The sequence below is a fragment of the Salmonella sp. SAL04196 genome (genome assembly GCF_046550835.1).
GTDB lineage: Bacteria > Pseudomonadota > Gammaproteobacteria > Enterobacterales > Enterobacteriaceae > Salmonella > Salmonella enterica.
In genome coordinates, this window is sequence record NZ_JBGDXE010000001.1 from 1,775,498 (window position 1) to 1,879,481 (window position 103,984).

General features: G+C 50.8%; 89 protein-coding genes and 7 pseudogenes (1 of these 96 only partly in view). 25 read left to right on the forward strand and 71 right to left on the reverse strand.

Translation table 11 applies throughout. The annotated features are described in order from the left end of the window. The 4 genes from nusB to nrdR form a co-directional block, all read right to left on the reverse strand. On the reverse strand, window positions 1-122 hold the beginning of the coding sequence (gene nusB / locus ACLJPE_RS08965) for a transcription antitermination factor NusB (RefSeq protein ID WP_000801129.1). Its footprint begins 298 nt before the window's first position; 122 of the gene's 420 nt are visible here — the first part of the coding sequence; it begins with the start codon at window positions 120-122; its stop codon lies off the left edge, out of view. A gap of 20 nt (window positions 123-142) precedes the next feature. Beyond that, window positions 143-613, reverse strand: a complete 471-nt coding sequence (ribE, locus tag ACLJPE_RS08970; RefSeq protein ID WP_001021372.1) for a 6,7-dimethyl-8-ribityllumazine synthase — start codon at window positions 611-613, stop codon at window positions 143-145. An 88-nt stretch (window positions 614-701) separates the two neighbouring features. Then, the gene (gene ribD / locus ACLJPE_RS08975) at window positions 702-1,805 is read right to left on the reverse strand and encodes a bifunctional diaminohydroxyphosphoribosylaminopyrimidine deaminase/5-amino-6-(5-phosphoribosylamino)uracil reductase RibD (RefSeq protein ID WP_023257850.1); all 1,104 of its coding nucleotides are present in this window, start codon (window positions 1,803-1,805) and stop codon (window positions 702-704) included. Window positions 1,806-1,808: 3 nt separating this feature from the next. Beyond that, on the reverse strand, window positions 1,809-2,258 hold the full coding sequence (gene nrdR, locus ACLJPE_RS08980) for a transcriptional regulator NrdR (RefSeq protein WP_000543533.1): 450 nt from the start codon (window positions 2,256-2,258) through the stop codon (window positions 1,809-1,811). Window positions 2,259-2,409: 151 nt separating this feature from the next. On the opposite strand from nrdR, the gene ACLJPE_RS08985 reads away from it, so the two are divergent. Both ACLJPE_RS08985 and ACLJPE_RS08990 read left to right on the forward strand, forming a co-directional pair. After that, a complete protein-coding gene (locus ACLJPE_RS08985; RefSeq protein ID WP_000198486.1) occupies window positions 2,410-2,949 on the forward strand; it encodes a DUF3251 domain-containing protein in 540 nt (179 codons plus the stop codon). Between the two features lie 299 nt (window positions 2,950-3,248). Beyond that, entirely contained in the window at window positions 3,249-4,112 is an 864-nt protein-coding gene (locus tag ACLJPE_RS08990) for a nucleoside-specific channel-forming protein Tsx (protein WP_000752021.1), read from the forward strand. A 115-nt stretch (window positions 4,113-4,227) separates the two neighbouring features. Here ACLJPE_RS08990 and tnpA read toward each other — a convergent pair. From tnpA to queA, 8 genes and pseudogenes are all read right to left on the reverse strand, one after another. Next, window positions 4,228-4,672, reverse strand: a pseudogene (gene tnpA, locus ACLJPE_RS08995) (IS200/IS605 family transposase). Between the two features lie 219 nt (window positions 4,673-4,891). Continuing rightward, entirely contained in the window at window positions 4,892-4,999 is a 108-nt protein-coding gene (locus ACLJPE_RS09000) for a type I toxin-antitoxin system toxin Ldr family protein (protein ID WP_000176312.1), read from the reverse strand. A gap of 421 nt (window positions 5,000-5,420) precedes the next feature. Continuing rightward, complete coding sequence (gene yajD, locus ACLJPE_RS09005) at window positions 5,421-5,768, reverse strand: HNH nuclease YajD (RefSeq protein ID WP_039514439.1); 348 nt, start codon at window positions 5,766-5,768, stop codon at window positions 5,421-5,423. Window positions 5,769-5,861: 93 nt separating this feature from the next. Next, window positions 5,862-6,833 carry a protein translocase subunit SecF gene (gene secF, locus ACLJPE_RS09010; protein ID WP_000046629.1) on the reverse strand — a complete coding sequence of 324 codons (972 nt, stop codon included), beginning with the start codon at window positions 6,831-6,833 and terminating at the stop codon, window positions 5,862-5,864. A gap of 10 nt (window positions 6,834-6,843) precedes the next feature. After that, entirely contained in the window at window positions 6,844-8,691 is a 1,848-nt protein-coding gene (secD, locus tag ACLJPE_RS09015; RefSeq protein ID WP_000934811.1) for a protein translocase subunit SecD, read from the reverse strand. Between the two features lie 27 nt (window positions 8,692-8,718). Next, window positions 8,719-9,051 carry a preprotein translocase subunit YajC gene (yajC, locus tag ACLJPE_RS09020; protein ID WP_000007628.1) on the reverse strand — a complete coding sequence of 111 codons (333 nt, stop codon included), beginning with the start codon at window positions 9,049-9,051 and terminating at the stop codon, window positions 8,719-8,721. Between the two features lie 22 nt (window positions 9,052-9,073). After that, window positions 9,074-10,201, reverse strand: coding sequence for a tRNA guanosine(34) transglycosylase Tgt (tgt, locus tag ACLJPE_RS09025; protein ID WP_000667305.1), 1,128 nt, complete (start codon window positions 10,199-10,201; stop codon window positions 9,074-9,076). Window positions 10,202-10,385: 184 nt separating this feature from the next. Next, window positions 10,386-11,450: a tRNA preQ1(34) S-adenosylmethionine ribosyltransferase-isomerase QueA gene (queA, locus tag ACLJPE_RS09030; RefSeq protein ID WP_001266524.1), complete on the reverse strand. Its 1,065-nt coding sequence runs from the start codon at window positions 11,448-11,450 to the stop codon at window positions 10,386-10,388. 93 nt (window positions 11,451-11,543) lie between these two features. On the opposite strand from queA, the gene acpH reads away from it, so the two are divergent. Both acpH and ACLJPE_RS09040 read left to right on the forward strand, forming a co-directional pair. After that, window positions 11,544-12,125: an ACP phosphodiesterase gene (gene acpH / locus ACLJPE_RS09035; RefSeq protein ID WP_001009858.1), complete on the forward strand. Its 582-nt coding sequence runs from the start codon at window positions 11,544-11,546 to the stop codon at window positions 12,123-12,125. A gap of 209 nt (window positions 12,126-12,334) precedes the next feature. After that, complete coding sequence (locus tag ACLJPE_RS09040) at window positions 12,335-12,937, forward strand: peroxiredoxin (protein WP_000244731.1); 603 nt, start codon at window positions 12,335-12,337, stop codon at window positions 12,935-12,937. A gap of 71 nt (window positions 12,938-13,008) precedes the next feature. On the opposite strand, the gene malZ is transcribed toward ACLJPE_RS09040, so the two are convergent. From malZ to phoB, 5 genes are all read right to left on the reverse strand, one after another. After that, a complete protein-coding gene (malZ, locus tag ACLJPE_RS09045) occupies window positions 13,009-14,826 on the reverse strand; it encodes a maltodextrin glucosidase (RefSeq protein ID WP_023251912.1) in 1,818 nt (605 codons plus the stop codon). 161 nt (window positions 14,827-14,987) lie between these two features. Further along, the gene (gene proY, locus ACLJPE_RS09050; protein WP_001555879.1) at window positions 14,988-16,358 is read right to left on the reverse strand and encodes a proline-specific permease ProY; all 1,371 of its coding nucleotides are present in this window, start codon (window positions 16,356-16,358) and stop codon (window positions 14,988-14,990) included. Between the two features lie 74 nt (window positions 16,359-16,432). Next, entirely contained in the window at window positions 16,433-17,752 is a 1,320-nt protein-coding gene (gene brnQ, locus ACLJPE_RS09055) for a branched-chain amino acid transporter carrier protein BrnQ (protein WP_000149625.1), read from the reverse strand. A 408-nt stretch (window positions 17,753-18,160) separates the two neighbouring features. Next, window positions 18,161-19,456 (reverse strand): phosphate regulon sensor histidine kinase PhoR, encoded by a 1,296-nt coding sequence (gene phoR / locus ACLJPE_RS09060; protein ID WP_001632607.1) that lies wholly within the window; start codon window positions 19,454-19,456, stop codon window positions 18,161-18,163. A 69-nt stretch (window positions 19,457-19,525) separates the two neighbouring features. Continuing rightward, complete coding sequence (gene phoB, locus ACLJPE_RS09065) at window positions 19,526-20,215, reverse strand: phosphate response regulator transcription factor PhoB (RefSeq protein WP_000113918.1); 690 nt, start codon at window positions 20,213-20,215, stop codon at window positions 19,526-19,528. Between the two features lie 214 nt (window positions 20,216-20,429). On the opposite strand from phoB, the gene sbcD reads away from it, so the two are divergent. The 3 genes from sbcD to araJ all read left to right on the forward strand — a co-directional run bounded on the left by sbcD (window position 20,430) and on the right by araJ (window position 26,114). After that, window positions 20,430-21,632, forward strand: a complete 1,203-nt coding sequence (sbcD, locus tag ACLJPE_RS09070; protein ID WP_001221249.1) for an exonuclease subunit SbcD — start codon at window positions 20,430-20,432, stop codon at window positions 21,630-21,632. Continuing rightward, entirely contained in the window at window positions 21,629-24,769 is a 3,141-nt protein-coding gene (gene sbcC / locus ACLJPE_RS09075; protein WP_023136985.1) for an exonuclease subunit SbcC, read from the forward strand. Before sbcD ends, sbcC begins: the two co-directional genes overlap by 4 nt. Before the next feature lie 172 nt (window positions 24,770-24,941). After that, window positions 24,942-26,114, forward strand: coding sequence for an MFS transporter AraJ (gene araJ / locus ACLJPE_RS09080; RefSeq protein WP_000755629.1), 1,173 nt, complete (start codon window positions 24,942-24,944; stop codon window positions 26,112-26,114). A gap of 19 nt (window positions 26,115-26,133) precedes the next feature. Here the strand turns inward: araJ and mak are convergent, their stop codons facing one another. Then, window positions 26,134-27,042, reverse strand: a complete 909-nt coding sequence (gene mak, locus ACLJPE_RS09085; protein WP_001219270.1) for a fructokinase — start codon at window positions 27,040-27,042, stop codon at window positions 26,134-26,136. Between the two features lie 125 nt (window positions 27,043-27,167). On the opposite strand from mak, the gene rdgC reads away from it, so the two are divergent. Continuing rightward, complete coding sequence (gene rdgC / locus ACLJPE_RS09090) at window positions 27,168-28,079, forward strand: recombination-associated protein RdgC (protein ID WP_000964305.1); 912 nt, start codon at window positions 27,168-27,170, stop codon at window positions 28,077-28,079. A gap of 37 nt (window positions 28,080-28,116) precedes the next feature. Here the strand turns inward: rdgC and ppnP are convergent, their stop codons facing one another. The 5 genes from ppnP to ACLJPE_RS09115 form a co-directional block, all read right to left on the reverse strand. Beyond that, window positions 28,117-28,401 carry a pyrimidine/purine nucleoside phosphorylase gene (gene ppnP / locus ACLJPE_RS09095; protein ID WP_000941953.1) on the reverse strand — a complete coding sequence of 95 codons (285 nt, stop codon included), beginning with the start codon at window positions 28,399-28,401 and terminating at the stop codon, window positions 28,117-28,119. Window positions 28,402-28,471: 70 nt separating this feature from the next. Continuing rightward, window positions 28,472-29,149, reverse strand: coding sequence for an AroM family protein (locus tag ACLJPE_RS09100; protein ID WP_001276437.1), 678 nt, complete (start codon window positions 29,147-29,149; stop codon window positions 28,472-28,474). Between the two features lie 250 nt (window positions 29,150-29,399). Further along, the gene (yaiA, locus tag ACLJPE_RS09105; protein WP_001143161.1) at window positions 29,400-29,591 is read right to left on the reverse strand and encodes a protein YaiA; all 192 of its coding nucleotides are present in this window, start codon (window positions 29,589-29,591) and stop codon (window positions 29,400-29,402) included. Between the two features lie 26 nt (window positions 29,592-29,617). Beyond that, window positions 29,618-30,163, reverse strand: a complete 546-nt coding sequence (gene aroL / locus ACLJPE_RS09110) for a shikimate kinase AroL (RefSeq protein WP_000983570.1) — start codon at window positions 30,161-30,163, stop codon at window positions 29,618-29,620. Between the two features lie 184 nt (window positions 30,164-30,347). Beyond that, window positions 30,348-30,803 carry a YaiI/YqxD family protein gene (locus ACLJPE_RS09115; protein WP_000158137.1) on the reverse strand — a complete coding sequence of 152 codons (456 nt, stop codon included), beginning with the start codon at window positions 30,801-30,803 and terminating at the stop codon, window positions 30,348-30,350. A 139-nt stretch (window positions 30,804-30,942) separates the two neighbouring features. On the opposite strand from ACLJPE_RS09115, the gene proC reads away from it, so the two are divergent. Then, window positions 30,943-31,752 (forward strand): pyrroline-5-carboxylate reductase, encoded by an 810-nt coding sequence (proC, locus tag ACLJPE_RS09120; RefSeq protein WP_023251914.1) that lies wholly within the window; start codon window positions 30,943-30,945, stop codon window positions 31,750-31,752. Window positions 31,753-31,766: 14 nt separating this feature from the next. Here proC and adrA read toward each other — a convergent pair whose 3' ends face one another. The 5 genes from adrA to ACLJPE_RS09145 all read right to left on the reverse strand — a co-directional run bounded on the left by adrA (window position 31,767) and on the right by ACLJPE_RS09145 (window position 36,294). After that, on the reverse strand, window positions 31,767-32,879 hold the full coding sequence (gene adrA / locus ACLJPE_RS09125; RefSeq protein ID WP_023251915.1) for a diguanylate cyclase AdrA: 1,113 nt from the start codon (window positions 32,877-32,879) through the stop codon (window positions 31,767-31,769). A 91-nt stretch (window positions 32,880-32,970) separates the two neighbouring features. Then, window positions 32,971-33,291 (reverse strand): phosphate starvation-inducible protein PsiF, encoded by a 321-nt coding sequence (gene psiF, locus ACLJPE_RS09130; protein WP_023251916.1) that lies wholly within the window; start codon window positions 33,289-33,291, stop codon window positions 32,971-32,973. A gap of 352 nt (window positions 33,292-33,643) precedes the next feature. Continuing rightward, window positions 33,644-33,904, reverse strand: a complete 261-nt coding sequence (iraP, locus tag ACLJPE_RS09135) for an anti-adapter protein IraP (protein WP_001518423.1) — start codon at window positions 33,902-33,904, stop codon at window positions 33,644-33,646. Between the two features lie 296 nt (window positions 33,905-34,200). Next, window positions 34,201-35,412 carry a multidrug efflux MFS transporter gene (locus ACLJPE_RS09140; protein WP_000446772.1) on the reverse strand — a complete coding sequence of 404 codons (1,212 nt, stop codon included), beginning with the start codon at window positions 35,410-35,412 and terminating at the stop codon, window positions 34,201-34,203. 168 nt (window positions 35,413-35,580) lie between these two features. After that, window positions 35,581-36,294 (reverse strand): extensin family protein, encoded by a 714-nt coding sequence (locus tag ACLJPE_RS09145; RefSeq protein ID WP_031601937.1) that lies wholly within the window; start codon window positions 36,292-36,294, stop codon window positions 35,581-35,583. Window positions 36,295-36,371: 77 nt separating this feature from the next. On the opposite strand from ACLJPE_RS09145, the gene ddlA reads away from it, so the two are divergent. Then, the gene (ddlA, locus tag ACLJPE_RS09150) at window positions 36,372-37,466 is read left to right on the forward strand and encodes a D-alanine--D-alanine ligase (RefSeq protein ID WP_023251918.1); all 1,095 of its coding nucleotides are present in this window, start codon (window positions 36,372-36,374) and stop codon (window positions 37,464-37,466) included. 25 nt (window positions 37,467-37,491) lie between these two features. Here ddlA and ACLJPE_RS09155 read toward each other — a convergent pair whose 3' ends face one another. Next, on the reverse strand, window positions 37,492-37,707 hold the full coding sequence (locus ACLJPE_RS09155; protein ID WP_001239240.1) for a DUF2754 family protein: 216 nt from the start codon (window positions 37,705-37,707) through the stop codon (window positions 37,492-37,494). Window positions 37,708-37,974: 267 nt separating this feature from the next. Between ACLJPE_RS09155 and ACLJPE_RS09160 the strand changes: the two genes are divergently transcribed. Then, entirely contained in the window at window positions 37,975-38,283 is a 309-nt protein-coding gene (locus ACLJPE_RS09160) for a YaiY family protein (RefSeq protein ID WP_000763139.1), read from the forward strand. Window positions 38,284-38,320: 37 nt separating this feature from the next. Here ACLJPE_RS09160 and yaiW read toward each other — a convergent pair whose 3' ends face one another. Both yaiW and sbmA read right to left on the reverse strand, forming a co-directional pair. Continuing rightward, entirely contained in the window at window positions 38,321-39,415 is a 1,095-nt protein-coding gene (gene yaiW, locus ACLJPE_RS09165) for a surface-exposed outer membrane lipoprotein YaiW (RefSeq protein WP_001271421.1), read from the reverse strand. 14 nt (window positions 39,416-39,429) lie between these two features. Next, window positions 39,430-40,650 carry a peptide antibiotic transporter SbmA gene (gene sbmA / locus ACLJPE_RS09170; protein WP_000477023.1) on the reverse strand — a complete coding sequence of 407 codons (1,221 nt, stop codon included), beginning with the start codon at window positions 40,648-40,650 and terminating at the stop codon, window positions 39,430-39,432. Between the two features lie 346 nt (window positions 40,651-40,996). On the opposite strand from sbmA, the gene ampH reads away from it, so the two are divergent. Continuing rightward, window positions 40,997-42,154: a D-alanyl-D-alanine-carboxypeptidase/endopeptidase AmpH gene (gene ampH / locus ACLJPE_RS09175; RefSeq protein WP_000830775.1), complete on the forward strand. Its 1,158-nt coding sequence runs from the start codon at window positions 40,997-40,999 to the stop codon at window positions 42,152-42,154. Window positions 42,155-42,198: 44 nt separating this feature from the next. Here ampH and iprA read toward each other — a convergent pair whose 3' ends face one another. Both iprA and ehaB read right to left on the reverse strand, forming a co-directional pair. Further along, entirely contained in the window at window positions 42,199-42,822 is a 624-nt protein-coding gene (gene iprA, locus ACLJPE_RS09180) for a hydrogen peroxide resistance inhibitor IprA (RefSeq protein ID WP_000950235.1), read from the reverse strand. Between the two features lie 85 nt (window positions 42,823-42,907). Continuing rightward, window positions 42,908-45,919, reverse strand: a complete 3,012-nt coding sequence (gene ehaB, locus ACLJPE_RS09185) for an autotransporter adhesin EhaB (protein ID WP_039514445.1) — start codon at window positions 45,917-45,919, stop codon at window positions 42,908-42,910. Between the two features lie 512 nt (window positions 45,920-46,431). On the opposite strand from ehaB, the gene hemB reads away from it, so the two are divergent. Beyond that, on the forward strand, window positions 46,432-47,406 hold the full coding sequence (gene hemB, locus ACLJPE_RS09190; RefSeq protein ID WP_000130724.1) for a porphobilinogen synthase: 975 nt from the start codon (window positions 46,432-46,434) through the stop codon (window positions 47,404-47,406). A gap of 103 nt (window positions 47,407-47,509) precedes the next feature. On the opposite strand, the gene prpE is transcribed toward hemB, so the two are convergent. The 4 genes from prpE to prpB form a co-directional block, all read right to left on the reverse strand. Next, on the reverse strand, window positions 47,510-49,396 hold the full coding sequence (prpE, locus tag ACLJPE_RS09195; protein WP_000010219.1) for a propionate--CoA ligase: 1,887 nt from the start codon (window positions 49,394-49,396) through the stop codon (window positions 47,510-47,512). 40 nt (window positions 49,397-49,436) lie between these two features. Continuing rightward, window positions 49,437-50,888 carry a bifunctional 2-methylcitrate dehydratase/aconitate hydratase gene (locus ACLJPE_RS09200; RefSeq protein WP_000107076.1) on the reverse strand — a complete coding sequence of 484 codons (1,452 nt, stop codon included), beginning with the start codon at window positions 50,886-50,888 and terminating at the stop codon, window positions 49,437-49,439. 39 nt (window positions 50,889-50,927) lie between these two features. Further along, window positions 50,928-52,097, reverse strand: a complete 1,170-nt coding sequence (prpC, locus tag ACLJPE_RS09205) for a 2-methylcitrate synthase (RefSeq protein WP_001285878.1) — start codon at window positions 52,095-52,097, stop codon at window positions 50,928-50,930. A 110-nt stretch (window positions 52,098-52,207) separates the two neighbouring features. After that, the gene (prpB, locus tag ACLJPE_RS09210; protein ID WP_039514447.1) at window positions 52,208-53,095 is read right to left on the reverse strand and encodes a methylisocitrate lyase; all 888 of its coding nucleotides are present in this window, start codon (window positions 53,093-53,095) and stop codon (window positions 52,208-52,210) included. 265 nt (window positions 53,096-53,360) lie between these two features. Here prpB and prpR point away from each other — a divergent pair, with 265 nt between their 5' ends. Continuing rightward, a complete protein-coding gene (gene prpR / locus ACLJPE_RS09215) occupies window positions 53,361-54,986 on the forward strand; it encodes a propionate catabolism operon regulatory protein PrpR (protein WP_039514449.1) in 1,626 nt (541 codons plus the stop codon). Between the two features lie 135 nt (window positions 54,987-55,121). On the opposite strand, the gene yahO is transcribed toward prpR, so the two are convergent. Continuing rightward, window positions 55,122-55,397: a DUF1471 family periplasmic protein YahO gene (gene yahO, locus ACLJPE_RS09220; RefSeq protein WP_000848026.1), complete on the reverse strand. Its 276-nt coding sequence runs from the start codon at window positions 55,395-55,397 to the stop codon at window positions 55,122-55,124. A gap of 231 nt (window positions 55,398-55,628) precedes the next feature. Between yahO and ACLJPE_RS09225 the strand changes: the two genes are divergently transcribed. Next, window positions 55,629-56,261: a LysE family transporter gene (locus ACLJPE_RS09225; protein ID WP_000433126.1), complete on the forward strand. Its 633-nt coding sequence runs from the start codon at window positions 55,629-55,631 to the stop codon at window positions 56,259-56,261. Window positions 56,262-56,301: 40 nt separating this feature from the next. On the opposite strand, the gene foxA is transcribed toward ACLJPE_RS09225, so the two are convergent. The 13 genes from foxA to golT all read right to left on the reverse strand — a co-directional run bounded on the left by foxA (window position 56,302) and on the right by golT (window position 72,512). Then, on the reverse strand, window positions 56,302-58,410 hold the full coding sequence (gene foxA / locus ACLJPE_RS09230; protein WP_001127717.1) for a ferrioxamine B receptor FoxA: 2,109 nt from the start codon (window positions 58,408-58,410) through the stop codon (window positions 56,302-56,304). A gap of 145 nt (window positions 58,411-58,555) precedes the next feature. Then, window positions 58,556-59,560, reverse strand: a complete 1,005-nt coding sequence (foxR, locus tag ACLJPE_RS09235; RefSeq protein ID WP_039514451.1) for a ferrioxamine uptake transcriptional regulator FoxR — start codon at window positions 59,558-59,560, stop codon at window positions 58,556-58,558. A gap of 95 nt (window positions 59,561-59,655) precedes the next feature. Then, complete coding sequence (locus tag ACLJPE_RS09240) at window positions 59,656-59,847, reverse strand: hypothetical protein (RefSeq protein ID WP_229023495.1); 192 nt, start codon at window positions 59,845-59,847, stop codon at window positions 59,656-59,658. Next, window positions 59,766-59,951: a DUF2474 domain-containing protein gene (locus ACLJPE_RS09245; RefSeq protein WP_305954967.1), complete on the reverse strand. Its 186-nt coding sequence runs from the start codon at window positions 59,949-59,951 to the stop codon at window positions 59,766-59,768. The genes ACLJPE_RS09240 and ACLJPE_RS09245 overlap by 82 nt, the downstream gene beginning before the upstream one ends. After that, on the reverse strand, window positions 59,897-60,907 hold the full coding sequence (cydB, locus tag ACLJPE_RS09250) for a cytochrome d ubiquinol oxidase subunit II (RefSeq protein WP_039514453.1): 1,011 nt from the start codon (window positions 60,905-60,907) through the stop codon (window positions 59,897-59,899). Before cydB ends, ACLJPE_RS09245 begins: the two co-directional genes overlap by 55 nt. Beyond that, the gene (locus ACLJPE_RS09255; protein WP_000393711.1) at window positions 60,904-62,307 is read right to left on the reverse strand and encodes a cytochrome ubiquinol oxidase subunit I; all 1,404 of its coding nucleotides are present in this window, start codon (window positions 62,305-62,307) and stop codon (window positions 60,904-60,906) included. The genes cydB and ACLJPE_RS09255 overlap by 4 nt, the downstream gene beginning before the upstream one ends. A gap of 116 nt (window positions 62,308-62,423) precedes the next feature. Beyond that, on the reverse strand, window positions 62,424-62,525 hold the full coding sequence (gene ssaA, locus ACLJPE_RS09260) for a small effector SsaA (RefSeq protein ID WP_000934834.1): 102 nt from the start codon (window positions 62,523-62,525) through the stop codon (window positions 62,424-62,426). 276 nt (window positions 62,526-62,801) lie between these two features. Then, the gene (locus tag ACLJPE_RS09265) at window positions 62,802-65,774 is read right to left on the reverse strand and encodes a type III restriction-modification system endonuclease (RefSeq protein WP_077917726.1); all 2,973 of its coding nucleotides are present in this window, start codon (window positions 65,772-65,774) and stop codon (window positions 62,802-62,804) included. Window positions 65,775-65,783: 9 nt separating this feature from the next. Beyond that, the gene (locus tag ACLJPE_RS09270) at window positions 65,784-67,742 is read right to left on the reverse strand and encodes a site-specific DNA-methyltransferase (RefSeq protein WP_000910365.1); all 1,959 of its coding nucleotides are present in this window, start codon (window positions 67,740-67,742) and stop codon (window positions 65,784-65,786) included. Between the two features lie 188 nt (window positions 67,743-67,930). Next, window positions 67,931-69,184, reverse strand: a complete 1,254-nt coding sequence (locus ACLJPE_RS09275) for an MFS transporter (protein WP_000288504.1) — start codon at window positions 69,182-69,184, stop codon at window positions 67,931-67,933. 291 nt (window positions 69,185-69,475) lie between these two features. Beyond that, window positions 69,476-69,670 carry a gold resistance metallochaperone GolB gene (gene golB / locus ACLJPE_RS09280; protein ID WP_001159470.1) on the reverse strand — a complete coding sequence of 65 codons (195 nt, stop codon included), beginning with the start codon at window positions 69,668-69,670 and terminating at the stop codon, window positions 69,476-69,478. A 77-nt stretch (window positions 69,671-69,747) separates the two neighbouring features. Continuing rightward, the gene (gene golS / locus ACLJPE_RS09285) at window positions 69,748-70,212 is read right to left on the reverse strand and encodes an Au(I) sensor transcriptional regulator GolS (RefSeq protein WP_001020583.1); all 465 of its coding nucleotides are present in this window, start codon (window positions 70,210-70,212) and stop codon (window positions 69,748-69,750) included. 11 nt (window positions 70,213-70,223) lie between these two features. After that, entirely contained in the window at window positions 70,224-72,512 is a 2,289-nt protein-coding gene (gene golT / locus ACLJPE_RS09290) for a gold/copper-translocating P-type ATPase GolT (RefSeq protein ID WP_039514457.1), read from the reverse strand. Between the two features lie 276 nt (window positions 72,513-72,788). On the opposite strand from golT, the gene mdsA reads away from it, so the two are divergent. The 3 genes from mdsA to mdsC are packed head-to-tail and all read left to right on the forward strand — an operon-like array spanning window position 72,789 to window position 78,653. After that, window positions 72,789-74,015, forward strand: a complete 1,227-nt coding sequence (mdsA, locus tag ACLJPE_RS09295) for a multidrug efflux RND transporter periplasmic adaptor subunit MdsA (protein WP_023212881.1) — start codon at window positions 72,789-72,791, stop codon at window positions 74,013-74,015. Beyond that, window positions 74,012-77,179: a multidrug efflux RND transporter permease subunit MdsB gene (mdsB, locus tag ACLJPE_RS09300; protein WP_000673153.1), complete on the forward strand. Its 3,168-nt coding sequence runs from the start codon at window positions 74,012-74,014 to the stop codon at window positions 77,177-77,179. Before mdsA ends, mdsB begins: the two co-directional genes overlap by 4 nt. A gap of 16 nt (window positions 77,180-77,195) precedes the next feature. Beyond that, on the forward strand, window positions 77,196-78,653 hold the full coding sequence (gene mdsC / locus ACLJPE_RS09305) for a multidrug efflux transporter outer membrane subunit MdsC (protein WP_023214871.1): 1,458 nt from the start codon (window positions 77,196-77,198) through the stop codon (window positions 78,651-78,653). Between the two features lie 67 nt (window positions 78,654-78,720). On the opposite strand, the gene ACLJPE_RS09310 is transcribed toward mdsC, so the two are convergent. The 9 genes and pseudogenes from ACLJPE_RS09310 to ACLJPE_RS09350 all read right to left on the reverse strand — a co-directional run bounded on the left by ACLJPE_RS09310 (window position 78,721) and on the right by ACLJPE_RS09350 (window position 85,482). Further along, window positions 78,721-79,080: a DUF4156 domain-containing protein gene (locus ACLJPE_RS09310; RefSeq protein WP_000722978.1), complete on the reverse strand. Its 360-nt coding sequence runs from the start codon at window positions 79,078-79,080 to the stop codon at window positions 78,721-78,723. Window positions 79,081-79,137: 57 nt separating this feature from the next. Then, window positions 79,138-79,362 carry a membrane protein gene (locus tag ACLJPE_RS09315; RefSeq protein WP_000737124.1) on the reverse strand — a complete coding sequence of 75 codons (225 nt, stop codon included), beginning with the start codon at window positions 79,360-79,362 and terminating at the stop codon, window positions 79,138-79,140. A gap of 10 nt (window positions 79,363-79,372) precedes the next feature. Beyond that, window positions 79,373-80,014, reverse strand: coding sequence for a helix-turn-helix transcriptional regulator (locus ACLJPE_RS09320; protein WP_039514459.1), 642 nt, complete (start codon window positions 80,012-80,014; stop codon window positions 79,373-79,375). Between the two features lie 143 nt (window positions 80,015-80,157). After that, a complete protein-coding gene (locus ACLJPE_RS09325; protein ID WP_000830237.1) occupies window positions 80,158-80,682 on the reverse strand; it encodes an Ail/Lom family outer membrane beta-barrel protein in 525 nt (174 codons plus the stop codon). Window positions 80,683-81,083: 401 nt separating this feature from the next. After that, on the reverse strand, window positions 81,084-81,572 hold the full coding sequence (locus ACLJPE_RS09330) for a hypothetical protein (protein ID WP_000545419.1): 489 nt from the start codon (window positions 81,570-81,572) through the stop codon (window positions 81,084-81,086). Continuing rightward, window positions 81,545-82,288 carry a transcriptional regulator gene (locus ACLJPE_RS09335; protein WP_000081363.1) on the reverse strand — a complete coding sequence of 248 codons (744 nt, stop codon included), beginning with the start codon at window positions 82,286-82,288 and terminating at the stop codon, window positions 81,545-81,547. Before ACLJPE_RS09335 ends, ACLJPE_RS09330 begins: the two co-directional genes overlap by 28 nt. Before the next feature lie 99 nt (window positions 82,289-82,387). Continuing rightward, a complete protein-coding gene (locus tag ACLJPE_RS09340; RefSeq protein WP_000868297.1) occupies window positions 82,388-83,962 on the reverse strand; it encodes an EAL domain-containing protein in 1,575 nt (524 codons plus the stop codon). A 512-nt stretch (window positions 83,963-84,474) separates the two neighbouring features. Further along, window positions 84,475-84,775, reverse strand: a pseudogene (locus ACLJPE_RS09345) (hypothetical protein). After that, a complete protein-coding gene (locus ACLJPE_RS09350; protein ID WP_001005860.1) occupies window positions 84,748-85,482 on the reverse strand; it encodes a transcriptional regulator in 735 nt (244 codons plus the stop codon). The pseudogene ACLJPE_RS09345 and the gene ACLJPE_RS09350 overlap by 28 nt, the downstream one beginning before the upstream one ends. A 663-nt stretch (window positions 85,483-86,145) precedes the next feature. Between ACLJPE_RS09350 and ACLJPE_RS09355 the strand changes: the two genes are divergently transcribed. From ACLJPE_RS09355 to stbE, 5 genes are all read left to right on the forward strand, one after another. Next, a complete protein-coding gene (locus ACLJPE_RS09355; RefSeq protein ID WP_000062033.1) occupies window positions 86,146-86,682 on the forward strand; it encodes a fimbrial protein in 537 nt (178 codons plus the stop codon). Window positions 86,683-86,743: 61 nt separating this feature from the next. Next, window positions 86,744-87,505, forward strand: a complete 762-nt coding sequence (stbB, locus tag ACLJPE_RS09360; protein WP_000781486.1) for a fimbrial biogenesis chaperone StbB — start codon at window positions 86,744-86,746, stop codon at window positions 87,503-87,505. After that, complete coding sequence (locus ACLJPE_RS09365; protein ID WP_039514462.1) at window positions 87,489-90,056, forward strand: fimbrial outer membrane usher protein; 2,568 nt, start codon at window positions 87,489-87,491, stop codon at window positions 90,054-90,056. The genes stbB and ACLJPE_RS09365 overlap by 17 nt, the downstream gene beginning before the upstream one ends. Before the next feature lie 4 nt (window positions 90,057-90,060). Then, complete coding sequence (gene stbD / locus ACLJPE_RS09370; protein WP_000899094.1) at window positions 90,061-91,386, forward strand: fimbrial usher protein StbD; 1,326 nt, start codon at window positions 90,061-90,063, stop codon at window positions 91,384-91,386. Further along, window positions 91,352-92,110 (forward strand): fimbrial biogenesis chaperone StbE, encoded by a 759-nt coding sequence (gene stbE, locus ACLJPE_RS09375; RefSeq protein ID WP_039514464.1) that lies wholly within the window; start codon window positions 91,352-91,354, stop codon window positions 92,108-92,110. The genes stbD and stbE overlap by 35 nt, the downstream gene beginning before the upstream one ends. Before the next feature lie 47 nt (window positions 92,111-92,157). Here stbE and ACLJPE_RS09380 read toward each other — a convergent pair. Next, window positions 92,158-92,379: pseudogene (locus ACLJPE_RS09380) on the reverse strand (hypothetical protein); the annotation flags it as partial. A 682-nt stretch (window positions 92,380-93,061) separates the two neighbouring features. Between ACLJPE_RS09380 and ACLJPE_RS09385 the strand changes: the two are divergent. Continuing rightward, a complete protein-coding gene (locus ACLJPE_RS09385) occupies window positions 93,062-94,018 on the forward strand; it encodes a hypothetical protein (RefSeq protein ID WP_039514466.1) in 957 nt (318 codons plus the stop codon). A gap of 132 nt (window positions 94,019-94,150) precedes the next feature. On the opposite strand, the gene ACLJPE_RS09390 is transcribed toward ACLJPE_RS09385, so the two are convergent. The 9 genes and pseudogenes from ACLJPE_RS09390 to ACLJPE_RS09430 form a co-directional block, all read right to left on the reverse strand. Continuing rightward, window positions 94,151-96,484: a primase-helicase zinc-binding domain-containing protein gene (locus ACLJPE_RS09390; protein WP_114050523.1), complete on the reverse strand. Its 2,334-nt coding sequence runs from the start codon at window positions 96,482-96,484 to the stop codon at window positions 94,151-94,153. 13 nt (window positions 96,485-96,497) lie between these two features. Then, a pseudogene (locus ACLJPE_RS09395) lies at window positions 96,498-96,611 on the reverse strand (DUF5375 family protein); the annotation flags it as partial. 246 nt (window positions 96,612-96,857) lie between these two features. After that, window positions 96,858-98,678, reverse strand: a complete 1,821-nt coding sequence (locus tag ACLJPE_RS09400) for a hypothetical protein (RefSeq protein WP_223152479.1) — start codon at window positions 98,676-98,678, stop codon at window positions 96,858-96,860. Then, a complete protein-coding gene (locus tag ACLJPE_RS09405; protein ID WP_000251689.1) occupies window positions 98,671-99,129 on the reverse strand; it encodes an ABC-three component system middle component 2 in 459 nt (152 codons plus the stop codon). The genes ACLJPE_RS09400 and ACLJPE_RS09405 overlap by 8 nt, the downstream gene beginning before the upstream one ends. Next, window positions 99,129-99,747, reverse strand: a pseudogene (locus ACLJPE_RS09410) (ABC-three component system protein). Before ACLJPE_RS09410 ends, ACLJPE_RS09405 begins: the two are co-directional and overlap by 1 nt. A 392-nt stretch (window positions 99,748-100,139) precedes the next feature. Beyond that, the gene (locus ACLJPE_RS09415; RefSeq protein ID WP_001130496.1) at window positions 100,140-101,321 is read right to left on the reverse strand and encodes a tyrosine-type recombinase/integrase; all 1,182 of its coding nucleotides are present in this window, start codon (window positions 101,319-101,321) and stop codon (window positions 100,140-100,142) included. Between the two features lie 715 nt (window positions 101,322-102,036). Beyond that, the gene (locus tag ACLJPE_RS09420) at window positions 102,037-102,369 is read right to left on the reverse strand and encodes a FlxA-like family protein (protein ID WP_032214357.1); all 333 of its coding nucleotides are present in this window, start codon (window positions 102,367-102,369) and stop codon (window positions 102,037-102,039) included. Window positions 102,370-102,571: 202 nt separating this feature from the next. Continuing rightward, complete coding sequence (locus ACLJPE_RS09425; protein ID WP_071587521.1) at window positions 102,572-102,823, reverse strand: hypothetical protein; 252 nt, start codon at window positions 102,821-102,823, stop codon at window positions 102,572-102,574. Window positions 102,824-102,998: 175 nt separating this feature from the next. After that, complete coding sequence (locus ACLJPE_RS09430) at window positions 102,999-103,562, reverse strand: recombinase family protein (RefSeq protein ID WP_000639149.1); 564 nt, start codon at window positions 103,560-103,562, stop codon at window positions 102,999-103,001. An 88-nt stretch (window positions 103,563-103,650) separates the two neighbouring features. Between ACLJPE_RS09430 and ACLJPE_RS09435 the strand changes: the two are divergent. After that, window positions 103,651-103,782: pseudogene (locus tag ACLJPE_RS09435) on the forward strand (phage tail protein); the annotation flags it as partial. A gap of 1 nt (window position 103,783) precedes the next feature. On the opposite strand, the pseudogene ACLJPE_RS09440 reads toward ACLJPE_RS09435, so the two are convergent. Continuing rightward, window positions 103,784-103,876 (reverse strand): annotated as a pseudogene (locus tag ACLJPE_RS09440) (DNA-invertase); the annotation flags it as partial. Window positions 103,877-103,984: the final 108 nt, after the last annotated feature.

Consider the following 103,984-nt stretch of genomic DNA (forward strand, 5'->3'; position numbering starts at 1 on the left):
TTTACGTCCTGTTCCGCCAGGAACTGGTATTCAACATCAGCGATGTCGTTCTGGGACAACTGCCAGGAGTAAAGCGCCTGGACGGCACACTCACGGGCGCGGCGACGAGCAGCAGGTTTCACGGAATTCCCCTTACAAAAAATCAGGCCTTAATGGCTTTCAATACATTAATCATTTCAAGCGCGGTCAGCGCAGCTTCTGCGCCTTTATTACCGGCTTTTGTACCAGCACGTTCGATGGCTTGTTCAATACTCTCGGTGGTCAGAACACCAAAGGCTACCGGCACGCCGCTGTCCTGGGCAACGCTTGCCAGGCCATTACTGGCGCCGCCTGCCACATATTCAAAGTGCGCAGTCCCCCCGCGAATCACGGTTCCCAGCGCAACCACGGCGTCATATTTACCGCTTTTCGCCAGCGCTTCGGTCGCCAGCGGCAGTTCATAGGCGCCAGGCACCCACACTACGGTAATATTATCATCTTTTACCTGACCAATACGCGTCAGGGCATCAACCGCGCCATCCAGCAGGCTGTCGTTGATAAACTGATTGAAACGCGCAATAGTGATGGCGACACGAGCGTCAGGGGCTGCAACGTTAGCTTTAATAATGTTCATATTCTCTCTTCCAGGGTTCATTTGGCCCCGCAGGGGGGCGGATTTTATCATAATAATTTGAGCGCTGCTCCCCTTTCGACGGGAGAACTCATCCGCTCACCATATGCAGGCAAACATCCGGGCCGACATGACGTATTTCGCTGAAGGTAAATTGCGGCGCGTCGGCGAGCTTCTCAAGCCCCGGCAATTCGCATAATCCCCGCGCCTGGGTTCCCAACAATTTAGGCGCGACATAGACAATCAGTTCATCCACCAGCCCGGCTTGCAGCAACGCGCCCGCCAGTCCCGGTCCGGCTTCAACCCATATGCTATTAATCTGCTGCCTGCCTAACTGCATCATCAGCACAACCAGATCCAAATGTCCGTTGTGCGCCGGCACGCTGATAGTACGAACCGAATCGGGCCACGCGCGGCTATCTTCCTGGGTACGCGCGATCCACGTTTCGCCAGGCTGCTGCACAATACGATGCGCAGGCGTTACCCGGTTTTGGCTGTCGATAACAATTCGCACCGGCTGGCGCAGATTTTCCTGCGGGTAAGACGCCTGCGTAGAGGCGTCTAACTCCGCCCAACGCACCGTCAAGGCCGGATCGTCAGCCAATACCGTCGCGCTACTGGTTAAGATAGCGTGGCTTTGCGCACGCAAGCGCTGAACGTCGCGCCGGGCCTGCGGCGAGGTGATCCACTGGCTTTCGCCGCTGGCCATCGCCGTCCGTCCATCCACGGAGGCGCCCAGTTTAAGCTGAAGATAAGGGAATCCGGTACGCATCCGCTTGAGGAAGCCTTTATTGAGCGCCTCCGCTTCACTCATCATTAACCCGTGGCTGACCGCAATACCCGCCTGTTGCAGGCGATACAGCCCGCGCCCGGCGACCTGTGGATTTGGGTCCTGCATCGCGGCGACCACGCGCGCGACGCCGGCCGCAATCAGCGCATCGCAACATGGCGGCGTTCGCCCATGATGGCTACAGGGTTCAAGCGTGACATAGGCGGTTGCGCCTTTGGCTTTTGCGCCCGCCATCCGCAGAGCATGGACCTCGGCGTGCGGCTCTCCGGCGCGATGGTGATAACCTTCGCCGACGATGTCGCCATTGTTAACAATGACACAGCCGACATTAGGGTTCGGGTGAGTGGTGAAACGTCCACGCTGCGCCAGTTTGAGCGCTCGCGCCATGTAAAACTCATCCTGCATGGCTTAGTCCTGTAGGCGAGCGATTTCTTCGCCAAAGTCTTTGATATCTTCGAAACTGCGATAGACGGAGGCAAAGCGAATATACGCGACTTTATCGAGTTTTTTCAGCTGCTCCATGACCAGGTTGCCAATCATCTTGCTGGGAACTTCACGCTCCCCAGTGGCACGTAATTGTGACTTAATATGGTTCAATGCCATTTCAACATCATCTGCGCTGACGGGTCTTTTTTCCAGCGCTCTCAACATGCCGCTACGCAGCTTATCCTCATTAAAGGGTTCGCGCACATCGTTGCTTTTTATCACGCGCGGCATGACCAGTTCAGCCACTTCAAAGGTCGTAAAGCGTTCATTACACACCAGACACTGCCGACGGCGGCGCACGGACGAGCCCTCGCCTACAAGACGAGAGTCAATGACTTTGGTATCTACGGCGAAACAAAATGGGCAATGCATACGGCGTCCTGACCAGATGATTTAGAAAACGCTATTTTACCCTGAACTGGCGCGACAACAAAGGCGGAGCGCTTTTGAGATAAAGGATCGGTGCCTTTGTGCGTATAGCGCACTACCATTACGCTATCGGACCACGAAGGAAATGATCGACATGACAAGACGTTACCTAAGAATTCTCCTGGTGGGAAGTCTCTTGAGCCTGACCGCCTGCGCGCCGCAGAGCGAAGTTCGCCAGATGCATCAAAGCATTAGCACCCTGAATAAAGAGATGACCCAACTGAATCAGGAAACGGTAAAAATTACCCAACAAAATAAGCTGAATGCGGAGTCAACCCGCGGCGTCTATTTGTTGCCTGGCGCCAATACGCCTGCCCGGCTGGAGAGTCAGATCGGTACGCTACGTATGACATTGCTGGAGATTACGCCTGTCGCAGACGGCGCTCACGCAACGTTACGCATTCAGGGCGAGTCCCGCGATCCGCTGCCGGCATTCAGCGCTACCGTAGAGTACGGGCAAATTCAGGGCACTACGGAGAACTATCAGGAGGTGAATGCACAGAGCCTTCTGGTAAATGCCCCTGCCAGCTTGCTGGCGCCCAGTGATGTCAATATTTCGTTACCGTTGAAGGGGATCACTCCGGCGCAGTTAGGCTTCATTCGCATCCATGATATTCAGCCTGTTAATCAATAAACGTTCTGGCGGAGCGTTTTGTGCGTTCCGCAACATCCCCCGCGCGACTTTTGTTGCCCTACTGACATTTTCGTCATTTATGACATAGATTGGTAATATTCATGAAAGACAGTACTGTCGCCGCACCTAAAATGCGCAAACGTGAACGCAATCGATTACGTAAATGATAGATATGTGAAACAAGACATATTTTTGTGAGCAATGATTTTTATAATAGGCTCCGCAGAAACACGAAATATTTAGAAACGCAAATTGCGTTCTTTTCACTCCCGTAAGGGATTTCAAACAGTGGCATACATATGAAAAAAACTTTACTCGCAGTCAGCGCAGCGCTGGCGCTCACCTCATCTTTTACTGCTAACGCAGCAGAAAATGATCAGCCGCAGTATTTGTCCGACTGGTGGCACCAGAGCGTAAACGTGGTAGGCAGCTACCATACCCGTTTCTCGCCGAAATTGAACAACGACGTCTATCTGGAATATGAAGCATTTGCCAAAAAAGACTGGTTTGATTTCTACGGCTATATCGATATTCCCAAAACCTTTGATTGGGGTAACGGCAACGATAAAGGTATCTGGTCCGACGGTTCTCCGCTGTTCATGGAAATCGAACCGCGTTTCTCGATTGATAAGCTGACCGGCGCAGACCTGAGCTTCGGCCCGTTTAAAGAGTGGTATTTCGCCAACAACTACATCTACGATATGGGCGATAACAAAGCCAGCCGCCAGAGCACGTGGTATATGGGTCTGGGGACCGATATCGACACCGGCCTGCCGATGGGCCTGTCGCTGAACGTGTATGCGAAATATCAGTGGCAAAACTACGGCGCGTCCAATGAAAACGAATGGGACGGCTACCGTTTCAAAGTAAAATACTTCGTCCCCATCACCGATCTGTGGGGCGGTAAACTGAGCTATATCGGCTTTACCAACTTTGACTGGGGATCTGATTTAGGCGACGATCCGAACCGTACCAGCAACTCCATCGCTTCCAGCCATATCCTGGCGCTGAACTACGATCACTGGCACTACTCGGTCGTTGCACGTTACTTCCATAACGGCGGACAGTGGCAGAATGGCGCAAAACTGAACTGGGGCGACGGCGATTTCAGCGCGAAATCTACCGGCTGGGGCGGCTACCTGGTCGTGGGTTACAACTTCTAAACCTGCAATAAATATCCTCCGGCATAGCCGGAGGTTTTTCTGATGCGCCTGTAAGGCTCTCTTACCAGCCGCGCCCTAACAGGCGCATACGATCTGACATTTGCATCAAACTTCGTTACTTACGGCCCGTAAACGGGCTGCCCGAATTGCTCACCCATTTTATCCTCTTCAAGCTGGTGCTTTATGTAGTCCTGTATCTTCGCCGTGTTCTTACCCACCGTATCGACATAGTACCCTCTGCACCAGAACTCCCTGTTCCTGTATTTGAATTTTAGATCCCCAAACTGCTCGTAAAGCATCAGACTACTTTTATCCTTCAGATATCCCATGAAGCTCGACACACTCATCTTCGGCGGGATCTCCAGAAGCATGTGAATATGATCTGCACAACATTCTGCTTCCAAAATTCGTACGTTTTTCCATTCACACAATTTTCTTAATATGCTGCCTACTGCCCTACGCTTCTCTCCATAGAACGCTTGTCTTCGGTATTTGGGCGCGAAAACTATGTGATATTTACAGTTCCATCGGGTGTGCGCTAAGCTCTTTTCGTCCCCCATTGGGACCCCCTTTTGATTTCTTGTTGAACTTTTGCAGTTGCCAGACCGCAAGATGTTTTAACAAATCAAAAGGGGTTTTAATAACTGGCTTAAAGCTGAAAGCTTTCCGGAACCCCCAGCCTAGCTGGGGGTTTTCCATAGACAAAAAGGCCAGAGGTCGCCCTCTGGCCCGTTTCGGGCGCATGCTGCCATCCGGCGGCGAGTCGCGCCCACTTCACATTACTTCCGGCGATGCCACCAGCCTAAAAACAGACCTGTCGCAATCCCGACCAGCGTTGGTGCCGCCAGATCGTGCCAGATAGTAATGCTCAACTCTGTGAGCGTCATATTGCCGCCTTTGTTGCAATGGCAACGGTTCGCGGCTATCCTCAACTTGTCTAGGGTCAAGTTAGCCCCCGTACCGAACAATGTGCGGGGGTTTTCTCTTTCCAGCGACAAGGCCACCGGGGATCAAGCCCCCGCAACATTGCGCCTCACCGGGTTGCCCCGGCTTACCGCTGATTCTACTCTGCTCGCTAGTATCGGCATGAATTAAAAACAAAAAAATCCCAACCTTGCGATCGGGATTCCAGTGACAATGTATGCGTTACAGGACGTTTGGGGCTGGCGACAAACTCCGGGGCTGAAAAAATGTCGGATTGCATCCGACCTACGAAAACCAATAATTCATTTATATTGCGGATTCCGTTGGGTGGAGCGAAGCGTAACCTAACATTCAACAGCACCAACAGCTTTGTCAGCAGTCTGCTTATTTCTTTTTATTCATCATCGCTTTCAGATCGGCAAACGGGTTATAAGTCGCCTCGCCGACATCTTTTTGCGCATCTTCCCCGGCAATGACCGTCGAACCATACTGATCGGCTTCGGTATATTTGGAATGCTCGTGATCGTGGCAGTAGAGGCACAATAGCTCCCAGTTGCTGCCGTCTTCCGGATTATTGGTGTGGTCATGATCGATATGATGCACCGTCAGCTCACGCAGATTTGAATACACAAACTCACGGGAACAACGTCCGCACCCCCACGGAAACAGCTTCAGCGCTTTTTCACGATAGCCGCTTTCCAGGCGCGCGTAGTTTTTTGGGATGATAGCCATGATAGTTCCTCATGCAATCGAGTTTATTCTGGATAATAAAAAGCCGCAGCACCCTGCGATGTTGCGGCTTTTTTCAGTCATGTTAACGCCAGCTTACGGCAGAATGGACGGCTGATCCGCCCCTTCTTTTTCGACTTTCTGCTGCAGCATATGCTCGCGCTTCATACCGAGTTTCAGCGCCAGCGCCGATGCGACATAGATAGAAGATGCCGTACCAATAGAGACACCGATCAGCATCGTCAGCGAGAAGCCTTCCAGTACCGGACCGCCGAAGAGGTACAGCATCAGAATTACCACTAACGTCGTACCGGAGGTAATCAACGTGCGGTGTAGCGTCTGGGTCAGCGACACGTTAAAGATTTCGTAAGGCGTCCCGCGACGGATTTTGCGGAAGTTTTCACGAATACGGTCAGAGACCACGATACTGTCGTTCAGCGAGTAACCGATCACCGACATCAACGATGCCACAATGGTCAGGTCAATCTCGATATGGAAAAGCGACAATATCCCCAGCGTAATGATCACGTCGTGCGCCAGCGCGATGACCACCCCTGCCGCCAGTCGCCACTCAAAGCGGAAACCGACATAAACGAGGATAGAGATCAACGCCACCAGCAGCGCCATAGCGCCGGTTTGCGCCAGATCGGCGCCCACGCTTGGCCCCACGAATTCAATACGCTTCACGGCCGCGTTCTGGTTGGTGGCTTCATTAATGATCGTCACCACTTTGCTACCCAGCACCTGACCACCGGTTTCACCTTCGGTTGGCGGCATACGCACCATAATGTCGTGACTGCTGCCAAAGTTCTGCAACTGCGGCTCTTCATAGCCCGCTTTTTGCAGCGCTTCGCGCATCACGTCCATTTCAGCCGGTTTTTCCAGCGTGATTTCAATTACCGTGCCACCGGTGAAATCCAGCCCCCAGTTAAACCCGCGTACGCCCATAATGACAATGGCCGCGATCAGCAACAGCCCGGAGATGCCGAATGCCCAGAAGTCCCAGCGCATAAAGTCATAGACTTTACGGCCGTGGTTTAGTTGTTCAACAGTGTATTCCTGTGCCACATCGCACTCCTCAGATTGACAGCTTAGTGACGCGCTTGCCGCCATATAGCAGGTTTACGATAGCACGCGTACCGATAATCGCGGTAAACATCGACGTCGCCACACCGATACCGGTCGTAATCGCGAACCCTTTAATTGCCCCGGTACCGACAGCATACAGAATGATGACTTTAATCAGCGTCGTGATGTTCGCATCGAAGATGGAACTGAACGCGCCGGCATAGCCTTCGTTTATCGCCTGCTGTACCGTGCGGCCATTACTCAACTCTTCTTTGATACGTTCGTTAATCAGAACGTTGGCGTCGACCGCCACCGCAAGGGTTAACACGATACCCGCAATCCCCGGCATACTGAGCGTTGCCCCCGGCAACAGCGACATGATACCGACAATCAACACCAGGTTAGCCACTAACGCGCTGGTCGCAATCAGACCAAACTTCTTATAGAAGAAGATCATGAACAGGATGGAGACCACCAGACCGGCCAGACAGGCTTCCAGGCCCTGCTTGATGTTCTGCATACCCAAAGTCGGGCCAATGGTGCGCTCTTCAACGATCTGAATCGGCGCGATCAGGGCGCCCGCACGCAGCAACAACGAGAGCTGACGCGCTTCGTTCGGGTTGCTGATACCGGTAATACGGAAGCTGTTACCCAGCCGAGACTGGATGTTGGCAATGTTAATCACCTCTTCCTGTTTCACCAGTACGGCGCGACCGTTAGCGTCTTTCTTACCGCTGTCTTTATACTCCACAAACAGGGTCGCCATCGGTTTGCCGATATTGTCCTTAGTGAAGTTAGACATGATATTGCCGCCTGCGCTATCCAGCGAGATGTTAACCTGCGGTTGGTTATATTCATCCTGGCTGGACGTCGAGTCGGTGATATGGTCGCCGGTGAGGATCACGCGTTTGTACAATACCACCGGCTGACCTTCGCGGGTCTGTTTCACTTCGGAATCACCCGGTACGCGCCCGGCAGCAGCAGCGGCCTGGTCAACGTTGGTATTCACCAGACGGAATTCCAGCGTCGCGGTCGCGCCGAGAATTTCTTTCGCACGAGCGGTATCCTGGATACCCGGCAGCTCAACCACAATACGGTCTGCGCCCTGACGCTGTACGACAGGCTCCGCGACGCCCAGTTGGTTAACACGGTTACGCAGAATATTAATGTTCTGCTGAACGGCGTATTCACGCGCTTCGCTCAGGCGCGCATCGGTCATTACCGCGCGAAGTTGATTGCCGCTCTGGCTGGAAATCACCAGGTCACGATGACGCGGCGTCAGATAGGCGATCGCCTCATCACGCGCTTTGCTGTCACGGAACGTGATGCTCAGCCCATAATTATTTTCTTTACGAACGGTGGTATAAGGAATGCCTTTTTCACGCAGATCGCTGCGCAGGCTATCGATATTTTGTTCCTGGAGTTTACCTAACGCGGTATCCATATCCACTTCCATCAGGAAGTGAACGCCGCCGCGCAGATCAAGACCGAGCTTCATCGGATCGGCGTGAATAGCCGCCAACCAGCGCGGCGTAGCCGGCGCAAGGTTAAGCGCCACGACATATTTATCCCCCAGCACGCTCATCAGCGCTTCACGGGCGCGTAGCTGGGTATCGGTGGTGTCGAAGCGCGCAAGAATAGCGCCCTCTTCCAGTGCCACAGACTTAGCGGGAATTTTTTCTTCTTGTAACGTTTTCTGGACCTGGATCAGCGTTTGCTCACTGGCGGCGACGCCGCGCACGCCAGTGATTTGAACAGCCGGATCCTCACCATACAGGTTGGGAAGTGCGTAAAGCAGGCCGACGATAATCACGACGACCAGCATGATGTACTTCCACAAAGGATAACGGTTTAACACGGCAGTTCCCTTTGGGAAAACGAAATATTACAGCGCCTTCATGGTGCCTTTCGGCAGAACGGCAGCTACGAAGTCACGTTTGATAACCACTTCCGTGGTGTCATTCAGCGCGATGGCAATGTAGCCGGCTTCCGCTACTTTGGTCACTCGACCGACCAGACCGCCATTCGTCAGAACTTCATCACCTTTCGCAATGGAGTCCATCAGCTTTTTGTGCTCTTTGGTGCGCTTCTGCTGCGGGCGCAGGATCATGAAATAGAAAATCAGACCAAACACCACCAGCATTAAAATCAGAGACATCGGGCTGCCCTGCGCCGGAGCACCTGTTGCCGCTACCGCATCAGAAATAAAAAAGCTCATTCAAATTCCCTCATTATTAAAATTAATCAACGTTCAAAGGTGGAACGGGTCGCCCCTGACGTTGGTAAAACTCGGTTACGAAGCTCTCTAATTTACCCTCTTCAATAGCCTTGCGTAAACCCGCCATCAAACGCTGGTAGTAACGCAAGTTATGAATGGTATTGAGACGCGCACCTAATATTTCGTTGCAACGGTCGAGATGATGCAAGTAAGCGCGTGAATAATTGCGACAGGTGTAGCAATCGCACTCGGCGTCAAGCGGGCTGGTGTCGCTTTTATGCTTTGCATTACGAATCTTCACCACGCCGTCGGTCACAAACAGATGACCATTACGGGCATTTCGCGTTGGCATGACACAGTCAAACATATCAATACCGCGACGCACCCCTTCCACCAGATCTTCCGGTTTACCCACGCCCATCAGGTAACGCGGTTTGTCAGCCGGGATCTGCGGGCAAACGTGCTCCAGAATGCGGTGCATATCTGCTTTCGGCTCACCGACAGCCAAACCGCCGACAGCGTAGCCATCAAAGCCAATCTCTACCAGACCTTTCACCGAGATATCGCGTAAATCTTCGTAAACGCTGCCCTGAATGATGCCAAAAAGCGCATTCTTATTGCCAAGGCTATCAAAACGGTCGCGGCTACGCTTTGCCCAACGCAATGACATCTCCATCGAGCGTTTAGCATAGTCCCAGTCTGCCGGGTACGGCGTACATTCATCAAAGATCATCACGATATCGGAACCGAGATCGTACTGGATCTCCATCGACTTTTCCGGATCGAGGAAAATCGGATCGCCGTTGATCGGGTTACGGAAGTGCACACCTTGCTCGGTAATCTTACGAATATCGCCGAGGCTGAAAACCTGGAAGCCGCCGGAATCGGTGAGAATCGGCCCTTTCCACTGCATAAAATCGTGCAGATCGCCATGCAGCTTCATGATTTCCTGACCCGGGCGCAGCCACAGGTGGAAAGTGTTGCCGAGAATAATCTGCGCGCCGGTCGCTTCCACTTCTTCCGGCGTCATGCCTTTCACGGTACCGTAAGTACCCACAGGCATAAAAGCAGGCGTTTCCACTACGCCACGATCAAACACCAGACGACCGCGACGCGCGCGACCATCGGTGGTATCTAACTCAAATTTCATTATCACTCCTGCGTCAGAAAAACAGTCCGACGTTTAACGACTCGCTACGGAATGATTCCATAGCTAATAAATTCCCGAAGGCGTCATCGGCGCAGCCAGTTTGGGGTCGGCCAGCGCACAGCCACCGGAGCGTACACGCAGTACGTGAGGATGGCGAGCACTGCCCGGCGTCAAAATGGCATTCTTACGGACGCTCAAAAATAGCCTGCGGATTGTACGTGATAAACATCGCGTCCCCGTAGCTAAAAAAGCGATATTTTTGTTCTACCGCAGTCTTATAGGCATTCATGGTGTGTTGATAACCGGCAAATGCGGAAACCAGCATAATCAACGTCGATTCCGGCAGATGGAAGTTGGTGATCAGCGCATCAATCACTTTGTATTGATAACCTGGATAAATAAAGATTTGCGTATCGCCGAAGAACGGCTCTATCAAATCGCTTTTTGCCGCCTGCGCCGCGCTTTCCAGCGAGCGTACCGAGGTGGTGCCGACGGCGATAACCCGGTTGCCGCGCGCTTTCGCCGCCAGCACCGCGTCGACCACCTCTTGCGGCACCTCAGCATATTCGGAGTGCATGATATGATCTTCAATGGTATCGACACGCACCGGCTGGAAAGTGCCCGCGCCTACGTGTAGCGTAACAAACGCCATTTCGATACCTTTCTCACGAAGCGCCGCCAGCAGCGGCTCATCAAAGTGCAGCCCGGCCGTCGGCGCGGCGACGGCGCCCGGTTTTTCACTGTAGACCGTCTGGTACAGTTCGCGGTCGGCGTCCTCGTCCGGACGGTCGATATACGGCGGCAACGGCATATGGCCGATGGCGTTAAGAATATCCAGCACCGGACGCGGGTCATTAAACTCAACTTCAAACAGAGCGCCGTGACGCGCGGTCATGGTCGCGTGAATACTTTCGTCGTCGCCCAGCAGCAGTTCCGTACCCGGTTTTGGCGCTTTAGAAGCGCGAATATGCGCCAGGATGCGTTTATCATCGAGCATACGTTCGACCAGCACTTCTATCTTGCCGCCGCTGGCTTTACGGCCAAAGAGCCGCGCCGGGATCACGCGGGTATTATTGAAGACCAGCAAATCGCCAGGGTTGAGCTTATCGAGCAGATCGGTGAAAGTACCGTGCGTCAGCGCGCCCGTCGGCCCCTCTAATGACAGCAAACGGCAGCGACTGCGTTCCGGCTGTGGGTAGTGGGCAATCAGGGATTCGGGTAGTTCAAAGGAAAAATCGGTAACGCGCATGACTCTGACTCAGACTAAAATAAGAGGCGGGTAGTCTAGTGCCGGGGCGTTCCCGCTGCAACCGTTACCCGCTTTTTGGACAGAGAATCAATAATGAATTTTCTTGCTCACCTGCATCTGGCGCACCTTGCCGACAGCTCGCTTTCCGGTAATCTGCTGGCCGATTTTGTCCGCGGTAACCCGGCAACACATTATCCTCCTGACGTCGTAGAGGGTATTTATATGCATCGGCGTATTGACGTCATGACCGACAACCTGCCGGAAGTTCGTGAGGCGCGAGAGTGGTTCCGCCATGAAACGCGGCGCGTGGCGCCCATTACGCTGGACGTCATGTGGGATCATTTTTTATCGCGCCACTGGACGCAAATCTCTCCTGATTTTCCACTTCAGGCGTTTGTCGGCTACGCCCATGCGCAGGTCGCGACGATTCTGCCCGACTCCCCGCCGCGCTTTGTCAACCTGAATGATTATCTTTGGTCAGAAAAATGGTTAGAGCGGTATCGCGATATGGATTTCATTCAAAACGTGCTGAATGGCATGGCGAATCGCCGTCCCCGGCTGGATGCCTTGCGTGATTCCTGGTACGATCTGGACGCGCACTACGACGCGTTAGAAGAGCGCTTCTGGCATTTTTATCCGCGTATGATGGCACAGGCCGCCCGCAAAGCGCTGTGACGGCCTGATAGCGAGGGCGTGCGTCAGAACCGCCATTGGCAGAAAGATCGTTCGCTGTCATAAAGGGGTCATCATTACGATTTATAATGACCCGATCGATAGGCAAAAGCTGTCTCATTGATTGTCAAGACCGCATTGTTTTGTCGCTTCGCCCTCCCTATACTGCCCGCGTTGCGTTCTAAAACCCTTAATATTGCAGGAGAATTATTATGGTACTGGTTACTCGTCAGGCCCCGGATTTCACCGCTGCGGCGGTACTGGGTAGCGGTGAGATTGTTGATAAATTCAACTTCAAACAGCACACCAATGGTAAAACGACCGTTCTGTTCTTCTGGCCGATGGACTTCACTTTTGTTTGCCCGTCTGAGCTGATCGCCTTTGATAAACGTTATGAAGAATTCCAGAAGCGCGGCGTTGAAGTAGTCGGCGTTTCTTTCGACTCTGAGTTTGTCCACAACGCATGGCGTAACACCCCTGTCGATAAAGGCGGCATTGGCCCGGTGAAATACGCAATGGTCGCCGACGTGAAGCGTGAAATTCAGAAAGCTTACGGTATCGAACATCCGGACGAAGGCGTTGCGCTGCGCGGCTCTTTCCTGATTGACGCAAACGGTATTGTTCGCCACCAGGTCGTAAACGATCTGCCGCTGGGTCGTAACATCGACGAAATGCTGCGTATGGTCGACGCGCTGCAGTTCCACGAAGAGCACGGCGATGTCTGCCCGGCGCAGTGGGAAAAAGGCAAAGAAGGCATGAACGCCTCTCCGGACGGCGTGGCTAAATACCTGGCTGAGAACATTTCCAGCCTGTAAGTCAGTGCATTGATAAAAGGCTCGCCATCGCGAGCCTTTTTTATGCGTGAGGTGTTACGAACCACCTCGCCTCAACGATTCATCCATACGGTCGCGGAAATCGCGGGTAAACTAAGTCTTCCCTCGCGGATGTCACCGCTCCCCGTTTTACATTGCCATCCGGCCACGTTCAGCAACGGCAACGCTTCCAGCACCACTTCACAGGCCTCACCCCGATTAATCGCCACCAGCGCCCGCTGCTGCTGATAAACTCGCACGAATACCACTACGTCACCTTCGGCATACAGCGCCTGGCATCCGCCACGACGCAGCGCCAGACTGCGCTGACGCAGTTTCGCCATACGCTGGTACAGCGCCAGCAAGTTGCCGTCCTGCTTGCGTTCATCCCACGGGAACGGTTTGCGGCACATGGGGTCATTTGCACCGTCCACGCCGACTTCATCGCCGTAATAAATACATGGCACGCCGGGCCAGGTAAACAGCCAGACCACCGCCAGCGGCAGGCGCGCCGCGTCTTTACCCAGCAGAGTTTTAAAGCGCGCAGTATCATGACTGTCGAGTTGATTAAACATGCGCAGTTGTTGCTGATGTGACAGCCCGGCGCGGTAGTTATCCATCCACGCGATACAGGTCCGGGCATCGATATGCTGTGGTTCGTAAGCGATATCAGTATTGGCGAGAAATCCCCACAGCGGGAAGGTGAAGCCGCGATAATTCATGGCGGCATCTTCCACATCGGCCTGTAGCCACTGCCGCGCATCGCCGAAATGTTCCCCCACAATATAGGCTTCAGGCTGCGCCTCTTTTGCCGCCCGGGTAATGCCGGCGACGTGCTGCAAATTGTGGCGCGCCCCGCCCGCCTCACCCAGCATATGTACGACATCCAGCCGCCAGCCGTCCATATTCCACGGTGCCTTTAGCCAGTGACGAACGATACTGTCCTCACCGCGATAGATCTCATCCACCAGCGTTTCTGATTGATAATCGAGTTTCGGCAGGCTCGGATAACCCAGCCAGTCCAGCGCCACGCCTTGTGGTGAAAAGGAGTACCAGTCGCGCCACGGCGAGTCCGGGTGATGGCACGCGCCGCCAGTGCTGCGGTTATGCCTGTCAAACCACGCATGCGAGTCGCCGCTATGATTAAACACGCCATCCAGCACCAGCCTCATGCCCTGCGCCTGGGTTTCACGCCGCAGGCGTAGCAGCGCCCGATCGCCGCCAAATTGCGGATCGACATGTCGATAATCTTCCGTGTCGTACTTATGGACGCTCGGCGCGGTAAATACCGGATTCAGATATAGCGCTGTGACGCCCAGTTTTTTCAGATACGGCAGCTTCTCACAAATGCCATTCAGACAGCCGCCGTAAAAGGTGGAACCGCCCGCCTGGGGGGTGAGCGGTTCATCCCACTCTTTACGCACGATGTCGTGACCGGCAGCATGGTGGTAATACACCTTATCCTGCCCGGCTTCACGAGACTGGCTGCGGGCAAAACGATCCGGGAAGATCTGATAAAAAATTTGATCGGCGACCCACTGCGGGCCGCTATCCGGCGCATCAACCGCAAATTGTTCCAGACGCGCAGGCGGAAAACGGCTAAATCCCTGTGGCGTAAACCAAAGCTGGCGGTCGTGCCAAAGCAATTTAAAGCTGTAACGGCGACGTGGCTGCCCTAACGCGATATTGAGCGTCGCTCGCCACGCCGTCACGCCCGGCTGCGGCTGGCGGCGCTGTTTGCGCATCGCCAGTGAGATTTCTTCATTATCGAATTCTGAGCGCAACGTCACGCGAGACGGCGGATTTTCTCCGCTCAGCCACAGCGTAATGGTTAATTTATCGTTATGTTGCTTCACAAATGGGGCAACCGGTAGGTGCCAGGCATTCAACATCTCGTATCCCCTCTACTGAAAATGGGGCCACCTTGCCATAGAGATTTAAAGGATAACTCATCATCCAGGGGTTTATTAGGGGAGGAGACTCCAGGAGGAGAAGCGGCTCCGCTTATCCGGCCTGCCGTTGCCTGCAGACCGGATAAGGCAGAGAAAAACGACTACGCCTGCGCCAATTGACGGTCGCGACGGCGTTTAAATATCCAGCCAATCAACAGCAGAACTATCCAGGCGAAGCCCACATACAGTGAGATGCGGGTATCCGGATGGTAGCCGATAAGCGCAATAATGAAGACCAGGAAAATCAGCCCAGCTATCGTCGTTACGACACCGCCCGGCACCTTAAACTTCAGCGCTTTTACCTCTTCCGGCGGTAAACGACGGCGGAAGGCGATTTGCGACAGCAGGATCATAATCCATACCCATACCGTCGCAAACGTCGCCAGCGAGGCAATCACCAGGAAGACGTTTTCCGGCATGATGTAGTTCAGGTAAACCGCAAACAGCAGCGCAATCGTCATCACCAGCACAGTGACCCACGGAATACCACGGCGTGACGTTTTAGCAAAGACTTTCGGCGCGCTCCCCTGCTCCGCCATACCATGCAGCATACGCCCTACGCCAAACACATCGGAGTTGATAGCGGAAAGCGAGGCGGTCAATACCACAAAGTTCAGAATGCTGGCAGCAAAGGTAATCCCCATATGCTGGAACGTCAGCACAAATGGGCTGCCGTTTGTGCCGACCTGATTCCACGGATAGATAGACATAATGACGAACAGCGTGCCGACATAAAATACCAGGATACGCATCGGTACTGAGTTAATGGCGCGCGGAATGGATTTCTCCGGGTCTTTCGCTTCCCCGGCGGTGATACCGATAATCTCAATCCCGCCGTAAGCGAACATCACCATTTGCAGCGACATGATCATTCCCAGCCAGCCATTGCTGAAGAAGCCGCCGTTGCTCCACAGGTTATGAATGCCGGTGGGCTGCCCGCCGTTGCCAATTCCCCACACAATAATGCCGATACCCGCGACAATCATGATAATAATGGTGGCGACTTTGAAGAAGGAGAACCAAAACTCCAGCTCGCCGAACACCTTGACGCTCATCAGGTTGATGGCGCAAATGATCAGCACCACGCTAAGCACCCAAATCCAGTGCGGCACGGCGGGGAACCAGACTCCCATATAAATGCCGAACGCGGTCACGTCGGCAATGGCGACGATCAGGATCTCAAAACAGTAGGTCCAGCCGGTAATATAGCCTGCAAGCGGGCCGAGGTTTTCCTGCGCATAGCGCGAAAATGAGCTGGCGGCAGGGTTGTGAACGGACATTTCCCCCAATGCGCGCATAATGATATATGCCGCGACCCCGCCAATAATATAGGCCAACAGCACGCTCGGCCCCGCCATTTTGATGGCGTCCGCCGAGCCGTAAAACAGGCCGGTGCCGATTGCCGAACCTAATGCCATAAAGCGAATGTGCCGGGTGCTCAGCCCACGCTTTAGCTTATTATTGCTTTCCATCAATTTCTGACCTATCAACACAATAAAAAACCACGGGGCGTTAAGCCCCGTGGTGTACACATATGTCAGCGATTTTAGTGAGCGCTGGAGGTCACCTGCCGACCCGCCGCGCGATCCCAGATAATCGCCAGGATCACCATCACCACCGTTGGCATCAACCACGCCAGTCCCTGTTCCGCCAGCGGCAAACGCTGACTCCAGGCTGGCAGCATATCGCCAAAGGCAGATGCTTTGATGCCGTCAAGGATACCAAAAAGCAGACTGATAAACATGGCCGGCGCGATGATGCGGGTGGAATTATGCCACCATGAGCGGGTAAAACTTAATACAACCAGTGCGATACACGGCGGATAGATAGCCGTCAGCACCGGAATGGAGATTTGAATCAGATGGCTCAGTCCGAGGTTTGACACCACCATAGAGAAGCCGCCGAGAATAAAGACCAGCGTGCGGTAAGACAGCGGAATATACTGCGCGAAAAACTCAGCGCAGGCGCAGGTCAGCCCCACCGCCGTCACCAGACACGCGATAAAGATCAGCGCCGCCAGCAGGAAGCTTCCCGCGCCGCCAAAGGTATGCTGAACGTAGGCATGAAGAATCGCCGCGCCGTTCGCTGACTGATCGACCAGCGTCGCGCTATCAGAACCTAAGCGGAACAAGGCAAGGTAAAGCAGCGTCAGCCCCACACCCGCCATCAGGCCGGCCCAGACCGTGTAACGCGTCAACAGGCGCGCTTCGGTCACGCCGCGAGAACGCGCCGCGTTCACAATAACGATACCAAACACCATCGCGCCAAGCGTATCCATCGTCAGATAGCCGTTCACAAATCCGTTAGAAAAGGCCGCATTCTGATAAGCGTCCAGGGCGTTGCTGATTGGACCGGCAGGCCAAACGATAGCCGCGACGGAAAGGATGACCAGCGCAATAATTTTCAACGGCGCCAGGAAATTCCCTACCGTATCCAGCAGCTTACCCGGATAGAGGGAAACCAGAATAACGATAGCGAAATAGACCACGCTGTAAATCAGCAACGGCATTGCAGAATCGCCGGTCAACGGAGCGATACCGACCTCAAACGACACCGTCGCGGTACGCGGCGTCGCAAATAACGGCCCGACGGCCAGATAGCAAACGGTCGCCAGCAGGAGTCCCGCCACTTTACCAATCGGCGTACTGAGGCTGTCTACCCCGCCGCCGACTTTCGCCAGCGCCACAACAGTAAGAACCGGTAGCCCCACGGCGGTAATCAGAAAGCCAATAGCGGCTGTCCAGACGTGTTCACCCGCCTGCAAACCGACCATAGGAGGAAAGATAATATTGCCTGCGCCAACGAACAGCGCAAATGTCATAAAGCCCAGGGCGATGATATCGCGCGATTTTAACTGATGGGTCATAAAGTCTTACTGCCTGTGGATGGTGATGTTGTAAACATTAAAATTTTTGCCTTTCCCGGAGGATTATAAAGCGGCGTTTTTTATCAATTTCAGCGGGAAAAGCTCCCGGACCGATGCGGCGAAGAATTGTTTTTCGATTTACCGCGCAAATGCAGTCGTAATGACAGCACCTGAAGCGCAATTTAAACGCTTATAACGTTTTAAAGCAAGGTGGGATCTAAAAACCAGATGAATATAGCGATATGAAATTTATAACCAGAATAAAACACCATTCTCATGAAAAAGTTATGGCTAATCATGCGAACAAAAAATCACCAAACGTTGAATGTTTCAACGAGCCCGTCTTAACTGCAAAGAAAATAAGCCAGCATCCGCTGGCTTATGGAAAGTTATACTTACGAAAGGCAATTAATCGCTATTTTTGGCAATTAAACGTTCCGGCAGCACAAAGCTAAATCGCGTTCCTTTGCCAGGCGAACTGTCGATTTCAAGGCGGCTTTCATGGTGATTCAACGCATGTTTCACAATCGCCAATCCCAGGCCGCTGCCGCCCGTTTGCCGCGAACGCGCTTTATCGACGCGGTAGAAGCGTTCGGTCAGACGAGGAATATGCTCGGCAGCAATCCCCGGACCGTTATCTTGAATGCAAAATTCAGCGCCATGCGCGGCACGTCGCCAGTTCACCGTAATATGCGTTCCCGCCGGCGTATGGTTTACCGCGTTATACACCAGGTTTGAGATCGCGCTACGTAGCTGCTCTTCATTGCCCAGAACGCTAAGACTATCGTCGACCTCAAACGTAAAGGTATGTTTCTGCTGGCTGAGCGTCTGCGCTTCACGCTCCACGACCCGCAGCATCATCGGTACATCCACTTTTTCATTTAATAACAGCGCCGGGGCCGCCTCAATTTTAGACAGCGTAAGCAGTTGTTTTACCAGCCCTTCCATACGATACGTTTGCTCGCGCATCGTATGCAGCGCTTTTTCTCGCGTTGCCCCTTCCAGCGCCTGTTCCTGCATCATTTCCAGATAGCCTTGCAATACCGTCAAGGGCGTACGCAACTCATGGCTAACGTTGGCGAAAAAGTTACGTCTGGCGCCTTCAAGCTGATGCATTTGCGTCACATCGCGCGCCACCATCAGGAGTTGTTTATCGGTATAAGGCATGACGCGGATCTCCAGATGCCGCCCGGTATTGAGCACCAAATGAAGCGGACGGGTGAAATCACGCGTTTTTAAATACTGGGTAAACTCCGGATAACGCAGTAGATTGAGAATATTCTGCCCGTTGTCATCCGGCCAGCGTAGCCCCAGTATCTGTTGCGCCAAACCGTTACACCAAAAAATACCGCCCTCTTCTGTGGTCAGAACCACGGCATCAGGCAGCGACTCCGCGCCGCTGCGAAAACGTTTAATCAGGTTCCCCAGCTCGCGGCGACGCTTCTTATTTCGCAACTGCATCTGGTGTAAACCGTATAACAGCGGTTCCCAACTTCCCCGTCCCGGCGGCGGCGTCATACTTCTGTCGACCCAAAGCCACCAGGAGAGGCGTAATAAATTCCAGAAATGCCAGACAAGCAGTCCCGTCACCGCCGCCAGTAAAAACCACGGCAGATAACCAAAAAAAGCGCTAAGGATAAGCGCGGGGATGCAACAGAGCACCAGCTCCAGCACCAGCCTTTTCCATGACAGCCGTTCCAGCACGCGTCATACTCCCTCAAGAATGGAAAGCCTTCTCCGCCAGAAACCTGTGTTCTACTGGCGGAAAAGGCATTAAAAGCGGGTCGAAAAACGATACCCTGTCCCGCGTACCGTTTGCACCATCCGGTCGTGGCCGCTGTGCTCCAGCGCCTTACGCAAACGGCGAATATGCACATCGACCGTCCGGTCTTCAACGTACACATTGGTGCCCCAGACATGATTGAGTAGCTGCTCGCGGCTGTAAACCCGTTCCGGGTGCGTCATAAAGAAATGGAGTAATTTAAATTCGGTCGGCCCCATATCCAGCGGGCTGTCGCCGGTCATCACGCGGTGAGAGCCAGGATCAAGGCTCAGTCCCTGCATCTCGATCACCTCTTCGACCGCCATCGGCGAGATGCGCCGCATAACGGCTTTAATGCGCGCCACCAACTCCTTGGGGGAAAACGGCTTGGTAATGTAATCGTCAGCGCCGGTTTCCAGCCCGCGCACGCGATCTTCTTCCTCACCTCTCGCGGTCAGCATAACCACCGGAATATCCCGGGTCAGGGCTTCACGTTTGAGATGTTTAATAAACTGTAACCCTGACCCACCGGGCAACATCCAGTCAAGAAGGATGAGATCCGGCCAGGGTTCATTAAGTTTATTCACCGCACTGTCATAATCTTCGGCTTCTACGGGCTGAAAGCCATTTTGTTCGAGCACGAAGCACACCATTTCACGGATCGGCGCCTCATCTTCTACGACCAGAATACGTCTCGCCATAATTTGCCCTGTTAGTCGTTAGTTATCAATGCCGCGCCATTATGCGTCAGATTTATGACAGATTTATGAAAAAAAAAGGCGGCATTGACAGCATGTTGATGATTTATGACACCGGTGAAACCTTGCATTACCGTGTACCGGCGGTAAATTGCGCCCAAAAATGGAGGGGATGACGTGTATAATCCCGTTCACGCTTTTTTTGCATGGAACAATTATGCGCATCCTCCACACCTCTGACTGGCATCTGGGACAAAATTTCTACAGTAAAAGCCGCGCCGCGGAGCATCAGGCTTTTCTGGACTGGCTGCTGGAGACCGCGCAGGCCCATCAGGTGGATGCCATTATTGTCGCTGGCGATATTTTTGATACCGGTTCGCCGCCAAGCTATGCCCGAGAACTTTATAACCGTTTCGTCGTTAATTTACAGCAAACGGGCTGTCATCTGGTGGTGCTGGCCGGTAATCATGATTCCGTCGCCACGCTAAACGAGTCGCGCGACATTCTGGCGTTTCTCAATACAACCGTGATCGCCAGCGCGGGCTATGCGCCGCAGCTACTTCATCGTCGCGACGGTTCTCCAGGCGCCGTACTGTGCCCCATTCCCTTTTTGCGCCCGCGCGACATTCTTACCAGTCAGGCGGGATTATCCGGCAGCGAGAAACAGCAGCAACTTCTTCATGCGATTGCCGATTATTATCAACAGCAATATCGGGAAGCGTGCCAGCTACGCGGCGAACGAAAGCTGCCGGTTATCGCGACGGGGCATTTAACCACCGTCGGCGCCAGCAAAAGCGATGCGGTTCGCGACATTTATATCGGTACGCTGGATGCCTTTCCGGCGCAGCATTTCCCCCCAGCGGATTATATCGCATTGGGACACATTCACCGCGCGCAATGTGTCGGCGGCACAGAGCATATCCGCTATTGCGGCTCACCCATCGCCCTCAGCTTTGATGAGTGCGGCAAAAGCAAATGCGTGCATCTGGTGACCTTCGAGCAGGGGAAATGGCAAAGTACCGAAAGTCTGGCTGTCCCCGTGACTCAACCGCTGGCGGTTTTAAAAGGCGACCTGGCGTCAATTACCGAACAGCTTGAGCAGTGGCGCGGCGTGGAGCAATCACCCCCCGTCTGGCTGGATATTGAAATCACCACCGATGATTATCTGCACGATATCCAACGCAGAATACAGACGCTAACGGAGTCGCTACCCGTAGAGGTATTACTGGTGCGCCGTAGCCGCGAACAGCGCGAGCGCTCGCTGGCGAACGAGCGGCGGGAAACATTAAGCGAGCTTAGCGTGGAGGAGGTTTTTGCGCGGCGTCTGGCGCTGGAAGCGTTAGATCCCCCGCAGCGCGAGCGCCTGAATCAGCTCTTTTCCAGCACGCTCTACGCGTTGAATGAGGAGCATGAGGCATGAAAATTCTCAGTTTGCGTCTGAAAAACCTGAACTCGCTGAAAGGTGAATGGAAGGTCGACTTTACCGCCGAACCGTTTGCCAGTAACGGGTTATTCGCCATTACCGGCCCGACCGGCGCGGGAAAAACCACCTTGCTTGACGCCATCTGTCTGGCGCTGTACCACGAAACGCCGCGCCTGAATACGGTATCGCAGTCGCAAAACGATTTGATGACGCGCGATACGGCGGAATGTCTGGCCGAAGTGGAGTTTGAGGTAAAAGGCGAGGCCTGGCGCGCGTTCTGGAGCCAGAACCGAGCCCGAAATCAGCCTGACGGCAATCTCCAGGCCCCACGCGTGGAGCTGGCGCGGTGTTCAGACGGAAAGATCTTTGCCGATAAGGTAAAGGATAAACTGGAGATGATCGCCACGTTGACCGGGCTGGACTACGGGCGCTTCACCCGTTCGATGTTGTTATCACAGGGGCAGTTCGCCGCCTTTCTTAACGCCAAAGCGAAAGAGCGCGCAGAGCTTCTGGAGGAGCTCACCGGCACTGAGATTTACGGGCAGATCTCCGCACAGGTATTTGAAAAACATAAATCAGCCCGTCTCGAACTGGAAAAGTTACAAGCGCAGGCCAGCGGCGTCGCCCTATTGGCGGACGAACAGTTACAGCAACTGGAAGCCAGTTTGCAGGCGCTTACTGACGAAGAGAAACGCCTGCTGGCCGACCAGCAGGGACAGCAGCAGCACCTTCACTGGCTGACCCGAAAAAACGAGCTCCACACTGAATTACACGCCCGACAGCAGGCGCTGTACGCGGCACAAGAGGCGCGAGAAAAAGCGCAGCCGCAGCTCGCGGCGTTGACTCTGGCGCAACCCGCTCGCCAGTTGCGTCCGCATTGGGAGCGCATTCAGGAACAAACCCGCGCCGTTGAGCGTGTTCGCCAGCACAGTGATGAAGTGAATGCTCGCTTACAAAGCGCGTATCGCCTGCGCCAGCGTATCCGCGCCTGCGCGCATCGACAATTCACGCAACTGAACGCCACAGGGCAGCGGTTGAAGACATGGCTGGCGGAACACGACGGCATCCGCGTCTGGCGCAGCGAACTGGCGGGTTGGCGAGCATTGTTAACACAACAATCCCACGACCGGGCGCAACTGAGCCAATGGCAACAGCAGTTGCTGAGCGATACGCGTCAGCGTGATGCGCTACCGCCGCTCACGCTCGACCTCACGCCACAGGCGCTGGCGGAAGCCAGAGCATTGCATACCCGGCAGCGTCCGCTACGGCATCGTCTCGCCGCGCTTCAGGGGCAAATTATCCCGAAACAAAAGCGTCAGGCGCAGCTACAGGCAGCTATCGCGCGTCATCATCAGGAGCAGACGCAATACACCCAACGTCTGACGGATAAGCGACTGAGTTATAAGACTAAAGCGCAGGAGCTTGCGGACGTTCGCACTATTTGCGAGCAGGAGGCGCGCATCAAAGATCTGGAAAGCCAGCGGGCGCACTTACAGTCCGGCCAGCCGTGTCCGCTTTGCGGCTCGACGACACACCCCGCCATCGCCGCCTATCAGGCGCTGGAGCTGAGCGCGAATCAAACCCGCCGCGACGCGCTGGAAAAAGAGGTCAAAGCACTGGCGGAAGAAGGCGCGGCGCTGCGAGGACAGTTAGATGCCTTAACGCAACAATTACAGCGGGATGAAAGCGAGGCGCAGTCGTTGTTGCAGGAGGAGCAAGCGCTTACTGAGGAATGGCAAACGCTGTGCGCTACGCTGGGCGTTCAGCTCCAGCCGCAAGAAGACCTCGCGGGCTGGTTGACCGCCGCGGAAGAGCATGAGCAACAGTTGGATCAACTCAGCCAGCGTCATGCTCTACAAACGCAAATCGCGGCGCATACTGAACAAGTAGCGCGCTTTACCGCGCAGATTGCGCAGCGTCAGGCCTCGCTGACGGCTGATTTGGCGCAGTATACGCTTTCCCTTCCTGCGCCAGAAAACGAGGCTTCGTGGCTGAATGAGCGCGCCGACGAAGCGAAAATATGGCAACAGCGTCAGACAGAGTTCGCGGATTTGCAAACGCAGATCGACAGGCTTGCCCCGTTGCTGGAGACGCTACCGCAAACGGATACCGCGGATTCCGACGACGACGTGCCGCTGGATAACTGGCGGCAGGCGCATGATGAGTGCGTGTCATTACAAAGCCAGTTGCAAACCCTGCAGGAACAGACGACGCAGGAACAGCAGCGCGCCGCCGAGGCGATAGCGCACTTTGATGCGGCGTTAAAAAATAGCCCGTTTGACAGCCAGGCAACGTTCCTGGCGGCGTTGTTGGATGAAGAGACCGTGACCCGTCTGGAAAAACAACAACAAACGCTGGAAAGTCAGCTACAACAAGCGAAGGCGTTAAGCGCGCAGTCCGCGCAGGCGCTGGCTGACCATCAGCAACAGCCGCCCGCCGGTCTGGACCCAACGTGTACGGCAGAGCAGCTCGCGCAGCGGCTGGCGCAGTTGGCGCAACAACTGCGCGAGAACACGACACGCCAGGGGGAAATCCGCCAGCAAATTAAACAGGATGCAGATAATCGGCAGCGCCAACGCGCGCTGATGGCGGAAATGAAGCAAGCCTCTCAGCAAGTGGAAGACTGGGGCTATCTCAATGCGCTGATCGGCTCTAAAGAAGGTGATAAGTTCCGCAAATTCGCCCAGGGACTGACGCTGGATAATCTGGTCTGGCTGGCGAATCATCAGCTCACCCGCCTGCATGGCCGTTATTTATTGCAGCGCAAAGCCAGCGACGCGCTGGAACTGGAGGTTGTCGATACCTGGCAGGCCGACGCCGTGCGCGATACGCGAACGTTATCAGGCGGCGAAAGCTTCCTGGTCAGCCTGGCGCTGGCGCTGGCGTTATCAGATTTGGTCAGCCATAAAACGCGCATTGATTCTTTGTTCCTCGACGAAGGCTTCGGCACGCTTGATAGCGAAACGCTGGACGCCGCGCTGGATGCGCTCGACGCGCTGAATGCCAGCGGGAAGACCATCGGTGTGATTAGCCACGTGGAAGCCATGAAAGAACGTATCCCCGTGCAGATAAAAGTGAAAAAAATCAATGGGCTTGGTTATAGCAAACTGGACAAAGCGTTTGCCGTGGAGTAACACGAGTGTCATCCTGCGCACAGCATACCGTCATGACATAGCATAATAATGAATACACAAAGACGGATAAGGAATGGTATTACCTCGCGCTTATCCGCAAGCTATACGTTGATTGGCTGTGACAATTCACAGCCACAGCGCGCAACATGCGCCTTTATTTTCGGCAGGTGGTATGAAAAAAGTTATTTTTTCTTTGGCGCTGGGTACGTTCGGACTGGGGATGGCCGAGTTTGGCATTATGGGCGTGCTGACGGAGCTGGCACGCGATGTCGGGATAACGATTCCCGCCGCCGGGCATATGATCTCGTTTTACGCCTTCGGCGTCGTGCTGGGCGCGCCTGTTATGGCGCTCTTTTCCAGCCGCTTTTCGCTTAAACATATACTGCTGTTTCTGGTCACGCTGTGCGTGATGGGCAATGCCATATTTACCTTTTCCTCGTCATATCTGATGCTCGCCGTCGGCAGACTGGTTTCCGGCTTTCCGCACGGCGCCTTTTTTGGCGTCGGCGCCATTGTCCTGTCAAAGATTATCCGCCCCGGGAAAGTCACCGCCGCCGTCGCGGGTATGGTTTCAGGAATGACGGTGGCGAATCTGGTGGGCATTCCGGTCGGCACTTACCTGAGCCAGGAATTTAGCTGGCGCTACACCTTTTTATTGATCGCGGTTTTCAACATCGCTGTGCTCACCGCAATTTTCTTCTGGGTGCCGGATATCCGTGACAAAGCCCAAGGCAGCCTGCGCGAGCAGTTCCACTTCTTGCGTAGTCCTGCACCGTGGCTCATTTTCGCCGCCACGATGTTCGGCAATGCGGGCGTTTTTGCCTGGTTCAGCTATATCAAGCCATTTATGATGTACATCTCCGGTTTTTCGGAGACGAGCATGACGTTTATTATGATGCTGGTCGGGCTGGGGATGGTGTTAGGCAATCTGTTAAGCGGCAAACTCTCCGGCAGATATACTCCGCTGCGCATCGCGGTAGTGACTGACCTCATTATCGTGCTCTCTCTCATGGCGCTCTTTTTCTTCAGCGGATACAAAACGGCATCGCTGACTTTCGCGTTTATCTGCTGCGCTGGTCTGTTTGCGCTCTCTGCGCCGCTGCAAATCCTGCTGCTGCAAAACGCCAAAGGCGGCGAACTGCTGGGCGCGGCGGGAGGGCAAATCGCCTTTAATCTCGGTAGCGCGATTGGCGCCTGGTGCGGCGGACTGATGCTGACGCTAGGTTTTGCGTACCACTACGTGGCGCTTCCCGCCGCCCTGCTCTCGTTTTCCGCCATGTCGTCGTTGCTGGTATACGGACGTCTAAAACACAAGCAGCCATCGGTCACGCCGGTTGCCGGATGACGCCATCCGGCTAAAAACGTTACGCCAGCGGCCACAGCCAGGCCGCGCCGCGCACGCCGCTCGAATCGCCATGCCGCGCCTTACGTACCGGCGTCTCGCACTCGCCGCCAAAAACAAACGATTTCATCAGCGACGGAACCGTCTTGTACAGGCGCTCAACATTGCTCATACCACCGCCCAGCACAATGACATCCGGATCCAGAATATTCACGACATGAGATAATGCTTTCGCCAGCCGCAGCTCATAACGGCTTAACGCCAGTTCCGCCACGGCGTCCTGCGCGTCGACCAGACGAATAATCTCATCGCCTTTTAGCGCTTTACCGCTCAAACGCTGGTAATCCGTGGCAAATCCCGTACCGGAAATAAAGGTTTCGATACAGCCTTGTTTACCGCAATAACAGGGAATTTCTTCGCGGTAACGCAACTCATCGTCATCCATCCACGGCAACGGATTGTGGCCCCATTCACCTGCCGTACCGTTGCCGCCGATGTGCGCCCGGCCATTTAGCGCTACGCCCGCGCCGCACCCGGTACCGATAATCACCGCAAATACCGTTTGCGCCCCCGCTGCCGCGCCATCTACCGCCTCTGATACCGCCAGGCAATTGGCATCGTTGGCTAACCGCACTTCACGCTTCAGACGACGGCTCACATCGCTATCGAACGGCTGGCCGTTAAGCCACGTAGAGTTAGCGTTTTTTACCACGCCGGTGTAAGGCGAGAGAGAACCGGGAATGCCAATGCCAACGCTGCCGGTCTGGCCGGTCGCCTGTTCCGCCATGTCGACCAGCGTAGCGATGGTTTCTATCGTTTGCTGATAATCCTCCCGCGGCGTAGGCAGACGATGGCGAAACCGCTGCTCTCCTGCATCATCAAGCGCAATGACTTCCGTTTTTGTGCCGCCTAAATCGATACCAATACGCACATACCGCTCCTCATTTTTTGGGAATATCAACAGGGTAGAATTCACCGTTCTGATTGGCAATGCAAGCCTGCCGACAATTCGTTACTATACCGCCTGGATTTAACGACAAGGCCGTGGAAATTATCATGCTGTGGTTCAAAAATTTAATGGTTTACCGTCTTAGCCGCGATATTACATTACGCGCCGAAGAGATGGAGAAACAGCTCGCCTCAATGACGTTTACCCCATGCGGTAGCCAGGATATGGCCAAAATGGGCTGGGTTCCGCCGATGGGCTCTCACAGCGATGCGTTAACGCACACCGCCAATGGCCAAATTATTATTTGCGCGCGCAAAGAAGAGAAAATCCTGCCATCGCCAGTGATCAAACAGGCTCTGGAGGCGAAAATCCAGAAACTGGAAGCCGATCAGGGACGCAAGCTGAAGAAGACGGAAAAAGATTCCCTGAAGGATGAAGTGTTGCATTCGTTGCTGCCGCGCGCGTTTAGCCGCTTCAGTCAGACAATGATGTGGATTGATACCGTTAACGGCCTGATTATGGTTGACTGCGCCAGCGCGAAAAAAGCGGAAGATACTTTGGCGCTACTGCGTAAAAGTCTTGGCTCGCTGCCGGTCGTCCCGCTGGCGCTGGAAAACCCGATTGAGCTGACGCTCACCGAGTGGGTGCGCTCCGGTACGGTCGCTCAGGGTTTCCAGTTGCTGGACGAAGCCGAATTGAAAGCGATGCTGGAAGATGGCGGCGTGATCCGCGCGAAAAAGCAGGATCTGGTCAGCGACGAGATCGCCGTTCATATTGAAGCGGGTAAAGTGGTCACGAAGCTGGCGCTCGACTGGCAGCAGCGTATTCAATTCGTCATGTGCGACGACGGCTCCATTAAGCGTCTGAAATTCTGCGATGAGCTGCGCGATCAGAACGAAGATATCGACCGGGAAGATTTTGCCCAACGTTTTGACGCGGACTTTATCCTGATGACCGGCGAGCTGGCGGCGCTGATTCAAAGCCTGGTGGAAGGATTAGGCGGCGAAGCGCAGCGCTAACCAGAGGGTCCCTCTCCGCCGGAGAGGGGACTCACCGTTACAAATAGCGGCACAGATACGAGGTGGGCTCAGCGACCTGTAGATGAAACTCGCTGTGGCCAGGCACGTTAAACACCTCACCGGCTGTATACACTTTCCATTCGACAGTTCCCGGCAACAGTACCTTCAACGCGCCGCTCACAACCGTCATCTCTTCGGGTTCGGCGGTGCCAAAGGTATACTCCCCTTCCGCCATCACACCAACGCTGGCCCGGCCGGTGCTACTGCTGGTAAATCCAATAGACTTCACTTTCCCGGAAAAGTATTCATTGCTTTGTAGCATAATCAGGCCCCGTCTCATTATTAAATTAACACCCAATATAGAGTCCTGACGTTCGGCCTGTCACGTAAAATTAGACAAGCAGTTCTGAAGCTAACCGCGCAATCAAAACATTAGAGAGTAAAACCGGCACATCCAGCGCCTGCTGTAAAATATCCCGATGACGCTGATGAAAACCCAGACAATCCAGCATAATGACGTCCGCGCCTTGATCCAGTAGCGCCTGTCCGGCATCAATTAACTGTTGCTCAGAACCGTGAACCGGATTCGCCAGCGAATACACCGGCGGCATTTGCAATACCTGCCATTTTTTCTCCTGGGCCGCCAGAAGTTCTGCAACAGGCACAATCACGCCCACCTGATGCCCATCCACAATAGAGGCGACAAGCGGTGGAATAATACGCAGCGGTTCAAGCAAAATAGAATTACGGGCTGCCATACTTTTAATCGCCGCGGTGCTCATCAGTATAATGACGTCATAACCCTGGTTATCCAGCACCTCGACAACGCTCTGTAAATCTCGCTCCACTTTCTGGCGGGAAACATGGGCTATCTGGTTATCATTCAGCAACGTCAAAAGCGGATCGTCGCCAGGCTCTACAGCGTAATCCGCCATAACGTCTTCCCGGCTCATTTTTCCCAGCAGGCTATGATGGGTGATGTGTTGTTCGTCGATGTATTCCGTCAGAAGCGGTAACACTTCGCTCATTGGCACAACGCCGATTGTGAGGATTGCCAACGACGCACTCATTTTTATTCCACCTTATTACTTCGTCGTAATTCCCGGGCAAATATTCACACGCTCACCGCGCTACCTGCCCTACAAATCTCAGAAAGCGTAGCAGCAGATGAGCAACGTATTGTGTAAAGATTCCAAATAATTCCAATATTGTATTGTTATCGCTTAATTTACGGTTTTAGTTGCCAGTATAAATGTTTCAAGAATGTGATGGAGATACAATTTAGGGGTACCCGGAATCCCTTCCGAGTGGTTCATGCGTCTATGATTTATCCGGATCTTCGTAACGTTTTTTCGCATCCATCGCTTCTTCTGCGGTCGGATGCTCGCTGATGAGCGAATCAGGTTTCGGATGGTCAGCCCGTAGCTGATACCACGTCACCGTCTGGCCCGGCGTGCCTTTTTCAATGGTGACGATATAAGCTTCCCGCGGATAAGGTGGTCTGGTTGGCATAGCGTTTCCTTTATTCTGGGTGAGCGTTAAGTATAGACATCTCCCTGTAACCGTTGCGTCGACGGCGGCAACGCCGCAATAATTTCAGAAACGACCTGGGCCGGCGTTTTCGTCGCGTCAATAATGTAATGCGCCGTTTCGCGATACAACGCGTCACGCTGCTCAAGCACTTCCCGAACCTCTTCGCTCAACGGCTTGCCGGTGAGGGTCGGGCGCAGATCCGCTTCAGGTTCAGCCTCAAGCCGGTTAACCAGCGTGGATACCGGCGCGCACAGATAAATCACTACGCCAACACGGTGCATATAACGTCGGTTATACTCCGTGAGAATAATACCGCCCCCCGTCGCCACAACAGTCGAAGGCGCGCTTACCGCCTCCAGGGCCGCGGTTTCCCGGGCGCGGAACCCTCCCCAGCCTTCTTTTTCAACGATATCAGCGACGCTCATCTGCACGTGCGATTGCAGCCAGCGGTCGGTATCTGCAAACCGAAAACCGGTTGCCTGCGCCAGCGCCATACCGATGGTGGTTTTCCCACAGCCCCGCGGGCCAACAAGATAAAGAGGTTGCATCATAGCAGGCGTTCCCCCAGGAACTGCGCATACGCAGGATTTGATATCAGCAATGTTATAATCATATCATCTAACTAGTACAACGCATAAATGTAAATAATAATTTACACAAAGGTACTAAAGTCACAATATTAGTACTATAGCAAGAATCAGAAATGAATAAACTGTAAATTTTTCATTACACGATTTATTTTTTACGCTGGCTTTCCAGCCACCACTTATCCAGCTCGGCGGCAAAATGCTGACGATCGCGCGGCGAGAGTGTGTTTGGTCCCCCCGTTTGTACGCCGCTGGCGCGTAGCGTGTCCATAAAGTCACGCATCGTCAGACGTTCGCGAATCGTGGCGTCGCTATAGCGTTCTCCCCGGGGATTAAGAGCCGCAGCGCCTTTTTCCAGCACTTCAGCCGCCAGCGGAATATCCGCGGTAATCACCAGATCGCCCGCTTCGCATTGACGCACAATTTCATTGTCCGCCACGTCAAACCCGGCGGCCACGCGGAGCGTGCGGATAAAACGCGAAGGCGGCACGCGCAAGGCCTGATTGGCAACCAGAATAAGCGGCAACTGCATCCGCTCGGCGGCGCGGTACAAAATTTCTTTAATGACATTCGGACACGCATCCGCATCCACCCAGATGGTCATAATGTCTCCCGTACGGTATACAATCTTTTATTGTCTCGCGCTTTTGCCTTTCATCAAAGTGCTGTTTCTCCTTCTGCCCGTTTTCAATCCGCGTTAAGCTAACCATTCCCCATAACACACAAACATAGGGAGTGACGAGATGGAGAAGAAAATCGGTTTTATTGGCTGCGGTAATATGGGCAAGGCTATTCTTGGCGGACTGATTGCCAGCGGTCAGGTACTTCCCGGTCAGATCTGGGTCTACACCCCCTCCCCCGATAAAGTTGCCGCCCTGCATGACCAGTACGGCATTAATGCGGCGCAAAGCGCGCAGGAGGTCGCTCAGGTCGCGGATATCGTTTTCGGCGCGGTAAAACCGGGCATTATGGTGAAAGTGCTCAGTGAAATCTCCTCCAGCCTGAACAAAGACTCGCTGGTGGTCTCTATCGCCGCAGGCGTAACGCTTGATCAGCTTGCGCGCGCGCTGGGACATGACCGTAAAATCATTCGCGCTATGCCGAATACGCCATCGCTGGTCAACGCAGGAATGACCTCCGTCACGCCAAACGCGCTGGTCACACCGGAAGATACGGCTGATGTCCTGAATATTTTCCGCTGTTTTGGCGAGGCGGAAGTGATTGCTGAGCCGATGATCCATCCGGTGGTTGGCGTGAGCGGATCTTCGCCGGCCTATGTGTTTATGTTTATCGAGGCGATGACGGACGCAGCCGTTCTGGGCGGTATGCCTCGCGCTCAGGCTTATAAATTCGCCGCGCAGGCCGTCATGGGATCGGCGAAAATGGTACTCGAAACCGGAAAGCATCCCGGCGAACTGAAAGATATGGTGTGCTCGCCTGGCGGAACGACGATTGAAGCCGTACGCGTTCTGGAAGAACGTGGCTTCCGCGCTGCGGTAATAGAAGCGATGACGAAGTGTATGGAAAAATCAGAGGCGCTCAGTAAATCCTGAGGCCCGGCTGGACGTCATGCCGCCACTTCGGTGCGGTTACGTCCGGCATTCTTTGCTTTATAAAGCGCCATATCCGCAGACTTTAGCCATTCCCGATAATGACCGATTTGTGGCGTTAACGGCGCCACGCCCACGCTGATACGTAACATGACCTGCGGCGCGCCCGGCAAGCGTAAGGTATTTAGCCGTTCATGCACTCGCGACATGGCGGTAATCGCGCTGTCTGCCGGCGTTCCGCACATAATCACCGCAAATTCGTCGCCGCCAAAGCGCCCGATAATATCACTCCCGCGTAGCGTTATCTGTAATTGACGCGTCAGGGCGATAATAGCCTCATCCCCAACATCATGCCCCCAGGTGTCGTTAATGCTCTTAAAATGATCGATGTCGATAATCAACAATGTCGCCTCCCGATGATGGCGTCGGCTGTGATCGAATTCATTACGTAATAAAATTTCCCAGTGGCGTCGGTTATAGACGCCGGTCATGCCATCCCGCGAGCTCATCGCCTGCAAGCGTCGCTTATGTTCCGCTAATTTAATGGCCGTTTGGTAACTTACCCAGGCGAACAGAAGCGGATACAACATAATGACGGGCAAAGAGAGCGTGACTTCCAGCGACGAGCTTCGCATCGCGACGGGTAGCCCGGTAAGCTGCAACGTCACCAGACATGACGCCAGCAAAAGGCCCATTCCGACAGTGAATAGCCGCCGCCCGCCAGCCCCCATCAGATTCATGCTCATCATCATAAACAGCGCGGCGGCAGGCAACATATTGACGCCCATCAACGCGATCCACATGCCGGAGAGGATCGCATCCACTTTCAGGTTGTAAATTTCCTGACGTAGCGGATCAAGGGCTTTCGCCGACCACTGCCACGCCAGATGCGGCCAGACAAAAGACCAGCCGACCAGCAACAGCCACCAGCCGCCAAAGACAGGTTGCGTCACTAACACGGCGGCCACCGGTAAAAACATCCCCCCTAACCCCACCGCGCGCGGTAGCCTGATGCGCCGGGCGAAGCGCAACCCGGAGCGCTGACGATCATCAGGAGAGTCAGGCGGCGCTACCGCCTGTTCAACCGCTTTTCGGTAAAAATTTTCATCATTCATTATTTTTGGGAACATTTAGAAACAATTTTCCCAAATTATAGAAACAGAGCGCATGGAGGGAGTATGAAATTTCGGGTGAGTGTTTTTCAGGGCTCACCCGATAGCACTAAGCCGCTTTTTTCAGGCAGGCGCTCATAAACTTGCTACGGTCATCGCCTTTCAGGGATTGTTCCGTCGCCTGAACATTGCATTCACGCATTTTCTGCTGTTGCGGCGTCAGGCTTTTCTCGCCAGGGGCTGACTTACTGTTTTTCAGGCAGTCGCTAAGGTAGGTTTTACGCGCATCGCCTTTCAACGCTTGCGCTGTCGCCTGCTGATTACAGGTTGTCATGCGCTGCTGTTGCGGCGTTAACGGTTTCTCGGTTGCGCCGACGGCGGTTAAAAAGACCAGGCCAAAAAGTAAAGTCACCAGTAATGTTATTCTCATAGCACCATCCTTTTGTCAGTGTACACATTACACGTTGTCCCTTTGGGAAATATCCCAGGGACTTTATATAAGTCTGGCTGTTACTGGCAAAAATACCACCCGGTTGTAAAAGTATTACTTACCGTGAGCAATAGATGTTTTATTGATTGACAAACCGTAGGCTAATGTGCAATTCGATTATCCACAGTCACACTGGCAGGATGCAGAAGAACAGCGCATAGCGTTACACTGTTATTACCATAGCCGCTTCGTTTTTATTTTCTTCTGGTTAATACAGAGCAAAATAAAAACGAAGCGGCCAGGGCTATTTTATAAAAGTAACGTTATAACAACTGTGTTGTTTTAAATACGATTAGTGCCGGGGGTGTCTCAGCAACTTTTTTACATATTGGCGCAGCAATTCCGTATCGTGATCAGGAACGCTGGCATCCGGCTTTACGCCTTCAAGTGCCCCCTCTACCTGACGTATCAACATCTCCTGCTCGTTTTGCGCCATGTTACGTAACATTGCTGTGACGATAATCTCTAACGCTTCTACCTGAGCAACCAGTTCTTTCGACTCTTCTTCTTTTTGGGCTAGCTTAAGCAACAACTCTGCTATGAGATTTTTCATGACCATATTTCCTTATTAGTTCCAGGGTGACGTTATCACTATGAAGAACCACTGCCTAGAGGCTGAAAGTACTATTTTTATGATACAGGAAGAACTTTACACAAATAATTATCACTGTCGCCGCAGCGAAACGTTTCTCAGACCGAAAACGAGACGATAATAAACCATCAAAAAACAATAATCACGCTATATCATAATTTAAGGTTATGCCATCTATAGAAAAACTTCACGGATAAAGAATATATCTTTTAATTTAAACCATATCGTAACGGCAGAAGCGCCGTTACGATGCACCGCTATTGGCCTTTCGCTTTTTGCGCGTTACGCCGACGACGTAACGCCAGGGTCAGTTGCCCAATATTGATCAACACGATCGCCGCCGTAGCGATAAAAACCCAGCGGAAACCGGCCATCGCCGATACCGTCGCGCCCATCAACGGCCCAACCACGTTGCCCAGGTACATAAATGACTGGTTGTAACCAAAAATACGTCCGGTAATTTGATCGCTGGAGTATTTCACCAATAACGTTTGTACGGCGGGTAACATCGCGCCATCGGCAAAGCCTAACAAGAAACGCAACAGCCCCAACTGGAACGGCGTGGTGACCCAGGACATCGCGAAGAAAAGCAGCACTGCGCAGATAAGCGTGGCCATCAGAATTCTTTCCGTGCCGATTCTATCGCCAAGTTTTCCCAGGCGAGGCGCGGAGATAAGCGCGGAGATACCGGGCACCGAGGCAATTAACCCGCTAAGAAAGGCGATGTTATTACTGTCCGGCATCATTGATTTGATAAACAGCGCCAGGATTGGACTGATGGAACCATTACAGAGTTGAATGACCATCGTGGTAAAAAACAAACTGATCACCAGCGCAGGATAAGGTAACGACGCAAAAACGGCTTTACCGCTCAGGCGTTCGCTTTTCCTGATGACCGGACGTACGCCTTCTTTAATTAAAAATAGCGTGACCAGAAAGCTCACCACCAACAGCATGGCGGTAATCAGAAATACCGCCCGCAGCCCGATATGATCCGCGACAAAGCCGCCCATTAACGGCCCGCCGATAACGCCGCTGATCTGCGCGGTAGAAAGCGTACTGAGCGCCCAGCCGCTACGTTCGCGCGGTACCTGAGAGGCTACCAGCGCCATGGCATTGGGGATATAGCCTGACGTTAACCCCATGATTCCGCGCAGCAGGAAAAGTTGCCAGACATGGGTCGCAAATGCCTGCAGTAGAATAGCTATCGCCATCCCGAGCGACGCGCGCAATAGCATCAGTTTACGCCCTTTACGATCGGCGAGACTGCCCCACATCGGCGACACAATGGCGGAAATAAGAAACGTGATGCTAAACGTTAACCCGGACCACATTGATAACGCTTCATGGGAAGAGACGCCAAGCTGGGAAATATAAAGGGGTAAAAATGGCAGGATTTGGCTGATTGCCAGCCCGGTAAAAAAACATCCAAACCAAACGGAAATTAGATTAACTTTCCAGGATTCCATAAGACTCGTAACGGTAAGTAGCTGAAAATACGCGTTAGCTTAGCAAGCTCTCATTTTCCTGGTGGTTCCAGAGGTGCGATACGTCACACTTTGCTATTTTGTCTCCCCGTTCATCATTTTTGTGAAACATATCACATTATATAGCCGCGCAAGGCAGACGTTTATGCTTTAACGACACACGCCGTAGCCCCGCATTCCAAGATGAAAATGGTTAGCATGAGCAGCGTTATAGTCAGGCCCGAGCCCATTGCCATAATAATGGCAACTGGCGTTTAACATAGCGCGTAACCAGGGCCCCGTCTCCTCACGCCCCCAGCCGCGCAGAACAGTGATTTTTCGGCCATCCGATAGCTGAAACCCGCTGACATCCAGCGCTTCTGCGCTGGCATGTTCACTGCGACGCGCATCCGGGCGGTGATAAATATTACGGCAGGCATAGCTGCCCAGATGTTCGATGCGGGTCAGGCGGCGCTTCATCCACGTTTCTGTTAAAGGTTTTGCCTGCTGTTCGACAAACAGCGCGGAGCGCAGCGCCAACGGGCAGGAGGCTAAAAAACTGCTGCTCAGTTTGACCTGGCCAAAATCTCTGACGCGCACAACATGGGACAAGGGACATTCACCAGTGCTATCCGCAACAGGTTGTGATGAAATTAATCCCTGTTGATTGGCCGCCGTCAAAAGCTCCCGGCACTGCGACAGCGTAAGGCGCTGTAGTTTGAAGGTAGTGATCCAGCCTTGCGGATCGGCAAGTTGTAGCGGAGCAAAAGGATTATAATAAGAGGGAAGATAACGATATCCCAGTCCGCCAATGCCGCCCAACAGCACAATAATCAGAAAACCCTTACCTCTCACGCGGCCTCCGTTCTCACATCCCATAAACATTATGGCAGAAGCCCGCGAAACCCGCGTTTTGTCGTGGTAATGTATACGCTTTGCATTCGATGGAATGGGTTTTTAAGATGGCGAAATTGCGGGTAGGAATAGTATTTGGCGGTAAGTCGGCGGAACATGAAGTGTCTTTGCAATCAGCGAAAAATATCGTTGATGCGATCGATAAAACCCGCTTCGACGTGGTGCTGTTAGGGATAGATAAGGCAGGACAATGGCATGTTAACGATGCGGAAAATTATTTGCAGAATGCAGACGATCCGGCACATATCGCGCTACGTCCTTCGGCAATCAGTCTGGCCCAGGTGCCTGGCAAACACCAACACCAGTTGATTAACGCCCAGAACGGGCAGCCGCTACCGACGGTAGATGTTATTTTTCCTATCGTCCACGGTACGCTGGGCGAAGACGGCTCATTGCAGGGGATGCTGCGCGTCGCAAACTTACCGTTTGTCGGTTCAGACGTGCTGAGCTCCGCAGCCTGCATGGATAAAGACGTCGCCAAACGACTGCTACGCGATGCAGGACTGAATATCGCCCCGTTTATTACACTCACCCGAACGAATCGTCACGCGTTTAGTTTTGCCGAGGTTGAATCCCGTCTGGGACTGCCGCTGTTCGTTAAGCCCGCCAATCAGGGCTCTTCGGTCGGCGTCAGTAAAGTCGCTAACGAAGCGCAATATCAGCAGGCGGTCGCGCTGGCTTTCGAATTCGATCATAAAGTGGTGGTAGAGCAAGGGATCAAGGGGCGCGAAATCGAATGCGCCGTATTAGGTAACGATAACCCACAGGCCAGTACCTGTGGCGAAATCGTACTGAATAGCGAATTTTACGCCTACGATACTAAGTATATTGATGATAACGGCGCACAAGTTGTCGTGCCTGCGCAGCTCCCTTCCGAGGTGAATGACAAGATCCGCGCGATCGCGATCCAGGCTTATCAGACGCTGGGGTGCGCGGGTATGGCGCGTGTCGATGTCTTCTTAACGGCAGACAATGAGGTCGTGATTAACGAGATCAATACGCTGCCAGGTTTTACCAATATCAGTATGTATCCAAAACTCTGGCAGGCGAGCGGATTGGGCTATACCGATTTGATCAGCCGCCTGATTGAGCTGGCGCTGGAACGCCATACGGCGAATAACGCCTTAAAAACCACGATGTAATAGCGCACGCCCGATAGCGCAACGTTTATCGGGCGTCTTTTACCTCATCATCTTCGCGCCGGCGAATGATGAACCCCGCCAGCCAGAAGCTGATAATCCACGTTACCAGCCCAACGCCATAGGTTTGCCATCCTTTCGCCTCAAAACCCAGCAATCCTACGACGCCATTCAAAATAAAGATAAGGCCAATAGAGAAGGCATAGTAGTGCCAGTCACGACGAATTTTTACAGGCAAACGCATAACGACTCCGACGTATTAACAGCAACAAAAATGTATTTTTGCATACTTCTGGCGGGCGAGTCTGTGGGGGATACGGAATTTCTTAAATGTTAATTGATTTTGATAAAAGTGATCGTTTTGTGACAACTAACAAAAATTTACGCGATGGATACATTCCGTATGTGAAATTACCATGATTCTGATATTGACAAACACAATGACCTGTCAGACTTCACAGTAAGCCGATGGCATAACGCCAGATCGTAGCCGATCATCCTGGAGGTCTTTATGGCTGATTTCACTCTCTCAAAATCGCTGTTCAGCGGGAAGCATCGAGAAACCTCCTCTACGCCCGGAAATATTGCTTACGCCATATTTGTACTGTTTTGCTTCTGGGCCGGAGCGCAACTCTTAAACCTGCTGGTTCATGCGCCGGGCATCTATGAGCATCTGATGCAGGTACAGGATACAGGTCGACCGCGGGTAGAGATTGGGCTGGGCGTCGGGACGATTTTTGGCCTGGTGCCCTTCCTCACGGGCTGCCTCATTTTCGCCGTTATCGCCGCGTTTTTACGCTGGCGTCACCGTCACCAATAAACCTTAGCGCGCTGGAGAAAATATCCCAGCGCGAAATTTATCGCCCCATACACCGCGCCCGCCGCTCATCAACTCGTTTAGCAAACCAGGCGGTCGTCAGCTTACGCGTGATCTTCGGACTTTCCAGTTGAATACCGGGCAACATTTCCCGCGCAAGCGTCTTACCCGTTTTGGCCTCGGCCAGTTTATAGACTTTCTTGTAGAGCGCCGTTTTTTCAAACGCCAGGCTATCGCCTTTCTCCAGTTGGCTGCGAATTTCACGCTCACTCATTCCCAACTGCCCTGCCAGTTTGCGCACCGCTAACTCTGTTTTGCCCGGTTCCTTGCTGTTATAACGAATCAGATCGCCATCCAGCGCCAGTTTTACCCCACTGGCTTTACTGACGGCATTCTGGAACGCAGCGTTACGGCTGGCGTACCATCCCGCGTTGAAGTCGGCGAAGCGGAAAACAGGCGCGCTGTAGTTCGCCGGGTAATTCAGCAAATGGTAGGTTCCAAACCACAATCCGCCACGGCGCGTAAAGACCTCCTGACGTACCGTACCCGTCATCTTCCACGGATAGCCTTTCGCGTGCTGTTCGGCAAAGGCAATGCTGACCTGCATCGGGCCGCCCGTATGCACCGGGTTATATGAGCCAAATAGCGTCTGCCCCATAGGGACCATATTGATAAAGTCGTCAAAAATAGCGCTAAGCTGTTTTTCGGTTTTTACCGTGTCCAGGCGTTCGCTATAGCTCTTGCCGTTGGGGGAGTTAATTTTCAGCGCGGTGTGCACCAGAAACAGCGGAATGTGTAGTCGTTCAGCGCGGCGATCAATCTCCTGCCAGGCGATTTTACTTAGTCCCGGCACGACAGGATCCGCCTGATAACCGGACTCCTGCTGGGCGACAGCCAGCACCGAACAGATATTTTCTACCGTCGGCGCCAGCCCCTGACTCTTAAACGTTGTCGCGATGTCTTTCGCCCAGGCCTCTCTGTCTTTGACACTGGCCGGCATTTTCTGACGTACTACGCTTGCCACGTCGACAGGCTTCTCGCCCTTGCTCACCGGCTGCCCGGATTGACTACTACAGCCAGCCAATATGGCGACCGCCAGAAAAGGCAGAGGATAAAGACGGGACGCCGCCGACATAACGTTTCCTTCTGTTAGCTAAAAGAGTGGGTCACTTCCTGAACTGGCTGACCATCCAACTGACGTTCAAAGCTACGTAAACGTTTATAAATAGACATCAGCTCCACCAGCGTCGTCCAGGAGTTAATCAAATACTGGAACGAACCGCGCACCTGACCAAACACGTTGGTGATTTGCGTCATCAGCCCCAGCGTAATCGTACCGGCAACAATGGAAGGAAACAGCAGGAACAAACCGAAAACGTTATCGACCTGCAAATAGAGAATGCGCGCGATGTTGAAATACATATAGTGAAAGTAGAGACGGAAGTAGTTATGACGCACCGCGCTAAACAGTTCACGGACGGTTGGCGGCGTGGCGCGGCTGGCGTCATCTTCACCGTAGACCAGCTCCTTACGATAAGCGGCTTCCACTCGCTGATTTTTAAATTCCAGCCCCGGCAATTTGATCCCGACGACTGCCAGCAGGCCCGTCCCCATTAATGACCAGACTATGGCGGCAATGACCAGGCCGTAAGGGATATGCCCTACGATGGGTAAATCCGGCACATGCGCTGACAGGGTGACCAACACCGGCAGAAAGGCGATGAGCGTCATGATGGCATTGATAAAACTCACGCCCATATTCTCCAGTGTAGAGGCAAAACGCATGGTGTCCTCCTGCACACGCTGGGCGGCCCCTTCGATATGGCGCAGGTACTGCCAGTGCGCCATATAGTGCTCATTCATTGCGGTACGCCAGCGAAATACATAGTGGCTGACAAAGAAGTTGTTCAGCACACCGATCACCACGGCGATAAGCGCAATACCGAGAAACACCCCCACTTCATGATAAAATTGACCAAGAGTGACCTTGTGCGGCGAGCTGAGCGCCGTTTGAATCAAATCATAGAACGGCGCGTACCAGGCGTTAACCGCAACGCCAACCTCCACCAAAAACCAGGTGACAAAAATAATGAGCGAGGTGCCAAGTATCGACCAATACTGCCAGCGGTGCGGGCTATAGATGAACCAGAACGTTGCAAATAAACCCACGCAAATCAGGTAATAAGCATAAAAAATCAGATAGTCCAGCGACCAGAAGCGCGCTGCGCTGATAGGCACTTCATCGGATGCCCCTACAAGTCGCGCCACCCAATCTCCTCCTCCCGCCTGCCAGAAAATGACGGCGATCAGCGCCCAAACAAACGCCGACATGAAAAACGGCCCTGGCTTTGGGAAAAAAGATTTAAACATCATGCTCTCCTGCTAACTTCTTCTCTTTATTACGGCTGCTGTAACGGCGGCAATATCACGCCATGCCCACGCAAATGAAAGGGCTAAACCAGGCATTGTGACCTACGTTGTGACGCTTAGTTCGCACTTCTGCTCAACAGAATTGTTTCGACGAGTTTCATTCTAAGCAGGCAGGCTGGCGCTATCAGGTTATCACAAGCGCTCTATCACAAAAGTAAACATTCTTCATCACGAAAACCCGCCGTTACGTTTTTTCACCCACTTTTTTCTCTTTGACGTTTTGCAATGTGCCGCCGGGTAGTATAAATACGCATAACCACCGTTATTTCACTTATGGACATCACCGTTGAAACGTAGTCTGCTTTTTACTGCCATGCTGTTTGCGGCATCACTTACTTCTGTCCAGGCGGCTCAGCCGATTGCCGATCCGGTTTTTGCCTCTGATATCGTTGATCGTTATGCCGAGCATATCTTTTATGGTAGCGGCGCCACGGGCATGGCGCTGGTGGTGATCGACGGCAATCAACGCGTGTTTCGTAGTTTCGGTGACACCAGACCGGGCAATAATGTTCGTCCACAGCTTGATTCGGTCATTCGTATCGCTTCTCTCACCAAGCTAATGACCAGTGAAATGTTGGTAAAATTGCTCGATCAGGGAACGGTAAAATTAAACGACCCTCTCAGCAAATATGCGCCTCCCGGCGCGCATGTCCCGACGTATCAAGGCACGCCGATTACGTTAGTCAACTTAGCGACCCACACCAGCGCGCTTCCGCGAGAACAGCCCGGCGGCGCGGCGCATCGTCCGGTATTTGTCTGGCCAACCCGCGAACAACGCTGGAACTGGCTCTCCACAGCAACGTTAAAAGTCGCGCCAGGCTCGCAGGCGGCCTATTCCAATCTGGCGTTCGACCTGTTAGCCGACGCGCTGGCGACCGCCTCCGGCAAACCTTATACGCAACTGTTTGAAGAAAAGATTACCCGCCCGCTGGGAATGAAAGACACCACGTTTACCCCCTCTCCCGATCAGTGTAAGCGTCTGATGGTGGCAGAAAAAGGCGCAAGCCCCTGTAATAATACGCTGGCTGCCATTGGCAGCGGCGGGGTCTATTCTACGCCAGGAGATATGATGCGCTGGATGCAACAGTATCTGTCGTCAGATTTCTATCACCGTAGCCATCAGGCCGATCGTATGCAAACGTTGATTTATCAGCGCACACAGTTAAAGAAAATCATCGGGATGGACGTACCAGGTAAAGCCGACGCGCTCGGTCTGGGCTGGGTCTATATGGCGCCAAAAGACGGACGTCCTGGCATTATCCAGAAAACAGGAGGCGGCGGCGGTTTTATTACCTATATGGCGATGATCCCACAATATAATATTGGCGCTTTTGTGGTCGTAACCCGTTCCCCCCTCACTCGTTTTACCAATATGAGCGACGGGATTAACGATTTGGTTACTGAGTTAAGCGGCAATAAACCGATTGCTATTCCTGCATCCTGAGTCGTCGCGCCTCGCGCTATATCAGACGAGGCGCAACATTTTTGTTAATATTCGGAGGGCAAACGGTTAATACTGATCAGTTTGCCTTTATTCATTTCAATGTAATTACCCTTACGCAGGGCCGCGAGAACTTCCGCCACCACCGATCGCGATACGCGCGTTCGTTGATGAATATAATTCATAACACCAATACGTGAGCGAAGTTCTTCATCCCACTCAATCATTGTCATTAACGTCGCACGAATCTGGTCGTAAGAATTATTACCAATGAGCTGCTTGTCACGAAGTTCCAGTACCTGGCTTTTCCATACTATCCAACAGAAGGCTTCACGCCACAGTTGGTTCTGCTCAATGATGGCGAGAGTTTGTGATGATGAGAGGCGATAACCGATGCAACCGCTCTCCGCAATTAATTTATATTGTGCCTCTTTTTTCGCCACACCATCGGCTAAGCCGAAAATAAAGGGGGCCTGCACAATACCAATAAGAACTTTATCACCCCGAACTAACGAAACAACCCCCTCTAAAATAACAAAGGTATGGGTATTACTTTCATCAGGTGAACAGATAATCTCTTTATCGTTAACAAACTCGAAACGCGTACCATGCTTAGAAAGGCATTTATCGAGTCTGTTGAATTCCTGTAGTGGCTTGCTTAAAGATAACATATGCATTCCTTGCAATAATGCCCGTCAAGTCCTTGACGGGCATTTTTCAGTTTAAATTACCTTTATTTCTCCTGAGAGAAAATGATTACCAGGTATATTTAACACCAACGTTTGTAGACCAGTCTTGATCAACATCACCGCCGCCGAGGTAGTTAGCATCGGTGTAGGCGCTGAAGTTCTTCGTGAAGCTGAACTGAGTACCCAGACCAACACGTACCGCAGAACCTTCTACGCCGTTGTCGATAGAGTCGCCGTTTACGTCAGCATCGTTGTTGGAGTCGTCGTAAACGTAAGCCAGTTTGAAGTACGGCGTCAGCGCCTGATCTTCGCTGTAAGTGAAGGTATAACCTGCATCTACACCGATTTCATAACGCATGCTGTCGTAGGACTGACCGTCAACTTTCATGTCGTTGCTCAGCTGGTAGTCGTCGCCAGACTGGAACAGACCGGATACGCTGCCGTAAGGCGTTACGTAGCCTGCATCACCCAGCTTCAGATCATAACCCAGTTTCAAGCCAAAGCCCCAGGCGTCAGAAGAGGTGTTGCCGTCAACGTAAGTACCGTCGCTCATGTTAGCAGACAAATCGTTGTTGAAGTGAGAGTAGCTCAAGTTACCATCAACAAAGATGTTGTTTGCGAAACGAGCGGAAGAGTAGATGTAGGCAGACTGGCTGTCCTGATCCACCTGACCGGTACGATCGCTCAGATCGCCTTTCGCGAAGCCTGCTGCCGCACCAACGATCCACTTAGCGTTGTTACCATCAACTTTGGTATCAACACCGACCATGATGCCATTAACATCCTGATCGTAGTTAATGGTGCCGTTGTCGCCGTTGAAGTTACCGCCGAAGTAGCTTACCCATGCGCCGCCGTTATCCGCCAGGCCATGACGAGCGTTGGTCAGACGAGTACCAACGGTGTCTTGTTCCAGGTTCCAGATATTGGTGTTCGCAGAAGGAATGCTCAGCGCCATGTTAGCGTAGTCGGTCAGTTCCATCTGTTCCAGCACGACAGTGTTGCCTTCCTGCTTAGCCTGATAGGTGTAAGCACCCAGGTCAGCTTTGTTTGCAGCAGAGAAGGTAGCGGTGCTGTTCTTATCGTTAACATAGATCAGCTCATTACCTTTATAATCCGCAACAGAACCCGTGCCTGTAGCATTGTCGATACGTACTTTATAGTTACCGGTTGCAGCTGCAACATTGTCACCAACGTTATCAACTTCATCCTGACCTGCTTCCGTCTGGTCGGTATCGTAAGTATCGCCGTTACCGTTAATGGTCAAATGACCATCAGAGTTCATCGCAATCACGCCATAACCGTAATTAGACTTAGTCGTGTCGTTAGTACGATCGTTAGTCAGGTCAGCATCCAGTACGAAACGGTTACTTTCGATGTTGAAAACACCTGCGTTCACATAACCGTTAGCATCGGTGTAGCTGGTCAGGTTCAGAGTATCAACCTGCAGCGCATTAGAAGCGCTATTACCAACATCCAGTACACCATTATTGGTTACGTTGATAGTGTTTGCGTACAGGGCAGCATCATTTACGCTCCAGCCAGCAGAAACATCATCAGCAATCGTAACGGTACTGTTATCGATAGACAGGGTATCAGTTGCAACATGACCATCTTCATTGATGTTCAGAGCAGAACCACCAGTCAGGCCGATAGTGTCAGAAACCAGAGTAGAATCAGCAACATTGACAACAGAACCACTATTGATACTCAGCGTATCAATCAGAGAAGTTTTAGTAGTGTCCCACTGTGATCCGGTATTCAGGGTCACGTTAAACAGGCCGCTCTGATAAACTTCGTTACCAACGATATGGTTATACTCACTGTAGTCAGTATAAATGTTATCAACACCTACAGTTGATAATGGCCACAGACTATTAGCTGCGATATCGATCAGATTTGCAGTTGCCTCGGTACCTACAGCATAAGAATCGTAAACTCCATCCGGAGATGTGGCATCAAGAATACCGTCGCCGTCAGTATCTACAGTATATTCAAAAACACCGTCTCCATCGGCATCAGTACCAGTGTCTGTCATATGTACAGACATTGCTGCACCAACCCATTTGCTACCATTATTCAGGGTAACATCCATACGGTCAGTGCCATCCCAACCGTTCGTGTCGCGGTCAGCATCAGTATCACGATAGCTATCCGCTCCATTCGGGAAGAAGTTCTCATCGAAATTGCTGGAGAATACAACATCGCCCATCAGCGTGGAGTTGCTGAGGTTGACCGTCGTCTGCATTGCATTATCAGCGTATGGGTTTGCAATTGCCGCAATCGCAATGTCATCAGCAGTATAAGAACCGCTGTAATCGCTAGCGTTATTAGTATTACCAAACCAGCCGGAAGTACCTTCATCAGACCATGAGCCAGAGGTTACGGTAGAATCAGCAACATTGATTGTGTTATTAAATACTTCACCGCTGTTTACGCCAGTGCTAACGGTGTTATCGTCGATATCTTCCCATTCGTAGCCCTGAGTCAGGGTAATACCAGCAACATGAGAATTATTTACAATAGACAGATCAACTTCCTGATCCAGTGTAATCGCGGTACCCATGTCATAAACATCAACAACATGCGTATCCGCAGTACCATCGGTATAGGTACCGTTATAGGTATAATGCTCGTAGTTGTCATCAATGGTAGAGTTATCAACGGTCAGCGCCAGGCGATCATATACATACCCGGTGTCACGATTTACGCAATCGGTAGTCATACACTCGGAGGTAATCATACCATGAATAGTACTGTTTTTAATTGTCAGGCTATTCGCATTAGTATTGGTAGTAACGCCATCATCCAGATAGTAGGTAGAAATAACGCCATTAACTCGCGCGTTATTGATTACAGGATAAATGTCACCGTTATAGTAACTATCAGTTGCGTAGTTGTTCCAACCTACATAGCCATCATAATAAACGCCATCAGCGTAGGTCGCATCGTTGTAGTGATGAAACGTATTGTAAGTGGTACCAGAAATATCATTAGTAGTAGCATTCGCCTGAGAAGTGATTGCCAGAGTGCAAGCCAATGCTAATTGTGAGACTACAAGTTTCTTTTTCCAGGAGTGCATTTGTCATCCCTCCTCAGGGACGTAATATAGTTGATCCATCAATTATCAATGCATAAAAACATATAGATGTTTAGCAAGGAGGATTATGCGGCGTCATTGCTAAAAGGTTCAATTATTCTTTATCCTCAGTCCGGATTCGGACATGAATTAAAAAGACGTAATAAAAGGAAAATGGATAATTAAAAATCATTCTTTTTCATGAGGTTACAAGAAAATAAAAAAATAAAATACATATGAGATAAATATGGATTAAAGAAAAATAAAATAAATATGAATAATGTTAAAACCCACATTTACTTAAATGACGATGAAATAAAACTAAAAACAACGTAAAACTAATTCTTATTTAAAATGATATAGTACCTGAGGTATTAATCTCCGGTATATAAAAGAAGCGCCATGTTCTGCCGCCGCTGGGGCTGCGCCTGCTACGTTAAGGACCGTTTTCGTAAAACATCTGCCTGCAGATTCAGGTATACTGGGCCTTCGATTCCACAAACATCAGGCAGACCATGACAGACCTTATCCATCGCCCTCGCCGCCTGCGCAAATCCGCTGCGCTGCGCGCTATGTTTGAAGAGACAACACTTAGCCTGAACGACCTGGTGTTGCCGATCTTTGTTGAAGAAGAACTCGACGATTACAAAGCTATTGATGCCATGCCCGGCGTAATGCGTATCCCGGAAAAGCAGCTGGCGCGAGAGATTGAACGTATCGCAAATGCTGGCATTCGTTCCGTTATGACCTTCGGCATTTCCCACCATACTGATGACACCGGCAGCGATACCTGGAAAGAAGACGGCCTGGTGGCAAGAATGTCCCGCATCTGTAAGCAAACCGTGCCGGAGATGATTGTCATGTCCGACACCTGCTTCTGCGAATACACCTCGCACGGCCACTGCGGCGTGTTGTGCGAACACGGTGTGGATAACGATGCGACGCTGGCCAACCTCGGCAAGCAGGCCGTTATCGCGGCGGCGGCTGGAGCAGATTTTATTGCGCCCTCCGCGGCCATGGATGGACAAGTCCAGGCTATCCGCCAGGCGCTGGATGCCGCCGGTTTTACCGATACGGCAATAATGTCCTACTCCACCAAGTTCGCCTCTTCTTTCTACGGCCCCTTCCGTGAAGCAGCGGGTACCGCGTTAAAAGGCGACCGCAAGACGTATCAAATGAATCCGATGAACCGCCGTGAAGCGATTCGCGAATCACTGCTCGACGAAGCCCAGGGCGCGGATTGCTTAATGGTGAAACCGGCCGGCGCGTATCTGGACGTGCTGCGTGAAATCCGCGAACGCACAGAGTTGCCGCTTGGCGCTTACCAGGTGAGCGGTGAATACGCCATGATTAAATTTGCTGCTATGGCTGGCGCCATTGATGAAGAAAAGGTCGTGCTGGAAAGTCTGGGCTCGATTAAACGCGCCGGCGCCGATTTGATTTTCAGTTACTTCGCGCTGGATCTGGCTGAGAAAAATATTCTGCGTTAATTCTGTTACAGGGCGGCGCGCTGCCGCCCTTTCCCAACTTTACACCCCACTATTCAGTCGCTGACGCTAACCCGTTGCCGGACGCGGCTTATCCGGCTTACGGCTATTCCTCGATCGCCTGGCGAATTTGCTGCAACGACGCGGGATCGTCAATAGTTGTCAGATCGCCCGGATCTCGGCCTTCACAGATCGCCTGGATCGTGCGGCGAAGCATCTTTCCGGAACGCGTTTTGGGGAGCTGCGAAACAAACCAGACATGCGCCGGACGACCAAAGTGACCGATCTGGTTGTCCACCAGCGCCATAATCGCTTTTTCCTCGTCGCGCGCCGCCTCGCGATCCGCCAGCGTATCGCTCTGCTTCGGAATGACAAACGCCACCGCTACCTGCCCTTTCAGAGCGTCCTTTATCCCCACCACCGCCACTTCCGCTACGTTCGGGTAACCGGAGATACTTTCTTCTATTTCTCGCGTCCCCAGCCGATGGCCCGCAATATTAATCACATCATCGGTACGGCCCAGAATAAAGTAATACCCCTCGGCATCGCGGATTCCCCAGTCGAAGGTGGCATAAACCTGACGGTTAAACAGCGACCAGTAAGTCTTCACAAAACGCGCATCGTCGCCCCAAATAGTCTGAATACAGCCCGGCGGCAGCGGCCCCTCAATCACCAGCATGCCTTTTTCATTTATGCCGCAGGGGTCGCCGGTGACTTCATTGAGTAGCTGGACGTTATAACCGTACATCGGCACCCCCGGGCTTCCCAGACGCGACGGCCTGTCGTCCAGCGCGCGGGCCAGCGCCATGATCGGCCAGCCGGACTCCGTCTGCCAATAATTGTCGATAACCGGCACACCCAGCGTCTCCGTTACCCAACTGGCCGTCGGCTCGTCCAGCGGCTCACCGGCCAGATAAAGCGCCTCCAGCGAGGAGAGATCGTGATTGCGGATTTGCGCCGTCGGGAATTTTTTCAGCACGCGAATCGCGGTCGGGGCGGAAAACATCCGGTTAACCTGGTATTTCTCGACAATTTTCCACCAGACCCCGCAGTCCGGGTACGTCGGCAGTCCTTCGTAAACAATAGTCGCCATGCCTGCGAGCAGCGGCGCGTAAACGATATAGGAGTGGCCGACGACCCAGCCGATATCCGATGCGCAAAAGAATACGCCGCCCGCCTTGCCGCCAAAAATGGTGTCCATCGAGGTTGCCAGCGCCACCGCATAACCGCCGACGTCGCGCTGGACGCCTTTCGGTTTGCCGGTAGTGCCGGAGGTGTAAAGAATGCATGAGGTTTCATTGGATTCCAGCCACGCCACCGGCACGCTCGCGCCGAGATGCTGCTGGCGCAACGTGGCAAAATCCAGATCGCGCCCATCCACCCACGCCATTTTCGCCAGCCCTCTGTCCACCAGCAGAACGTGTTTCGGCTGATGCTGCGCCTGCGCAATAGCGTCATCAAGCAGCTTTTTATACGGCAGGATTTTACCGCCCCGCGCTCCGGCATCCGCCGACACAATCAGCGCCGGTCTGGCATCGTCAATGCGCGCCGCCACGCTGTGCGAGGCAAAACCGCCAAAGACCACCGAATGGATCGCACCAATGCGCGCGCAGGCCAGCAGGGTTATCTGCGCTTCGGCAATCATCGGCATATAGACCAATACGCGATCGCCACGCTGCACGCCTAGCGACAGCAACATGGCGGCCACAGCGTTGACTTCATCATGCAACTGGCTGAAGGTAAATGTGCGCTCTTCATCGGTCTCTGATGAGACGGCAATCAGCGCCAGCGCCTCCGGCTGTTTATCCCGCCAGCGGTCGACGGCGTTATGACATAAGTTAGTGGTGCCGCCGCAAAACCAGCGGGCAAACGGTGGACGGCTATGATCCAGCGTCTGCGTAAACGGCTGTCGCCAGTCGATACGCCGGGCCTGCTCGGCCCAGAACGCCTCCGGTTCGTTAATGGAACGCTGATAAAATTCGCTAAAAGACATCACGCTCTCCTGTTGAACTTACGCCTTACTGCTGGCTGGCTCAGATGACATATAAATCGAGGTATTCGTTAACCGGCATCTGCTCCAGGCGGGCTCTGTCCAGGGAGACATCCAGAATGCGTTGCTGCTGGCGAGTCGGGAACTGACGCGCCAGGTTTATTTTAAATTTTTCGATAAGCTTCGGAATACCGTCGGCGCGGCGACGCGCATGACCAATCGGATACTCCACGACAACCTCGCCAAAGCGTGAGCCATCAGTAAACTCCACGGTGATCGCATTGCCGATAGCACGTTTTTCCGGGTCGTGATAGTCGGCGGTAAAAGCCGGGTCCTCATAACACACGATTTTCTCGCGCAGGGCGTCAATACGCTTGTCCTGCGCCACCTCGTCTTCATAATCCGCCGCGGTTAACCGTCCGAACAGCAACGGCACGGCGACCATATACTGGATACAGTGATCGCGGTCCGCCGGGTTATTGAGCGGGCCTTTTTTATCGATAATGCGGAGACAGGCTTCGTGGGTGCGGATGGTCACTTTCTCGATATCCGCTGCCGTTTTACCCGCGGCCTGCATCTGCTCATACAGCGTCATCGCCGCTTCGACGGCGGTTTGCGAGTGGAATTCTGCCGGGAAAGAAATTTTGAATAGCACGTTTTCCATCACGTAGGAGCCGTAAGGGCGCTGGAAACGGAACGTTTCACCTTTGAATGAAACGTCGTAGAAGCCCCAGGTTTTGGCGGTGAGCGCCGAGGGATAGCCCATCTCGCCGGTTTTCGCCATCAGCGCCAGACGTACCGCGCGCGAAGTCGCATCGCCCGCCGCCCAGGATTTGCGCGTACCGGTATTCGGCGCATGACGATAAGTGCGCAGCGACTGGCCGTCGACCCACGCCAACGATACCGCGTTGAGGATCTCATCGCGCGTCAGCCCCAGCATTTCAGCGACCACCGCGGTCGAGGCCACTTTGACCAGCAGCACATGATCAAGCCCGACACGGTTGAAGGCGTTTTCCAGCGCGATGCAGCCCTGAATTTCATGGGCTTTGATCATCCCACTCAATACCTGTTTCATGGTCAGCGGCGCTTTGCCGGCGGCGACGGCGTTACGTGACAACCAATCCGCAATCGCCAGAATACCGCCGAGGTTATCAGAAGGATGGCCCCACTCGGCGGCAAGCCAGGTATCGTTAAAATCGAGCCAGCGGATCATCGCGCCAATGTTAAAAGCTGCCTGTACCGGATCGAGCTGGAACTGGGTGCCCGGCACGCGTGCGCCGTTGGGCACCACCGTGCCTGGTACGATCGGCCCAAGCAATTTTTTACAGGCCGGGTATTCCAGCGCTTCCAGACCACAGCCGAGCGTGTCGAGCAGGCAATAATGCGCGGTGTCGTACGCCACCTTTGAGGTGATGTCGTAGTTCATCACGTAATCCACGATATCGACGATTTCGCGGTCAAATTCCGGGCGGATGTTCAGTTCTTGGGTAGACATAGGGTACGTTTCCTGCATTTTATTTTTAATAAGAGTGAGTTAGCAACGATCGTCTATCGAGACAAACGGACGATCTTCCGGCCCGGTATAGTTGGCAGAGGGGCGAATAATCTTGTTGTCCTGACGCTGTTCAATAATGTGCGCCGCCCAGCCGGTAACGCGGGCGATGACAAACAGCGGGGTGAACATTTCGGTAGGGACGCCCATCATGTTGTAGGAGACCGCCGAAAACCAGTCGAGATTCGGGAACATCTTTTTGGTTTCCCACATCACCGTTTCCAGACGGTCGGCGATGTGGTACATCTTCAGCGAGCCGCCTTCTTCTGAAAGCTGTTTCGCCACCCGTTTGATCACCTGATGGCGCGGGTCGGCGATGGTGTAAACCGGATGTCCAAAGCCAATCACCACCTCTTTGTTTTCCACGCGTTTACGGATATCCGCCTCTGCCTCGTCCGGCGTTTCATAACGCTGTTGAATTTCCAGCGACACCTCATTCGCCCCGCCGTGTTTCGGGCCCCGCAGCGCGCCAATCGCGCCGATAATCGCGGAGTAGACATCCGAGCCGGTCCCGGCAATCACCCGGCTGGTAAACGTCGAGGCGTTGAACTCATGCTCGGCATACAGCACCAGCGAAATATGCATCGCCTTTTCCCAGCTTTGGGTTGGCTTTTCACCATGCAGCAGATGCAGGAAATGGCCGCCGATGGAATCATCGTCGGTTTCCGGCTGAATACGTTCGCCGTTGTGGCTGTAGTGATACCAGTAAAGAAGGATAGAGCTGAGCGAGGCCAACAGCTTATCGGCAATATCGCGCGCGCCGGAGACGGTATGTCCCTCTTTTTCCGGCAGGGTGCAGCCCAGCGCGGAAACGCCGGTACGCATCACGTCCATCGGGTGCGAGGCCGCCGGTAACGCTTCCAGAACGGTACGGACATTGGCGGGTAATCCGCGCAGCGCTTTTAACTTGCTTTTATAAGCGTTCAGCTCGTCGCGGGTCGGTAATTTTCCGTGGATCAGTAAATGCGCGACTTCTTCAAATTCGCAGTGCTCCGCCAGATCGAGAATGTCGTAACCGCGATAGTGCAGATCGTTACCGCTTTTTCCCACGGTACACAGAGCGGTATTTCCGGCAGGTACGCCAGACAAGGCGACGGATTTTTTGGGCTTAATGACATGGTTATTATTTTGCAGGATCGTGGTGTCGCTCATAGTGTCCTCGTCATTTTTTTAATGTGTAGGGTATTGAGGCGTGTAAGCCGGATAAACGTAGTGCCATCCGGCATTGCCTGATGGCGGCTTCGCCTTATCAGGCCTACAGGCTACGATTTTTTATTCCTGTACAGCGCGTCCAGCTTCTCTTCGAACTGGTAGTAATTGATGCTTTCGTACAGCTCGTTGCGGGTTTGCATGATGTCGATCACGTTCTTTTGCGTCCCTTCCTGGCGCAGCACGGTATAGACTCTTTCTGCGGCGCGGTTCATGGCGCGAAACGCCGACAGCGGATAGAGCGCCATCGCCACGTTTGCACTGCGCAACTCGTCGGTCGTAAACAGCGGCGTCGCGCCAAACTCAGTGATGTTGGCGAGGATCGGCACCTGCGCCACGTCGGCGAACTGGCGGTACATCGACAGTTCGGTGATCGCCTCCGGGAACAGCATGTCAGCCCCCGCGTCCACGTAAGCCTGCGCGCGATCGAGAGCCGCCCCCAGCCCTTCCACCGCCAGCGCATCGGTACGCGCCATGATCACAAAGTTCGGATCGGTGCGCGCATCCACTGCCGCCCGAATTCTGTCTACCATCTCCTCTTTCGAGACGATCGCTTTGTTTGGACGGTGTCCACAGCGCTTAGCGCCAACCTGGTCTTCAATATGCAGCGCGGCGGCGCCCGCTTTGGCTATGGACTTTACCGTCCGCGCGACATTAAAGGCGGAGGAGCCAAAGCCAATATCCGCATCCACCAACAGCGGCAGCGGGCAAACATCCGTGATGCGCCGGATATCGGTTAACACATCATCCAGCGTAGAAATCCCCAGATCCGGCAGTCCAAGCGAGCCTGCCGCTACGCCGCCGCCAGAAAGATAGATAGCCTGATACCCGGCCCGTTGGGCCAACAGAGCATGGTTAGCATTGATCGCGCCGACAATTTGTAATGGATTCTCTTTAGCGAGCGCGGCGCGAAATGCCTGCCCCGGCGAATGTAAAGACATATCTCGTCCTCATGTTAGTAAATTGTTACTCAAGATGTATTCACCAAAGCAAAGGCTATGCCAGGCAAAGAGGCAGCGAGAAAATTAAATACAATGAGATTTAAAAACAGGTGATTACAGTCATTTCTGTTATGAATAAGCGCGATTAAGGTAAAAGAAAAACGTGTCAGCTAACGTTTCATGAAACGAATCGCCCTGTTTCATTGCAACATTTATGAAACACGTTTAAAACAAAAAATCGCCCCTTAAAGATGAACTTACTGCGATGACGACTGCCCACAGCGCTCCGCGCGATAATAGCGATAAACCGGTGATCTGGACCGTCTCCGTAACGCGTCTGTTCGAACTGTTTCGGGATATCAGCCTGGAATTCGATCATCTGGCGACCATCACGCCTATTCAACTCGGCTTTGAAAAGGCGGTGACCTACATTCGCAAAAAACTGGCGACCGAGCGCTGCGACGCGATTATCGCGGCGGGTTCGAATGGAGCCTATTTAAAAAGTCGCCTGTCAATACCGGTGATCCTCATCAAGCCCAGCGGATTCGATGTATTACAGGCACTGGCGAAAGCGGGAAAGCTCACCTCGTCTATCGGTATCGTGACCTATCAGGAGACCATTCCGGCTTTACTTGCCTTTCAGAAAACGTTTCACCTCCGTCTTGAACAGCGAAGCTATGTCACCGAAGAGGACGCGCGCGGGCAAATTAACGAACTTAAGGCCAACGGTATTGAGGCTGTCGTCGGCGCGGGATTAATTACCGATCTGGCGGAAGAAGCGGGAATGACCGCCATCTTTATTTATTCCGCGGCGACCGTTCGTCAGGCTTTCCATGATGCGCTGGATATGACCCGTCTGACACGGCGCCAGCGCGTGGATTACCCATCCGGCAAGGGATTACAAACCCGGTATGAACTGGGCGATATACGCGGCCAGTCGCCGCAAATGGAGCAGCTCCGCCAGACGATTACGCTCTATGCCCGCTCCCGTGCGGCAGTGCTGATTCAGGGGGAAACAGGGACCGGAAAAGAGCTGGCGGCGCAGGCGATTCACCAGACGTTTTTTCACCGCCAGCCTCACCGTCAGAATAAGCCATCCCCTCCCTTTGTCGCCGTCAATTGCGGCGCGATTACCGAGTCGTTGCTGGAAGCGGAACTGTTTGGTTATGAAGAGGGAGCGTTTACCGGTTCACGACGAGGAGGTCGGGCGGGGCTGTTTGAAATCGCACACGGCGGCACGCTGTTTCTGGATGAAATCGGCGAAATGCCCTTGCCGTTACAAACCCGACTTTTGCGCGTACTGGAGGAAAAAGCCGTCACTCGCGTCGGCGGACACCAGCCGATCCCGGTGGATGTCCGGGTGATCAGCGCTACGCATTGCGATCTGGATCGGGAGATAATGCAAGGACGTTTTCGCCCCGATCTCTTTTATCGCCTGAGTATTCTGCGTCTGACGCTTCCTCCTTTGCGCGAGCGGCAGGCTGATATTTTGCCGCTGGCGGAAAACTTTTTAAAACAGTCGCTGGCGGCGATGGAAATTCCGTTTACCGAATCGATACGTCATGGATTGACACAGTGTCAGCCGCTTTTGCTGGCCTGGCGCTGGCCCGGTAATATTCGCGAACTGCGTAATATGATGGAGCGCCTGGCGCTTTTTTTAAGCGTCGATCCCGCGCCAACGCTGGACAGGCAATTTATGCGGCAGTTATTACCTGAGCTTATGGTGAACACAGCAGAGCTGACGCCTTCAACCGTGGATGCGCACGCGTTACAGGATGTACTGGCGCGCTTTAATGGCGATAAGACCGCGGCGGCGCGTTATCTGGGGATTAGCCGCACCACTCTGTGGCGTCGTTTAAAAGCAGGTGCCAAAGACCAGTCGGGTAATTAAGACAAATGACAGCGTCCTGAATGCCTGATGGCGCTACGTTTACTGCAGGTCGTCATCCGGCAAAACGGATACCGTTTGCCAGGAATAAAAATACCCGCCGGAAACCCAGGCGGGTATTTTTATGATGCAACGCTTTTATTTCTTTTTATAAATATCAGCCGTACCATGAATTTTATTTTCTGTCTGCCCGGACGTCAGCACCACCACATCCGCCCCTTTTTCATCCGCCTTTTTGATTAAATCTTCTCTGGCATCCAGCGGCGACATTTCCCCGGTGGTGGAAATCGTGCCAATTTTCGTGTATTCGGAGGCGACTTTATCAAAGTCTGTTTTTTTCATGATTTCTGCGGCATAAACGTTTGTCACGACAAACGCTAATGCGCCAAGCATAACCTTGTAGCCAGTTTTCATAGCAAAACCCTCGTTTTATTATTACGCCATCATCGCTTTATCAGAACAAAAAGGCCGTTCGGACTGATTAAATAAGTAGTGTAAATTGCTGAAAAAATCCAGTCAGCCCCCGTTCTGTCGGCGTAACAACGCGGATTAAAACGCCCCTGCTTTGTGATCTCTCTCGCAATCATCTGGTTTGACTATTAATAAGATGAAGGTTATTTCTTGAGGCTAAGAGAAGAGTTGCCTATGGAGCCGTTTCATGCCGTTGTGCTTACCGTCAGTCTGTTTGTGTTAACCTTTTTTAATCCCGGCGCGAATTTGTTTGTGGTGGTGCAAACCAGCCTCGCATCAGGACGCCGGGCGGGAGTCATCACCGGCCTGGGCGTCGCCACGGGAGACGCCTTTTATTCCGGGCTGGGGCTTTTCGGTCTGGCGACGCTCATTACGCAATGCGAAGCGGTATTTTCTCTTATCAAAATTGTCGGCGGCGCCTATTTATTATGGTTCGCCTGGAACAGTATTCGCGACCAGGCGACGCCGCAAATGAGCACGCTCCAGACGCCGATTGCCGCCCCGTGGACGATTTTCTTTCGCCGGGGATTAATGACCGATTTATCCAATCCGCAAACCGTACTGTTTTTTATCAGTATTTTTTCCGTAACGCTTAGCGCAGAAACGCCCACATGGGCAAGGTTAATGGCCTGGGCCGGAATTGTGCTGTCATCCGTTATCTGGCGTATTTTTCTCAGCCAGGCCTTTTCGCTCCCCGCAGTCCGCCGCGCTTATGGACGAATACAGCGCATTGCCAGCCGTGTTATCGGCGCCATTATCGGGATGTTTGCGCTCAGACTTCTCTATGAAGGCGTGACGCACCGCTAATGTTTGTCCGGTAGCCTTTGCTACCGGACGATAAGCGTTATCAAAACGCCCATGACACGCTGCCTACAATGCTACGCTCGGCGCCAAAATAACAATAAGAGAGCGAATTACAGGCAGCGACATAGCGTTTGTCCGTCAGGTTATTTACGTTGAGCTGGGCGCTCAAGCCATTTAACCCAATGCTGGATAAATCATACCCTACCACCATATCGACCAGTGTATAGGACGGCAATGTGTGGGTATTCAGGCGATCGCTGGTCACGCCGTTGACGTACCGGATGCCGGAGCCCAAAGTCAGCCCCTCTAACAGACCGCTTTTCACATCGTAGCTTAGCCAGGCGCTGGCCTGGTTCCGTGGAGCATAAACCGCGCGCTTACCCTGCTCTTGCGGGCTACTTTTCTTATAACGGATATCAGTATAGGTATACGCCGCCTGCAAACGGACGCTATCCGACAAATGGCTAATGGCCTCCAGTTCCACCCCTTTAGACTCAATTTCACCAATCGAGCGGTACGGATCGGTAGGTTCTTCTTTGGTCGCGATATTGGTCTGGTTAATACGATACACGGCGGCGCTAAACTGGCTGTTCCCCCCCAGCGGTTCGTATTTTACCCCCGCCTCCCACTGCTTGCCTTTCATCGGTTCCAGCACATTGCCGTTTTCGTCGGCGAAGCTGGTCGGCGTAAACGCGGTGGAATAACTGAGATAGGGGGCGACGCCATTGTCGAACAGATAAAGCAACGCGGCACGGGTGCTGACGTTGTTTTTATCGAGATCGCTGCGTGAATCATGAAGTTTGTCGATGTTAGACACGCTGACCCGATCGTAACGACCGCCCAACGTAAAGCGCCAGCGATCCCATGACATCTGATCCTGTAAATAGTATCCGGTCTGCCGTAGCTTATGTTTTTCACGGCTATACAACGTAATGTAATCCGGCTGAGCGCCATAAACAGGGTTGAAAGCGTCAATCGGCGGAAACGCGCCATAATAGCCAGTAGTATGATTACTGCGATCCTGATAATCGATCCCCACCAGCAGACGATGATTAATCGCCCCGGTATCCACACTGCCGTCGAGCTGATTATCCAGCGCGATAGCCGACATTTTCTCCCCGGAGCCGGAATAGCCGCGATTCAGCGCCGTTTCATTCAACCAACCTGCGGCATAGACCTGATTCAACGTCACTTTGGTATGCAAATAGCGCAATTTTTGCCGTACCGACCAGCCGTTATCGAACAGATGCTCAATGTTATAACCCACCATATTTTCACGGCGATCGTATTTGTCGTAGTCATCTTCACCTTCAAAGAAAGTGTTAGAAATTTTTCCGCCGTTATAAGGTACAACCGTGCCTTGATAAGGCAGTCCGGAGTGGCTACCGCCTTCCGGATCACGGTGCAGATAGGCCATAAGATCAAGACGCGTCCGATCGGTAATTCGCCAGGTCAGGCTCGGCATCAGCGCATAGCGTTCCTCTTTCAAGGGGGTAAACTGCGAATCGGCGTAACGTGTCATGCCGCTAAGACGCGCCGCCACACGTTCATTGTCATCCAGTGGGCCGGTCACATCAAAAGCCGCCCCGCGCTGGTTGTGATTGCCGGCAAACAGCTTCACCTCTCCCCCGGCATCAAACGCCGGTTTTCGCGACGTCAGCGCGACAATGCCGCCTGGCGATGAACGTCCATACAGAACGGACGCCGGGCCGCGTACCACCTCGATATCTTCCAGAAACCAGGGGTCAACCACCAACGAACTGTGCGAATTGGTGTCGCCCATCATTTTTAACCCGTCGAGATAGACGTTATCCAGACTACCGTCCGAAAAACCACGCAATACGATGTAATCAAAGCGGTTAGACGCGCCTATCTGATTACTGTATACGCCTGGGGTGTAGCTGACCGCCTGACGCACGCTGGTTGCGCCCTGCTCTTCAAACTGCTGGCGGGTAATAATGGATACCGACTGCGGCGTTTCAATATCTGGCGTCGCCAGCTTGGTCGCGCCACTCTGAACGGGCGAGGTGACAATGACGGTATCATTTTTTGTGGTTTCCTGGGCAAAAAGAGGAAAAGTCGCGCCGCCGATAGCTCCGCCTATCAATAGCGCCATACGCGTTGTCGCAAACATGAACATCTCCAAAGGCATCTTTATTGTAAATAAGAATTATTACCTTTTAGAGATGACGGACCACTATGCGTAACGCCAGATTGCCTATGCGCAATGATAAAAAATCACCCAAAGCGGCAGAAAACCGGGTTAGCGGCGGATATTACCGCTCTGGCGGAGCGCGTTACGCACAGTGTCGTGACGCCGTCAGAGACGCGTCACGCAGCTCGCCGGGCGAGCAGCCATAACGCCGACGAAATGCCGTCGCAAAGTTTGTGGCATGTTGATAGCCTGACATCCAGGCGGCCTGCTGCACGCTGTATCCCTCCATCAGATAACGACGCGCGCGCGCCAGGCGGCAATCGCGCAGATAATCAAACACGGTACACCCATAGGCATGGCGAAACTTGCACCGCAGGCTACTTGGACTCATTGCCGCCCGACGCGCCAGTTCGTTCAGCGTGTAGGCTTTTTCCGGCGTCTGCTCCAGTAAACGCCGAATGAGCTCCAGCCGCTGGTATTCACCGGTGACGGGAAGCCCGCGTTTTTGCGTTGCGGGCTGACATAGATTTAGCGCATAGCCCAGCAATTGCAGCATGATGCCTTCCAGCATTAACTGGCGTGACGCCGCATGAGGTCCGGGCTGCTGCGCATAGCGTAGCCCTGAAAGCAGAAACTCCGGCACCTGCCAGCCCCTCGCCGAGGCTGCGCTATTTTCCCACTCGTCTGCCAGCGAGACAGGCAAACGCTCCCGCCATCCGCCGTCCGGGTACATTCCCAGCGACAAGGTGCGCAATTTACTGTCTGCGCCGTGATGGGCGCGTATCGTCTGCTGCTCACTCAGTTGCGAGCAAAACGCCATCCCCGCGCTCAACAAAAAGGTCTGCTCATTGACAGCCAGCGCGACGTTACCTTCCAGCACCACCAGCATATACAGCGGACTGCTATGGCGAGAGGTGGTTTCATAAGGTTGTAACACGTGAACATCCGAGCGTGTAATGCAAATCCCGCCGGGAAGCGCTATCTCTTCGATATCGCCATGAAGTACGGGACTACTCTGCGTATACTGCGGTAGCGCAGGGAAGCGGTAATCAATGCCATAACGCTCGCCAAACGCGATGAAGTCGCTGACGGAAAAGATCTTTTTCATCGCCGGGGCGGCGGAAGAGTGACAGGAGATCGGAGACATTATCAATACCGTTTATCTGCGTTATACCAGAGCGTTAGCCACTGTGTAACCATATCACTGCGGCCCGGGAACGACAATAAAGATGAGAATAATTATCAACCGCTATTGAGGGGAGAGATAAGACGAGCAAAGGTGATCGATAAACGCCGATCTGTCGATAAAAACGCGCTTTCGCCAGCGACGAAAGCGCGTCCGGGGGTATCAGTCAGGAGCGAAATCCTGCGGAGGTCATGAGCAGTCTGAACAACATTCCGACGCCCGCCAGCAGAAGCACGCTGGCGCACCATATCGCGACCATCCATACGACTCGCCGCGACCATTTTTTCACTTTAACCATCAGTGATATCCCTCTCCATGTCGCACTTTTCCACGGAAGACGTAGTAGCTCCAGAAGGTATAAGCCAGAATAATCGGGATGATTATCAGCGCCCCAACCAGCATAAAGCTTTGACTTTGCGGCGGCGCGGCGGCGGCATACAGCGAAATATCCGGTGGAATAATATTCGGCCAAATACTGATGCCTAACCCGCTGAACCCCAGAAAAATCAACCCTAGCGTGAGAATAAATGGACGCGCATGGGATTCTGGTTTTTTCACGCTGCGCCATAGCCAGACGCTAAAAGCCAACACCAGCACAGGCACCGGCAGGAAGTAGTATAAATTGGGCAGCGTGAACCAGCGCTCGGCGATGTCGTCGTGGGTGAGCGGCGTCCACACGCTGACGCCTCCCATCACCAACAACAAGACGATCAACAACGGGCGCGACAGCGCGCACATCCGGCTATGCAGCGGATCTTCGCTTTTCATAATCAGCCAGGTAGCGCCCAGCAGCGCGTAGGTGACAACCAGACCGACGCCGCAGAACAGATTAAACGGCGTCAGCCAGTCAAGCTGCGAACCGCTAAAGGTTCGCCCTTCCACCTGAAAACCGCTCACCACCGCCCCCACCACAACCCCCTGGGCAAAGGTCGCCAGGATTGACCCGACGATAAAGGATTTATCCCAGAACGCGCGATGCGACTCGGTGGCTTTAAGACGGAATTCAAAAGCAACGCCGCGAAAGATAAGACCAAGCAGCATAACCACCAGCGGGATAGTCAGCGCGTCGGTGATGACGGCATAAGCCAACGGGAACGCGCCAAAAAGCCCGGCCCCGCCCAGCACCAGCCAGGTTTCGTTCCCGTCCCATACCGGCGCGACTGAGTTCACCATAACATCGCGATCGTGTTTATCACGAATAAACGGAAACAGGATACCGACGCCCAGATCGAAACCATCCATTACGATATACATCAACGTGGCGAACACGATAATAGCAAACCAGATAACCGGAAGATCGATGGTCATTCGCGTTTCTCCTGCTCAAGCGATTCTCCCACGGCAGAGATAGGACGCGCGGGTCTGCCATCGGTTTCAGCGGTCGGTGTCTCCGCCGGCTGCGGCCCTTTCTGGATAAGGCGAATCATATAAATATAGCCAACCCCAAAGACCAGGGAATAGACCACAAAGAAGGCCAGCAAACTGATGCTCATCTGCAAGGTGCTGTGCGCGGAAACCGCATCACGCGTTCGCAGCAGGCCATAGACCACCCATGGCTGACGTCCTACTTCAGTCGTCACCCATCCGGCAAGGATGGCGATAAGCCCGGACGGCCCCATCCACAGCGCAAAGTGCATAAAGGGCCGCGAATGATACAGTCGGCGTCGGTAGCGTAGCCACAGGCTGGCCAGCCCCAGGAAGATCATCAGTACGCCCATGCCCACCATCAGACGGAAAGACCAGAACACCACGGTAGAGTTGGGGCGATCCTCTTTGGGATAATCTTTTAGCGCAGGCACCTGTTTGTCCAGGCTATGCGTCAGGATCAGACTGCCCAACGCCGGGATCTCAAGCGCATAGCGGGTCCGTTCCGCCTCCATATCCGGCCAGCCTACCAGCGTAAGCGGCGTTGGCTCGCCGGGCGTATTTTCCCAGTGCCCCTCAATCGCGGCGATTTTGACCGGCTGATGCTTCAGGGTGTTAAGGCCATGCATATCGCCAATCAATGCCTGAACGGGCGCCACCACGACCGCCATCCATAACGCCATCGAGAACATACGGCGGATAGCCGGCGTATCGTTACCTTTCAGTAAATGCCAGGCTGCGGACGCGCCGACAAACATCGCGCTACTTAAAAACGCCGCAACGGACATATGCAACAGGCGATACGGGAACGACGGGTTGAAAATCACCGCGAACCAGTCCACCGGGACCACCTGACCGTTGTGAATTTCAAATCCCTGCGGGGTATGCATCCAGCTGTTAGACGCCAGAATCCAGAACGTCGACATTAACGTGCCCAACGCCACCATACAGGTAGACAAGAAATGCAGGCCCGGCCCGACTTTGTTCCAGCCAAAAAGCATCACGCCTAAGAATCCCGCTTCCAGGAAGAATGCGGTGAGCACTTCATAGGTTAATAAAGGCCCGGTGATACTGCCGGCGAACTGGGAGAAACCGCTCCAGTTCGTTCCGAACTGGTAAGCCATGACCAGACCGGAGACCACGCCCATCCCGAAGTTGACGGCAAAAATTTTGAGCCAGAACTGATAGAGCGAGCGCCAGACAGGATTACGCGTTTTTAGCCATAAACCTTCCAGTACCACCAGGTAACTGGCTAAGCCAATCGTAATCGCGGGGAAAATAATATGAAAAGAGACGGTAAAGGCAAACTGGAGTCTCGCTAAAAAGAATGCATCAAACTCCATGTTCCCTCCCGTTTATATATAGTCACTTCGTGTAAAATATTCACTGTTCGCAACCAGGTTGAAACGAAACGGTTATTTTCCCCAAACGTAAAAACGTCGGGGAATATCCAGATAAATTACGATTTTTTTTGCGGCTGGCTGTCAGGCTTATCGCCCGACTCTGGCGCTTCGGAGGGGTCGTCTTTTTCGACAGCGAAACGGTAGTATCTATTTAGCATAACATGTCTCCCTTAGTTACATTCAATCGGCAATATCTACCAGGCCGTTATAAAAATAACGGCAAAACAAAAAAACAGCGTCCTCAAGACTATTTGCAATTTCAGCAAAATACGCTTAGCTGAAAGTTAAGAATAGACGTAAAACGATAACCTTCAAGTCAACGCGGTTTACGGGACGGGGGATTAGCACAGGGAGAATGACCGCAACGCTCGCTGCGCGACGGCCATTTTATATGGTCTATCAAAAAGATAACCGTTAAGGTCCATTCAAACCCGTTAGTTTACCTTCCCCTCAATCAAACCATTGATCGTAGAAAATACCGCCGGCGCGCTGGTCGCTTCCACAAACTCGACATTGATATTTTGCCGACGCAGCATATCGAAGAATTTACGTTGCGCATCAAGAATAACCTGATCGCCTATGCGCATATTTTCTGCTTTAGTTTCAACCAGTAAATAAACGCTGTTGGCGTCCTGACGCTCAATACGGTACACAAAATCCGGCGTAGTAGAGCCTCCCGTATATTTGGGGATCTGAATGGCCCGCTTAGGCAGTTTGCCAAACACAGAAACCTGTTGCGGATAATCGTATTTTAATAGCGGCAATTCTGGATCGACGCTGTCATAACGCAACGGCGGTATTTGATAGAGAGAACGGGGATCGTCTATCGCATTCTCATCCACATTTTTCCCCACAATTTCAGCGCTAATCTCCTCTCTGAACTGCCGTGCCGTGGAATCAAATACCGACGTTGAAGCCTGAAAATCGAGAGGCAGATAATCGTGGCGCTGCGCAAAATGCGCATTAATCCGCGCCTGTAATGCGCGGGTCATATTGTCCAACGAGATCTCGCTTAAATAACGTGAATCTCCGTGCAAAACATCACGCAGCATCGCCATTAACACCGGGTGCAGGACGTTAACCGGCAGACTGGTGCGTAACGCCAGTTGCTTAAGAAAATGGCCATATTTCATGCCCGCCATAAATTCGCTGGCGGCTAATTCGCCTTCCCGCTGCGCCACTTCAAAACGGCCATTATCTTCATTCGATACCAGCCGTTGTTGCACCTGGCTTGGCTTCTGGCGTATATACAGCGCCGGATCGCGCAGCACCTCGGCGGCAATCTGTTCCAGAGAAGCGCCGCTACGCTCGAATTGCAGCATATAACGGCGGGAAAACTGCTCCCAGATACTGCTAAGTTGTTCCCAATTCTCTTTGCGTAACCTGACCCGCAGCCGGGAGGCGGGCTTATTGTCACGAATGCGATCCGCTCGCACCCGCGCCTGCGTCAGCTCAGGGTAGAACTCCAGTAGCCACGCAAAACCACTTTTGGTTTCCCCGTTAAGCGTTACGCTGGGTTTAAACTCATTACTCCGGTTGATCAGTTTTTTATCATCCAGATCTTCCAGCAAACGAAGCTCCGTAAACGCAGGATCGACTTTTTGTCGCTCGGTGACGATGAGTGTGATCATCGCCTCATCCAGTTTCTGCTCGTTAAGCTGAACTTTGCTGTCGCGATTAATCTCATCAACCAGCATACTGGCAAACGTTTTTTCATCATAACCAATCAGAAACGACAGCCGGGACGGCCACTCTTCCTGATGAACGCGATGACCGTTTTCATCTACCGGTAGCCGCAGACCGCGCCCCACTTCCTGAATTTTGCTCGACTCACTACCGGAAGAACGTAATTTAGCAATGACAAAAACATTCGGGTTATCCCAGCCTTCGCGAAGCGTCCATTTTGAAAACAGAAAGCGGCGCGTTTCCCAGTTGCCGTGATGGTCTGAAAAACTGAGCAACTTCTCTTTATTTTTCAGAATATCATCTACTTCAGCCTGGATCGCCTCATCGCCGCTTCCCCGGTCTTCGCCAAAGTAACCAGCGTGGACGTTTTGGTTATCCGAGTGCAGGCTGGCGAGCGTGGCCTGCAGAAACGACAGATACTCCACTTCTCGCGGCAGGGTCTTGCGCTGATAATCGTCAATCAGTTGCGTCAGTTTCTTTTTCAGCAAACGCTCAAAAGTGACTTTCAACCAGCCTTCGTCATCACGATAGCTTTTAATACTGTCAATAAAGAAAAGGCTTAAGGTCTTAATACGCGGGGCATTATTTTCTGGCTCATTGCTGCGTAAGAAATTTGCCTGCTCGGTGTCAAAATGCTTATCAATGGCGTCCTGAATAATCAGTTCCTGGTAGCTCGCGCCAAAGGTTCCTGGCACCAGCGCCATCCCTGCCTCCAGCTCCAGATCGTTCGACAACATTTTACTGCCGGCATATTCGATACTGCCTTCAAATCCTGCATCGACATCGGCGAGATTTTCGCCCACGCCAACCTCGGCAATTTTGCCCCCCCGTCGGAGGATTAATTTCTTTGCCGTGACGCTGTCAACGATATAACGATTGTTGGCCTGTTCTTCGGGGAGATTCGGGTAATAAATATCAATACCTTTCACCAAACCATCGTTAAAACTGTCCACCGCGTTGAGATCAAACTGCGGTTGCCGGCGATAGTAATCTTTACGTACACATTTATTTTTACCCTTACCTTCGACAATATCCGGGAAGGTAGCGCCAAAGCGGACGATCATTTGCGGCTGAATGGCCTGAATCGCTCGATAAAATTTGTTATCTCGCGCAAAACGATGCGGTTCATCAATAATGACCACCGGTCGCGTCATTTGCAGCCCTTTAACAGGCGACGTCAGTCCGCCCAGGAGCGTTTGATCGTAATCGTCTCGCGTCATACTGGCGGAATTGAGCATTTGCGCATTGATCAGCAAAACCTGAATCGTATGGCTATCACGACGGCTGGCATCGGTAAAACTTAATAGCTGGGCCGGAAAATTTTTACGCCCCGACTTTACTTTAAAATCACCGGCGTTAATGGTGCAAAGTTCCATCCGCGTATTTTCGTAGAACTGTGAAAAATGCTGTCTGGCGTAATCGCTGGTGATAAAGTTCCGCGCGCCTTCTTTAATGGCTGGCGTCGGCACCACCAGCACAAATTTGAAGAGGCCGTAGTTCTGATGCAGTTCATACATCAACCGGGTATAGACATAGGTTTTGCCCGTCCCGGTCTCCATTTTAACGTCAATATTGGCCTTATCGTCGTAACGTTCCTTAATCAGCGGATTAGCATAGTGATTATGATCGGCCTGCGCGTGATCGATACCGGTGAAACTCGCCAGAATCGCCGCTAACGCCTGTTCCTGATGGGGAAGTTCTTCCAGTAAAATATTCATCATCATCCCCTCTTAATAACGCTTCACCAGGTTCACTTTTTGATCAAGCTGTTTTAAGCCGATTTCCAGTTCACGAATGGATTCAAGGTCGAAAGAGTAGCCGTAAATGACAATAGTCTGAACCGGAAGCTGGTGCGTACCAATGTGGTTGAGAAGATCGCGGGTCTGCTCTGTTCCCCATCGTTCATCAATCAGATACAGGCGCGTATTATCAACATACCTGGCGCAATAGCCGGAAAAATAAATGGTCTGTACGTCAATATCCATTTTGTAACCATCAGCGACCAGCCATGTCGTTAATAAGGTCTCTTCGCCGCTTGCGCCGCCCGGCACGCCCAATCCTCTGGCGGAAAAAGGATTGATCATGTCGGTAAATCCTGACTCGGTGAAAGCGGCCAGTTGACCGCTGGTATTGATAAAATGGCCGGTAGCAATATCGAAGCTATCCAGATCGTCCAGCGTCTGCTGTGTCGGAGTGGCAAAACGATAATGTTTAAAACCGAGGTCGCTATTGGTCGTGGGATTGTTGGCGCGGATCTTCGCCGCAACGCGTGTAATTCGCTCACGGCTGATTTCATCAATAGTGTTATAACCTGCTTTTTTCGCGATAGTGTTATTGCTTAATGCCTGATCGATAGTACACAGAATAAACGTGCGCTGCCCCCCATCTTCTTCATTCAGCGCCATTACCGCATGGGCCGTAGTGCCGGAACCGGCAAAAAAGTCCAGAACGACGCCGTCTTTATCGATGGCGAGCTTGATAATTTTCTTCAATAATGCGGTCGGTTTCGGCGTATCAAAAACGTTGTCGCCGAAGAGATCCAGAATCTCCTTTTTCCCCTCTTTATTCGACGCGACGTTATCCCAGTAATTGGTCGTTGGCTGCCCTTTACTGTGGTGCGCGTACATGACTCGCTGGGGAATACCGCCATTATCTTTGCCAAAATAGACCAGATTATCGGCCACCAGTTTTTGGTAACTGGCTTCAGGATAAGCCCATAGTCTTTCGTGTACCGTACCGTTCGGCGTGGTAATTTTATAGGTATAGCCGCCGCCGCTCAGCCCTTTTGACACCGTTAACGGCACCGGGCGCCATTTCCCTTCTGGAAACTGTTCGGTCGGTTCTTTATAGGATTTCTGAATATACTCTTTAGAAAGCGGTTCTAAACGTAAAGCGCCCTGACCGGTTTTGGCGTAAACAAGAATGTATTCCCCCTGGATGGAAACGTTATCAGAGTCGTTAGAAATCTCTTTTTTGCGCTTCCACATCACATTGGTGACAAATCCGCCTTCGCCAAAAATCTCATCCATCATTAATTTAAGATTGGCGTACTCATTATCGTCGATAGAGATAAAAATAAATCCGGTATCTTTCAGGAGCTTCCTGGCCAGGAAAAGACGCGGATACATGAAAGATAACCACGCGGAGTGCGTCGATTTACCCTGAATGGATTTTAAACGTGCCAGTTCAGTATCATTAAGACCAAACATATCCTGCAACGCCCGATCGCTATATTCAAAATGATCGGGATAGACAAACCCGTCCGACCCGGTGTTATAAGGGGGATCGATATAGATCATATCGACGGTATCGGCGTAATTATTTTGCAGATGGCGTAACACATCCAGATTATCTCCGGTCAGAAAAAGATTATGGCTGTTTTTATTTTCTGCCAGAGTATTGTGTTCCACGTCAGGAACGATAACGGTAACGGATTTTTCACCCGCCTGTTTTTTTGCGTAATCTTTGCCAATAAAATCAATCTGATAACCGCTAGTCAGCTCATCAATATTACGCGCTTTCAACGCGCGCTCAAATTTGGCGAGATCAAATCCGCCTTTCGCGATCAGTTCGCCCTGCTCGTTATAGCGATCGGCGGTAAAAAATTCCGGTAATGCACGTTGTAACTCAGACAGAAAGGCGCTATTCGGGGCAACAGACTCGTTGTGTTTTTGGTTATCTTTCAACATGATATCTTCGCTCCGTTGACAATTTTAAGGTCCAACAATCAATTTCTTATAAAGAAAAAAGTAAGCGATGATTGTAATGGTCACGAAAGGCAGATGCCATCATTAACCTTTGTTGTTCGTTGAAAGGGCGTGAAAACGACGGGGGGAAGGCGTGCTCCCGGCGACAGTATGCGCCAGGAGCGTAGTGTTTACGTGCGATGACCGACGGCCGACTCCGGGAGTGCGTCGCTATCTGTACCGGAGATGACGACTCCCCGGGTCTCGCGACCAAATGCCACAAATACACAGATTAAAATAGCCACCGCGCCAGCCACGATCGCCATTGCCAACCCGTAATTGCCACCATGCGTTTCCGCGATGCGGGCCTGTAACGTCGCATTAACCGACGCCAGTAAATTACCCAGTTGGTAAACAAACCCTGGCAGCACGGCACGCGCATTCGCCGGAACCAGCTCGTTCAGCCAGGTCGGTACGACTCCCCAGGCGCCCTGCACCATAAACTGCATCAGGAACGCGCCCAGACCAATCGTGAATGATCCGCTGGAAAATGCCCATAGCGGGAGTACCGGAAGCGCAAGAAAGGCGGCGATCATGATCGCTTTTTTACGCCCAATACGTTCCGATAGCGTACCGTAGAAAATACCGCCGAGCATGGCGGCAATGTTATAAAAAATCGCAATGATACTGATCAGATGCGGATCAAAACCATGCTGCATCTTCAGGAAGGTAGGATAGAGATCCTGCGTGCCGTGACTGAAAAAATTAAAGAACGCCATGACCAGCACCAGATACAGACACAACTTCCACTGTTTGCGCAGAACAGGAAGCAGCGCGGTATTCTCTTTACGCGCTCTGGCCGCCAGCCAGACGGGGGATTCCGGCACTTTAAACCAGATATAAGGCAGCAAGACAACAGGCAGGGCGCCAATCAGGAACATACCGCGCCAGCCTACCATACTGTAGAAGAGGCCAAAAATAACCGAGGCGAACAGATAGCCGCAGGGATAGCCCGCCTGAAAAATGCCCGACATCAGGCCACGCGAACGATCGGGAATGGTTTCCATCGCCAGTGATGACGCGACGCCCCATATCCCGCCCATCGCCACGCCGTACATGACCCGAAAAATCAGAAATGCCATGAAGGTGGGCGACCAGGCGGAAAGCAGTTCAAATACCGTAAAGAACAGAATATTGAGCATCAGTATCGGTCGACGTCCATACTTTTCCGCCATTCGGCCAAATAGCAGCGCGCCAATGGGACGTACCGCCAGGGTCAGCATAATCGCAATGGAAACGTCCGATACGGAAGCGTGAAACCATTCGGCGAGATCGCTAAGTACAAAGACAAGGATAAAGAAATCAAACGCATCCAGCATCCAACTGGTAAAGCTGGCAAACGCCACATGTCGTTGTGTCGTCGTCCAGTTCAGGGGGGTGTACATAGGTAGTGTCCTGCATCAAAAAATAACATCAAGCTTTGAAGCGGCGAAACGCTGGAGCGCTCCCGTCGTCAAAGCGACGTAACAAGGTAGCGTTGCGCTACTTATTTGTTATCTTTTTGTATATAGCAGGTAAAATGTTAGCAAAAATAGACAAATCATTACATATTATTAACAAAGCTTACTGGCACATGATTTGTCACATTTTTTATGGGGATTATCTCACACAAAGAAAAGCGAAGCGTGGCTAGCGTATCGCGACCGGCCTGTCGCCAGACCGATCGCCATTGCCGATTACCTCTCGCGCGGCGGGAAACCGGCCTTTTGCAGGGCGGCGGCAATTTGCTCCGCGGATAGCGATGTTTCAACGTCAACCAGACGCGTCGCCGGGTCGGTTCTCACCGTCGCATTAGCATCGAGAGTCAGAATCGTCTTTTTTACCGTACTGGCGCAGCCGCCGCAGGTCATGTCATCAATATGGAACTGCATAGTGAACTCCTTTTGTGTGGGAACTGTTGCCAGTCTGGGCCTTGCCAGTGTTGGAAGGTCAAGCGTAATCTCAGGACTTACAGACGCTTTGCCAGTCCGTGGCGACGAGGACGACGCAATACCGCTCCGGTACGCGCCTCCGGCTCGCTATCGTCAGGTTGTCCAAGCGTATGCAGAATGGGGCAATCTGGCAGCGCGTCGCCGGCGCAGCAGTGAATCAGCGCTTTGAGGGTTTGCGCCATGTGCTGCATGTTCTGGATACGTCTGTCCAGTTCATCAATGTGCGTCTGCGCCAGGCGTTTGACGTCAGCGCTTTGCCGCGACTGGTTATTCCAAAGATTCAGTAAGTCGCTGATTTCAGCAACTGAAAAGCCGAGATCGCGCGCGCGGCGTATAAAATGCAATTGATTAACATCAGCCTGGGTATAGGCCCGATAGCCGGAATCCGTCCGACTTGCCGCGGGAATCAGACCAATCTGTTCATAGTAGCGAATCATTTTGGCCGAGACTTTCGATGCTTTAGCTGCTTTACCGATGTTCATGACGCTCCTCCTCATGTCGTGGATGTATCGGATGGGGTTGCCATCGGCGCCCGGAAACGGCGCAGCCGCAAAGCGTTGCCCAGCACGAACACGCTCGACATCGCCATCGCCCCTGCGGCGAATACCGGTGACAATAATATGCCCCAGACCGGAAATAGCGCGCCTGCCGCGACAGGAATCAGCGCCGTATTGTAAGCAAAGGCCCAGAACAGATTCTGGTGGATATTGCGGATGGTCGCTTTAGACAGCGCGATAGCATTCGGCACGCCTTGCAGGTTGCCGGACATTAGTACGACGTCAGCGGATTCCACCGCCACATCGGTGCCGGTGCCAATCGCCAGCCCCACGTCGGACTCCGCCAGCGCTGGCGCATCGTTGATGCCATCGCCGACAAACGCCACCTGCCCATACGCCGCTTTCAGGCGCCGTATCGCCTCGACTTTCCCTTCTGGCAATACCTCGGCGACCACGTTATCAATCCCTAACTGTCTGGCGATAGCCTGTGCCGTGCGGGCATTATCGCCAGTGATCATGGCGACCTTAATGCCGAGCTGATGTAAAGCGTTAATTGCGGCGGGCGTACTGGGTTTGATCGGATCGGCCACGGCGATAATCGCCGCCAGTTGACCGTCAATAGCCGCATAGAGCGGCGATTTCCCTTCCTGTCCTAACCGTTCGGCGGTGGTGGCGAAGCCGCTAATATCCACGCTAATTTCGTGCATATAGCGATCGGCCCCCACGTCAACACGCGTACCGTCAACGGTAGCGTATACGCCCATCCCGGTCACCGATTCGAAGCCGCTCATGCCTGGTAGCGCGATCCCTTCCTCTTCTGCCGACACGACAATCGCACGGGCAATCGGATGCTCTGAGCGCGATTCTACCGCCGCGACTTTCGCCAGCACCTCACGGCGTTCAAAGCCGCTGGCCACGTTGAGATCGGTCAGTACCGGGCGGCCTTCGGTAAGCGTCCCGGTTTTGTCTACGGCCACCACCTTAGCGTCTTTGAGTAGCTGTAACGCCTCCCCCTTACGGAAAAGCACGCCCATTTCCGCCCCACGACCGGTTCCCACCATAATGGAGGTCGGCGTCGCCAGGCCCATCGCGCAAGGACAGGCGATAATCAGAACCGCAACGCCATTGATCAGAGCGAAAGTCAGCGCTGGCGACGGCCCAAACGCCAGCCATACCACAAAGGTCAGCGCAGCAATAAGCATTACCATTGGGACAAACCACAGCGTCACTTTATCCACGACGGCCTGAATCGGCAGTTTTGAACCCTGCGCCTGTTCCACCAGACGAATGATTTGCGCCAGCATGGTCTGTCCGCCGACGGCGGTCGCCCGCAGCGTGAGCGCGCCTTTTTGGTTTACGGTACCGCCCACCACCGCGCTTCCTGCGGATTTCTCTACCGGTATCGGTTCGCCGGTAATCATCGACTCGTCAACGAAGCTGCGGCCTTCGGTCACTTCGCCGTCAACCGGTATCCGCTCGCCTGGCCGAACCTCCACACAGTCGCCAAGCACAACCTCGTCGACAGGGATATCCACGATGCGGCCCTCGCGTAACACATGCGCGACCCGCGCCTGTAGCCCCACCAGACGTTTAATCGCTTCGGAAGTCCGCCCCTTCGCCCTTGCCTCCAGAAAGCGCCCCAGCAGAATAAGCGCGACAATCACTGCGGCGGCCTCGTAATAGACGTTTACCGTCCCTTCAGGCAACAGGTCGGGCGTAAAGGTCGCCACCAGCGAGTAGCCGAATGCCGCTGAGGTTCCCACGGCGACCAGCGAGTTCATGTCCGGCGCCAGACGCGCCAGCGCCGGGAACCCTTTAAGGTAAAAACGGCGACCGGGGATCGTCAGCACCAACAGGGTCAGTGCAAATTGCCAGTACCAGCTTTGTTGCAGGCCAATCGTTTTTATCACCCACTCGTGCATACCAGGAATAAGGTGCGAACCCATTTCAAGCACAAAAACGGGGAGCGCCAGCACGCTGGCGAGAATCAGATCGCGCTTCAGCCTGACGCGCTCGGCCTCTTTTTTCTCTTCAGAGTCGTCTTCGCCCTGCCCCGCCGTCTCTACCGGTCGCGCCTCATACCCCGTTTTTTCAATCGCCGCGATCACCGCCTCCGCCGACGCCGTCCCGCGGACGGTGGCGCGCTCCGTCGCCAGATTCACCGTAGCGTCCGTTACGCCAGGCACAGCCTTAATACCTTTTTCAACGCGAGCGACGCACGACGCGCAGGTCATACCTTCAATAAGCAAGCTTATCGTGTCGTGACGATTTTCTGACTGACTCATGACGAGTTCCCCATCCTGACTATTCGGTATCAGAAAGCCTAAAGCTTGCCATTGTGGGAAGGTCAAGCGTATTCAGGCTGCACGGTTCGGCGAGAATGTGAGATGGCTCATAAAAGAGGATGATGCGAGACATTTACGCCACGATGCCGACCCACGCCCCGTAAAAACCCGTCAGGAACGCTTGACCTTTCCTTCGTTGTAACGCCTAGCCTTTGCCAAAAATTCTGCGGCAGCGTTGCGGAATGGCCGACACGCTGCGGTAAAGAGGGAAACGACATGCGTAGAACATTCAAAATTATGTTGATAGCCGGCGTCATCGCCGCCATCGGGGGCGTGATTTACATTGCCGGCGAAGCACTATGGGATAAAGACAACGCCGTCGGACCACCGGCCAGCGCACCGCCTCCACCGTCGGTACCGGTTGCTAAAGCCCTTAGCCGCACACTCGCGCCTACGGCGGAATTCACCGGTTTTCTGGCCGCGCCGGAGACCGTAGAGCTGCGTTCGCGCGTGGGAGGAACCCTTGACGCCGTCAGCGTTCCGGAAGGACGTCTGGTAAGCCGCGGACAACTGCTGTTCCAGATCGATCCGCGCCCGTTCGAGGTCGCCCTCGACACCGCCGTCGCGCAATTACGTCAGGCTGAAGTACTGGCCCGCCAGGCGCAGGCGGATTTCGATCGCATTCAACGACTGGTCGCCAGCGGCGCCGTATCACGTAAAAACGCTGACGATGTCACCGCCACGCGTAATGCGCGACAGGCGCAGATGCAATCGGCCAAAGCCGCCGTCGCCGCAGCGCGCCTTGAACTCTCCTGGACCCGTATTACAGCGCCCATTGCCGGACGCGTTGACCGCATACTGGTGACCCGGGGCAATCTGGTCAGCGGCGGCGTAGCGGGTAACGCCACGCTTTTGACGACTATCGTGTCTCACAATCCCATGTATGTGTATTTCGATATTGACGAAGCCACCTGGCTGAAGGCGTTACGGCATACCCGCTCCGACAAAAATCCACCGGTAGTCAACATGGGGTTAACCACCGATAACGGGCTGCCTTATCAGGGCGTACTCGACTTTATGGGCAATCAGATGAACCGCAGCACCGGCACTATCCGGGCGCGCGCCGTGATTCCTGACCCCGACGGAATGCTTTCTCCCGGCCTGTTTGCCCGAATCAGTTTGCCCATCGGCGAGCCGCGGGAAACCGTGCTGATTGACGATCTGGCGGTGAGCGCCGATCAGGGCAAAAACTATGTGCTGATCGTCGGCAAGGAGAATCAGGTGGAGTATCGTCCGGTTGAGTTGGGACAAATGGTCGATGGACTCCGCGTCGTTACACAGGGAGTACAGCCGGGAGAAAAAATCATCCTCAAGGGGCTGGTGCGTCCTGGCATGACCGTTGCGCCGCGTCTGGTGCCGATGCGGCAGAATATGCCCGATAAACAGACCGCGACATTGACTAAAGCGGACGGCGACAGTGCGTCGAAGGCGGTGCGCCAATGAAATTCACCCACTTTTTCATCGCACGGCCCATCTTCGCCATCGTCCTGTCGCTGTTAATGCTGCTGGCTGGCGCTATCGCCTTTTTAAAACTGCCGCTGAGTGAATATCCGGCCGTTACGCCGCCCACGGTACAGGTTAGCGCCAGCTACCCCGGCGCTAACCCGCAAGTGATTGCCGATACGGTAGCCGCGCCGCTGGAACAGGTGATCAACGGCGTTGACGGCATGTTGTATATGAATACCCAGATGGCCATTGATGGTCGCATGGTTATCTCTATCGCCTTCGAACAGGGAACCGATCCTGATATGGCGCAAATTCAGGTGCAAAACCGGGTATCCCGCGCGCTGCCTCGCCTGCCCGAAGAAGTCCAGCGAATTGGCGTTGTAACGGAGAAAACGTCCCCCGATATGTTGATGGTGGTCCATCTTGTCTCGCCGCAAAAACGCTATGACTCGCTTTACCTGTCTAACTTCGCCATCCGGCAGGTTCGCGACGAGCTGGCCCGTTTACCCGGCGTCGGCGATGTTCTCGTCTGGGGCGCGGGCGAGTACGCCATGCGCGTCTGGCTGGACCCGGCGAAAATCGCCAACCGCGGTCTTACCGCCAGTGATATCGTTACGGCGTTGCGGGAACAAAACGTACAGGTCGCCGCCGGTTCCGTCGGGCAACAGCCGGAGGCCTCCGCCGCTTTTCAGATGACAGTAAACACGCTGGGCCGCCTGACCAGCGAAGAACAGTTCGGCGAGATTGTGGTAAAAATCGGCGCTGACGGCGAGGTGACGCGACTGCGTGATGTCGCCCGCGTCACGCTGGGCGCAGATGCCTATACGCTGCGCAGTTTACTGAATGGCGAAGCGGCGCCAGCGTTACAGATTATTCAAAGTCCGGGCGCCAATGCGATTGACGTGTCTAACGCGATTCGCGGCAAAATGGATGAGTTGCAGCAAAACTTCCCGCAGGATATCGAATACCGGATTGCCTATGATCCTACGGTCTTCGTGCGCGCATCGCTACAATCGGTGGCGATTACCTTGCTGGAAGCCCTCGTGCTGGTCGTCCTTGTCGTGGTGCTGTTCCTGCAAACCTGGCGGGCGTCCATTATTCCTCTGGTGGCGGTTCCCGTTTCGCTGGTCGGCACCTTTGCCTTGATGCACCTGTTTGGCTTTTCGCTGAATACGCTTTCGCTGTTTGGTTTGGTCCTGTCGATAGGTATCGTTGTCGATGACGCCATCGTTGTGGTCGAAAACGTGGAACGTCATATCTCGCAGGGCAAAAGCCCCGGAGAGGCGGCAAAGAAGGCGATGGATGAAGTCACTGGTCCCATTCTTTCTATTACCTCGGTGCTAACGGCAGTCTTTATCCCTTCCGCATTCCTGGCGGGCCTGCAGGGTGAGTTTTATCGTCAGTTCGCGTTGACCATCGCTATTTCGACCATCCTTTCGGCCATTAACTCGCTGACGCTCTCCCCTGCGCTGGCCGCCATTTTGCTAAGACCGCACCACGATACTGCGAAGGCTGACTGGCTAACGCGGTTGATGGGCACGGTCACTGGCGGTTTTTTCCATCGCTTTAACCGTTTCTTCGACAGCGCGTCGAACCGCTATGTTAGCGCCGTCCGTCGGGCCGTGCGCGGCAGCGTCATTGTGATGGTGCTCTATGCTGGCTTTGTGGGGCTGACCTGGCTTGGCTTCCATCAGGTGCCGAACGGGTTTGTGCCTGCGCAGGATAAATACTATCTCGTCGGCATCGCCCAGCTCCCAAGCGGCGCATCGTTGGATCGCACAGAGGCGGTCGTAAAACAGATGTCCGCTATCGCGCTGGCGGAACCCGGCGTTGAAAGCGTCGTTGTCTTCCCCGGTCTGTCGGTTAACGGCCCGGTAAATGTGCCAAATTCGGCGCTGATGTTCGCCATGCTGAAACCCTTTGACGAGCGTGAAGATCCTTCACTTTCCGCTAACGCTATCGCCGGAAAGCTAATGCACAAATTTAGCCACATTCCCGACGGGTTTATTGGCATCTTCCCGCCGCCGCCGGTTCCAGGGCTTGGCGCGACGGGCGGCTTTAAATTGCAGATTGAAGATCGTGCGGAACTGGGATTTGAAGCGATGACAAAGGTGCAAAGCGAGATTATGTCTAAGGCGATGCAGACGCCCGAACTGGCCAATATGCTGGCCAGTTTCCAGACGAACGCCCCGCAATTACAGGTGGATATCGACCGGGTGAAGGCGAAATCAATGGGGGTATCGCTCACCGACATCTTTGAAACGTTGCAAATTAACCTCGGATCGCTTTACGTCAACGATTTCAACCGATTTGGCCGTACCTGGCGGGTGATGGCGCAGGCCGATGCGCCATTCCGTATGCAGCAAGAGGATATCGGCCTGCTTAAAGTCCGCAATGCGAAGGGCGAGATGATCCCGCTTAGCGCTTTCGTCACGATTATGCGCCAGTCGGGGCCGGACAGAATCATCCATTACAACGGCTTCCCCTCGGTAGATATTAGCGGTGGACCGGCTCCGGGCTTCTCCTCCGGACAGGCGACGGACGCGATTGAAAAGATCGTGCGTGAAACGTTGCCGGAAGGGATGGTCTTCGAATGGACCGATCTGGTTTATCAGGAAAAACAGGCCGGCAACTCCGCGCTTGCTATCTTTGCGCTGGCGGTGTTGTTGGCCTTCCTGATCCTGGCGGCGCAGTATAACAGTTGGTCGCTGCCCTTCGCCGTCCTGCTTATTGCGCCTATGTCATTACTCTCAGCCATTGTCGGCGTGTGGGTATCTGGCGGAGATAACAATATCTTTACGCAGATTGGTTTCGTGGTGCTGGTCGGCCTGGCGGCCAAGAACGCCATTTTGATTGTCGAGTTTGCCCGCGCCAAAGAACACGACGGCGCAGACCCGCTGACCGCCGTGCTGGAAGCGTCACGCCTGCGTCTACGTCCTATCCTGATGACCTCATTCGCCTTTATCGCAGGCGTAGTACCGCTGGTACTCGCGACGGGTGCCGGCGCGGAAATGCGACATGCGATGGGCATCGCCGTGTTTGCCGGAATGTTGGGCGTCACGCTCTTTGGCCTGTTATTGACGCCTGTATTTTACGTGGTGGTTCGCAGGATGGCATTAAAGCGTGAGAACCGCGTTGATTCACATGATCAGCAAGCATAATGATGGGAATGGCATAATGAAGATCACTTTTACAGGCTATCGGCAGACCGCCACGCTGGCGACGCTTGCTTTCGTCACCACGCTTGCTGGCTGTACGATGGCGCCGAAGCACGAACGCCCCCCATCGCCGACTGCGATGGTCTATCCCTACGCAACGTCAACCGTTTCTGGCGCGCCGGATGCCGCTGACATTGGCTGGCGTGATTTCTTCCACGATCCGCTTCTACAGGAACTGATCGCGATCGCGTTACGCAATAATCGGGATTTACGCAAGGCAGGGCTCAATGTTGAAGCCGCCCGGGCGTTATACCGTATTCAGCGCGCGGAGATGCTGCCGACGCTCGGCATCGCCACCGCCATGGACGCCGGTCGCACTCCCGCCGATCTCAGCGTCACGGACGAGCCTGAGATTAACCGACGCTACGAGATGGCTGGGGCGACGACGGCCTGGGAACTGGATCTCTGGGGGCGAGTGCGAAGCCTTAGCGACCAGGCATTAGCCGCCTATATGGCGCTTGATGAGACGTACATTGCGGCGCGAATGAGCCTGGTTTCCGAAGTCGCCAGCGCCTGGCTGACGCTACGGGCTGACCGGGAGCTGCTGCGCTTAACCGAAGATACGCTGGCCGCGCAAAAAAGTTCATACACATTGACAACCCAGCTTGCCCGGACAGGCAACGCCACACAGCTCGATCTGCGTATGGCGGAGATCGCGCTGCGTTCTGCCGAAATCAATCGCGCGGCGTATACGCGACAGTTGGCGCGGGATCGTAACGCGCTGGAATTGCTGTTGGGCCAGCCGCTCACGCCTGAACTGTCGCGTCGACTAAACGAGGCGGTCACGCTTACGGAAGGCACGATCCCGACCACTCTGCCAGGCGGATTACCGTCAGATCTGCTGGTACGCCGCCCGGATATTCGCGCCGCCGAGTACAGGCTGCGCGGCGCAAACGCCAGAATAGGCGCAGCGCGCGCCGCCTTCTTCCCGACCATCAGCCTGACAGGCACGGCGGGAACGGCCAGCGCGTCTCTTAGCGGACTCTTTGAACCGGGATCGGGAAGCTGGCGTTTTCTACCGCAAATCACCTTGCCTCTCTTTCACGGCGGCGCATTACGCGCTGACCTGGATAGGGCGCATGTCCAAAAACAGATTGAAATCGCCAGGTATGAAAACGTTATTCAGCAAGCCTTTCGCGACGTGGCGGATGGTCTGGCGGGACAGCGTACGCTGAATGACCAGGTGCAATCAGAACAACGCGCGGTTGAAGCCAGTCAAATCGCCTATGAGCTGGCCGGACTCCGTTTTCAGGAAGGCATCGATGACTACCTTACGCTGCTTGATACCCATCGTATGCTTTATGGCGCGCAACAGCGCCTGGTACGCACACGTCTCATGCAACAGCTGAATATCATTAATCTGTATAAAGCATTAGGCGGCGGTTGGCGGGAATACAGCGAGAAAAAGCAAGGTTAGCCCAAATAGCGCGCGTCGCCAGTGCGGCGCGCGCGCTAAACAGGCATATATTGCCTGCAAAATAAGGTTAACGAGGGCAACGATAAACGTTCCCGCTTAACGTGACATTCGTTTGTTTGCTTGAGCCCGAACCGTGCCATGAACTTCCTGTCTGGCCTGCACGCTGGGTTAACAGGACTACCGTATTTCCGCCCATTTTATAAGCTTTGTTTTTCAGGTCGTTACGGGCACCCGTTTCCAGGTTACTGTTGGAAGTCCAGCCACCGGTAAAGAAATTCCCCTGGCTGCCCGTGATATCCCCTAAGTAGCTGCATTCCTTACCTGGCTCGCTGGTCATCACCCGTACCTGTTCAGCGCCATAATTCAACGAATTAGCGCTACATGCGGTTAAAGCCAAGCCGACGAAACATACTAAGATCTTTTTCATACTAATACCTGGTCTATTAATCATTAAATAATAACGCGTTCTTGCTTCTGAACGCCGTCAAGGAACTATATTTAAGATGTAACGAATGTCTTTCATTTGCTGAAGAAAAGTCTCTGTCATGATGCTATCATGTATGCTTGAGGCTATTTCTTGTTCAGTTTTTTCAATATGCTCTCTGAGCCTTATTTTTGTTTTTTCGTCAAGCGCCGAGATAAGTATCTTAATGGCAAGCAGCAAAGTAGGATTGATGCTTTCACACTCTCTCATCGTTAACTTTTTCATCTTGTTTGCTTCAAGCCTGATCGGCGTTTTTGTCTACACGGCAAATTTTAGATGCGAAGATATGGCGACTTCTTTGGTAAATAAATAGCAAATGGAAAAAGCGTTTGAAGCCATATTTACGACAGATACGCAATCTATGAATGTACAAAGTCTTACGACTCATGCCATAGCTACTGGCGATCTGACTCATCGACTTTTTATATAAAAAGTGCCATAACAACTCCTCCTCCTTTTTTGTCAACGGCGCAAGTTCACCGAGCGCTACATCGTTTGCACAAGCGTATTTAATGAAATGCTCAATAAAAACAGGCTTTGCCAAATCGGGATCGATATCAGGATCTCTATCGCAGCCATGTGGATAAAGTTTTCCAATATCTCTGCGCGTGAGCCAGATTCGACGAGCATGTGGATAATGCTGCATGAGCGCCTTAAAACCTTTCCAGACCCCCTGAATCAAAACTCGTCCATCAATAATAATTATGATATCTTCGCTAGCTGATATCTGACACGAATTATATTCTCCATTGAGTGGGAACATAAAGCACTTCCCATCCTCAAAGAGTGAAGCGATGCCTAAATAAGTATAATAATCATCCGTTAAAACTATACCTATCGTTTTTAACGGAAGTTGTTCCGATAGTGAATTTATCATAATTTCATCAATAGAATAACGCTACGGTGAGTGTTTTATCTTCCTCTTAAGATTACCTGAGCGCTCATAACCATCCCTATTCTGTAGCAGCGCCATATTATTTTTAATTCCTTGCCATAAACGTAACGCTTATACTTTTAATGTCAGAAGCGATAACCTACGCTGACACCAAATGTATTGGTATCCACAGCGAAGAAACGACTGGCTTCCCATGATGCATCGATAGATATACTCTTAACTGGATTAAATATTACGCCAGCGCCGTAGGCAAAGGAGTCTTCTTTTGAGTGTTTATTAAATTTCATCGTCGCTATACCCGCATTGCCGTACAGGCTCACATAGTCATTAAAACGATATGTTGGTCCAAACATCAAAGAACCATAGTCCACAGAATCGGAACCATTTTTATGCAACTTCCCCTCTTTCCAGGTGTAGTTCTCCATTTCATTGCGCGTCGCGGTGAATGAGCCTAACATCCCCCAGGTCTCATTGAACTCGTAACGATATTTAAAATTAAAGCCTCGCAGATCTTTGCTATCGCTATTTTTCAATGAACTGAGATGAGTTTGTGCATAACCAAACGATACGGTGTGCTGATCGTTAGCCAAAGCTAAAGGTGACGCTAATAATAAACCTAAAAAAACAAGGAACGAAGACCGTCTTTTCATTAAAACCACTCCATTTTTGATATATAATTAAGGCGGTACCGGAACTTATGGCACACAAATAGCATTTAGATTAAGAGTACCTAATGCGCTTATTACCAGTCATGCCAACTGCGGAGGTAATATAACCTGATATATTCGATAATGGATATGAAATCAGTCTTACAGAGTTCTTACTTTTTTATTAATAGCGGATTCATAGTTGCTTCAGACCCGATCCTGGCATCTCATCCGTCAGGCGGGCTGCGAGAGGTTATCAGCGAGTATCAGTCACCTCCCGGAAGAATAAGAAATTCATAAATCATTGTTTTACATGCATTTTAATTGATTATTGAGTTAACCTTTACCCTTGCGGAGGGCAATTTCGCAACTCGCGTTCTGACGCATTCAGACAACATTCAGATCTACTGCGCGGTACAAACGTTATAAAGCTGCCGATTAAGAGAATAGAAAAAGGTTTTCTCACCCACTTTAGATATTCGAATCTCATTAGCCGCTTCCGGATGCAGAACCCGTAAATATGATAACAGATCGCCAGCCGTGTCCGTGGCAAAGACTTTTACCTGGGATACTTCGAACGTATAAACACCAGGCGCTGTTCGATGTAAATTTTTCATATACACGTCCCGGTATAATATTTTTACACCGTTATCTTTTGTTTTTATTTCATATTGAAGCGTAATTCTCTTCATCTTAAAATCAAGAACAAGACTGCCATCGGCATGGATATCTTTAGGCTGTATCGTCGTTACCGTTCTTGTCGTACATAAAAATTCATTAGTATTAATAGAACTATGGTTACTGTTTCGTACCCAAACTACCATCAGTACGACTGAAACAGCCAACATACCAAGCGTCGCCACGCTTAATAACGTTCTTTTATGGAAATGCATTTCGGCTCCGCTATATCAAGTTGGTTAAGACACTGGACAAAAATATTTGTATTAGGAACGCGAATGTAATAAATGATTTTTCCGTTTTGTTTATGTATTTCATTGCTCATCTCGGAGTACGCTTCAACGATATCCGTCAGATGGGTTTTATCATGCCCGACACTATAAAAAGTGTATCCATCATACGAACCCTGGAGGGTAAAGTAATCAATATTTTCACCCTTAACTTTATACATCATAAAAAACATCAGAAGCGCGGCCAGGCAAAAGTAGAGCCAATCTTTTTTATTCACAGCGCCCGGTATTGGGGTAATAATAGTGTCATCGTGTCGCACTTCAACCGTCGATAATTCTGTTTCAGCAACAGCAGGCAACGGCGTATTTTGCGCCTCATCACTCAACGGTTCAATGGAAACTGAGAGTAAAACACCCACGCGAGGGCGAGTCACAACAGACGCCCCCTTAAGGCCTATTTTATCAAATGATCCTCGTAGCTGGTTAATCAGTTTATAATAACTGGCATCAGAGACCACGACACCTTTGCGCCCCCAGACATAGTTAATTAAATCATCTTTTTTAAAAAGGCCTTCATGAAAAGCGATAAGCAAACTGCGTTCCGATTCAGATATCGTTATCGACTCTCCGGCGCAGGAAAGCGTCATTCGTTCACAATCAAGAATAACTCTTTTGTCAATCAGATAATTGTTCTGACTCATAAAAATATCCGCCCCAGTGCTATCACGTTTCTTCACGGCATAAACATATTACCAGGATATATCGCGCTATTGAATTTTTTTCCGTAGCGAGCTCCTGTATTATTCAGCCACCAGGCCGCTCGCGGATCCGTTTTCCCCTTTGAGCAAACCATTTTGCCTCTGGGCCGACTTGCCAAGCCAGCTCATAAAGTCATTAGCCCCCATCGGCCTGGCATAAAGAAATCCCTGAACGAATCCTACCCCGTGGCTTAAGATGTAACGCAATTGGTGCTGGGTACTGACCCCTTCGGCAACCACATTAAGCCCCAGTCGCTGACTCAGCGTAATGATAGTATCCAGGACAGGAACATCATCGCTGCTGGTATCAATGGTATCGATAAACGTTCTGTCTATTTTAAGAGAGTCTACAGGTAATTGCTGGAGATAGGAGAGTGAGCAATAGCCGGTCCCAAAATCATCAATCGCTATTAACACGCCTTTTTCACGGAGCGTTGAAAGTTTTTCTGCGACCTGTGAAGGTTCTACAATCAGGCTACGCTCGGTGAGCTCCAACATAAGCGTTATCGTTCCCAAACGAGTCCTGAGCGCCTCTATATCTTGTATAAAACCGTCATCCATAAGATGCGCAGGCGATATATTTACGCTGATATAGAAATCATCCGGTACAGTCCAGTTTATTACGTCATGAGCAATCAGTTCGAACAGATGACGAGAGAGTGGAATAATCATGCCTTCATTTTCTGCGGCGGTAATAAAAATATCCGGGGTTATAAAACGGCCATCCGGTTGCGGCCAGCGCATTAGCGCCTCCACGCCGCCGCAACTACCGTGTTTAACATTAAAAACAGGCTGATAATGTACCGTAAACTCATTGTGCGTTATTCCCCTGGCAATCTCCCGGGCCAGAGATAAACGTTTTAAATACCAGCGCCTGTAGAACAACATCATCCCTACAGAAAGACACAATGACAGCGGAACAAAAATAAAAAGGTTTTGTAACCAGTATGCCGATAACGTTGAGAAAGGGGTTCGCACCATCAGCTGGATAGTGTGATCGGTTGAGGTGAACCGCTGCGTTAAAAACGCCTTACCGCGCAACGTCGCAGCGCTGGTAATCGCCTCCCCTGCGCCGAATGTCAGGCTAAAGGCTGATGCTCTCTCTGCAGCCAATATCTCCATGAGCTCCTGGACATACTGCGAGTCCACAATGACGAAGGCCGCTTTATTCGCTGCTACTTTTTTCACATAAACCACAACAAGGCGATTGGGTCCTTCGGCCATACTACCGATAGATCGCAACCACCGTTTCGGATAAGAAGCAGGTAAAGAAAGCCCTGCCAGCCGGGAAAAATGATAGCGTTCGGTTCCTGTGACAAAGGAGCAAGTGATATCACCATTTTCCAGAAACCCAATGTCACGGACATAAGGAGTGAAGGCCCGCGTTCTGGACAGTTCTTTCAGCGTGTCAGTACAGGAACTCTCAGCCAGTCTGGTGGCTTTTCCGGCGACTTGCCAGGAGGCGGCAGATATATCCGCGCTAAACCGCAGCAGCGTATTGGCGCTGACGGCGATATCTCGTTTTAGCTGGAAGATACCCGCGAGTAACCCCACCAATATCATGACGATCAGTGGAACGGCAATAAACAACATCAGAAATAGCTTTCTTACTTTCAAATCATTGCCCTCTTACCGGCCTTCCTTTTGCCACTGTATGCTTTTATAAGATAACTAAAGTAACATTAATATAGAAAAGCAATATTGAGAGATAGGTTATACGTTCTTAATGATAGCAAGATGGCACTCCCTGTGCCGAAAATAGACAAGAAAATATCAATACCCAACAGGTGCAGGATACTATCGTTAAAATAAGCGATAGCAGATATCCAAAATACAGACGCATTCAATATGTTAGCCTGATACCAGGTTCGCTGCCTGATGAGGCATAACCATCACGGAACGAATTCCCATCAATACAGGGATTATTGGCTACAACTCAACGTTACTACTGGTGGTACACACATTATACAAATGCCGATTAAGCGAAAACATGTAGGTATTTTTCCCAATTTTTACCATCTTTAACTCATTAATCGTACCAGGCTGTAACAGTCTCAGCCAGGAAAACAAATCGCCAGCAGTATCAGACTCAAAAGTCTTAACTGAATTGACTTTAAAAGTAAATGTTTTCATACCCGTTCTGCGCAGTTTGCTGATGCAGATGTCACGAAAAAAAAGCCGTTTTTCTTTCGTATCGGTAGTAACATCGTAGTGTAGGGTAATCCTGCCGGATTTAAGATCCAGCACAAGTCCACCATCCATGTACAATTTTCGTGGCGCAATATACGCTTCTGATTTTGTCGTGCATATAAGATTATTGGTTCTATAAGAGTCACGATTTACCCACTCAAGCGCTATTACCGATCCGATTGCGACAATGGCGATAAATATTACAAATATAATCAGTAACGTTCTTTTACTGTAATACATTTTGGCACCGCCATTTCAACAGGATTTAAGCATTGCAGAAAAATATTCATGTTAGGCTCCCTGATATAATAAAGATGGCGTCCATTTTGCCGGTAAATTTTAATTTTTAGAGAGTTAAAAGCAAAAACTACTTCACTTAATGTGACCTTATCCTCTTTTGTTTTATAGATTGCATAATCGTTATATTCGCCAAGATATGTAAAAAAACTATCAGAGCTGTTACGAACAGGCGCTTTATATATAGTAAATACACCATAGAGCAATGCCAGAAGAATGGCTCCTGTTAATACCACAAATACGCTGTGACGTTTAATTTTGTAAAATATTTTCTCCCGAGTCGGGGTGCCCTTAACGTTTTCATCACTCACCTTTAGGGAGGTGATTTTTTTTATAGGTTCAATGGCAACAGACAGCGACACCCCCACCCGAGGGCGAGTTACGATATCAGATGGCTGTAGACCGATGCTACTAAAATCATTTCTCATTTGATTAATGAGTTTATAGTAACTTGATTCTGAGACGCAGCCTCCACGATTTTCCCAAACAAAATGAATAATATCTTCTTTTTTGTAAAGACCATGCCAAAAAGCAAGAAGCAAATGGGTCTCAGCTTCTGATATTCTGATTATCTCATTACCATGCGATAAGGTCATCTTCGTACTATCAAATACAACACGCTTATCAAGTAAAAATATGCTTTCATTCATGACAATCCTAAAGGTAACTGCATCCATCATTCAGACGACATATTATCATGCTCAAAAAAGAATTCAGCCCCCTAATTAACCTGAGTTTAACTTATAAGTCTCACTTATAGTAAACAATAATTGACACAAGTATTAGCCGCACATTACAAATCAAACAGTTATAGGTAAATCTGAACACCTTTCTTTACCTTAACGCAAACTCAGGAAACTTCTGAAAGGCCAAAAGTAAGAAAAAAGTAAGACTAATTATACTGTTTCAGAAGCACATTTCAGAAAATTTACCTTAATCTCACCATCGCATTATCCATCGGGAGGTTTAACTGATGCGGATTTTACATAGCAAAAATGTGCAGGTTTGTATTGCAACATAGTCTATCTATTCAGACGCGGAGAGAATTGTTATCGGATTACACTCAATCAAATGATAACACTATCAGTTGTACTAATGAGATGTATGGACGAAAGCGCTTATCGCTCTATTTCATGATAAGAGAAATAAGTCTGTTTGTTTTATATCGCATTATCAATAGTCAGGAGGGTATAGCTCACATCCAAAAATAGAGTTAATGATCGTTATTTTTACCACTCCTCCATAAGCACGAAACATTCGGGCGAATTGCACTCGTCCTGAAAAAGTAAAGATTAATACAGGAACATTATCATATGTCTATGAAAAAGTATTTAGCAATGATCACAGGCTCACTTCTTGTCTCCAGCAGCGCGATGGCTGTTTCTGATAACACCATCACCTTTCAAGGGGAAGTCTCTGATGAAACATGCTCTGTCGTGATTAATGGTAATCAGGCTAAACCCGTCGTGTTATTGCCAACAGTAAGTACTAAAGATTTATCAGAACAAGGGAAAACTGCGGGGCCAATAACGTTTGATATTGGGCTGTCCGGGTGTACCGGCTCTAAGGACAAAACAACAAAAATTTCCACCGTCTTTGTCGGTAATCAGGTCACCAGTAACGGTAACCTGGGTAATACTGGCAGCGCGAAAAATGTTGAAGTCCAATTACTCGACACTTCAGGGGAGCCAATCAATCTGACCGGCGGCTTTACTGGCGACGGCGACCTACAGCTGGAACCAAATGCTTCTGAAGCGAGCGCGACTTATACCGCGCGGTATTACTCTACCGGGAAAGCAGAGGCAGGGACAGTCGCTGCCACCCTACAATACGCCGTTTCGTATAAATAATCGTCGCTACGGTCTGGCGTTGAAACGCCAGACCATTTTCAATTGCCAGGGAGTTGTTGAGATGAAAATGGATACCCGACATTCCGCATTATATTACTTAATAGTTTTTCTATTCCTGGCCCTACCCGCCACAGCATCGTGGGCGAGCGTTACTATTTTGGGTAGCCGAATAATTTACCCATCAACAGCCTCCTCCGTAGATGTGCAGCTAAAAAATAATGACGCAATACCTTATATCGTACAAACCTGGTTTGACGATGGCGATATGAATACCAGCCCGGAAAATAGCAGCGCGATGCCGTTCATTGCCACGCCGCCGGTATTTCGTATTCAACCCAAAGCAGGCCAGGTGGTACGCGTAATTTATAACAACACGAAAAAATTGCCGCAGGATCGTGAGTCAGTATTCTGGTTTAACGTATTACAGGTACCACCAACGAATATTGGCAGCGACAGCGGGCAAAATAAAATGTTGGTGATGCTGCGCTCAAGAATAAAACTTTTCTATCGTCCTGACGGGCTAGGTAAACCTGATAGTCTGGCGAAAAAACTACAGATTAAAACGGTAAATAAGGGTTCCGGAAAAAGCGGTATTGTTATTGTTAATCCGCAGCCCTGGTTTGCCTCTTTAAGTAACCTGAATGTAAAAGTGAACGGCGCTTCGTATAACCTGGATGCTGACATGATTGCCCCTTTCTCCAGTCAAACCTGGTGGCTGCCGGGCAAACGGTCACTCAAATCCTTCTCCGGTACAGTCACCGTTACTTTGGTTAACGACCTGGGCGCAAGGATAAGCGAGAGCTACGATGTCCCCCACCATTAATTTGAACCGCAAAAGCCTTGCGCTATTGATCGCCATAGTTTGCTCAGGCTCCGCGCAGGGTGAAGAGTATTATTTTGATCCTGCGCTACTTCAGGGGGCCACTTACGGACAAAATATTGCCCGTTTTAATGAACAGCAAACGCCTTCCGGAGACTATCTTGCCGACGTTTACGTTAATGGCACGCTGGTAACAGCGAGCACTAATATTCGATTTAATGCTGTAAAAGAGGGTCAACAGACGGAACCCTGCTTGCCCTTATCGGTGATGAAAGCGGCACAGATAAAATCACTCCCCGCGACCGACGCTGCGACCGAGTGTCGCCCGCTCAGGGAGTGGGTACCTCATGCCGGCTGGCAATTTGATAGCGCCACGCTTCGCCTGTTGCTGACGATTCCAATGATCGAACTTACGCACAAACCGCGTGGTTATATCTCCCCTTCAGAGTGGGATAGCGGCGCGCTGGCGCTGTTTTTACGCCATAACACAAACTGGACCCGCACCGAAAATACCGACAGCCATTATCGCTACCAATACTTATGGAGCGGTTTAAACATGGGCGTTAACCTCGGACTTTGGCAGGTCCGTCATCAAAGTAATCTACGCTATGCCAATAGCAACCAGAGCGGAAGCGCCTGGCGCTATAACAGCGTTCGAACCTGGGTGCAAAGACCTGTCGCGTCTATTAACAGTATCCTGTCGCTGGGCGATAGCTATACGGACTCCAGCTTATTCGGCAGTCTGTCCTTTAACGGGGCTAAGCTTGTCACCGACGAGCGGATGCGCCCGCAGGGCAAACGCGGTTATGCGCCGGAAGTTCGGGGCGTAGCGGCCAGTAGCGCGCACGTGGTAGTAAAACAACTGGGGAAAGTGATTTATGAAACCAACGTTCCGCCGGGCCCATTTTATATTGACGATCTGTACAACACCCGTTATCAAGGCGATCTGGAGGTAGAGGTTATCGAGGCCAGCGGTAAAACCTCACGTTTCACCGTGCCTTATTCTTCCGTGCCGGATTCGGTTCGCCCCGGTAACTGGCACTATTCGCTGGCCTTCGGCAGGGTTCGTCAGTACTACGATATTGAAAATCGTTTCTTTGAGGGAACGTTCCAGCACGGCGTTAATAACACCATTACCCTCAACCTCGGTTCACGAATTGCGCAGCGTTACCAGGCATGGCTGGCGGGCGGTGTCTGGGCCACCGGTATGGGCGCGTTCGGCCTTAACGCCACCTGGTCGAATGCGCGCGCAGAGCATAATGATCGCCAGCAAGGCTGGCGCGCGGAACTCAGTTACAGCAAAACGTTTACCACCGGCACTAACCTGGTACTGGCGGCTTATCGTTATTCAACCAACGGCTTTCGCGATCTTCAGGACGTGCTCGGCGTACGCCGGGAAGCAAAAACGGGGATTGATTACTACTCCGACACGCTGCATCAGCGCAATCGCCTGTCCGCAACGGTAAGCCAGCCGTTAGGACGGCTTGGCACGCTTAACCTCAGCGCCAGCACCGCAGACTACTACAATAACCAATCGCGTATAACACAGCTACAAATGGGGTATAGCAACCAGTGGCGGAATATAAGCTACGGGGTGAATATCGCACGACAGCGCACCACCTGGGATTACGATCGCTTTTATCACGGCGTTAACGAACCACTGGACGTGAGTAGCCGACAAAAATATACCGAAACCACAATGTCGTTTAATGTCTCTATACCGCTGGATTGGGGCGAAAACAGAACGTCTGTCGCCATGAATTATAACCAGTCCAGTCAAAGCCGTTCCTCAACCGTATCCATGACCGGCAGTAGCGGTGAAAACAGCGACCTGTCATGGTCGGTTTATGGCGGCTACGAGCGTTATCGCAATAGCAATAGCAATAGCGATAGCAGCGCGCCAACGACGTTTGGCGGTAATCTACAACAAAACACCCGGTTTGGCGCACTTCGCGCCAACTATGACCAGGGTGATAACTATCGTCAGGAAGGGCTGGGCGCGTCCGGCACCCTGGTACTTCACCCTGGCGGTCTGACGGCTGGCCCCTATACCAGCGATACCTTTGCGCTTATTCATGCCGATGGCGCGCAGGGCGCGATCGTACAAAATGGCCAGGGCGCTGTGGTTGATCGCTTTGGTTACGCCATTCTGCCTTCGTTATCTCCTTACCGCGTCAATAACGTTACGCTCGATACCCGTAAGATGCGCAGCGATGCCGAACTGACGGGAGGAAGTCAGCAGATTGTGCCCTATGCTGGCGCCATCGCGCGTGTCAATTTCGCCACTATCAGCGGCAAAGCAGTGCTGATCTCCGTGAAGATGCCGGATGGCGGCATACCGCCAATGGGCGCTGATGTTTTCAACGGTGAAGGCACAAACATCGGCATGGTCGGCCAGAGTGGGCAGATTTATGCCCGTATCGCCCATCCGTCGGGTTCTCTACTGGTGCGCTGGGGAACAGGGGCAAACCAGCGTTGCCGGGTTGCCTACCAACTCGATCTTCACACCAAAGAACCGTTTCTCTATCTGAACAAAATCTGCGAGAAGGAATAGCACAATGCTTTTTAGTTTCCGAACGCTATTGTTTATCACCAGCCTGTTCGTCAGCGCCGGAACATGGTCGTCATGTATCAAAGTCACCGATAAGAGCGCGCTCTCTGACGCGGCGATAAAAGCGGGCTACACGGCGCAAAACTGGATCGGCGCAACTGACACGAATACCGGTAATATCGGTTTGCCAACGGTGATTAGCATCAGTAATAGTGAAACATTTCAACCCTCCGGCACATTATTGGCCAGTGGGATCGGTAACTTCCTGACGGCCGCCACCGGCACGCCCTATTCCAGTAAACAGGTACTTTACCGCTGCGATACCGCCGATGCCGGGAAGCTCTATGAGATGTATTCGACAAATGGCGATAGCGCTTTTGCGGGGGCATTTTTTACTCCCGAAGTAGAAGGCGCCTATTATGATGTGGAGCGTAATGTTGCTGTCCGTATGACAAACCTCAGTACCGGCGAATATTACAGCCGTTTCTGGAAAGAACGCCAACTTACCGCAGACAGTTGGTTTCAGGATGACAAATATATTTATATTCCTGCCAGCGCGTTTAGCAACGTGTTATATGAGATGTTTAAAATTGACTCAAGAAAATATTTTGCCTACCAGAATCCAATGGACCGAGATACCTGGACGCAGCCTCGGGGTTATATCGCCTTTAAAGGCCCAGGCTTGATTACCGAGCGGATCCAAGCGGGACTGGATCATGCCAGCGATTATTATGGCTGGCCCGGCTATTGGCCCGGGGCATGGAGTACATATAATAGCGTCACCTATGTTCGCGGCGCGTTATGTAAAATCACAGATTATCCTGCGATCGTGAAAATTCCCCCTGTCGCCGTCGGCATATTAGCCGCCGGAGGCAATAGCCAGGCGCCTTTCCACGTCAGCCTGGAATGTGAGTCCGGTGCCGTGTCCAGTGCCCTCCCGTCCACCAGCGCCGCTAATGTCGCAATGGGGTTTGTCGTTAATCAACCCACCGCCGTGGCGGCGGCGCGTCGCCTGGGGCTAACCACATCCGCAGGCGGTCTGTCGTGGCTACTGGACACCCATTATGGCGAACCTGGCGTAGCTTCCGGAGTGGGTATCCGCATCTATAACGATGCCGGTACGCCGATTAACCTGTTACCCGATCGGATCAAGACAGGCACTGGCAACGCCCGAGGCTGGTATGGCTATAAAGATTTAACCACACGAGTATCATCCGGTTCAGTAGAAACCTACAGCGGTGATTTTACTGCCTCGCTTGAGGCGATCGGCGGACAAACAGTAACGGCAGGAAGCGTGAATGCGCAATTACAGGCAGTGGTTAGTTTTCAGTAAAGTCATATTAACGCTACTTGGGTTGACGGGATGGTATGGCCCGGCACAAGCCGCCGTTAATATTGACAGAACCCGAATTATTTTTGCTTCAGATGATATCGCTCAATCGTTGACACTATCCAACGATAATACAACGCCGATGCTGTTACAGGTATGGACCGACGCCGGAAACATTGACGCCTCTCCGGATAATAGCAAAACGCCGCTGGTGGCGCTGCCGCCGGTATTTAAAATGCAGCCAGGGGAACTGAGAACGCTTCGCCTGCTCCTGAGTTCCCGCCAGCAGCTTGCAACGGACCGGGAGAGTCTCTTCTGGCTAAACATTTATCAGATACCGCCACTCCCCCATGACATTAAAAACAACCCGCGAAAACTGGTATTACCGCTTCGTTTGCGGCTAAAAATTTTAATTCGCCCGACCGGGCTAAAAGCGCCAACGGAAGCGGAGGAGAAAAAATTACGTTTTATTGCTAAAGAGAATACTATACGGATAGTTAACCCCACCTCGTGGTATATGAGTTTAACGCTAACGACGGATGACAAGAAAAGTATCGGCGATATCATGGTTGCGCCGAAAACAGCACTTGATGTGCCGCTAACACGCTCGCCAACGCCGGGAGCATCGATAAATTATGCAGTAATCAATGACTCAGGGAACTGGCGACAATATACCGCCATACTGGAAAAATATATTAGTAAGAGTGATTTTATTTCTGAGTTTTGATGGGAAATATTCAGGGATACGGTCGTATCCCTGAGACAAGCCAGAATTCAGCATGTACCATTGTCAAAAATAGCATTAAGCTGATATTTTTCTTTTTGCACGGCATCTTTGTTCTGTTGAGTTCCCTTCTCCTCAACAGACATATCCCATACGTTTTCATTATCTGATTCAATTAATGTGTAGAACGTATTATTATTACGCATCATATAACCGCGAAAATTATTTTCGATACCCGTTGTCACAGGCTTAGCAGCCCCTGAGAATAACGAAAGGCATACCATGCAGAACGAATGCTTTCCGGACTGACGTCCTCATAGACATCTATACCATGCAAAACAAGTACGCGAGAAAGAAAATGAGAAGATTGTTATGAAAGAAAAGTTTGTAACTACTTGATTGAGATGGTGCGATAATAGGAACCAATAATCGCCCCCAACACAATGATTTTAATACATAAATTAAAATAGAAGATTTAAACTACACACACCCCTATACACATTGGTGAAGGCGTTCGCTTTCCGCGTATTCTCAAGGCAGAAAAAACTTTTTTTGGGGGAAAACTGTTCATACTACTCATTGTATTTTTTTTCATTAATATTCAAAAAGATATGAAATTAACGATTGATAAGAAGTGAACACTTTACTGTTCACCTTGACTGATTAATAAGTGCATAAAAACCTAATTTTTGAGCACGGAAGGTATTTGTTCCTTACCCCATTTTTTCTCTTTAGTCCAGTACAACAAAAAATGCGCCCAACAGAAGACTGTTTTGAATTTAAATGCAATCGCTTTGTAGTGATTGTAACGTAAGTTGATTTGATGGGTGCGATTTTGTTTAGCGATAATGGTATGTTGTAAAAATCATTTCGTTGCAATAAAATTGCATCGCTACATTTTATAGACAATATCAATTAAATTTTAATACTCATTATTAATTTTGAGGCTAACAAGTGACTAGTTATTCAAACTTTTCCAATCAAATAAAAGAAACCATCAATAATAAATTCGATCATGAAATTCATGATTGGGACATTATAAAAAACTCAATCACAACTTTAATAAATAAAAATATCCATGGTGCAGGTAGAAATATCGTTGATTTTATAGATTTAGGTAACTGGGACTTTATTTCAAACTTTTCCTTTGATGACTCTACAAGAAGACTTGAATTAGAGTGGCACCCCAATGATAAATTCCATATATATATTGAGTCCGTTGTGTTTGTCGAGTTTAATGACACTATATATGCTTTCTTAAAGGGATACTATCACAATCAGTTATCTCTAAATAGAATATATAATACAAAATGCTCTTCATGTTCATTTGAAAACTCAGGTTCTTATATGGTAGACGTTTATAGAACGGTTAAAAGAGTAAATGAGACAATCCAGACCCCAAATATAAATTGCTATACTACATGTATTTTAACAAGGCCCGCAAATGGTCATGTTACATCTACAGGCTTCTCACGAAACCTCATGGATGCGATAAATATTTCATTAGCAGAGCACAAAATAGCCTCTTTACATAATGAAGTCATGAGTATTGAGGAATATGATCGTGATTCTTTACAAGAGAAAGGAAATACTGCCAGGAGATATTTAGAATATATTCTCATGCTTGTTAATATTCGTATAATGCATTTAAACAACGTTCAATACCAAGAGCAAATGCTAGGTAGTTTAGTTTCTGTTATTGAGGCTCTGGACTATGAACCATTAATGAAAAATAATGTTGAAATTACAAAGGACATCCTTAATGCTTGCAGCCACCACGGGGGGGTTAGAATTGAAAAGAAAGATGTAATTTTTTCTTTGGAAGTTATTGAAAACTTAATTAAAGCCATAAAAAAAACCGACATAAATAAATTACAACTCGATGGGATGTTTAAATCAATTCAAAAATAAACATCATCTAACAATGAGTTAGATGCATTTTCCGCTGACGCCTTAGCATATAACTTTTAAATTTTATCGATATATATTTTGAGATAATTTCCTGTAGCGGATTTAAGACCGGCACAGCCGGTCTTAGGTCAGTTATTTCGCTGCAAACTCATCGCATTTTGGCAACCAGTCAGCATTGCTTTCCTCTCTTAGGGCCAGATTAGTCTGCATTCCTTGATTGGTCCGTCGTTTCTCATACTGCAGCCCATATTCCTTGAGCATTAACGGTAGCCCCTTGCCAAACATGGTCAGACTGAGCGTATTTTTATAGCCGTTAGCCTCCATGTAGACCAGATAGGCATGGTAGAGGTAAGTTCGAGGCTGACGTGGAACAATATTAGCGTTCCCCATAAACATGCCCGTGGTGTCAGGTAGGACCTCAAGGTAGCCGCAAAAATCAAAAGCTGAATCAGCATCACGTTTGATGGTGAGCGCTTCATCGGAGTTCTGCTGTGACTGAAGCAATGTCCTGGCACTCATTGGGTCGCTGAAACGCTGCATAAGCTGGCGAACAATCACCGCTAGCTCACTGGCAATTTTCTCTTTGAGCTGGGTATCGCGTTCCTCCGGGGCTATCTGGTCGGGGAAATGCAGGATCACCCTTCGGCGTGAAACTCCACCACTACGATCAGTGAAGCGCATCGGATTATTGTTCACAGCCAGGATGACCGCCGGGATGTGGGTTGAATAGGCGTTCTGATATTTGGGATCAACGGATACCGCATCGCCGCCAGTGATGGCTTTTAGTCCGGCCCCGTCACCGCTCCACTTTTCCTGGTCGGGAAGTCGAATCAGTGAAAAACCTATTAACGCAGCTCGTTCTCTTGGCGACTCAAGCATTTCAATGGTTGCCGAGGTCGCGTTATCTTCACCCGCCAGCATGGTTGCTATTTCAGCAAGAATACTCTTTCCACTTCCGCCAGGGCCAGTGACCTCCAGAAACAGCTGCCAGTCATAACGGTTAGCCAGCACCATAAACAATGCAGCCAGAATAATGTCCCGTTTTTCAGGATTAAAACCTGCGGCACGATCCAGCCAGCGCCAGAATGCCGGGGCATGGGTTTCCAGTGACTCACCGTCAACGGGCTGCGTGTAATCCACCTCGCACAGCGTACGTAACCAGTGCTTCTTATCGTGCGGGCTGAACAATCCTGTCCGGGTATCGAGCACACCGTTGCGAAATCCGATAAGTTGCCGCGCCGGATTCTGCTGTTGCGGAACGATCAGTTTGAGGGTTTCCACGAGAGACGCAATTTTCGCGGATGAAAAAGGTGCGTCGAGGCGCTGAAACAGCGCAGCGACATCACGGGCAAAATCGGCGTAATAGATAACTTTCCAGGCCCCCGCCTCATAGCGTGAAAGGAGTTGCCCGTTCGGGTCTACTGCCAGTGAATTTTTATAGTGATCCACTACCCTCTGCGCTTTTTCGCTGACGCTCAACGCGGTAAATTCAGCTTCGCTCATTGTGTCGAAGGGGCTGGCAACAGCTGGTTTTATTACTTCATGAATTGCATGCCGGGTGGCTTCTTCGCCGTTTTGCGTGAATGCATCGTTCCAGTCACCAAACACAGGCGGGAGCGCCATTGTGCAATTGCAGGCCCCGGTAACAGCTGCGCCCCTTGTTTGCCCCGCACCGTTGAGATCGCGGTCAGCAGCAATAATTATCTGGTGCGTTGGGTACTCACTGCAGGCAATGCTCGCCAGGGAAAGGAAATTGACGGACGAAAAGGCCACCATGACAGCATCGCCAGTCAGATAGTTGATAGTAAGTGCGGTGGCATATCCTTCCGCTATCCAGAGCCGTTTGGCTGCTTTGGCAGTACCTTCAACCAGGTAAAAGGCATTCTTAACCTGACCGCCTTTAAGGAAGCATTTGCCCCCATTAGCGTTGATTAACTGCAGATTTACCAGCTCTCCATCTGCATACAATGGAACGACAAGATCTCCCGCGCGAAATGCCACACCACCGACTTTATGCATGGCGGTTAATTCCCGGCAAGGCAGTGCAGGAAACCCTTTACTCGTCAGATAGGCATTGCCAGTGGTCTGGCGGGACTTATCAAACAAACGGGCAGCCAGCACTGCTGCAGCTTTTCTCCCGTCCTCTTTTTCAGGAGTACCAGATTCAAGCATTCCCTGAGATACTGGCAGCAGGTTTCCGGTAATGCCGTTTATTCTGTCTGCCGCTTCACTAATGCCTACATCCAGTACTTTACTTACAAGCGCCAGGCCATCACCTGCCCCGCACTGGTTACAGAACCACGTTCCCCGCCCTTCCTGGTCATCAAATCGAAAGCGGTCTTTCCCGGCACAGACCGGGCAGGGCTGGTGCCGATTTTTCAGTACATTTACGCCCAGCGCAGGTAAAATTCTTGACCAGTGACCCCGAGCTGCTTTCTCAGCCTGGCTAACTTTCATTCCTGACATTGTGCGGCCCTCCTTAGTGCAGCGCTGGTTTGTTGAGGTGACGGGAACAAAGTTCATCCATGACCGTCATTCCGAGCAGTGAGAGAACCGGACAGGCTTTAAGCGGCCCCGACTCCATCAGATCCGAAAATTTGCGGAATGCATGAAAACCAGTCTGTTAAGCGAAGCGGGCAGGCGTGGGGGGCTGCGCGCGCTAAGGGGTTAGATTATAAAATATCAAACGCCGGTGAGATCCATTATTGTGGAACCACCCGAAGGAAGTGTAGAGGCGAAAGTACCCAAAATAATTTTGCAAATTATTTAGAAATGAACTGAGCACTCGAAACGAAATATAATTTCGAGCACCCCAATTAGCAGTTATATTTTTAATGTATTAAACAGGATAAAAACCAGAGCTTCCATTCTTATTTAAGTTATGGATTTTATTTGCATCATTAATTTTTATTTGGAACGTCGGACCTTTATTCTCAAGAATTACAATCTGGAAATTATAGTCCCTTTTGATTAATGCGTGATAAAATGAATCACTGAGACTGACGCTATTAACATCCGATAGAGAAACCCCTCTATCTTTATCAAAGTGCGTCACTAATGGACTATCAAGCACAACAAATCCAATGAATGGATTCCCTTTTCTTGATAAAAATTCCGCAAAGCAAATGGTAAATATAGCATGCATTACTGCACGGGTACCTTTACCAAACATTCCTCGGCGTTTCCCATTGATATTAAAGTCATATGTATCTTCGTCAAATCGCACTTTGTTATCTTTAGAATTATCAAAATTTATATCATTCAAAAAGTCTTGCATCGCTATTTCTATATCATACAAATCAGCTACTGTTAAGGAGTCAAAGTCCTCGGCGGAGTATTTAAGTTCGTCAACATCATCTTCTTTATCTTGTAATGAGGATAGAATGCTATGTTTTGTGTGATCCATTAAAAGATTGTCTTTATATTCATAAAGTGATTCAAGAGATGAATGTATTGTTTTATATTTTTTATCTTCTAACGTCTTAAAATCACTTTTTTCTGCTTGATAAATTTCATTAACATCATTTTTTCTTAACATAATTAATTCATGTTCGCGAACATTAGATTCGATTGATTCAATTAATCCTTTCAGCTGGCTTTTGATTTTCAATTTTTCTGCATTACACGACAAAAAATAATCATCATATGATATTTCATTTTCTTTTTTTTGCGGTGTATTACAGAACTCACAATAAATATCTGCAAAATTATTTAAATAGAAATTCGCCTGTGATACAACATCTATTCTTTGTAGATCTATAAAGTATTGGTCTTTAAGAAGACTAAATCTTTCAATGAGTAATGATAAGTATTTTTCCCTGTCACTGATTGAATATAATTCATCACTTAACTCTTTTAATAATTGCTTCTTATCATCAAGTGCATCAACAATACCTTTCAATATATCTTTCGATGATTCAATATCTTGCTCTACTTTCTCAAGTTCTCTTGAAACAATGACTTGATCATATTCAGGATAAATTAATTGCGCTTTCAATTCCTCATAAATATTTGCAATTTGATTTTTTAAAAAATATCTTGCTTTTTTATTTGGTTTTTCTGCTAAGGAGTTAGTATCATCTCTCTGAGTTAAAAGGAATTTAAATTCAGACTTTCTTTTTGTCTCCTCGCTAGGAATATCAGAAAGAATTAACGACTTCTCAGTTAACACTCTTAATTCATCAATACAAAAAAATTCAAAAACATTATTAAGATTAAATTTATGAAGAGTATTACTTAAGTTTGTTCTTACTTTAGCCTCTTTGAAATTCAACCTACCATAAAAGTATGATGAAAAACTCTTTTTAGACGAAGCACTTTTGGAAAAAACCATCAACAGATTAGCTTCACTAACATTTTCAATGCTCGAATCATATAATCTGTAATGGGCGCTATCCTGAAGAGACCTCTCAATTGTCATTACCCTACCTTGAAAATTAAATTCCAGATAGGCTAAATCATAACCTTGAGCATGATCGATATCTTTATTTTTTAGTTTTTCACTCCCTAATAAATATCGAATCAAATAATATATGTATGTTTTTCCAGAGTCAGAACCACCATATAAAATAGTCAATTTAGAACCAAATTCAATTATAGCATCTAATTTATTGAATCCGGTTACCTTTATTTTTCTGAACGTAAAAAAATTGTCATTCATAATTAAATTCCATATCATATTTGCCAATTTTATTTTTTATAATTGATTGCAACTGCTCATCAGGAATATCACTATATAACTTAACCACCAAATTTATATTATGCTCCATCTGCGCAACATATTCATTATGTAGAGAATTTGTAAATGCATATGTTTTTTCAGAAGCTTTATATACAAAACCACGATGTGTATAAATTTTTGAGGCTAGTTCATAGCCTTGCAACAAAGCCAATGATTCTAAAACAATCTCTCGTTTTAGGGCTAACTGAGCATCTCTACGGGGTATTGGAGGATGAAGACTAATCTCTTCAGGTAAAAAATCCTTAAGATTTACTAAAATAAAATCAAAACAAATAAGCCGTTCAAGGCTTAATGAAGAAGGATAAATAGCGACGAGCACTTTCGCTATTCGACATGCCACTTCTAAACTTGAATTATAAATTCTAACCATTATCTCACCGTCCAAATTACTTCACCATCATTAACCAAATGATGGCATATTCCTTTTTTATCATTTGCTTCACATATTTTTGATAGTACTGAATGTGCAATTGGTGTCAGAACAGCCTGCTTCAAGACTGCATTACACCTAATAAATGCATAATTATGGTCTTCATAAAAGACGGGTTCAATTGAAGATGAAATGTAACATTTCAATGCTTTGAATACATCATCTTTAAATACTTCGCGGACAAAAACCTCAAGCGAAGATGCAAAATAAAAATCATTTCTACTATTATTAAAGTGTCGTCTGTATGGATCATCAAGCTCTAAGAAAGAACTATAAGTTTTATTTCCATGCTCTGAATAGGCTTGAAGCAGTGCATTAACATATACAGACTCTTTTTTTGAATTGTATGTTGGAATTTCATTTGGAGGGATTCTCACGACATACAGCTCGTTAAAGTACTTAAAATAAAGGTGTGTATTTGCAATATCATTTAAAATCAATGATAAGGGTAGAGAGTAAAAAATACTAAAATCAAAATCCTCAATATATTTTTTTATTTCATCATCTAATGGAATATCAATCTTTTTAGTTATTTTTTTTGAAATTGCTGAATCCCATGAATCAAGGACTGCTTTTTTAAGCTCGTTTTTATTTTTCAATAAATTAGAAAATGTAGTAGATAAATCATAGGGTGCCACAAAAAAGTACTTCTGAGGGATGGGATAATCACCATTCAGAGTAAAATAGATAAGTTTTCCAAACTCAACTACAACATCAGAGAACCCTAAACTTTTTTTGTACAGTTTGCATTGATAATTATCCCAAGAATAACCTTCTACGTTAGGATCCGATTTATATCCAACAACGTCTCTACCTTTATCTCCAGCTCCTCCCAAACGTTCGCTCCACGGGTAATCATCTGATTTACAGACAATAAGCCAATCATGGACAAATACCTCCCATTGTTCATCATCCCATGTCAATATTTCCGAAAGTGGTTGAGACACAAATTAACTCCTTTTTAGTCTTTCAAATATCAAATTACTGTACCAGTCCATCATAGACTTCCTTCCACTAAAATATTGAGCATGGTTATAAGTCCCCCTAATAGAATTTTTATCTACATGAGCCAACTGGATTTCAATCCAAGCACTCTCAAAACCTTGCTCATGCAGGATTGTAGAAAGGGTATGACGAAAACCATGTCCAGTGACTTTTCCTCCATACCCAATACGCTTAATGGCTTGATTTATACTCGCTTCGCTCATTGGCCTATTCGGATCGTTCCGCCCTGGAAAAACATAACGATAGTTCCCTGTCATGATCTTGAGTTCATTGAGTAAATCTACCGCTTGAGATGATAAGGGCACAAGATGTGGCCTACGCATTTTCATCCTTTCAGCAGGAATTTCCCAAATAGCGTTATCCAGATCAAATTCTTGCCATAATGCCGCGCGTAATTCGATGGTTCTCACACCCGTAATCATCAGTAATTTCGTGGCTATCTGGACAAGCTTACTCCCGGAGTAACCCTCTAAGGCACGTAGAAAATCAGGTATCTCATCAGCTTTTAGGAATGGGAAATGATTGGATTGGTGTACTTCGAGAGCGCTGGAGAGATCAGCCGCAGGATTGTACTCCGCCCTACCCGTTGCAATTGCGTAGCGAAACACTTCGGAGCAACGCTGCCGCACTTTGCGCATTTTCTCCAACGCACCACGTTTCTCAATTTTACGCAGAACGTTCAGCAGCTCTAGCGGTTTAATCTCTCCCACAGGCCTTGTTCCGACATAAGGAAAAATGTCGTTCTTAAACGCTTCCATGATGTCTGATGCATATCCCGCCGACCATTTAGCAGATTTAAGTTGATGCCACTCTCTGGCTATCTTTTCGAAGGCGTTCTCTGACTCTGTTTGCATAGCTAGCTTTTGCTCTTTTCGAACCTCACTAGGGTTCTTTCCTTCTGCCACAAGTTTTCGAGCTTCATCACGACGGGAACGAGCATCGGCAAGGGTGATCGTTGGGTAAACACCAAGCGAGATCATTTTGGGTTTGCCGGCATAGCGATAGCGGAACCGCCAACTCTTGCTTCCATTAGGTTCTATAAGCAATGACAACCCTAGCCCATCTCCAAGTGTATAGGCTTTAGCTTCAGGCTTAGCGCGGCGAATCTGCATATCGTTTAAAGGCATGTGTATAGGAATCCAGGACCGAACAGGAACATATACACAATCCTATACACATTCTGTATCGGATTCTACTGGATGGTTACGGACGCCGAGGGACTTAAAATCAGTAAGGTCTTTATAAATCAGGGTATTTATGGATGAATACGGACGTTTTGGGACGTTGAAATGGTGCCGATAATAGGAGTCGAACCTACGACCTTCGCATTACGAATTATAAGAATCCACTTCTAATTCAAAGCATTACCCCATCAACACTGCGCTCACACGTCCCACCACATCAAAACATGTAAAGCCTTGCAAGCCATTGCGAGGCCTTATGTGTCTCAGTTTTGTCACACCTTGTATTACGACTTGCATAGCCAATGAAGATAAACGTGACGACAAACGGCGCAGCAGTCTTCTTTTCCTTCATACTTTCCCCACCCAGCATGCATACCTTTATGCCATAACTGAAGTTTATGTCTGTTATGAGCAAGAAGCGGAAGTTGGCAGTTTTGTGGACTGTCCCCACAAAAGTGACTACAGAAATAGTTGCAATTCATAATTGATCATGGGTTGTCAGTTAAACTCGTGGCGATTTAAATAGACTAATTGGGAGTGCGTCCATTACTTATATCTTGTAATGTTAACTATCAGAAATGATACAAAGATAATATGTCTTTAAAGAAAAGGCTGATGGCGAAAAGTGGCCCGATGAGGGCCACAATACGGCTGTCACTTAGACGTAAATATCAATGGTGCCAGCGGTATTTGTATCGTCTTTTTTCTCTTCTTTTTTATCAGGCTGAACTGTCGCGTCTTCATTCTTTTTCTCTGCCTGCTGCCTTAACAACTGCTCCAGTTGAGCCATGAGGCTTTCAATTTGCTTCTGTACCAATGCAGCCATTTCTTTTTTCTGCTGTGTCGTCATCCCCTCTTCCGATGAGATTTTCCCAAGCTTTTCAGTCAGCACCTGAATTTGTCTTGTGATTTTGGCTATTTCTGATGTTCCTTCCGGGGCGGAGTTGTTTGAAATAACGGTTGAGGTATTTCCCTGAATTGTGACAGACATAGATTTCTCCTTTTAAAAAAGCACTATCGGCATGCACAAAAAAATCTTTAATCGTATTTCTTGTGTCATTAATTGTTTGATGTTCAGATTGTTTTCCTCGCGGGCTGGCGCGCCTCAGAAAGTAAAGCTTGTTGACAGGGGTAAACGTTCGGCAATAATTTTCTGCCGCATGCGGGTGTTGCATAAAACGTGCTACGTTCCTTTATCGACAGGTCAGGTCACCGCTCACCCGCCGACGAGAAAGCAACACTGACATGCTAAAGCAAAAAATAGATGAATAAGTTGAGTTGTGCATATGTAGCCTGACCGTCACAAAGTATATGGTGTCTGTACCAGTAAGATGATGGCCGGACTCTTTAAAAACGAGCTGACCTGCACAATACAGGATGGACTTAGCAATGGCTGCTCCTGGCACATAGCAGACCAGAGACACTGGCGTAAAGCCATGGAGGATCGGTGGGAGGAGGTAAAAATCCTCTCATGCAAAAAATACGCAAAATCGATAACAGTTGGAAATCATTCAATACTCGCACTATCGAAAGTTCGCCAGCCAGCCGCAGCACGTTCTTGCATACGACGTGGCTGCGGCTTCCAACATTAGACAAATAACTCTTTAAATTGCTTTTAAATTATTTCGTTTGAATGCCAGTAACAGGAAATCGTTTATATAGGGTTGATAGCCCAACGTTATAGATACGTGCAACATAACGCCGTGATTTCCCTGCCGCTATGAGCGCTCCCATCTGTTGCCACTGCTCGTCGCTAAACTTCGGTCTACGCCCACCAATCCGGCCTTTGGATCTGGCAATAGCCAAACCAGCTAAAGTTCGCTCGCTATTCAAATCAGATTCATACTGCGCAGCAGAAAGAATATTACGGAAATTATAGCGACCACTTGCTGTTTTCAGGTCTACGCCATCTGTAATACTCCGAAAATTAACACCTTTTTCGTGCAGATTTTGAAACATCAATAGCGCATGCAGCACATTTCTCCCTATCCGATCTAACTTCCAGACAATCAACTCATCTCCACTTTTCATCACCGTAATTAATTCCTTTAACACAGGGCGATTAGCTGTTCTGCCACTGGCATATTCTTCATAAATTCGCTCACAGCCAGCTGACTCAAGTGCAAGACGTTGCAACTCTGTATCCTGATGATTTGTTGATACACGAACATACCCGTAAATCATGAGTGCTTCTCCTGTTGTAAAAACAGGAGAAGAGGCGAAATATCACCTGATTCAGAAAAATATTTGAAAGGTTGGTTTAGGCGAAACGATAAATCTGGCTGCGGGCGCAGTCCAGAAAACTGGCGATGAGATGAACGGGAAGTTAACCCTGCCACAGACATCTTCCTTCGGCGTGAATACTAATAACACACTGGGCGGTAGTTCCATCGCTATCGGTGATTGAGCTTTGGACGCCTGCCACCAATACGACCTTTTGAACGCACCACTTCCAACCCGGCTCTGGTACGCTCAACGATCAGCTCACACTCCATTTCAATGCCAGAACGGCAAGGCTCCTCCTGAGCGAAAAGGACTTTTTTTGAAAGTTTCTGGAAAATAAAAATAGTACTATTTGTAGCATTAATTGAATCAGCCGATTTTTT

Excerpts from the sequence above, each read along its gene's own strand:
- ribE (WP_001021372.1), bottom strand. The coding sequence starts at position 613 with ATGAACATTATTAAAGCTAACGTTGCAGCCCCTGACGCTCGTGTCGCC.
- ribD (WP_023257850.1), bottom strand. The coding sequence starts at position 1,805 with ATGCAGGATGAGTTTTACATGGCGCGAGCGCTCAAACTGGCGCAGCGT.
- nrdR (WP_000543533.1), bottom strand. The coding sequence starts at position 2,258 with ATGCATTGCCCATTTTGTTTCGCCGTAGATACCAAAGTCATTGACTCT.
- ACLJPE_RS08985 (WP_000198486.1), top strand. The coding sequence starts at position 2,410 with ATGACAAGACGTTACCTAAGAATTCTCCTGGTGGGAAGTCTCTTGAGC.
- ACLJPE_RS08990 (WP_000752021.1), top strand. The coding sequence starts at position 3,249 with ATGAAAAAAACTTTACTCGCAGTCAGCGCAGCGCTGGCGCTCACCTCA.
- ACLJPE_RS09000 (WP_000176312.1), bottom strand. The coding sequence starts at position 4,999 with ATGACGCTCACAGAGTTGAGCATTACTATCTGGCACGATCTGGCGGCA.
- yajD (WP_039514439.1), bottom strand. The coding sequence starts at position 5,768 with ATGGCTATCATCCCAAAAAACTACGCGCGCCTGGAAAGCGGCTATCGT.
- yajC (WP_000007628.1), bottom strand. The coding sequence starts at position 9,051 with ATGAGCTTTTTTATTTCTGATGCGGTAGCGGCAACAGGTGCTCCGGCG.
- tgt (WP_000667305.1), bottom strand. The coding sequence starts at position 10,201 with ATGAAATTTGAGTTAGATACCACCGATGGTCGCGCGCGTCGCGGTCGT.
- queA (WP_001266524.1), bottom strand. The coding sequence starts at position 11,450 with ATGCGCGTTACCGATTTTTCCTTTGAACTACCCGAATCCCTGATTGCC.
- acpH (WP_001009858.1), top strand. The coding sequence starts at position 11,544 with ATGAATTTTCTTGCTCACCTGCATCTGGCGCACCTTGCCGACAGCTCG.
- ACLJPE_RS09040 (WP_000244731.1), top strand. The coding sequence starts at position 12,335 with ATGGTACTGGTTACTCGTCAGGCCCCGGATTTCACCGCTGCGGCGGTA.
- malZ (WP_023251912.1), bottom strand. The coding sequence starts at position 14,826 with ATGTTGAATGCCTGGCACCTACCGGTTGCCCCATTTGTGAAGCAACAT.
- proY (WP_001555879.1), bottom strand. The coding sequence starts at position 16,358 with ATGGAAAGCAATAATAAGCTAAAGCGTGGGCTGAGCACCCGGCACATT.
- brnQ (WP_000149625.1), bottom strand. The coding sequence starts at position 17,752 with ATGACCCATCAGTTAAAATCGCGCGATATCATCGCCCTGGGCTTTATG.
- phoB (WP_000113918.1), bottom strand. The coding sequence starts at position 20,215 with ATGGCGAGACGTATTCTGGTCGTAGAAGATGAGGCGCCGATCCGTGAA.
- sbcD (WP_001221249.1), top strand. The coding sequence starts at position 20,430 with ATGCGCATCCTCCACACCTCTGACTGGCATCTGGGACAAAATTTCTAC.
- sbcC (WP_023136985.1), top strand. The coding sequence starts at position 21,629 with ATGAAAATTCTCAGTTTGCGTCTGAAAAACCTGAACTCGCTGAAAGGT.
- araJ (WP_000755629.1), top strand. The coding sequence starts at position 24,942 with ATGAAAAAAGTTATTTTTTCTTTGGCGCTGGGTACGTTCGGACTGGGG.
- rdgC (WP_000964305.1), top strand. The coding sequence starts at position 27,168 with ATGCTGTGGTTCAAAAATTTAATGGTTTACCGTCTTAGCCGCGATATT.
- ppnP (WP_000941953.1), bottom strand. The coding sequence starts at position 28,401 with ATGCTACAAAGCAATGAATACTTTTCCGGGAAAGTGAAGTCTATTGGA.
- ACLJPE_RS09100 (WP_001276437.1), bottom strand. The coding sequence starts at position 29,149 with ATGAGTGCGTCGTTGGCAATCCTCACAATCGGCGTTGTGCCAATGAGC.
- yaiA (WP_001143161.1), bottom strand. The coding sequence starts at position 29,591 with ATGCCAACCAGACCACCTTATCCGCGGGAAGCTTATATCGTCACCATT.
- aroL (WP_000983570.1), bottom strand. The coding sequence starts at position 30,163 with ATGATGCAACCTCTTTATCTTGTTGGCCCGCGGGGCTGTGGGAAAACC.
- ACLJPE_RS09115 (WP_000158137.1), bottom strand. The coding sequence starts at position 30,803 with ATGACCATCTGGGTGGATGCGGATGCGTGTCCGAATGTCATTAAAGAA.
- proC (WP_023251914.1), top strand. The coding sequence starts at position 30,943 with ATGGAGAAGAAAATCGGTTTTATTGGCTGCGGTAATATGGGCAAGGCT.
- adrA (WP_023251915.1), bottom strand. The coding sequence starts at position 32,879 with ATGTTCCCAAAAATAATGAATGATGAAAATTTTTACCGAAAAGCGGTT.
- psiF (WP_023251916.1), bottom strand. The coding sequence starts at position 33,291 with ATGAGAATAACATTACTGGTGACTTTACTTTTTGGCCTGGTCTTTTTA.
- iraP (WP_001518423.1), bottom strand. The coding sequence starts at position 33,904 with ATGAAAAATCTCATAGCAGAGTTGTTGCTTAAGCTAGCCCAAAAAGAA.
- ACLJPE_RS09140 (WP_000446772.1), bottom strand. The coding sequence starts at position 35,412 with ATGGAATCCTGGAAAGTTAATCTAATTTCCGTTTGGTTTGGATGTTTT.
- ACLJPE_RS09145 (WP_031601937.1), bottom strand. The coding sequence starts at position 36,294 with ATGTTTATGGGATGTGAGAACGGAGGCCGCGTGAGAGGTAAGGGTTTT.
- ddlA (WP_023251918.1), top strand. The coding sequence starts at position 36,372 with ATGGCGAAATTGCGGGTAGGAATAGTATTTGGCGGTAAGTCGGCGGAA.
- ACLJPE_RS09155 (WP_001239240.1), bottom strand. The coding sequence starts at position 37,707 with ATGCGTTTGCCTGTAAAAATTCGTCGTGACTGGCACTACTATGCCTTC.
- ACLJPE_RS09160 (WP_000763139.1), top strand. The coding sequence starts at position 37,975 with ATGGCTGATTTCACTCTCTCAAAATCGCTGTTCAGCGGGAAGCATCGA.
- yaiW (WP_001271421.1), bottom strand. The coding sequence starts at position 39,415 with ATGTCGGCGGCGTCCCGTCTTTATCCTCTGCCTTTTCTGGCGGTCGCC.
- sbmA (WP_000477023.1), bottom strand. The coding sequence starts at position 40,650 with ATGTTTAAATCTTTTTTCCCAAAGCCAGGGCCGTTTTTCATGTCGGCG.
- iprA (WP_000950235.1), bottom strand. The coding sequence starts at position 42,822 with ATGTTATCTTTAAGCAAGCCACTACAGGAATTCAACAGACTCGATAAA.
- ehaB (WP_039514445.1), bottom strand. The coding sequence starts at position 45,919 with ATGCACTCCTGGAAAAAGAAACTTGTAGTCTCACAATTAGCATTGGCT.
- hemB (WP_000130724.1), top strand. The coding sequence starts at position 46,432 with ATGACAGACCTTATCCATCGCCCTCGCCGCCTGCGCAAATCCGCTGCG.
- prpE (WP_000010219.1), bottom strand. The coding sequence starts at position 49,396 with ATGTCTTTTAGCGAATTTTATCAGCGTTCCATTAACGAACCGGAGGCG.
- ACLJPE_RS09200 (WP_000107076.1), bottom strand. The coding sequence starts at position 50,888 with ATGTCTACCCAAGAACTGAACATCCGCCCGGAATTTGACCGCGAAATC.
- prpC (WP_001285878.1), bottom strand. The coding sequence starts at position 52,097 with ATGAGCGACACCACGATCCTGCAAAATAATAACCATGTCATTAAGCCC.
- prpB (WP_039514447.1), bottom strand. The coding sequence starts at position 53,095 with ATGTCTTTACATTCGCCGGGGCAGGCATTTCGCGCCGCGCTCGCTAAA.
- prpR (WP_039514449.1), top strand. The coding sequence starts at position 53,361 with ATGACGACTGCCCACAGCGCTCCGCGCGATAATAGCGATAAACCGGTG.
- yahO (WP_000848026.1), bottom strand. The coding sequence starts at position 55,397 with ATGAAAACTGGCTACAAGGTTATGCTTGGCGCATTAGCGTTTGTCGTG.
- ACLJPE_RS09225 (WP_000433126.1), top strand. The coding sequence starts at position 55,629 with ATGGAGCCGTTTCATGCCGTTGTGCTTACCGTCAGTCTGTTTGTGTTA.
- foxA (WP_001127717.1), bottom strand. The coding sequence starts at position 58,410 with ATGCCTTTGGAGATGTTCATGTTTGCGACAACGCGTATGGCGCTATTG.
- foxR (WP_039514451.1), bottom strand. The coding sequence starts at position 59,560 with ATGTCTCCGATCTCCTGTCACTCTTCCGCCGCCCCGGCGATGAAAAAG.
- ACLJPE_RS09240 (WP_229023495.1), bottom strand. The coding sequence starts at position 59,847 with ATGGTGCGCCAGCGTGCTTCTGCTGGCGGGCGTCGGAATGTTGTTCAG.
- cydB (WP_039514453.1), bottom strand. The coding sequence starts at position 60,907 with ATGACCATCGATCTTCCGGTTATCTGGTTTGCTATTATCGTGTTCGCC.
- ACLJPE_RS09255 (WP_000393711.1), bottom strand. The coding sequence starts at position 62,307 with ATGGAGTTTGATGCATTCTTTTTAGCGAGACTCCAGTTTGCCTTTACC.
- ssaA (WP_000934834.1), bottom strand. The coding sequence starts at position 62,525 with ATGCTAAATAGATACTACCGTTTCGCTGTCGAAAAAGACGACCCCTCC.
- ACLJPE_RS09265 (WP_077917726.1), bottom strand. The coding sequence starts at position 65,774 with ATGATGAATATTTTACTGGAAGAACTTCCCCATCAGGAACAGGCGTTA.
- ACLJPE_RS09270 (WP_000910365.1), bottom strand. The coding sequence starts at position 67,742 with ATGTTGAAAGATAACCAAAAACACAACGAGTCTGTTGCCCCGAATAGC.
- ACLJPE_RS09275 (WP_000288504.1), bottom strand. The coding sequence starts at position 69,184 with ATGTACACCCCCCTGAACTGGACGACGACACAACGACATGTGGCGTTT.
- golB (WP_001159470.1), bottom strand. The coding sequence starts at position 69,670 with ATGCAGTTCCATATTGATGACATGACCTGCGGCGGCTGCGCCAGTACG.
- golS (WP_001020583.1), bottom strand. The coding sequence starts at position 70,212 with ATGAACATCGGTAAAGCAGCTAAAGCATCGAAAGTCTCGGCCAAAATG.
- golT (WP_039514457.1), bottom strand. The coding sequence starts at position 72,512 with ATGAGTCAGTCAGAAAATCGTCACGACACGATAAGCTTGCTTATTGAA.
- mdsA (WP_023212881.1), top strand. The coding sequence starts at position 72,789 with ATGCGTAGAACATTCAAAATTATGTTGATAGCCGGCGTCATCGCCGCC.
- mdsB (WP_000673153.1), top strand. The coding sequence starts at position 74,012 with ATGAAATTCACCCACTTTTTCATCGCACGGCCCATCTTCGCCATCGTC.
- mdsC (WP_023214871.1), top strand. The coding sequence starts at position 77,196 with ATGAAGATCACTTTTACAGGCTATCGGCAGACCGCCACGCTGGCGACG.
- ACLJPE_RS09310 (WP_000722978.1), bottom strand. The coding sequence starts at position 79,080 with ATGAAAAAGATCTTAGTATGTTTCGTCGGCTTGGCTTTAACCGCATGT.
- ACLJPE_RS09315 (WP_000737124.1), bottom strand. The coding sequence starts at position 79,362 with ATGAAAAAGTTAACGATGAGAGAGTGTGAAAGCATCAATCCTACTTTG.
- ACLJPE_RS09320 (WP_039514459.1), bottom strand. The coding sequence starts at position 80,014 with ATGATAAATTCACTATCGGAACAACTTCCGTTAAAAACGATAGGTATA.
- ACLJPE_RS09325 (WP_000830237.1), bottom strand. The coding sequence starts at position 80,682 with ATGAAAAGACGGTCTTCGTTCCTTGTTTTTTTAGGTTTATTATTAGCG.
- ACLJPE_RS09330 (WP_000545419.1), bottom strand. The coding sequence starts at position 81,572 with ATGCATTTCCATAAAAGAACGTTATTAAGCGTGGCGACGCTTGGTATG.
- ACLJPE_RS09335 (WP_000081363.1), bottom strand. The coding sequence starts at position 82,288 with ATGAGTCAGAACAATTATCTGATTGACAAAAGAGTTATTCTTGATTGT.
- ACLJPE_RS09350 (WP_001005860.1), bottom strand. The coding sequence starts at position 85,482 with ATGAATGAAAGCATATTTTTACTTGATAAGCGTGTTGTATTTGATAGT.
- ACLJPE_RS09355 (WP_000062033.1), top strand. The coding sequence starts at position 86,146 with ATGTCTATGAAAAAGTATTTAGCAATGATCACAGGCTCACTTCTTGTC.
- stbB (WP_000781486.1), top strand. The coding sequence starts at position 86,744 with ATGAAAATGGATACCCGACATTCCGCATTATATTACTTAATAGTTTTT.
- ACLJPE_RS09365 (WP_039514462.1), top strand. The coding sequence starts at position 87,489 with ATGTCCCCCACCATTAATTTGAACCGCAAAAGCCTTGCGCTATTGATC.
- stbD (WP_000899094.1), top strand. The coding sequence starts at position 90,061 with ATGCTTTTTAGTTTCCGAACGCTATTGTTTATCACCAGCCTGTTCGTC.
- stbE (WP_039514464.1), top strand. The coding sequence starts at position 91,352 with ATGCGCAATTACAGGCAGTGGTTAGTTTTCAGTAAAGTCATATTAACG.
- ACLJPE_RS09390 (WP_114050523.1), bottom strand. The coding sequence starts at position 96,484 with ATGTCAGGAATGAAAGTTAGCCAGGCTGAGAAAGCAGCTCGGGGTCAC.
- ACLJPE_RS09400 (WP_223152479.1), bottom strand. The coding sequence starts at position 98,678 with ATGAATGACAATTTTTTTACGTTCAGAAAAATAAAGGTAACCGGATTC.
- ACLJPE_RS09405 (WP_000251689.1), bottom strand. The coding sequence starts at position 99,129 with ATGGTTAGAATTTATAATTCAAGTTTAGAAGTGGCATGTCGAATAGCG.
- ACLJPE_RS09415 (WP_001130496.1), bottom strand. The coding sequence starts at position 101,321 with ATGCCTTTAAACGATATGCAGATTCGCCGCGCTAAGCCTGAAGCTAAA.
- ACLJPE_RS09420 (WP_032214357.1), bottom strand. The coding sequence starts at position 102,369 with ATGTCTGTCACAATTCAGGGAAATACCTCAACCGTTATTTCAAACAAC.
- ACLJPE_RS09430 (WP_000639149.1), bottom strand. The coding sequence starts at position 103,562 with ATGATTTACGGGTATGTTCGTGTATCAACAAATCATCAGGATACAGAG.